Source organism: Pseudovibrio sp. WM33, from assembly GCF_001623165.1.
In the GTDB taxonomy this organism is placed as follows: Bacteria; Pseudomonadota; Alphaproteobacteria; order Rhizobiales; family Stappiaceae; genus Pseudovibrio.
The window spans coordinates 1-106,636 of sequence record NZ_LMCK01000019.1 but is presented as its reverse complement, the minus strand read 5'-3'; the positions used below and the strand labels follow the sequence as shown (position 1 = coordinate 106,636).

The following is a 106,636-nucleotide window of genomic DNA, read 5'->3' as shown; positions in this document are numbered from 1 at the left end:
ACCTCCGCCTCGCTACCATTCAAGCACAAAACAAACACACAGGGATCCAGAACCCCACCCACTAACACCAGCACTCATGGCACCACATAGCGGACCTCCGTCCCGCCAACACGCACGCAGACAGGAGCAGCCAACACCCTCACGTGCTACCTACACCAGCAAGACTGGCTTCAATCTCTGCGACTGCAGTACCCACGCCGTCTTCGCTTTGCAGGTGCAAGGCAAGGTCACTCGCGTTTTTCTTCAGTGAAGCGTCATTGACTGCAAGGTGAATGGAGTGTGCCAACTTGTCAGCAGTTAAGGCTTTGCGGGGCACAGGTGGGGCGCCAACGCCCAGAGCAACACTCTTTTGAGCCCAGTAGGGCTGATCGCCGAAGAAGGGGCACAGAACGCAAGGCACGCCTGCGCGGAAACCTTGAGCAGTGGTTCCCATGCCGCCATGGTGCGCCACAGCTGCCATCTTCGGAAACAGCCACTCATGCGGAACATCAGAAACACTCAGGATATCGTCGCTCTCAATGGCATCAAACCCAGCCCAGCCAGTTGAGAGGACACCGCGAACATTCGCCTTTCGCAGGGCCTCAACAAGAACCTCTTGCAACGCTTTCGGGTCCTCAACTGTCATACTGCCAAACCCAATGTAAACGGGTGGAGGTCCACGCTCGAGGAAACTGCGCAGATTTGCTGGTGGCTCATAGTCCCCGTCAGACTTCAAACTCCAGTAACCGCTCATAACCGCCTCATCCGGCCAGTCCTTTGGCCGGGGAACAACCCACGAGCTGATCGCATGAAGCGTCTTGATTGGTAGGACGCCACGGGGAAACAAAACCTCATTGCGATGCCGGATTGCTGGCAGTTTCAGAGCCTTCGTGCGCAATTGATTGATTGATTTACGAAAAGCCGAATAAGAGAGTTTGACGAGTGCGTACCCCAGCTTGTTGTAGCCCGGTATTGGCAAGCGGGGCATCCCCGCCACAGGGAACTCGTTTGTTGGAACGATCATCGGCTGCAACAACCCCATCACAGCCGGAATGTTCAATGCTTCTGCAATATGAGGCGCAGCCATCACTTTGGGGTGGAAGACTATAAGATCAGGCTGAACGGCTTGGGCAGCCTGCCACGCATCACGGTTGAGCCCATCGTTCAGCCGTCCGGATTTCTTCGCGAGCCGTGTACCTGCTGCAACTCTCTTTAAGAGCCCGGATGATCCCTCCAGCGCCGCAATCCCGTCAGGAGTGGTCATCAGATCAATCGTGTCGTTCGAAAGTGGCTCAAACGCCAGACCGAAACTCTTGACCCAGTCACCATACTTTTCAGCACTGCTGAGTGTAACCGTGTGACCACGAGCTGTAAGCCCGCAGGTCAATGCGATAAAGGGCTCCACATCTCCGCGAGAGCCGTAGGTCAAAATGAGAATCTTAGCAGGCTGCAACATCCGGCAGAGTATAGACCGCTTTCAGTGCAATGCCATCAGGTTAAGCCCCGCCTTGCAAAGCTTACGCTCACCTCAATGGGACACTGGTTTTTCAGTTGCCCATTGAGGTAAGCGTGTAATTGGCACTTGTATCACGCAGGCACAGTCAGGTCCTGTGCCAACATCATCGCGTTGCCGTCTGGGTCGTAAAACGTGGCTGTGCTTACCATGCCCTCGATGGTTTCGGTCGCACCGTCAAACTTCACACCCGCAGCTTCCAAAGCACCGCGCGCACTCTCAATATCACCAATGCCAAAAACAGGAACGGTATTGCCGGGGGTAGGCTTTGTCTGTTCACCCAGCCCAAGTGTGACGCCAGCAGTTTTTGTCTTCATCTCACTCCAGCCAGCCTCATCAATGTGATGGATCAACTCAAAGCCGAGCATGGAGCTGTACCATTCAGCGCTCACATGGCGATCACGAACAGAAATGGCGAGGGTAATCGTATTTTCCAAAGAAACTAAGGACATCAAACTTTCCTTTTGTGAAAAAATAAAGTAACTATACTTTATGGACATTTCGACACTTGTCAAGCTCACTTCTCGGGCTTGGTCTCTAAACATTCTGGCCCTATTACATTCAGGGGTTCCCGGCAGGCAGGCTCCGTTGCTGGCCGCATCTGGTGCTGGCCGCACGTCATTCGCGGCCAGTCTTGAGCATCTCACCCAGCTCAAACTCTTGGAGAGGAACCCGGGCCACGGCCACCCACTCCGCCCGGAGTTCCGCTTGACCCCAAAAGGTGTCAAAGCCGCCGAAATCGCCAGCAGGATCGTGGCCGCAGTTCCCGATGAAAAGGAATTTGCCTTACTGCGCAAAAGCTGGACGGTTCCCATTCTGGCACTCACTGCTACCCCCCAGCGCTTCTCGGGAATAAGATCAGACCTGACGACAATCACCGACCGCGCATTGTCAGCCTCGCTGGTTCGGCTGGAAGAGCGGGAATGGATCAAACGCGACATCAACATGTCCGAGCGCCAACCATTCCCCACCTATTGCGCCGCAAACACCGGCATCCAAATCAACCACGCAATTGACCTGCGGGCGTGAGTGAGGCGTGGGACATAACAATACACCACGCTTTTTGCTGTCTGTGAGGCATCACGATTAACCCGCCCTCACAGAATTGAGAGGGTTTCTCGACATATGACATGATCCTCAACGGAGACATCAATGACCTTAATCCTGAGTTCCGATGATGCACCCCATTTTCTGACTCAGCTGTGCGATTGGTTTGCTCAGGAATGGGGGGAGCTGGACCCAGTTAACCTCCGGCAGAGCGACCTTGAAGGGCCATCCCCTTTGCTGGCAATAAGCGAGGAGGGGAAGCTGATCGGCGGATTGGCGTTTACAATAGCCCCAGAACCTCAGAGCACGACGAACTCTATCTGGATCAATGCGTTGCTGGTTGCTCCAGAACACCGGCGAAAAGGCATTGCTTCGAAACTGGTAAGTGCAGCCGAAAAGGCAGCTGCTTTGAAGGGCATAACTGAGCTGTTTGTTTATACAGAATACGCAGCCCTTTACACCGGTTGCTTCTGGGAGCTTCTTGAAACCAAAGAAGGTAACTCAGTTCTGAGCAAAGCACTGGAGCCACGAGTGCGGGAAGAACCGCTTTGAGATGATGCGTGCGGATGTAGCGTCAAAAACAGAAACAGTCCGGTTCATCACCAATCACGCGGGGATATAAAACCGCGCCGTGCTTTTTGCTGTGTGATCCGCTGAAAACTGAACTAAAAAGGAGCATTCGGTTCTGTTCAGGAGGCTCCGGTGGCGGCCACCCCAAATATTTTCAGCGTTTCCCCATCCACGCCCTTTCTGCAGGCAACTGTAAAAGCGTTGCTCTCTGGGCAGTTGATCCCGGGTTTTCAGGCGGATGATAACCCGCTGGCGCTGGCCGATGTCACCATCTACGTGCCAACCCGCCGTGCTGCCAGAACCCTGCCGGATGTCCTGCGCAGAGCTTTGGGCTCCAAAGCCGCCTTGCTGCCGAAGATCCTGCCACTCGGTGACGTGGACGAGGAAGAGCATATCCTGAAAGGTCATGGAGACGGCGAGGCGCTGCCACCCGCCATGTCCACCATGGAACGCAAACTGGCCATGACCCGCCTTGTCTGGGCATGGAAAGGCCAGCTCCGTCGCCAGATCCTTCAGCTCAAAGAAGATGATCCTGCCCGCGTTCCAGCGTCCTCCGCTGATGCCGCATGGCTCGCGGGCAACCTGCTCACGCTTATGGATGAAGTGCAGACAGAAGAAGCCAGCTGGGCAGAACTGGGCAGTCTTGTCCCCGATGACCACGCCGAATACTGGAAGATCACGCTCGAGTTCCTGAAGATCGTCACCGACCTGTGGCCCGAGCACCTCAAAGCCATCGGCATGATGGACCCGAAGGAGCGTCGCTCAGCCCTCATCCGCGCAGAAGCTGCCCGCCTGCGCACAACACCGCCACGCGGTCCGGTAATTGTAGCTGGTGCAACCGGTTCCTTCCCAGCAACCGCCGAGCTGATGAAAGCCGTGCTGAACTTGGAGAACGGAGCCCTTGTCCTTCCTGCACTCGACATGGGCATGGATGCCGAAAGTTGGCAGGCACTTGGCAGCCCGACAGAGCCACAACGCGTTCCCGGCCATCCCCAATACAGCCTCCGCCAACTGCTTCTTGCGCTGGGCATAAAACGAGAAGACGTTACACAGCTGGGCGCACCGGAAAGCGAAGCCTTGCGCCTGCGCTGCGAGATCGTCAACGAAGCGCTCCGCCCAGCAGAAACAACGGAAGAGTGGCAAAACTTCTTCACCTCAGAGCTGGCAGACCACAGAGAGACCGCCTTTGCAGGCACGCAGCTGATCACAGCGCGAAACGAATCCGAAGAAGCGCTCTCAATCGCCCTGCTGCTGCGTGAAGCGGTGGAAGCAGGCAAATCGACTGCGCTGATCTCGCCAGACAGAACACTGGCCCGCCGCGTGGCATCAGAGTTGACCCGCTGGGGCATCATCGTGGACGACACCGCTGGTCGCCCGCTGGAGCAAACACCGCCCATGGTGCTTGCCATCCTCACCGCAAAGCTTGCCCTACAAGGTCTCGATCCGGTCAACCTGCTGGCCTTGCTCAAACATCCGCTCGCCTTCCTCGGCATGAAGGCCAAGGAAGTTCGTTCCGCCGCCCGTGCTTTGGAACGCGGCGTGCTGCGTGGCCCACATCCAAGACCGGGCCTGAGTGGCCTGCGTGAAGCGGTGGCAGCTGCGCATGATCAAGCTATGGAGAAGGCGGATAGACCTGTCTCTCGCTGGCGTAAGCTGGTGGAAGAGGACTGGGACGCCATCAACACCCTGCTGGACCGTCTAGAACAAGCGCTCGGCCCACTGGAAGCCCTGCTGCAAAACCCAAATGAGATCCCGGTCGAAGACATCATCAAAACCCACGTGGATGCAGTCCTGCTGCTTGGGGCTGATGAAAACGGCTCCACGGAAGAGCTGTTCAGTGGCGAAAACGGTAAGGCGCTTGCCGAAACCTTGACGTCCTTGCTGGAAGCTGATGCTGCGGGCCTCTGCGTGCCTGCCAATGAATGGCCCGGCGTGTTTGGTGCCCTCATCACTGGCGGCGCCGTTCGCTCTCGTACACCTGCCGATCCCCGCATCCATCTGCTCGGCCCCATGGAAGCCCGCCTCCAGCGTTACGACCTCGTCGTCCTCGGTGGACTGAACGAAGGCACTTGGCCGCAGCGCACTCGCAATGATCCATGGCTCAACCGCCCCATGAAAGGCCAGATCGGCCTTGACCCGCCAGAGCGTAAAATAGGCACCTCCGCCCACGATTTCCTCTGGAACCTCGGCGCGCCGGAAGTCGTGCTCTCCCGCTCCGAGCGTGTAGATGGGTCCCCAACCGTCGCCTCCCGCTGGCTCCAGCGCATTGTCACGCTGGCAGGCCAAAGCGTAGAGCAGCAAATGCGCGCCAAAGGCAAACGCTATACCGAGCTTGCCCTCGTGCTCGACCGCTCAGAAACGCCAGTCCGCCCAGCCAAGCGCCCTGAGCCAAAACCGCCAGTGGAAGCGCGTCCAGTTCAGCTCTCTGTCACAGCAATCGAAAACCTGATCCGCGATCCGTACCTCATCTACGCCAAAAACGTCCTGAAGCTGGATGAAGTTGACCCAATCGGCGGCGAACCGGGCGCTGCCGACAAAGGCAACATCATCCACGATGCGCTCGCAAACTTCCTTGAGGATTGGGATGGGCCATTCGACGACAAGGCAGTTCGAGCACTAAAAACTGAAGGTGGCCGACTGTTCCGCCCACTGGATGCCTTCCCTGCCATCCGCGCTCTGTGGTGGCCGCGCTTTGAGCGCATCGCAGAGGAGTTTGTTGCGTACGAAGGTGAAGTCGCACCGAAGATTTATGACCGTTTCCTTGAGGAGTACGGCAAAGTGGAAATGCAGCGCCCGGAGCGCAACTTTACGCTCACAGGCCGTGCAGACCGCATCGACCAGATGAAAGACAACAGCTTGCGCGTGGTGGACTACAAAACCGGCCAGCCGCCCTCCGCCAAACAGGTCGAAGCGCTGCTCTCGCCACAGCTGCCACTGGAAGTCGCTATGATCCGCCGTAAGGGCTTTGAGGATTTGCCCCACGACATGCCCATCTCCGACATGCTTTACATCCAGCTTAAAGGTGGCAGCGATGCCGTGAAACTGGAAAGTCGTGTACCAAAGGAAAGCACTGCCGAAGAGCTGGCAGAAGAAGCATGGAAACGCTTGGAACAGCTCGTCGCCGCCTATGAGAACCCGAGGAAAGGCTATCTCTCAAGAGCACGTGTGCTGAAGGAAAGGGAATGGGCCGCCTCCTATGACCATCTTGCTCGCGTGCAGGAATGGTCCCTTGGAGAAGACGGGGAGGATGCATAATGGATATTCCGGCAAAAACCCTCGACAGCCAGCAACGCGCAGCGCACCCTGAAAATTCCGCATGGGTGAGTGCAAACGCAGGCTCCGGCAAAACATTCGTGCTTGCCCGACGCGTTGTCCGCTTGTTGCTGTCCGGCACCGACCCATCCCGCATCCTCTGCCTGACCTTCACAAAGGCAGCAGCGGCGGAGATGGCAACCCGCGTATTTGACTCCCTCGCCAAGTGGACGCAGCTAAGTGATGCAGAGCTTGCCGTCGAGATCGAGGACATCGAAGGCCGACCGACGTCAACAAAACAGCTGGCAAACGCCCGCCGCCTCTTCGCCAAAGCACTGGAAACGCCGGGCGGTCTGAAGATCCAGACCATCCACGCGTTCTGTGAAGCGCTGCTGCACCAGTTCCCGCTGGAAGCGAATGTTGCAGGCCACTTCTCCGTACTGGATGACCGCCTTGCGGAAGAGCTGCTCAATGAGGCCCGCGCCAGCGTTCTGCACAGTGCAGAGATTGAGCCGGACTCCGACATCGGGTCAGCTCTGTCCCAGCTTATCGAGCTATTACCGGATTCAGGCGTTGAGAAAGCTCTGTCTGAGTTGATCAGTCGCCGCGATGCATTCTATCGCTGGGTCGCCCCTTATGGGGACCTGGAAAGCGCTGTTTCTGCGCTATATGCTGATTTCTCCGTCATGCCGGCTGATGATATATCTGGCTTTGCATCTGCGTTGCGACGGAATTCTTCTCTCAGTGACGACGAAGTAAAAGCGTTTGCAGAAGCCTTACGCGTCGGCTCCAAGACAGATCAAGACCGTGCCGCTGCTCTGGATCAGGCCATCACGCTCAAAAGCGATGAAGCCTGGCGTATCGCATGGTTGAAGATCTTCCTCACCGGAACCCTTAGCCCACGCAAGTCTCTCGCCACGAAGAAGGTCCAAACAGCCTTCCCGGAAGTCGTTGAGCGCTTGTTCGCCGAGCAAATGCGTGTGTTGGAAGCGCTGCAACACCTGAATGCCGTCATAACGGTTTCTGGTACAAAAGCGATCCTCACCCTCTCCGATGCGGTTTTGCGTTATTACGAGACGGAAAAACTCCGTCGCGGCTACCTCGACTTTGAAGATTTGGTGGTAAAATCTGCGCAGCTCCTGTCCCGTGCCGAAGCCGCACAATGGGTGCAGTACAAGCTGGATCAGGGCCTCGATCACATCCTTGTCGATGAAGCACAGGACACCAGCCCGCGTCAGTGGGAGGTGATCCGCGCACTGGCAGAAGAATTCTTCGCTGGTGACAGTGCACGAGATAAAGTGCGCACCATCTTCGCGGTGGGGGACGAAAAGCAGTCCATCTACTCCTTCCAGGGCGCTGTTCCAGCTTACTTTGCTGAAATGCGCAAATTCTTCGCCCGCAAAGCAGCGGAAGCGCAGAAAAACTTCGAAGGCATTGAACTCAACCTCTCCTTCCGCTCCACACCGGATGTGCTGGGCGCGGTCGATAAGGTATTCGACACGCCGGAAACCTACAAAGGTCTGTCACAGGACAATGTTGCACCGGTACACGAAGCAATCCGCCACAACGATCCGGGACGTGTTGAAATCTGGCCTCTGGAAGAAGCCGTTGAAACGCTGGAACCAGACGATTGGACCCAGCCCATTGACGCCATCGGCACCGGCAACCCCATGCTTCGCCTCGCCACCCGCATTGCAGAGCAGATCAAGGACTGGGACCAACGCAAAATCGCAGGCCCGGGGGATGTTCTGGTACTGGTCCGCAAACGCGGCCAGTTTGTGGAAGCGCTCAACCGCGAGCTCAAACGCCTGGATGTACCCGCCGCAGGGTCTGATCGCCTTATTCTGACGGATCACATCGCCGTTAAAGATCTCGTCGCGCTGGGCCGCTTTATTCTGCTGCCGGAAGATGACCTCTCTCTCGCCTGCGTCCTCAAAAGCCCGCTCTTTGGTTTGCTGGATGATGACCTCTTCGAGATCGCCCACGAAACACCGGGTGTCCCAAGACCGGGCACTCTCTGGCATGAGCTGCTGAGAAAGTCAGAGAACAGCGAGAAGTGGCAAGAAATTCGCAAGCAGTTGGTTGTCTGGCGTGACCGCGCCGACTTCGTTCCACCCTTCGAATTTTTTGCCAAGATCATGGGAACCGACGGCTATCGCCAGAAGTTTCGTGAGCGCCTCGGCACAGAAGTGGATGACGTGCTTGATGAGTTCCTTTCATTGACGCTCACCTATGAAAAGAGTGGCACACCCGGCATGGAAGGCTTCCTTGCATGGCTTGCAGAAGCGCCAACTGAAATCAAACGAGAGCTCAACGCCTCTAAAGGCATGGTCCGCATCATGACCGTCCATGGCTCAAAGGGATTGGAAGCGCCCTACGTTATTCTCGCTGATGGCTGCAACGCACCCGTCTCCAGCCTGCATGCGCCGGTGATGGTTGAAAAACAACGGGCAGGGGATACGGAAGCAGCGCCCGCTCTCGTCTGGCTGCCGAACAAAGCACAGCGCACCGAATGGCATGAAGAAGCGCTGGAACTGCTGGCAGAAGAGCAGAAAGAAGAATATCGCCGTCTGCTCTATGTAGCTCTTACCCGTGCCAAGGATCGGCTTGTCGTGTGTGGCTGGTCACCAAAGCGTGGCCCGCATGATGAATGTTGGTACACACTCACCCGCAACGGGTTGATTGAAGAAGCACGCGAGCAAACAGATGCAAACGGCGAAGTGTCGGCGTGGATTTGGACCAAGGGCGGCATAGAAAAGCCAGAGCCGATCCTGCCGCAATCTGAAAAGATTGAGAGCCGGAAACAGGCGGTTATGCCAGACTGGGTCTCAACAAACGTCAGCACACCTGAGCGTATCCGCCGTGTAAAACCATCTGCCGCCTTTGAGGAGATGGAAGCAAAAGAGAATATCGAGCAGCAAGATCCGAAAGATGCTCTCGAAGCAGCTCGCCAACCAGAAGACTGGCCACTGGTCGGTGGCCGCATCGTTCACAGACTGCTCGAGTTCCTGCCTGATCTGCCAGAAGAACAACGCGTGGTATCTGCCGAAAGGTTCCTTGCCAGTTCCCTGCTGGAGCGCTTTGCGGACAAGAAGGAACGCCTGCTGGATGATGTGTTGGGTACGCTGGGCAACCCAGAGTTTGCAGAGCTGTTCAGCGCTAATGGCAGAGCCGAAGTTCCAATCCAGGGCATGCTCACGGGAGAGGATGGTAAGCCGGTTGAAATCTTCGGTCTGATTGACCGTTTGCTGGTCAATGACGAAGAAGTGATTATTCTCGACTTCAAGACAAATGCCTACGTCCCAAGGAGCATGCACGATGTCTCCGAAACGTATGTTGCGCAGCTGGCTGTTTATAGAAAATTGCTTTCTGAGCTTTATCCTGATCGGAGAATAAGAGCGCTGCTCCTCTATACGTCAGGTCCTCATTTGGTAGAAATACCAGTGGAACTGATGAAATCTTTTAAATTCTAGTCGAATGTTGAGAATTCGTTCGCTTGACGCTCGGCACTTGCGTTCTTACTTTCAGGGCAACAGAGTTTGCTCAGTTGGGGCGACTCAACCTGCACTATGAAAAGAGGCAAAAATGGCCACTGTGAATGTTGAAGACGGTAACTTCGAAGCTGAAGTACTCCAGAGCTCGACCCCTGTTCTCGTAGATTTCTGGGCGACCTGGTGTGGTCCTTGTAAAATGATTGCGCCGTCCCTGGAAGAAATCTCTGAGGAAATGGCTGGTCAGGTCAAAGTTGCTAAGTTGGATATCGACAGCAACCAGCAGAGCGCAATGAATTACGGCGTTCGTTCTATCCCAACCATGATCCTGTTCAAGGATGGTCAGCCAGCTGCAACCCTCGTAGGCGCACAGCCTAAGGGCAAAATTGCTGATTGGATTAAGCAGTACTCTTAATTTTGAAGGTATCTGCAACGAAATGCTGAGTAAAATCGGGCATTCTGAGGATCTCCGGTCATGGAAGTGGCCGGAGGTCTTTTGTTTTTGTCAAACAGCGACTAAATAAAGACCGGATAGATTTTTGCGCGGGCGCCTTAGGGCAGCCCTTGCAGTGCTTTGCTCCATGGTAAAAAGAGCAAGTTTTAAGAGACGGGATGACGATGAGCGATCAAAATAAAACTCCGCAGGCAGAAGAGCAGGTAAATCCGGAAGCTGTGGTTGACGAAACTGCGAATGGAGCCGAGCAGGCAGAAGTTGATGCGGAAGTAGATCCAATCGAGGCGCTGAGAGAAGAAAATGCTGCCCTGAAGGACCGCGCTTTGCGCACCATGGCAGAAATGGAAAACCTGCGCCGTCGGACTGAAAAAGAAGTCAAAGACGCCAAAGCCTACGCAGTCGCAGGCTTCGCGCGTGACATGCTGGTGGTCAATGACAACCTTGGCCGTGCAATCGATGCATTGCCAGATGACGCACGTGAAAACGACGAAAACCTGAAGGCACTGGTTGAAGGCGTTGAAATGGTAGAGCGCGAAATGCTCAACCACTTGGAAAAGCACGGTGTGAAGCGTCTTTCACCTGAAGGCGATAAGTTCAACCCGCATTTCCATCAGGCGATGTTTGAAGTGCCGAACACAGAAGTTCCAAACAACACTGTGGTTCAAGTTGTTCAGGCTGGCTACGTCATCGGCGAGCGCGTCCTGCGCCCTGCAATGGTTGGCGTGTCTAAAGGCGGCCCAAAAATCGCTCCAGTTGCCGACAAAACAGCAGAGCCAGGCTCCACAATCGACAAAGAAGCCTAAAAACAAAAGCCCTCACACAAATGAGGGCTTCTCAAAAGAATTCCAAAACGGAGACCAGCATTTGGTCTCCGTTTTTTGTTGCGGTTATGCCCGTAGCTCTGCAAGAAACGCAGGGCTGAGTTGAACTTCTCGGCGCTGTCCCCAAGCGCTTCACAGGATCTAAGGCTATTTAAATCTCACAAATGAAGTAGTGTAGTTCTCCGGTTGATTTTTTAAGATGGCTGTCTAATACCAGCAGACTTGAATTCAACGACTTTGCGGGCATGACGTAGATGCATTCTGAGATCTGGCAGTACCTGGACTTTTTTGGCGTGGCCGTATTCGCCGTGACTGGTGGGCTGGTCGCTGCACGTCTGCGTCAGGATTTTATCGCTTTTCTGTTCTTTTGCTCTTTGACAGGTATCGGTGGCGGCACCCTGCGGGACACCCTGCTTGATGTGCCGGTCTTCTGGATCGAAGACGAGAGCTACCTCTATGTCTGTGTGGCCGTCTCAATTGCCATGTGGTTCATCGCTCATAAGGTCGAAGCATGGGGCCGCCCGTTGCGTTGGCTCGATGCGATTGGTGTCGCGTCCTATTCGGTAATGGGCGCTGCAAAAGCGATTTCACTGGGTGATACTGCCGCGGTTGCTGTCCTCATGGGCGTTGCTACGGCGACATTTGGAGGAATTCTGCGCGATATCATTGCTGGTCAGCCATCTGCACTGCTGCAAAGAGAGATCTACCTTGCTGCTGCGCTTGCTGGTGCGATCACGTACACCTCTACGCTCATGGCAACGGGAGAAAGCAACTTCGCTGCTGCTTTGGGCTTTGCTGCAGCGATGATTTTACGTGGTGGTGCAATCGCAAGAGACTGGTATCTACCAAGCTATACGCCCCCAAAGAAGAACGATATGGATGAGTTGGACTAAGTCCCTCGGCTAAACGCGCAGATAAACGTGTCCGGCAACGGCAAGATCAGCCAGAGCAGTGCCCGTTGACTTAAACAGCGTGATTTGCTCGTAAAAGCGCCGTCCTGCCCGATCCCCCTGACACAACTCCGCCAGATCAGAAGCAATGTCCTGCAGGCTCAAAACGCCATCCGCAAGGGGCTCTTTGAGGTCCCCCGTGGTTGTTGGTGTGTTGTCATAGCTGTCCAGAAACAGCCGCGCCTGCGAGATAACCGTATCATCGCATTCACGCTGATCAGCATGCATGGAGCCAACCAGATCCAGATGCGTGCCTTCTTGTAGCCATTCCCCTTGAATAATTGGCGTGTTCGCACTCGTCGCACAGCACACAATATCTGCGCCTCTGACAGCGCCACCCAGATCCGTTGTCGCTGAAACCTTAAAAGGTTGCCCCTGCATATGCTCCACCAATTGCTGAGCAGCAGCAGGGCTTCGGTTCCAGACCAGAACCTCCTTGATGGGGCGAACAGAAGCATGCGCATCAATCAGATAAGGTGCAAGGTTTCCAGCGCCCACCATGAGCAAGCGGGAAGAGTCTTCGCGCGAAAGATACGAGGAGGCCAGCGCCGATGTTGCAGCTGTGCGCCAGTTGACGAGCGCTTTGCCATCCAGAAGCGCAAGCGGCGTCCCCGTTTTGCCAGACTGCAAAAGATACACACCAGCAACAGCCGGTGCGTCATGCTCCAGTGATGTGGGAAGACAACTCTCCAGACGCGTGCCAATAAAACCGCGCTCAACAGTGTCTTGAGCGGCGAAGTCATGCCATGCAGAGGAGATGGTGAGAGAGCCGTCATCAAGGCCGGTTGGACGTGCAATTCTTTGTGTGTGCGGGGAAGGGGCCACCACACCAACACGAAATGCACGTCTCAGCGTCTCAAGAAGATCGCGAAAGCTCATCACCCCCTCAATGTCCTGAGCTGTGATGATCCGCATTCGCAATCCCCGTGTTAAACGTCAGGGCAGAGTAATAAAGCGGTTAGGCTGCTTTTTTATGGTCTGGTGATGGCAGACCGGGTGCAATGTCACCCTGTGCCACCTTACGCAGTGAATCCGCTTCATGTTTCAGTTGGTTCGCTTCGCGTCGTTGAACACGAGCCTCTTTACGAAACCGTCCTTGTCGCATCCAGGTCGCCACTCCGCCAAGCATCACGCCCAGTCCAACAGCGCCAAACAGCAACCAGAAAACCGGGATGTTGAACGTCAACATCGGATCCTCTGGGTTAAAGGGGTTAAGCGAAATCAGCGTGGAATGCCGGTTCGCAACCGCAAGGACAACAAGTAGAGCTGCTATAGGTATAAGCAGCAAATTCCGAAGGAAACGAGCCAATGTATTACTCCAGGATCAGTCGTCTTCGCCGTGATCCGTACCGTCGTTCAGTCGTTCGCGCATTTCTTTGCCGGTTTTGAAGAACGGAACGAACTTTTCGCCAACTTCAACTTTTTGGCCAGTTCTTGGATTGCGTCCAACGCGTGCCGGGCGGTTCTTCACTGAGAACGCACCAAAGCCACGCAGCTCGACGCGGTCACCGCGCATCAGCGCTTCAGTAACTTCATCAAGAATGGCGTTTACGATATTCTCTACATCGCGTTGATAGAGATGCGGATTACGCTCCGCAATAGTCTGTACTAATTCCGATTTAATCATGCTTTGCCCCCCCAAGTGCTGAGACTGTTGCCGCATCCGGAGCCTGCCAAACAGACACGAGACCGTCAAGCGGTAGGCTTGAATCTACGACACTTTTTGCTGTTTTGAGAAGTGAGATGACCAAATTCTGGTTCTCACTACCCAAAAAGCCTAATAAATTTGCAGGGAACGGGAGTGACCGCTCGTCTGATTCTGGTTTCCAGTCGATTATTTCCAAATCACTGGAAAGTCCTTTTTCGTCAATAAGCCACTGATGCGCGGCCTGCTCGCCACCAATCTCATCGATCAGTTCAAGGTCTTTTGCCTGGTGTCCGGTGTAAACCTGACCGTTCGCCAGCTGAAGTGCACGCTCTTTAGAAAGGCCTCTGCGTTCTGCAACAAGTCCAACGAACCACATATAGGTATCGTCAATCAGTTCCTGCAAAGTTTCCTTCACTTCAGGCGTGGCTGGCTCATAAAAGTTTGGCTCAGCTTTCAATGGTGCGCTTTTAATCGCATCCATTTCAACGCCAATCTTCTCGAGCAACCCTTTTGCATTGCCATACTGGAAGAGAACACCGATAGATCCGGTCAAAGAGGTGTATTGAGCAACAAGGTGATCACTGGCAATTGCGGAAAGATAAGCAGCCGAAGCGCCAAGCGTCGTGATGGACGCTGTCAAAGGCTTCTTCTCAGCAATCTTGCGCAGCGCATTGTAAAGTGCTTCACCACCGGAAGTGGTGCCACCGGGAGAATTAATGGAGACGATGACACCTTGCACGGTGTCATCTTTTGCGATTGCTTCAAGCATCTCCAACTGGCGGCGATCATAGGTGATCGGTCCGTTGATTTCGATGCGAGCAATATGCTTTTCAGAACGGGCAAGCTCACCAAGGCCAGTTGCCTCAGCGCCTCCCCACAACAGTAAAGCTGCAAGTGCTAAAAAACTAACGACGCGCCAGAACGAAACTTTACGTCTCAGGCGTCTGCGATCAATAAGAACGTCACTGTCTAGACTCATGGGGTCTTCCCGGTCAAACTCATTTAAGCGACTATAGGGAAACAATACCTAAGCTTTTGAATAAGCCAAGTGTTCTTTCTCTGCAGACGGTAAAAACACGACCATAAATTAAGCTTTGTCCCTGCCAAACGGTTAATTTGGGGAAGTAGGCTCTTAATTCTCCGAAAATTTCTGGTTGTAATGCTAGTCGACTAAGATGCCAGAGAAAATGGCGATACTATGTTATTTTGCGTTTTCCTCTGCTTCCATAAGGTCTTCTTCGTGCGCAATCGCACTTTCCATCAGTGCGCGCCACATGGTCTCATAGGTCTGCGCATTCAGGCCATGCGCACGGGCATGGGCTTTTACGTTGCTGGCAACTTCCTCAACCCGGCTTTCAATGCGGGCAGACAGGCCAATTGGTTTTTTGATTTCAGCGGCGCGTGTGATGTAAGTCCAGCGCTCTGCAAACAGGGAAATCAGCTCGGAATCCAGACGATCAATTTCTGCGCGGATCTGAGTCATATCGTGACATTCGCTAGCAGAGTTCTTCATTAGTTTTTTGCTGCCTATCGGATTGAATGACGTGGCTGGGGAGTGCCACCTTTTGAAATGTCATACCCGAAATAAATGCATGGTCGCAACTAGCATATGTTTATCGCATAAAAAATCCGTTCCGTTCATCAGGAGGTGGGGGGGAGCTGAGAACGGAACGGGATCTGTATGGCCATGGGGCCAGTTGGACTTTTCGTCTTTTTTGGGCCACTGTTTTATCGATTGCTCTGAAAACCGACAGGTTCAGTGATCTTAATTCTTGACGCGAGAACTAGGGGCATAGTTCACCGCGCGCTGTTGGAAACCCAAAGCCGATTGCTGCAAGGACGGCGTAAAACGGGTTTCCAGTTAGCCCTGCGGTTTCGGGCGGACCGCTAGGGCATTCCGAAGTCTTGAAGCTGCCGGACCTTATTTTTGTTATTGGCCTCAACGATGTTTCAAGACAAACAGCACAGTGGAGTTTGAGAGAATGGGATACTCTCTTGCTCGCCATGTAAAGTAATATACAGATGTTACTTGAAGATAAATAGAAATCAGAAATAGAAAATTTCAAAAAACGACTCTATCTTAGGTGGTGTATAGCAAATTAAAAGTTGTTATCAAAACTTATCATCAATTTACTATTGCTTATCTATTATGTTTATTTTGATTAAAGTAAATTAATATTTACATTAATTAAAATTGAGCACATGTAAATGCTCCATATCACACAATTTGCTTTGTTTCTTTCTGGTGAGGAGGAGTTGTGGCGTTAAAAAAGGGGCGTTTCCGCCCCTTTCTGATCGTACAGGTTTAAGATCTCTCCGATTAATCGAGAGAGAAGGGCATCCCGCAAATTGCGACAGATGCCTTCGCAAAATTGTCTAGCCTAAATTGAGCGCGTAATTCCGCCATCAATGCGGATATTTTGTCCGGTCATGTAGCTGGAGGTGTCTCCGGCAAGGAAAGCAATCAGATCAGCCACTTCCTGTGAGGTGCCATAACGTCCCATTGGAATACGACCCCGGCGCTCTTCCTTCTCTGGCAAGCTGTCAATAAAGCCCGGCAGCACGTTGTTCATGCGAATATTTGAGGGAGCGTACTTGTCTGCGAACAACTTGGTAAAAGCAGCAAGGCCAGCTCTGAACACGCCGGAAGTCGGGAAAAGCTCCTCAGGTTCAAATAAGGCATAGGTGGAAATATTGACGAAGCTGCCTTTGCCCTGAGCTTCCATGATTGGGGTAACGATGCGGGTGATACGCACCACGTTCATGAGATAGAAGTCCATCCCTCTCGCCCAATCTTCATCGGTGAGCTCAAGGACTGGCCCTTTAGGCCCATGGCCAGCACTGCTGACAACCGTATCAATACGGCCCCATTTTTCCATCGCAACATCAACAAGACGCTGGAGGTCCGCAGTTTCAAGGTTGGAGCCAGTCACACCGACACCACCAAGTTCCTCAGCCAGCTTCTCGCCTTTGCCAGAGGAAGAGAGGATGGCGACCTTATAGCCGTCCTCTGCCAGCTTACGTGCAGCAGCAGCACCCATACCACTGCCACCAGCAACAATCAGCGCAACTTTCAAATCACTCATGAAACCCTCCTAAATTAAATCAGGACTATTCCATTTTCTGCTGGGCAATAAATCAAGTGACGATTTGTCATCACCCTGAGAGAAACCATGCTGAGGAGACAATATTTCTAGAACTGAGGTCCCTGACAGAAATGTGAGAAATTCAAATGCTCAGATTTCTATAAAATACTTCTACTTTTAACTGGTTGAAAATAACTATGTATAAAAATCGGGTGTTAGAGCGTGTTCTGTTTGATTGGATTCAATCAAACGATCAGAATTCGCTTCACCGAAGATATTAGAGCATGGTGTGTGAATGCGAATGAACGCGACGTGCTCTAGGGCGAGAGCCACGAGATTCAGTAATTTAAAGCATATCGCCGAAAAGTAGACGTCGATTTTCGGACAAAGATACGCAAACTGCTTTAGTTAAAGTCATTTTATGCATCGATAAGGGAGAAGTTTGTTGCAGGCAGATGTTATCACATCAAACGAGCTCGCCTCTGTGCAGCAGAGCTCTGCAACAAAAGCACTTCAAAACCCGTCTGTGCGCGTGTTGCAGTCCGCTGTTGAGGTAGCTGAACTCCAGCAGCAATGGCACCAGCTGGAGCAGGCCTCCAAAGGCAATCCGGTCTTTCAAAGCTATGCCTGGACCATCGCGATGCTTGAAAATCCTGCATCGGTCCAATCAGCCAAAATCTTCGCTGTCTACGACCAGCAAAGCCTGATCGCGGTTCTGCCGCTCCGCATCGAAAAGCAAAAGTCCCTGAAAGCGCTGACTGGTTTAGGAGAGCCTTTTCAGCAGTACTCAGAGATGCTGCTGACTCCCGGCTATAACCCTGCTGCCGTATTGGATTACCTGAAGCCACACCTTCAAAAGGCTAGTGCAGATGTCATCCACCTCCGCCAGATCAGAGAGGGCGGTGCACTCTATGAGTACGCCAGCACTCATTTTACCGAGGTCGGAGAGGCTGATGGCGCTCCATGGCTGGATCTGAACCAGTGGAATAGCTTTGAGGACTATCTGAAGTCCATCTCCGCCCGCTCCCGCAAAACCATCCGCAACCAACGCAATCGTCTCCACAAGTCAGCAGGCCTTTCGCACCGCGTGATCCGGCAGGAAGACCCGGAACTCGAAACCATGCTTCTACGCACTCTAAACGGGCGAGAGAACTGGGTCGAAGCCATGGGTTACTCATCGCGCGCTCTGGAAGGCGATGGCTTGCAGAACGTCCTTCTCTCATTAAGCAAGGGCACGGCCAAAGGCTGTGAACTCATCGCTTTCGAGCTGAAGCATGGTGATTTGCCAATCTCTACCGAATGGGGTTTTCTGTTCGAAGGCTGCTATTCCGCTTACATGGCTGATTGGAATCCGGACTACGAACAATCCAGTCCCGGTAAACTTCACCAGATGGACGTCATCGAGGCGTGTTTTGCGCTTGGGATCGATAAAGTCGATTTTCTAAAACCAGCCTCGCGCTACAAGATGACATGGACCTCACAGGTCGCCAGTGTCTTTGATGCCGTCAGCCCGCTTTCCTTCAAAGGACAGCTCTATGCCAGCCTCTGGCTCAAGAACCTGCGCCCTTTAGCAAAGCGCATCGTACTCGCAATGCCAAAAGGTCCGAGAGCATTCCTGATGAGCTCCCTGAAGAAGATCAGGGGCTAACTCTCCCGAGAGGCAGAACTCCCTGAAACAGGACGCACCCAAGCTCTTTTCAGACATAAGCGCGTAAAAGAATACGAAACAACGCAAATGAACGCACTCATCAACGCAACAAAAAAGCCCGCTCATTTGAGCGGGCTTTCTCGCAAAATCTATTGCTAGATCTTATTCGTCGTCATTCTGCTTCTTCATAGCTGCAGCGAGGATGTCGCCGAGAGAAGAGGAAGCGTCAGAAGAACCGTACTGTGCAACCGCTTCTTTTTCTTCAGCGATTTCAAGTGCTTTGATGGATACACCAACGCGGCGGGTCTTCTTGTCGAACTGAGTGATACGAGCTTCGATCACATCGCCAACGTTGAAGCGGGTAGGATCCTGCTCACCACGTTCACGGGACAAGTCAGCGCGACGGATGAATGCAGAGAGGTCGCCGTCTACGAGTTTAACGTCGAGACCACCGTCTTTGATTTCAGTCACTTCACACTTAACAATTGCGCCCTTACGAACAACATCGCCAGCGGATTCAAACGGATCAGCGTCGAGCTGTTTGATGCCGAGAGAGATACGCTCTTTCTCAACGTCAACGTCAAGAACGACTGCTTTAACAACGTCGCCCTTCTTGTACTCTTCGATGACCTGCTCGCCCGGACGGTTCCAGTCCAGATCGGACAGGTGAACCATGCCGTCAACATCGCCTTCAAGACCGATGAACAGACCGAATTCGGTCTTGTTCTTAACTTCACCTTCTACGGTGGCGTTAAGTGGGTACTGCTGTGCGAATGCATCCCATGGGTTCTGCAGAGTCTGCTTGAGGCCCAGGGAGATACGGCGTTTGGAAGCGTCCACTTCAAGGATAACCACTTCAACTTCCTGGGAAGTAGAAACGATTTTGCCTGGGTGTACGTTCTTTTTGGTCCAGGACATTTCGGAGACGTGGATCAGGCCTTCGATGCCTGGCTCCAGTTCTACGAATGCACCGTAGTCGGTGATGTTGGTAACACGACCGGAGAACTTGGAATCCAGTGGGTATTTGGCTTCGATGCCATCCCATGGATCGGTTTCCAGCTGCTTCATGCCGAGGCTGATGCGGTGTGTTTCCTGGTTCACACGAACGATCTGCACCTTCACGGTCTGACCGATTGTCAGAACTTCGCTTGGGTGGTTGATACGACGCCATGCAATGTCGGTAACGTGCAGGAGGCCATCGATGCCACCAAGGTCAACGAATGCACCGTAGTCAGTGATGTTCTTAACAACACCCTCAACGGTCTGACCTTCTTCCAGGCTCTGAACGAGTTCAGAACGCTGTTCAGCGCGTGTTTCTTCCAGAACAGTACGACGGGACACAACGATGTTACCACGGCGCTTGTCCATTTTCAGGATCTGGAAAGGCTGTGGAGTGTGCATCAGAGGAGTAACGTCGCGTACTGGACGGATGTCTACCTGAGAGCGTGGCAGGAATGCTACTGCGCCGTCCAGATCAACGGTGAAGCCACCTTTAACCTGGTTGAAGATCTGACCAGTAACTTTTTCACCAGCTTCGAAAGCAACTTCAAGGCGAACCCAGCTTTCTTCGCGGCGTGCTTTGTCGCGGGACAGAACAGCTTCACCCATCGCGTTTTCAACGCGCTCAAGGTAAACTTCTACTTCATCGCCAACGGCCATTTCGCCGTCACGGCCTTTAGCGCCGAATTCCTTCATAGGAACGCGACCTTCAACCTTAAGACCTACGTCGATGACTGCGAGGTCTTTTTCGATAGCAACAACGATGCCTTTTACAACGGTGCCTTCAAAAAGGTCGGAAGTCGCAAAGGATTCTTCCAACAGAGCTGCAAAATCTTCAGCAGCAAAGTTCTGATTTTCCATAAAATCTCCTGGTGCCATAAGAATGGCGCTCGCCGACGGGTTTGTGTTAACACTAAAGGACAAGGGCTCCCGGTTTTCAACTCGCGTTGAAAAACAACCACTTACAAGTAAGTGGGCCGGCGAAAGCGGTCACACTTGTCCAAATTCGGTATCGTAACAGCCATTTGATATAACAAACGCGAACTCCGAAAGCTGTTATGAAACAGCTGAATTCCGGGCGCGTTCGACGATATCCACAGCCGCACGAAATGCGGAGTCTATATCCATTTCTGTCGTATCAAGCAAGTGTGCATTTTCAGCGGGTTTTAATGGAGAGTCTTTTCTGGTGCTATCGCGCTCATCGCGACGCTCCAGATCAACCAGGATTTCATTAAAATCTGCTGGAATTCCCTTGCCGTTCAACTCGTCTGTCCGGCGCTTTGCACGGGCGGCTGGAGAAGCGGTAATGAAAAGTTTTGCGGTCGCGTTCGGGCACACAACAGTCCCGATATCACGGCCATCCAAGACTGCACCCGGCTCTTGCTTAGCAAACGCACGCTGAAGGCTCACCAGTTCCTCGCGCAGGCCAGAAAGAACTGCAATGCGAGAGGCCGCCTCACCAATTTCGTGGGAAGAGAGCTGATTGCGATCCAGATTACCCAGATCAAGGTTCTGGGCTACAGAGATTGCAACGTTTTCATCACCAAGTGGCAGGCCGCGCGCGAGCAGCGCAGCGGCGACAGCGCGATACGTCAAACCAGTATCCAGATGGCGGAGTCCAAAATGCGCAGCGAGCTGGCGTGCGAGCGTTCCCTTGCCAGATGCCGCTGGTCCATCCAGAGCAATAATCATGCAGCTTCCTCATTTTTATTTTCAAGCTTGCCACCCAGCTCACCAAACATGGAGAGGAAGGTCGGGAAGCTTGTCGCGATTGGCGCTGCATCATCGACCTGAACCGGCTTGTGTGCAGCGAGCCCCAAAATAAGGAAGCTCATTGCGATCCGGTGATCCAGATGTGTTGTAACAGTGCCACCGCCAATATTGTTTGCCCCACCAGTAACAGTCAGACTGTCCTGTTTTTCAACGCACGGAATACCGTTTGCTTCCAGACCACGCGCAACAGCAGCCAGGCGGTCTGACTCTTTTACGCGCAGTTCTTCAAGACCAAACATGACGGTGTCACCTTGAGCAAAAGCAGCAGCTACGGACAGAATTGGATATTCATCGATCATAGAAGGTGCCCGGTCCGCTGGAACCGTAATACCCTTTAATCGCGAATACTTGGCGCGAATGTCGCCAATCTTTTCTCCGCCGCTTTCCCGTTCATTCGAGATGGTAATGTCAGCGCCCATTTCAAGCAGACTAGTAATAAGTCCAATGCGATGCTCATTCAAAAGCACACCTTCAACGGTGATATCAGAACCCGGTGTGATCAGGGCAGCAACAATCGGGAAGGCAGCTGAAGACGGGTCACCTGGAACCGTAATATCCTGAGGCTGCAGCTTCGGTTGGCCTTGCAGCGTGATGATACGCTCACCGCTCTCGTTCACTTCAACCTTCAGGTCTGCGCCAAAACCAACCAGCATTTTCTCTGTATGATCACGTGTCGCAACAGGTTCGATAACAGTTGTTGTACCAGCGGTATTCAAACCAGCCAGCAACACAGCGGATTTCACTTGCGCAGATGCCATTGGCACGCGGTAAGTGATTGGAATTGGTGTATCACTGCCGCGGATAGAGGCTGGTAGACGGTCGCCGTTACGCGCAACAACCTGAACACCCATCTCACGCAACGGGTTAAGGACGCGGCCCATTGGGCGTCCAGACAACGAGGCATCGCCAGTCATGGTGACGGCAATCGGGTGGCTCGCAAAAATACCCATTGCCAGACGTACGCCTGTACCCGCGTTTCCAAAGTCAATTGGAGCTTCCGGCTCAAGCAGGCTACCCAGTCCAACACCCTCAACCGTCCATGTGTCATCTTCCTGACGAACACACTTGGCACCAACCGCATTCATTGCATTTGCTGTGCCAATCACATCTTCTGATTCGAGAAGGCCAGAGATGGTGGTTTTGCCAAGCGCCAGCGCGCCAAACATCAGAGAACGATGGGAGATAGACTTGTCACCTGGAACTTTGATCTGACCATTGAGCGGAGAGCCGCTGTGAGCGGTCACAATTTGCGGTGACGAATTATGGGACATGTTCATTTCCGGGGTTGCGAGACTGAAAAAACTAGTTCCTCCTAGCACGGAAGAAAAAGACAGTCACCCTAGGGCGCATTGAACTATTGCGAAATTTCGGCAGTGAATGTACGACTTCGGGTAGATTTCTAAGATTTATCTTTGACATGATGGCCAACCTGAGGCTAAGGGGGCCGTCAACGAGATACAAACAAAGGTGAGAACCGTGGCAAGACCGGAACTCGGAACCAAGCGCCTGTGCGCGGCGTGTGGCGCTAAATACTACGATTTGAAACGTGACCCGATCATCTGTCCTAAGTGCGGCGACATGTTTGATCTGGGCATGACAGCAAAAACAGCCAAGGCTGTAAAAGCTGTTCAGAAAGAAGAAGCTAAGGAAGCATTGGTCAAAGACGATGCAGAACTGGTTTCTCTGGAAGAAGCAGACGCTGAAGCATCTGGTGAAGACATTCCTGAGCTGGAAGATGAAAATATCAGCGATGACATCAGTGGTGATGACTCCGATGTATTCTTGGACGATGAAGATGACGAAGACTCTTCCGTACCAGGCATCGTTGTGGCTCGCGACGACGACGAAGTCTAAAATTTCCACAGTTTGTGAAACTGCAGGCTGTTAAGAGAGTATTCTCTTGAAATGTGGGGGCGGCCCATCTATGTTCCGCCTCCATCGGCACCCGAACTTCATTGAAGTTTCAGTGCCTAAGGAAGAAATGATGGGGCCTTAGCTCAGCTGGGAGAGCGCTTCGCTGGCAGCGAAGAGGTCAGGAGTTCGATCCTCCTAGGCTCCACCAAAGACATTTTGCAAAAAGTGTCTGGCATTTTGAGAGAAATGTATACCTTCCTTAAAGACTACGCAGCAGGGCAATCCAAGCCCGTTTTAAATGCTGCATGGTATGGGGCCTTAGCTCAGCTGGGAGAGCGCTTCGCTGGCAGCGAAGAGGTCAGGAGTTCGATCCTCCTAGGCTCCACCAAAAACATTTTTGCCAAAAAACGGCTAAGAACGTCTGGTTCTTACTCAAAAACCCCAACAATGTTTCCAGATTATACCTGATCGTCCTCTCAGCATCTTTGTGCTGTCTTTACGTGGCTTTGGAAGGTGTTTGATAAACAACGCCAGTCTCGCGCTAGTGACGCTTTGCGCACTATGAGAATTGAAGTTCTATCGCCATTGATACGCAAGGAAATTGCTATACATCTGCCGTAACTGTTTATTTTGAGCAGAGGCTGTCGATGACTGCACCCGTTGTTATCCATTGGTTCCGTCAAGATCTTCGTTTGAGCGATAATCCTGCCCTGACTGCAGCTTGCGAGGCGGGCGCGGTTATTCCACTCTACATCCTGAATGACGGTGAAAAAGGCGCGCGCGAACATGGCAGGGCGGCGCAGAACTGGCTGCACCATTCTTTAAAAGCTCTCAATAAAAGCTTGAAGGGGCAGCTTTTGATAATGCGGGGTGACCCGGCTGTGGTCATCAAAAACCTTCTTCAGGAGACAGGAGGGACGGGTGTCTTCTGGAACAGATGCTATGAACCATGGCGCATTGAGCATGATGCCCATTTGAAGTCAGAGCTGGAAGAAGCCGGCATAACTGCAAAAAGCTTCAACGGCTTGCTCCTGTGGGAACCATGGCAGGTGTCGAAGCCAGATGGCGACCCTTATAAGGTCTTCACCCCGTTTTATCGCAAGGGCTGTCTGCAGGCTTCCGAGCCACGTAAGCCCTTGCCTGTTCCTAAGCCAATGCAACTGCATCAAGTGACTGCCAATGGCGCTCTGTCTGTTGATGAGCTGAAACTGATCGACAACCGTCCATGGTCAGCGCAAGTAAGCAGTTGTTGGAGGCACGGAGAGCAAGCGGCGCAAAACAGGCTTTATGCGTTTCTCGACAACGGTATCTCCAATTACAAAGAAGGGCGAAACTTCCCCGCTCTCACGCACACTTCGCGACTTTCTCCGCACCTGCACTTTGGTGAGATTTCGCCCAACCAAATCTGGTCGGCGCTCAACATGCACGAAGAGACACGCGACATTGATCATTTCCGGAGTGAGTTGGGCTGGCGCGAATTCTCTTACTCCCTGTTGTTCCATAACCCAACGCTTCCTCAAATCAATCTCAACACCAAATTCGACAGCTTTCCATGGGTTTCTGATGATCAACGTTTGCTGGCTTGGCAAAAGGGCCAAACGGGCATCCCGATTGTCGATGCAGGCATGCGCGAGCTTTGGCAAACTGGTTATATGCATAACCGCCTGCGGATGGTCGTTGGCTCGTTCCTTGTAAAGAATCTGCTGCTGGATTGGCGCTCAGGCGAAGCATGGTTTTGGGATTGCCTGGTGGATGCAGACCTCGCCAACAACTGTGCAAGCTGGCAATGGATTGCTGGCTGTGGAGCTGATGCAGCCCCATATTTCCGTATCTTCAATCCCGTCCTACAGGGCGAGAAGTTTGATGGTCACGGTGATTACACCCGTCGCTTTCTCCCGGAGCTCAAAGAACTGCCGGACAAATACCTCTACAAACCCTGGGAAGCTCCTAAAGACATCTTGAAAGATGCAGGCGTTGTGCTGGGTAAAACGTATCCGTTGCCAATCGTTGATCTCAAAAAATCACGAGATGAAGCGCTGCGTGCTTTTGAGGAAACAAAATAAAATTCAGATCAGAGTGATCTGCCTTCAATTCCGGTCAGTAAAAGAACTTGTGCGCGGCAGGATGTCGCAGCCAAGTCTAATGTAATTCCCTGATTTACATCTCTGGGGAGTGGAGGGTTCTATGCGTTTATCTATGATTTCTTTTGTAAGCTCGCTTGTTCTTGCTGGATCAGTAAGTGCTAATGCAGGAACTATTGTAGAAGTAGCTCAAGGGGCAGGGCAGTTTAACACCCTTATCGCTGCAGCTCAGGCCGCTGGTTTGGACGGCGCATTAGCGAACGGTGAAAACCTGACAGTCTTTGCTCCGACCGATGAAGCATTTGCTGCTCTTCCGGACGGAACAGTAGAAATGTTGCTGAAGCCTGAGAACAAGGATCAGTTGATCGCGGTCCTGAGCTACCATGTCCTGCCACGAAAGCTCGCGTCCACTGACCTTCCAGGCCGGACAATTCATGTGAAGACAATCAAGGGCTCTGGAGACAAGACACTTTCAGTCTCAAAAACATCGTCAGGTGTAACAGTCGACAAAGCGAACGTAATCAGCGCCGATATTCCTGCAGATAACGGAATTATCCATGTGGTCGATGCAGTATTGCTACCCTCCAACTAGTCTGGGGTATATCTTCAGTCTGAAGGAGTTCAACTTGGGGGCGTGAAGCGTCAGTTTCGCGCCCTCAGTGTTGTCAAAAACCGCGATTAGATGACTCTATTTGATTGAAACGAATACATTTCATCTTTTCGAGCATGCAAACTTTTGCATTAGAAGTTGCATTCGGTGAGTTGCACACAGTGCGCCTGTGGATAAGTTTGAGTGCCTTTTGCATTCGAAAAACTGCGCCTTAAAGCATTAAGACAGCTCATCCGCAGAAACGTGCAAGGCGCAAAAATAGATTTTATTCGCCGTCTAGGTATTTCTCCTTTATATCAAGTGATTAGCCGACAAATCTTTGCATAATGCTCAACATTCGAAATCTTTCGTATCGAATTTTTTCGAAATAAAACTTCCAATTTTAGACACTTCAATCATGCTGAACGGCAGAAAATATTGCATAAAAAACAGTCGCCTTGGATCGGTTTCGCTTTTCCGAAACATGACAATCTCATGATAATTATGAAAAAAAACGAAGATCCAATTGCAATTCATCGAAACTTCAAGAAACTGTCATCCTAGTGTGAAACACCTAAGTGATATCGCTGGTGAGGCGTAGGGGATGGATCGTCACTGCGATGGATCAGGTGTTAACTCCGCTTCGCATGTTAGATTTTTTCAACTTTCCCAATGGGGGGCAACAAAAATGACTCTTCGTAAAGCAACTGGTGTCGCAACCTTTGCAGCACTCGCAATGTCTTCAACAGCATCTTTCGCTGCGACAGAAATCAACTGGTGGCACGCAATGGGCGGCCGTCTGGGTGAAGTTGTCAACGAAATCTCCACCAAATACAATGCGTCTCAGGACGCGTGTCAGCTGACCCCAGTCTATAAAGGTAACTACGAAGAAACCTTGACTGCTGGTATTGCGGCATTCCGTGCTGGCGAACAGCCAAACATTCTTCAGGTATTTGATGCAGGTTCCGCTACCATCATCGGTGCAAAGGGCGCAGTTGTTCCAGCTGAAGACCTTCTGAAAGACGCTGGTGTTGAATTCAACATCGAAGATTACATTGCTGGTGTTCGTTACTTCTACGCTGACGCAGCTGGCAAAATGATCGGCATGCCGTTCAACTCCTCTACCCCAATCCTCTACTACAACGTAGAAGCACTGGCGAAAGCAGGCGTTGAAGCTCCTAATACTTGGGAAGAGTTCGAAGCGATCGCTCCTAAGCTGAAGGCAGCTGGCTATATTCCTTTGGCACAGTCACACCTGCCATGGATCTTCACCGAAAACTTCATGTCCCGCCACAACCTGCCATTCGCAACCAACAACAACGGTTACGACGGCGCGAAAGGCACTAAGATCCTCGTGAACAACGATGCGATCAAAATGCACTTCACAAAGGTTAAAGGCTGGCTCGACGCTGAGCTGTTCGGTTACTACGGCACTGGCTGGGGTGACAACCAGAAGGTATTCCAGGACGGTTCCGCTGCAATGTGGCTGGGTTCTTCAGGTTCCTTCGGTGGCCTGACAAAATCCACAGACTTCAAATTCTCCGCAACCTACCTGCCTCATTGGGCTTCTGTTAGCGAAACAGGCACCAACACCTTCATCGGTGGCGCTGCACTCTTCGCAATGTCCGGCAAGCCAAAAGCAGAAAACGACTGTGTTGCGAACTTCTACTCCTTCCTGACTTCCGCAGAAATGCAGTACTATTGGCACCAGGAAACTGGTTACGTGCCAATCACCAACGCTGCATATGAGCTGGCAACTAAGGATGGGTACTACGACCGCGTACCTGCAGCTGAAATCGGCATCAAGCAGCTGACACTGCCAGGTGGAGACAACACCAAAGGTTACCGCATGGGCTTCTACGTTCAGGTGCGTGACGTGATGAACCGTGAATACGGTAAAATCTTCTCCGGTGACAAATCCGTAGACGACGCATTCCAGACCATCGAAGACGAAGCTAACAAGCTTCTGGCTCGCTTTGCTAAGACGTCTAACTAAGACTTAGCATTGAGACTTTCGCTAAGACCGGAGACGCTTTTAAGTGTCTCCGGTCTCAGGTTGTTTTGGAAATAGAATGTTCCCATGCGTCAAAGAGCGCCGTGAGCTTTTCTGAACAAGCGGTCAGGCTTGCTAAGCAACCGGCCACCACAACGAAAACAGCGACCAGGCCAGTCCATGAAACGAGTTCAATTCTCACATCCATTGATGCCATACATGCTGCTGCTTCCGCAGCTGGCAATTGTTGGCGTCTTCTTTCTGTGGCCAGCCGCAGAAGCAATCAGGGCGTCTTTCTATCTTGAAGACCCGTTTGGCTTCGGCTCCACCTTTGTTGGCCTAGACAACTTTAAAGATGTTGTTTCCGCGAGCGAGTACAGCAGAACTGCATGGTTCACGTTGATCTTCTCAGCTGCGGTGACATTCTTTTCTCTCAGCATTGCTCTTTTGCTGGCAGTCAAAGCAGACAACGTTATCAAAGGTGCCTCCACATACCGCACTCTGCTCATGTGGGTTTATGCGATCGCCCCTCCCGTCGCAGGCCTTGTAGGCGTGATGCTGTTTGACCAGCACATTGGCCCACTCAACGATCTTGCCCACGCCCTCGGCTGGAACATGCAGATCGGTGTGAACTATTTTGATACTGCATTTGCTATGACCGTGATTGCGGTTTGGAAGCAAATTCCGATCAACTTCATCTTCTTCCTCTCTGGTCTCCAGAGTGTTCCAAAATCCGTTCAGGAAGCAGCTGCGGTTGATTGTAGATCTTCTTCACGTCGCTTCTGGACTGTGACTTTCCCACTGCTGGCTCCAACCAGCTTCTTCCTGCTGATCATCAACATCACTTACGCGCTCTTTGATACATTCGGTATTATCGATCTGGTGCTTAAGGGTGAGCCAGGCAACAACCCTGTAACGCTCGTTTATAAGGTGTTCCTTGATGGCTTCCGCGGAAACGACCTTGGTGGGTCCTCAGCACAGTCTGTGATCTTGATGATACTCGTGTTCGCTCTCACTGTGGTTCAATTCCGCATGATCGAACGTCGCGTGCACTACAGTTAAGGAGGGATAGATGAAACGCTCACAGTTTTGGGATCACGTGATCCTCGTTCTCGGCGCCCTCTTTATGCTGGTGCCAGTTGTCTACGCACTCATGACTTCCAGTCATGATGCTGTGTCCATTTACAAAGATGGCCTTCAGCTCTCTCCAGGCGGCCATTTCGTTGACACTTATAAGCAGGTGTTGACAGAAGCTGGCGGTTTTACCAAGTCTGTGACTGGTCTGACTATGCTGTGGAACTCTTTGGTTCTCGGCCTCGGCTTTGCCTTCGGTAAGATCATCATTTCCATGCTCGCGGCTTACGCAATCGTGTATTTCCGTTTCCCGCTTGGAACGTTCTTCTTCTGGATCATCTTCTCCACCCTGCTGCTACCTCTGGAAGTTCGCATTCTGCCTTCCTACGAGATCGTGCAGGGCCTCGGTATGGCGAACACTTATTCAGGCCTGATCATCCCATTGATTGCGTCTGCAACAGGTACCTTCTACTTCCGTCAGTTCTTTAAGTCCGTTCCGGATGAGCTGGTTGAAGCAGCGCGTATCGATGGTGCGGGGCCGTTGAAGTTCTTCATCGACATTCTTGTTCCACTCTCCAAGACCATGATTGCTGCAATCTTCATCATCATGTTCGTGTTTGGTTGGAACCAATACCTCTGGCCAACACTCATTACCACAGATGAAAGCCTCTTCACGCTGGTGCGTGGTATGAAGCAGATTCTGCAGGTGTGGATTGGTGCGCAGATCCCAGATACGAACCAGGCAATGGCACTTGCAGTACTTGCAATGCTTCCACCTGTTCTCATCGTGGTGATCTTCCAGTCTTGGTTTGTTAAAGGGCTCGTGGAAAGCGAGAAATAAAAATGGCAGGCATTCAACTTAATACCCTTCGCAAAATCTACGCAGGCAACGTAGAAGCGGTAAAAGGCATCTCCATCGACATTAAGGATGGTGAGTTCATTGTTCTCGTCGGCCCTTCCGGTTGCGGCAAATCCACTCTGCTGCGCATGGTGGCAGGTCTGGAAACCATCACAGATGGTGAGCTGTTCATCGGGGATCGCCTGGTCAACAATGTAGAGCCCGCTGATCGTGACATCGCAATGGTGTTCCAGAACTACGCGCTCTATCCGCACATGACCGTTTACGGCAACCTCGCGTATGGCCTGAAAAACCGCAGCATCCCTAAGGATGAGATCGAAAAACGCGTTCGCAAAGCGGCTGAAATTCTGGAGATCGGAGATTTCCTTGATCGTCGGCCACGTCAGCTTTCCGGTGGTCAGCGCCAGCGTGTTGCAATGGGTCGCGCGATTGTTCGCGAACCTGCCGCGTTCCTGTTTGATGAGCCTCTGTCTAACCTTGATGCAAAGCTGCGTGTGCAGATGCGCATGGAGATCAAGAAGCTTCAGAAAGAACTAGGCACCACAAGTCTGTACGTGACCCACGATCAGCTCGAAGCAATGACACTGGCAGATCGCCTCGTTGTTCTCAGCGGCGGTGTTGTAGAGCAGATCGGGTCTCCGATTGATGTCTACGAAAAGCCAGCGTCTACATTCGTTGCTACCTTCATCGGCTCTCCTGCGATGAACCTGCTGCCTCTGGCAAAGAGCGGCAATGAGTGGAAGCTCGACAATGGCGCAAACGTTGACGTGAAGCTAAACACAGTTCTGTCTGACCTGATCCTCGGCGTTCGTCCGGAAGATCTTGTCATTGAAGAGCTGAGTGAGAAGTTCGACTCCGGACTGCACACTGCGCTGACCGTGCATGTTGTTGAGCCTGTAGGCGCTGAGAGCTACGTTCACGGCACCATTGGTGAAGGCAGCGTTGATGTTGTTGTTCGCGCTCCTGGTAAGCTGCACTTCGAGCCAGGCCAGATCCTGAAAGTGACAGCAAAGCCAGAAAAGCTACACACGTTTGACACCAAATCCGGCAAACGTATCGAGCTGGAAGGCGCACTCGAAACAGCTTAAATGCTGCTCAGATAGAACTTTCAAAAGGCCCGGCATCTGCTGGGCCTTTTTCTTGTGGTACACATGGATGCAGTCGAAAACCTGTGCCATTTTATCGCACGTGAGCGAACTTCTCTTCTCAAAAACAAAACTTGATGTAAATACTCATATTTAGCCAGCGCATTGCGAGCCAACCGAATTAACAAAGCTAGGTTGACCGATGAAAGCTGCGCTGGAAAAGTTCTTCGCTCAGGAAACAGACGATCCTCTCCGCTATGCATTTGAGCGCCGTGGTGCCCATATGCCCGGCTCTGCTGGTGAGGCGGTATCGGAAGAGGAGCACCAGCTTGTTTGGCAGGAAATTCAAAAGTCCAAACGGTCAGGTATGGCCGTCATGTATTTGCATGTCCCATTTTGCGCCAATCACTGCCTGTTCTGCGGGTTCTACCGCAACAAATGGCATGATGAACACTCAGCCCCATATGCTGATGCATTAATCAAAGAACTTGAATTAGAGGCATCTTCCCCCGCTTCTCAAAGCTCACCAATCAACGCCGTTTATTTTGGCGGAGGCACTCCGACAGCTTTGCATGCCAGTGACCTTGCAAGAGTGATCCGTCGTATTCGAGAACTTTATCCTCTCTCAGCCGATTGTGAGATCACAGTTGAAGGGCGTATCTTCCACTTTGATGATGACAAGATCGATGCCTGTCTGGATGCAGGTGCCAACCGCTTTTCAACCGGAGTTCAGTCCTTCAATACCAAAGTTCGCAAGCGGCAGGGTCGTAAGGCAAGCGGATCAGAAGCAATCCGTTTCTTTGAAGGCCTGAGAGACCGCAACCGTGCTGCAATCGTCTGTGACCTGATATTAGGCCTTCCCTACCAAACCGCAGAAGTCTGGCGTGATGATTTACGAACTGTTGTGGATCTGGGCTTGGATGGCGTCGATCTATACACACTCGCAGTCTTTCCCGGCAGTCCTCTTTCAAAAGCGATTGAAAAGGGGGCTTGTGATCCTGCAGCATCCTTGCCGCAGCAGGGAGCGATGTACGGCGAGGGTTTAGAGTACATGCACCATCACGGCTGGAAACAGATTTCTTCCAGTCACTGGGGCCGACAGACCCGAGAGCGCAATCTTTACAACACATTGATCAAGTCCGGCGCAGACTGCCTTGCCTTCGGTTCCGGGGCAGGTGGCAACATCAACAGATATTCCTACGGCATCCATGGAGGAATCGTGGACTACATGCGGTGCCTGGAGGAAGGGGAGAAGCCATTGTCGCGTTTGCACAGAACCGATCCATTGTCTTCTCCCCTCAACTTCCTAGCTGCTGGAATAGAAGAAATGCGCCTCGACCTCGGGCATCTGGAGCGCACAGAGGTCAGGGCCCATGGTTTTCGCAAATCCATAGACCTATTGTTGAGTAACTGGCAGCGTACCGGCTTGATCGCAGGTGAGGAGATCATCTCCCTCACCACAGCAGGGCGCTTCTGGCACCAAACCCTTCTCACTTATCTCAAGGCTGCCTTTAAGCTGCATTCCGCAAGCTTGCAGCCAGAAACCAAAACCTATCAGGAAGAGGCAGCATGAACGCACAAATCACAGAGCTGAAAGAGAAACTTGCAGAAAACCCAGCAGGCATTCTGGAGAGCATTGCCAAAGAGCACGGCCTCTCAATGGCTGATACAATCCGCTGCCTGCCAGAAGAAATGTGGCGTGAACATTCAGGCGAACGTTTTGACGAAGTGATCAAGGCGATTCCTGCTTGGGGCAACGTCACAAGCATCGCAAACACTGGAGACATGATCTTTGAAGTGAAAGGTCCGTTCCCGGAAGGCAGCTATGCGCGCGGGTTCTATAATCTTAAGCAGACAGAAGGCGGCTTCTCCGGCCACATCAAGGCAGATGCGTGCCATTCCATCATCTTCTTGAGGCGCCCATTTTTCTCCAAGTTGGCTGTGTCCATCAATTTCCTGAATGCTGATGGCAACAGCTACCTGAAAATCTTCCTTGGCCGCGATGATGAAGGCCAGATTAAGCAGGATCAGCTTGAAAAATTTGATGAACTCGCGAGCTGGTGAGGCTGTGAGACATCAAAAATCACAGGCCACCGTTTTCGCTCCCGGTGACCTGTGAAAAGCAGAAGTCGGGGCACTGCCCCGGCTTTTCTGTTTGTACGACGAGGATTAAGCAAACATTGCCATAACAAGGTAGCTGGCCATCCCGTAAAGACTGAGCAAGCTCAGGCTCATAAACAGGCCTCGTAGGCCGGTTTGGGCTGACAGATAACTGTAAGTGTAACCAAGCCGGGCAACGGCAAACCCGACCACCCAAACCTGCACCATAAGAGCCACAGGTGAAACGACAGCCACAACAGTTCCTAACAGCACAAAGTAGACCATGTTCTCGGTGGTGTTGCGGTGAGCATTGTGAGGACGTTCCAACGCATCACGTGCATCCTGAGCAATGGAAGACGGACGTCCACCTTTCTGCTCCCACTCTTCCGGAGTTGTCGCCAGATCATACTTAGCGCGCGTCAGCTCTGTGACAGTCATCAGCCAGGTGTGATTGCCAAGAAGTATGACCGTCGCAATGATCAAGGCGTCGATTGCTTCTGGAGAAGGAAGGGCGATGACGAGTGGTTTAATGCCGAAGACGAACAGATTGATGAGCAAGCTGATAGCAATCAATGCGAATGGGTAGGCCTTCACCATCAAAGCAGCTCGTGAATTATCTACCTCAGCAATATCCATTCCTTTTACTCCTCCTTGAAGCAAACCTCCCCAAAGGCAAACGCTACGATTTCTTAAGGGGAACGTAAACCTGTCATTCCCGGCATGCAACAGAGGAAGCGAACCGAAGGACCAAACAGACCAAAGGCCCAAGGTCGCACTGTTTAAAGTCCTGCAAGTTTACCACCCAAGCTTGTCGTGGGGCCTGAGAATGCCGTTGCGATCCGGGAGAATTAATTGAGTATCATTAAGTTAACTTGAAACCTTTGCCGCTAACCGCCATATTCCAGAGGAAAGACCGAGGGCGAGATGCTCTCACACCGGATGCCTAATGAGGGTCTGGAGCTGGGTCGCTTGAAGAAGGACTTGGATTATGACGCGAGTATCTGCGTTTTCGAGCCCATTTATGTTGGGGTTCGATGATATTGAGCGCGTATTGGACAGGGTGAGCAAAGCAGCCAATGACGGCTACCCACCCTACAATATTGAACGCCTCGTTGCCACTGAAGAGAAAGGTGAAGTCATCCGCATCACGCTTGCGGTTGCTGGCTTCACACGTGACCAACTGGATGTTTCTGTTGAGGAAAGCCAATTGGTAATCCGTGGTCGCCAACAAGAAGACAAAACTCGCCAATACCTACACAGAGGTATAGCTGCACGACAGTTCCAACGCGCATTTGTGTTGGCCGAAGGCATTGAGATTTTAGGGGCAGACCTGCGAGATGGTCTGTTGTCTATTGATCTTGCTCGTCCTGAGCCAGAGCGTATCGTTCGCCGGATTGAAATCTCGGCGGGGGACTGAATTAAAGGAGCAATCCTTTCTTCGCGCTGATCTGAATATTGAAGCGTATCTCCGGAAAGCGGAAAACCGATTTTTGGGCAAAGATGCGCGCGACAATAAAGACTTAGAGCTTGAAGCGAAAACATGCGCAGCCTGCTCTAGTAACTCTCAAGGAGAAGGCGATGACACGCGCCCCTTCTGTGCTGGCCGACGACCCGTACGAAAATTTTGAAGAACTCGGAGCTGGTGAAGTCGCCTATGTTAGGCGCGTTTCTCCAAATGACCTGAAGAAGATGTTCCCTGATGCAGAGCTGCAGGATGCAGACCTTCCTGCTTGGGCTCTTTTGGCTGCTGACGGAACACCACTGGTTCTAACTGATACACGCAACGCAGCAATTGCAAACGCAATTGAGAATGATCTGGAAGCTTTGAGCGTCCACTAAACCAACTACTGGGAGCTCTCAGAGGGAGTAATAGAGAAAGACGGCGTTTCAAAGCGTAGAAAAACTCTTCAGACCCAGTGAATTAGGCAAAGAAAAAGCCTGGATTGGAATGCGTCCGATCCAGGCTTTTTTGTTTTTGAGCTGACGTACCTCAGGCTGCGTTAGGCGAAGCCTGTGGGTGGGTCAGAATAGAATAAATTGCAGCAGCATCTGTTGTTGCGCGCAGCTTGCTTGCAACATCAGAATCCCTCAAAAGTCGTGCAACACGTGCCAGAGCTTTCAAGTGGTCCGCTCCAGCGCCTTCTGGCGCAAGCAAAACAAAGATCAGATCAACAGGCTGGTCATCCAAGCTGTCGAACTCGATCGGTTTGTCCAGTCGCGCAAACAGGCCGTGTAACCCGTCAAGGTCCACGATTTTTCCATGCGGAATTGCAATGCCGTTTCCGACACCTGTAGAGCCGAGACGTTCGCGTTGCAGCAGCGTATCAAAGATATCGCGCTCAGTTTCTCCGCAAATCTCAGAGGCCCGTTCTGCAAGTTCCTGCAGGGCTTGTTTCTTGCTGTTTGCCTTGAGGTTGGCAATGACAGCCTCAGGACGAAGAAGTTCGTTCAGATCCATTCCTTGATCCGTGTCCATGCAAAATACAAAGCCGGTGAAAACCGGCTTTGTACAGGGTCGTGATGACCATGATTATCAGTTAGGAGCAGCCCCGTTAGCGAGATTTGGATCAATCCAGCCAACGTTTCCATCGTGACGACGGAATACGACATTTACCTCACCATTACCAGCGTTGCGGAACACTACAACGGGAGCTTCACTTAAATCTAGCTCCATAACTGCCATTCCGACAGTCAGTGTTTTCACTTTCGCTTCAGTTTCTGCAACCACAAGTGGGCTGTAGTCGGCGGGTACCTCTTCTTCCTGCTCAGGATCAGCAAGAACATACGATGTTGCGCCGTATGTTTCCCACTCTGCAGGGAGGCCATTTGTGTGGTGGTCGTTTAACTTTCTGTTGTAGCGCCTTAGCCTTTTCTCAATGCGTTCGGCTGCTTTGTCGAAACTTTGTCGCGGATCCTGACTGTCACCCGAAACCTGAAGCACAACTCCCGTGCTGAGGTGGACTGTGCAGTCGGATCGGAAGCCTGAGCCTTCGCGAGCGATTGTCACATGACCCGTGTATGCTCCTGGGAAATATTTATCCAGTGCATCGGAAATCCGGTCTTCAACGTGTGTCCTGGTTGCGTCACCAATGTCCACGTTCCTCCCCGAAATTCTAATTGTCATGGGAACCTCTTATGTTGTGTCGACTTATTCGCTGACAGGTTCTTCAGCCAAAGAGCAAAGAACCCTTCAACACATGTAGTTTGGACCAGCTAAGTTTAAAGTGCTACTGTTTTCGAGTTCTTAGAAAAATCTATGAGAACAGAGAAACATCCTATAGAGGTTATTAACTGATCGGGACCCTATTATGTCTCATTGAAACCATGAGAAATATCAGTGGGTTAGGTCAGGCTTTTCTTTTCTCTCCGACGCTGAACTGAGCTCGGAATCTTTAATGCTTCCCGATACTTAGCTACAGTTCGTCGCGCTATATCCACACCGTCGTCTTTCAAAATTTTCACAAGAGCGTCATCTGAAAGAATCTTCTTCGGATCTTCGGCGTCAATAAGTTGCTTAACTCGATAGCGTACTGATTCCGCTGAGTGCGATTCACCGCCCTCAGAAGAGGCAATTGCGGCAGAAAAAAAGTATTTCAGCTCGAAAATACCACGTGGCGTAGCGATGTATTTGTTGGATGTGACACGGCTGACGGTGGATTCATGCATGCCAATGGCGTCTGCCACAACGCGCAGATTCATTGGCCGAAGGTGCTGTACACCATAAGTAAGAAAACCGTCTTGTTGACGAACAATCTCAGAGGACACCTTCAGAATTGTCCGCGCCCGCTGATCAAGGCTTTTGACCAGCCAATTTGCGGTCTGCAGACTATCGGTGAAGTACGCCAGTTCCTTATTGTTTCTGGAGCCCTGAGAGATCTCGGAGTAGTAACTCTGGCTCACCAGAACCTTAGGCAGGCTCTCTGTGTTGAGCTCAACGGTCCAGCCTCCATCTGAAGCAGGACGAACAAATGCATCTGGCACAATCGGCTGGGTAATTTCCGTATTGAATGCAGCGCCAGGCTTCGGATTGAGCTCTTTGATCTCAAGGATCATGTCCTTGAGGTCTTCATCATCCACTTTGCAAATACGTTTGAGCTTTACGAGGTCATGCAAAGCCAGCAACTCAATGTTCTCGACCAGTGCCTGCATGGCAGGGTCGTAGCGGTCTTTTTCTTTGAGTTGCAGTTTTAGGCACTCAGACAAATCACGGGCAAACACACCAACCGGATCAAGCGCCTGCAAAGTAAGAATAACCCGCTCCAGATCTCGCTCCGAAACCCCGAGGCGCTCAGACATCTCAGCACCGTCAATGCGTAGATAGCCATTTTCATCGATGCAATCGACGAGTTGATGAGCGATCAGAACATCGGCTGGGTTCGTGAGCACAAAACCGAGCTGTTCCTGAAGATGCTCACTCAGGGAGATTTCTGCGGCGACAAACGCTTCAAGATTGTAGTCAGAGGCTCCTGAGGAAGTGCTGTGGCTCGGTGCCTGCCAGTTATCCGCCTTCTGCTGAACCGGATCAACGGCCTGGTGCTCGCCATTATCATCAGGGAAGACGTTAGAGAGTTCAGAATCCAGATTGCTCGATATTGCTTCCGGAGTTGTTTCCAGCTCGTTATTGAGCCAATCCCCCTCCTGCATCTCTGCAGGGCTACTGTCAGCTTCTGGAGTACTTTCTGAATTGGAGGTCTCTCCAGCGGGGCCAGCGCCATCCGGGCTGTCATCTCGCTCTAGAAAGGGATTACTTTCCAACTCACTATTAACGTGTGCAATCAGGTCCACATTCGACAACTGCAACAGCTTGATCGCCTGCATCAGTTGCGGCGTCATGACAAGCTGTTGGCTTTGTCTGAATTCTAATTTTGGACCGATTGCCATAGAGTTATTTCGTCCTCCAAGTGCTGCAAGCTAGCCTGCAACACTCTTCTACGCAATTCGGCATAGGTTGGAAATCAAAGAGTGAACTGTTCCCCGAGATACAAACGCCTTACATCCGGATCTGCAACGATCTGATGTGGCTTGCCTTCTGTCAGAACTTCACCTGCCGCGATAATATAAGCGCGGTCAATCAGCCCAAGCGTTTCACGAACGTTGTGGTCTGTAATCAGCACGCCAATACCGCGTTGGGTCAAATGACGTACGAGCTGCTGAATGTCACCCACCGCGATCGGGTCAATACCCGCAAACGGCTCATCAAGCAGCATAAAGGACGGGCGAGTTGCCAAAGCGCGTGCAATCTCAACGCGGCGGCGCTCACCACCACTGAGTGCGATACTTGGCGATTTACGCAGGTGTGTGACACCAAATTCAGTTAGAAGCGAGTCGAGATCTTCTTCACGGCGCTTCTTGTTCGGTTCCACCACTTCCAAAACAGCACGAATGTTGTCTTCAACAGAAAGACCGCGGAAAATCGAGGCTTCCTGAGGCAGATAACCAACTCCCAGACGCGCACGGCGATACATTGGCAACTGTGTCATGTCGAAGTTATCGAGGCGAATTGAACCATGATCCGGACGAATAAGACCGGTGATCATATAAAAGCAGGTTGTCTTACCAGCTCCGTTTGGACCCAGCAGTCCCACAGCTTCGCCACGCCGTACATTCAAGCTGACATGTTTGACAACCTGACGACGTCCGTAACTCTTGCCGATGCCATCAACTTCAAGTACCGCCTCCGAAGGGGCGGCGTACTTGATGCCTTCTGGCTGGTGCGTTGGGGTCTGAGGATCAATTGGGTGTGCACTCAAGAGCGTGGCCTATTTTGCTTTAGTTCTTATTTTCAAGGCTGTTCGGCTGCAAAAGCATCCGCACACGACCAGTGTTACCGCCAGTTTCGCTGGAATCCAGATTTGCTTTGCCTGTCTCCAGGTTGATCACAAGGCGCTTGCCAACAATTACGTTTGGTCCCTGGCTGAGAACAACGCGCTTGCCGGTCATCACTACAACCTGTTTGTCCATGTCAAAGCTGGCATCGTCACCAGTTGCGACCTGATCCTTAGAGGAAATCAGAACCTTGCCTTTTGCTTCAAGACGGGAAATGGACTGCTGGACGGCTTGGCCATCCGCTGTGCCATTGGCCATGGAGCCAGCATAAAACACGATCAAGCGCTGGGTTTCCAGCTTGGTTTCACCTTGGGTAACAACAACATTTCCACTGAAGATAGCGCTTTTGTCTTTGTCACGAACCTGAAGGTTAGTCGCTTCAATCTCAATAGGTTCTTTATTGTTAGAACCAAATCCGGCAAATGAATCGGAGAACGTTTGTGCGTGGGCCATTCCAGCCAGCCCGAATGCCATAAGACAAGATAGAGAGAATATTCTCATCCGGTTAATCATTGACCGTTCTCCAGTGCCCAGGGCAGAAGCTTCATCTTGACACCCCGGCGAAAATTCAAAACATTGTTTTTCTGATCAAATTCCATAGATCCAGCATCGATATAGCCACCATCAGACGTGACATCAACTGTATCGTTGGTCTGGATTGTACCTGTCTTCATATCGATATCGAGATACTCAAATTCTGCGGAATAACCTTTGCTGTACGCAACCGTAGTCCCATTAGTGAGATTCAGGGTTTCCATCTCTGTATCAAACGTCCCATTTCGAGAGGTGATACTAACAGTTTCCCCGGGAGCTATTGTGATTTCGGCCACAATATTCTCTAAATCAATCACTTGCGGGTTTGTGATACGCTGAATAGCCCGATCCGCCTGAACGTTGTATGAACGGTCACCATCATTTCCCGACAGATGTGGGTTGGACATGACCAGTCCTTCGGTTGTCAGGCTGATGTCTCCGATGCTCAAGCCAGCAAGAATGTTCTGGAAAACGATCATGCCAATCACACCAGCGGCGATCAGTAATCCGCCAGCAGGAAGAGCAAATCGTAGAATGCGAACGAGAATGGAATGTCGACGCGCAGATTTGCGCGCTTTTTCAAGCCGTGTTTGCGCTTCACTCGCAAACTCTTTGGGCATGTTTTCCATTGTTGTCATTCATAGTCCTGGAACATTCTGGACGCGATACAGACGGGGATCGCTGTCCGGTTGCCATTTTCCGGTCTCTCGTACAGTGAGTAACCAGTATCTTACAGGCACAAGCCGCTTCCGTTGATACGCAAATTTTCGGGTAAAAACCCAAAAGGAAGCAGTAAGTACACACTAGCTGCCTAAATGGGGGGGCTTCAACAAATTACAAATGCTGAAGCCCATTAAACCGCAAATACTGGTAGAAAACTCGAGTTTCGCTTAAGAATGTGCGAAAATATCGTTCTCAGGCCATCCTGCAAGGTCAAGCTGCGCGCGTGTTGGCAGAAATTCGAAGCACTTCTGTGCAATTTCGGTACGCTCTTCACGTTCCAGCATAAATTCAAGGCGTTCTTTAAGCTTATGAAGGTGCAGAACATCTGATGCAGCATAGGCAAGCTGTGCGTCTGTCAATTTTTCAGCTGCCCAATCAGAGCTCTGCTGCTGTTTGGAAAGGTCAACACCAATCAATTCGCGGCAAAGATCTTTCAGTCCGTGACGGTCCGTGTAGGTACGCACGAGCTTGGAAGCGATTTTTGTGCACCAAACCGGAGAAACGGAAATGTCCAGATACTCTTTCAATATGGCAACATCAAAGCGGGCAAAGTGAAAAATCTTTGGCTTGCTCTCATCTTCAAACAGCGCTTGTAAATTAGGAGCAACCAGCTGGCCGCGCTCAATCTGCACCACGTCAGCAGAGCCGTCGCCAGAAGAAAGCTGCACAACGCACAACCGATCCCGGTGTGGGTTCAGACCTAGTGTTTCGGAGTCTACTGCAACAGCGTCAGCTGAAGCATAGTTGGAAAGGTCTGGAAGATCGTTCTTGTGATATCTGATTGTCATTTTTGCTCTCGAAGAATAAGCGCGATTTGGTACATGAGACGTGTTTTGTCTCTTCTACACCAAACGGTCAAGTTACTCTGTAATTTTTAGGGAGAGCTTTATGAAGAAAAGATGGTGCCCAGAAGAGGACTCGAACCTCCACGCCCTTGCGGGCACTAGCACCTGAAGCTAGCGCGTCTACCAATTCCGCCATCTGGGCATATCATCTTTTTCTTTCAGAGGGTTGCTGCTTGGCAGCGCCGCTCTGTGAGGCTGGGTTCTAGTGATCTGGGTTAAGATTGTCAATCACACATTTGCAAAGAGTTTTAAATTCTCCACAGTGTGCCTTCACATCCCAAAACCTTGAGCGTATTAACATACCATGAATTATAGCTTTTTTGAGGGTTATGCGCGCTAATACGCGTACCTGCAAAATTTTGGCAAAGGTGGATGAAAATGGCGCAAGCGCTTAACGGGAAACTTATAACCGTTTTTGGCGGGTCAGGATTTATTGGTCGTCACGTCATCAGGATATTAGCAGAGCGTGGATACAGCGTCCGCGCCGCTGTGCGTCATCCTGATCTTGCAGAGCATTTGCAGCCGCTGGGGGCTGTGGGGCAGATCATGCCTGTTGCTGCGAGTGTGCGAAACAAAAAATCTGTCGAGCGCGCTGTAGAAGGTGCCTGCGCAGTCATCAACCTTGTGGGCATTCTCTATGAGAGCGGTGCTCAGAAGTTTGACAGTGTTCAGGCAAAAGGCCCGGCAACGGTGGCTGAGGTCTGTAAAGAGCAAGGCATTGAGAAGCTGGTGCACGTTTCTGCAATTGGAGCAGATGAAAACAGCCCGGCTGTTTATGCAAGAACAAAAGCTGCAGGCGAAAAGGCTGTTCTCGATGCAATGCCAGATGCTGTTATCTTCCGTCCGTCCATCGTATTCGGTCCAGAAGATGATTTCTTCAACCGCTTCGGCAGCATGGCGCAGCTCTTCCCGGTATTGCCTCTGATCGGCGGCGGTCATACTAAGTTCCAGCCTGTTTACGTGGGTGATGTCGCGCTCGCTATTGCAAATGCCATCGAAAGCAAGGCTGAAGCTGGCAAGATTTACGAGCTGGGCGGACCTCAGGTTGCGACCTTCAAAGAATGCTTGCAGCTGCTGATGCAGGTCATACATCGCAAACGCATGCTGGTTACTTTGCCGTTCCTGATCGCCCGTATTCAGGCAAAATTCATGCAGATGCTGCCAAAGCCAATGTTGACAGTTGATCAGGTTAATCTGCTGAAGAGCGATAATGTGGTGAGCAAGGAAGCACAGTCGGAAAAGCGCACGTTTGAGGGACTCGGCATCGAGCCGCATTCCATGGAAGCAATTCTGCCGACGTATCTTGATAAGTTCCGCCCGCATGGACAGTACGACGCGAAAAGACCCTCGAAGTCATAGTAATCAAGTATATGCCAAGACACAAAGCCCCGCTTCCAGCGGGGTTTTTTAATGCCTGAGACGACTGTGAAGTGCTCAGTAGAAACCTCAATGGAGTGGCTTATTCAATTTTAATCTAAGCTCACGGATGCTGCATAAGCATATGTTCACCACCAGTTCTAAAAGCCATCCCACCTTCATCAGACTAGCGCATATTGTTCGATAATACGTAGTTTCCTTAGCAGTAGAGCCTTCAAAACTGGAATGAAACCATGCCGCTGACCGACTTGACCCCAGAAGAGCATCAATGGACAGAGGATATGTTTAAACTCCTGCGTATCGATGCAGGTGGTGCAGAAGGCGCAGAGGCAGGCGAAGCATCAGCTGAAGCTGCCTTGCCTGCAGACTTTTCTCAGCTAGAGCATTCTATTTCTGAACTGAACGCCAAAAGTGATATTCTGAGAAATTACAAGGCATTGAGCTCATCTTTCAAAAAATGTGATAAAGCAACTCAATCGGCTCTCAAAGCGGCTCTGGCTGCGATTCATGACAAGAATGAGAAAGCTGTTATCTCTTCCATCTCTTTCTTGCAAAAGTGCGTTTCGGAGCACTCAGAACTGATCAATGTTGCAGAAAGAACGCTCTCTGAACTATCAGATGAAGTTGGCGGTCTGCGAGAAGAATACAATGAGCATGCAAACCGTAAGGCCGAGTTTGTGAAGCGTGCTTATTTCAGTAAGGCCAATGCCAAAAAGCTTAGCAAGTTCACATCAGCTTGTGAGGATGTAAACAAGGAGCTCTCCCACGCAGAAGCATGCGTTCAGGCCCGCAACATTGATGATGTCAACAAGGCGTTGAAGTCAGGCAACAAAGCCCTTCAAAAGCTCCGTAAAGAGATGGACTGGCTGGATTCAGCGGAAGCAAGCAAGCCTGAAAGCAAACGTATGGGTGATGAAAAGCTTCAGGGTAGCATCACTGCTGACTATGACAAAAAGAAAGAAAGCTGGCGCCCGCAGGTTTGCTACAACGCGGCAATGAAAGTTGGTGTCATAGAGGGCAACCTACCAGAGTTTTTGCGATCGAGTCTGATGGGGGAAAACAAGGTAAATGGCTACCCGGAGGGTTATTCTGAGTTGATGGGGGTATCCACCGAGACAGTCGAAAAAGAGTTCGACCACACCAAGGTGAAAGAGTCCGGTGTTCTCAATTTTGTTGATGATAAAACGGGCCACATCTCTCATACCGCCTATCTTCAAAAGACAGACAAAGGATCCGTCGAGCTTTATCACACCAACTGTCAAACACTGGACATGGCCCTGCTGCGTAAAGATCAGGACATTCCAAAATCTGGACTGGTTACTCATTACGAGCTCAGCGATCCCGACACCCAGAACAGGTTTCAGGAATGGTTGAACAATGGGTACAGCTTCAAACATACCCCGGCTTCTGACCTGAAATAAAAAAGCGCCGCATGTTTGCGACGCTTTGAAGATGATTTGTAGATGCGGTTAGCTCTGAGTGAGGATGAGCCCCAACAGTCCAAGCCCGCCTACAATGATGCGCCACCAGCCGAACAGCGCGAAGCCGTGCCTGGAGACATAATCCAGCAAGCTGCGCACAACGAAGAAACCGGCAATGAAGGAAGAGACGAGCCCGATGATAATCAGGGTCCAGTCATCCTGCCCCAAGGCGTCCTTGTTCTTCAGAAAATCGAAAACAAACGCACCAACCATGGTCGGCATAGCGAGGAAGAATGAGAATTCCGCCGCAGACCGCTTGTCCGTGCCCATCAGCAAGGATGCGACAATCGTTGCGCCACTACGAGATACACCGGGGATCATTGCCATACACTGTGCAAAGCCAATTTTGATGTAAAGCGAAAGCGGATAGTCTTCCACGTTGGTATAGCGTGCTTGCAAAGGCATTTTATCAACCAGCAGCATGATGATGCCACCGAAAATCAGCGTCACACAGACCAGAGCGGGAGTTTCAAACAAAACCGCTTTGATGAAATCGTAGGCCAGTGCGCCAATCGCTGCAGCAGGCAGAAAAGCAAGCAGAACGCCTAGTGTGAAATGCCGAGCTTTTGCACTTGTTGGCAGTGCAACTGCAATTCTTGTGAGCCGTGTGAAATAGACGGTCAGGATAGCTGTAATAGCTCCAAGCTGGATCATCACCTCAAAGGCGCGACCTTCACTTTTAAACCCGATAAAATGCCCGATCAGCAGCAGATGCCCTGTGGAGGAAACTGGGATGAATTCAGTCAGGCCTTCAATGATGCCGAGCAGCAATGCGCCGACGATACTTTCAGTTGTCATTAAACGATGGTCTCCACGAATTTTCCCCAGATGTCATTGGTGAGGTTGTCCCCGTGTTTTCGTATGGTTTACCGTCTCAAGACTCTTTTGAGACAAATTACGTTTCTATAGCAACCTTTTGGTTACAGGTTTGCTCATAAATCAGAACAATGCTCAAGCTCTATCATCATCCTTTCTCTCCTGAATCGCGCTTCGCACGCTTAGCGCTCGGAGAATATGGAATTCCGTTTGAATGTCAGACGGAGTACCCTTGGGCACGTCGTCACGACTTCCTCATGATGAACCCAGCAGGAACGCTTCCCGTTCTGAAGGAAAATGATGGCCCTGCTGTGTGCGGGCCCATGGTTATCATGGAATACTTGGACGAAACTCGCGGCTATGCGATTCCTAACAGCCGCCTGTTGCCGGATCACCCTGAAGCACGTGCAGAAACGCGTCGTCTCGTCTCTTGGTTTTTGCAAAAATTCCTCGGTGAGGTTATTGGCTACATCGTGCAAGAACGCATTTACAAACAGGAGATGCCGGATAGCCAGGGTGGCGGACAGCCAGACTCAAGCATTCTTCGGATTGCACGGGTCAATATGCTGAACCACTTGCGCTACATCGGATACCTTGCTGCGACACGTAAGTGGCTGGCTGGTGATCGGCTCACATTTGCTGATCTGGCCGCAGCAAGTCTTCTCTCCTGTGCAGACTATCTTGGTGAAGTTCCATGGTCCGAGGACGAAAATGTGAAGAGCTGGTACGCGCGGATGAAATCTCGCCCGAGCTTCCGCCCAATTTTGGCGGACAAAATGCTCGGCATGCCAGCGGCAAAGACCTACGCGGATCTGGACTTTTAAAGCCTCATTCAGACACTCAGTTGACGGAGAAACAAGCTGCACGCGTCAAGGCGGACCTGATCAAACGCGCACGTGCAGTCGGGTTCGATGACATCCGTATCACCACAGCGGATGCAATCCCACTTGCGCCAGAGCGTCTGCATCACTTCATCGAGCAGGGTTATCACGCCACAATGGAATGGATGCCGGAAACCGAAGTCCGGCGTTCAAGCCCGTTAGAGCTATGGCCGGAAGCCCGCTCTGTTGTCATGCTAGCGATGAATTATGGGCCAGACATCGACCCGATGGAAATGCGCGACAAGCCAGATAAAGCGCACATTTCGGTCTATGCCCGCAATCGCGATTATCACGACATCGTCAAAGGCAAAATGAAAGAGCTGGCCAGCCTGTTGGTTTCCAAAGGTGGTGGGGATGTAAAGGTGTTTGTGGACACGGCCCCGGTAATGGAAAAACCTCTGGCTCATTCCGCTGGGCTCGGCTGGCAAGGCAAGCACTCAAACCTCGTGTCCAGAGAGCTTGGCTCCTGGTTCTTCCTCGGGGCGATTTTCTCAACATTGGACTTGCCACTGGATGAACCGGAAGTCGACCATTGTGGCAACTGCAAACGTTGCCTCACAGTTTGCCCGACGAAGGCTTTCCCAGCGCCGTATCAAGTAGATGCTAACCGCTGCATTTCCTACCTGACCATCGAGCACCACGGCCCAATTCCGCTGGAATTCCGCAAACCAATTGGCAACCGCATCTATGGTTGTGATGACTGTCTTTCCGTTTGCCCATGGAACAAGTTTGCGCAGTCCGCCAGCGAAGCCAAATTACAAGCCCGCGAAGACCTTATGGAACCGGCTCTTGCAGAGCTGCTGCAAATGGACGATCCAACCTTCCGCAAGTTCTTCTCTGGTTCTCCGGTCAAGCGCATTGGCCGCAACCGTTTCATCCGCAACTGCCTCATCGCAGCAGGCAACAGCGCAGAAGAGAAGCTCATCCCCAATGTACTGAACCACCTGCGAGACGAAGACGAAACCGTCCGCGCCTCCGCAGTCTGGGCCCTAGCCCAACTTGTCTCCACCACCGATTTCGAGAAGCACAAGCGGGCATTGTTGGTAGGTGAAACAAGCGGCGTAGTCAAAGCTGAATGGGAACAGGGCACCTCTTCTTGAGGCGCCTTATCAATCAGGCAGCGTTGTCTGCCTTCACATACTCAAACCCAGTTAATTTCTCAGAGAGTGCCCAGAGTTTCTCCTGAAGCTCTGCATCCATCGCTGGGCCGGAAAGTTTCACAGGACTCGGGTTACCCCATAGCCCGAAGCGTGGTCCCAGAAAGGCGCATTCCGCAATATCTGGAGCCGTTGCCGAGACTAATTGTGGGCGACATCCAAACTCAACAGGCCGTGCCATAAACCGAGACAGCCACCCTCCCATCCCGATGGACTGCTGACGTTCTGTTGCTGTCAGGCCAGGGTGCGCAGATACTGATTTGGCTGAGGAGCCTGCCGCTTCAAAACGCCGTTGCAAAGCAAACATGAAGAGCGGGTTTGCAAGCTTACTATTGCCGTAGAATCCCAAGCGAGAATAAGGCCGCTTTTCTGAGTGCAAATCTTCAAGATCCAGTTTTGCTGCTCTGTAACCACCGCTGGAAACGGTTACGACGCGAGCATTAGGCGTCGCAACAAGTGTTTTAAACAGTAATCCGGTCAGTAAAAAGTGACCCAGATGATTGGTTGCCATATGGATTTCCCAACCTTCTTCGGTGTGCATTCGTTGCTCCAGGTTTACGACACCTGCGTTGTTCAGCAGAATATCCAACTGCTGATGCTTTGTAGTGAAAGTCTTTGCAAACCGGTGAATGCTCTTCCGGTCTGTCAGGTCAAGAGGGAGCACCTCCAGAGAAGCTGAGCTGACCTTCTGGCGGACACGTGCGATTGCAGTCTCACCCTTTTCGATGGACCTACAAGCAATCACTACATGCGCACCGCGCCTTGCCAGTTCCAATGTTGCCGCCCGTAACCACAGCCGTTTTGCCTGCGAGGTCTTGACTGTTTTTATTATTTGGCTGTTGTTGCAAAGTATCTCTCCTGAGATTGTCAAAATAACAGAACATCGGTAGTTTATTTGGAGAGTTTGCGGGAGTCAATAAACGACCGTTGGTCGTTTATGTGCTGTACGGAAGAGTAATTAAGAATATGACAGAAAAATCAAAAGCTTATCAGCGTGCACGTACAGCAGAACATTTTGCTGAACGAGAGAAGATGATCCTGACGTCAACGCGTATTCTGATGGATAGAGAAGGTATTGAAAACACGAGCCTTTCCGCGGTGGCGCGAGAGGTTGGTCTCGCAAAGTCCAGCCTCTATCGATACTATGAAAGCCGGGAGCAAATTCTTGTCGCACTGCTTCAGGAAGAGGCGGATCGCATGATTGCTGACTTCGAAAAGTCCCTGAGTGAACCTAAAAGCCAACGAGATCTCACAGGTATTGCAAAGCTCTGGGCCAAGGTGTGCTTCGCGCATCCGCGCTTGTGTTTGTTGGCCAGCCAGCTTTCGCCAATTCTGGAGCACAATCTCTCAACACAGCGCATTGTAGAAGCGAAGCTGCAGTTCCTGCATCGCCACCGAAAGATGGCAGAGATACTGACCGCTGCCCTTCCACACATGAGTGAGGCAGGAGCTCTTGCAGCAGTCCAGTACGTTTTCACAATTGTTGCAGGGCTTTGGCCGATGAAAGCAGACCGCAAAAATTCACTGGCAGCGCTGGAACATCCTGAACTGGCTCATTTGAAGATGAACTTTGAGGATACGCTGGCCAGCGCTATCGAGCTGTGCTTGCTCGGCATTCTGGCAAAAGAGCAGAACTGGGAGCCGGTGTTGGAATAACAGCGGCTACTGCCGCTGCCTCAACCGTTTCTTTATCTGACGCTTTTCCCAATCGCCACCAAAGGGATTGATGACCTCGAACACACTCAAACCATGAGCAACAAGGCCGATGCCAAACCCAAAAGCAACCCACAGGAACCAGAGGTAACCCGGTGATGTGAGCAGGTTCAGCACCGCCAGAGCTGTAATCACAACGGCGTACTGGATCAGGTTCATGTAAAAGCTTCGTATGTCCCGCACATACTCCATAGCTTCTTGTTCCCTACCGGAAAGCTCGGGCAAAATTCCATTGGATGCTGAGGGCATGTCTTGTTCCTTCCTGAGATCACCAAAATCCGTGTCTAGAGCAGAAGCAATGCATTTCAGGGTTTCGGGGCTTGCATTCGCACCGCGCTCGATACGCTGCAGTGTCCGCGTGCTGATACCTGCCATGTGTGCGAGCTGCTCCTGAGAGAGCCCTTTTTCAATGCGTAATTTTCTGACAATCACGGAAAAATTCCTGTTCTTCAACTAGGAGCAAACTGGAAGCTTCTTAAATAAAACACCACGACAAACAACCGACATGACCACGATATTTAAATCTAACACCCTGTAAAATAACAAAATATATTCAGAGCATCGTCCGAAGCACTTTCACCAGTGTGGTACATTCTTCAGAGGTTCCGATAGAAATACGCAGCCAGTCGTTGATCTGCTCTTTCTTGAAGTACCGGACCAGAATGCCGTGCTCTCGCAAATCTGCATGTATCCGTTCCGCCGGTACATGCGCATGTGAGGCGAAAATGAAATTCGTTGAAGATGGCAACACCGTAAAGCCGAGTGTCTGGAGGTTCTCGGTAAGCTTCTCTCTATCAGCAACAATCTGGTCGCGGCTCTTCTCAAACCATTCCGTGTCTTCCCAGGCAGCAAGCGCGCCTGCAAGTGAAAGCCTGTCGAGTGGATAGGAGTTGAAGCTGTTCTTGACCCTGTGCAATCCCTCAATCAAATGCGGTTGCCCCACGGCAAACCCAACACGCATTCCTGCAAGGCTGCGGGATTTTGAGAAAGTTTGCACCACAAGCAGGTTGTCATAATCTGGCACAAGTTGAACCGCGCTTTGCCCACCAAAATCGATGTAAGCCTCATCGACAAGAACCAACACATCCGGGTTTGCCTTGAGGATTGCCTCGATAGCCTCCAATGGCATGGCAAGACCGGTTGGCGCATTCGGGTTTGCGATGACGACACCACCACAAGTCCCGGCAAAGTCGCTGGGGTTGATACGGAAGTCATCGCCGAGAGGCATCAGCCGATGTTCAATCGAGTAAAGCTTACAATAGGTTGGATAGAACGCGTAGGTGATCTCCGGAAAGAGAATTGGCTCTTTCCCGCTGAAGAAGGCATGAAACGCATGCGCCAACACCTCGTCACTGCCATTGCCCGCAAAGATATGGTCAGAGGTCAGCTGAAGAGCGGATGCAATACCCGCTCTCAGGTCAGAGGCTGATGGGTCGGGATACAACCGTAACGCATCGCTTGTGGCAGCAGCAATCGCTTCCAATGCACGCGGAGAGGGACCCCATGGGTTCTCATTGGTATTCAGTTTGATAAAGGTCTGATGCTTCGGCTGTTCACCCGGTGTATAGGGCTCCAGTTTTTTGACAATCGGGCTCCAGAACCTGCTCATATCTCAATCCAATCTCAGCAAACCGCAATCAATCGCGCATCTTTAAACTGGTAGACCCTAAGAGCGCTTGGACAATGCATCATTCAAAACGCACTGCATGCGATAATAGGTCTCCACCTCTTCCTCGGAAAATACCTTCGCGAACTCTTCTATCCGTTTCATCTCGGCCTTGCGAACTTTTTTAATCAGCGCTTTGCCTGATGGTGTCAAACAATAGAACACGGAACGCTTGTGCCGCGGATTGCTCACTTGTGCTACTTGCTCCTTGTCCAGCAATTCTTTGAGGACCTTGGCCACAAACTGGCGCTTCAGCTGCAGAAAATCAGTGAGTTGTGGCGCTGTTGCCTGCTCCAAAGCAAGCGCAGCTTCCAGCACAGCACGCTGACCGACAGTTAGATCGGTTCCTTCAAGATCCGCCTCAACCCGATTGCTAATGGTACGGAGTAACGGTCGGGTCATCTGAATGCCAGCATAAAGCATTTCGGGTTTGGATTCTGGTTTTTTAAGCATTTGATTTACTTGCTTTAATTCGTTTTATTGTCAATAAAATTGACAAATATCGTGTTCTGACTTACGTCTACCCTACAGATTTTCAGGTGATCTCAAAGGAAAATGAGTACAGATCATGGGTTTTAAAAATCTTGCAGAGCGGCAAATCCTAAAAGCACAAGCAGAAGGGCAGCTGAATAATCTTGAGGGAGAAGGTAAGCCGCTGCCAGCACGTGCACCCGGTTCTCTTGATACAGCTGCAGGCATGAGGATCATGGCTGATGCCGGGGCTGTACCTCGCGAGATTGAATTGAAGAAAGAGATAGATGCTCAGCGGCTTGTTGTTCAAAAAGCTGTAGGCACGCCAGATTGGAAATCCGAAATGGCAAAACTGGCAGACCTGCAACTCCGTCATGCGATCGAGCAGGAAGCCCGAAAAAAGTTTTTCACATGAGTTGCCGAGCGCATTCCAAATGTATGCGCTAAGCAAAACCTGATGGTTGCCGATATTCTACGTACTAGGAAAGTCCACAGGGGCGAGATGGTACAACATCTCCAAGCCGTATCAGCTTGTGAACTCAGAGAACGCTTCAACCACATCCAGATAGACTTGGTGCTTGAACGGGATCACAAGGCCGGCAAGGTTCTCGGCTTTTTCCCAGCGCCACTCACAAAACTCCTGCGCATGCCCGTCAGGTGGAGTCAGGATGTTGATTTCGCTGTCATCACCATCAAAGCGGAATGCAAACCAACGTTGTGTTTGGCCGCGATACTTAGCCTTGCGTACTTGGCGTTGAATTTCCTCAGGGAAATCGTAGGAGAACCAGTCAGGTGCTTCTGCCAGTAATGTGATGGACTTCACAGAGGTCTCTTCATAAAGCTCACGCTCCGCAGCTTCCAGCGGGTCTTCCCCTTTGTCCAGCCCACCCTGCGGCATCTGCCAGGCAAACTCTTCTGGAATTGGCTGCTTGTCTCCATAGCGTTTGCCAGCCCAGACAAGCCCATCCCTATTGATAAGCATGATGCCAACACAAGGGCGAAAAGGAAGAGCGCTGTAATCGGTCATGTCTGGTCCAATAAAGAGAGTTGAGTACGTAGTCCCGAAAACCGGAGCTATCTTTCGGGACTACGCGCAGAAGAAAGATTGGAGCATGATGCGTGAGTTCATATGAACGCAACAGGCTCTAGCGTGTGGAATTGATAGCAGAGCTGATTGGAACGAGAGAAAGACCACGCTCCTCCAGTCGCTGCGACCACGCCTCCAACGCATTCAACGTAACAGGGAAAGCAGTCGCAGTTGCGACGGCAATGCCGCGTTGACGAGCAATTGTTTCCAGTTCCAGCAACTGTGTACCAATGGCTTCGGCGCTCAGGTTCTGGTCCAGAACCAGATCGGCCTGCACAAATGGCACTTTCTGCGTCCCGGCAACCTCGCTTGCTCTGGAGCGGGGAGACGAACCGTCATCAACATACATCAGACCACGATCACGAACCTTGCTGAGGAACTCACTCATACGGGTCTCGTTAGAGGTGAAACGGTCGCCCATGAAATTGACAAGCCCTACATAATTGCTGGTCTGCCCAAGAACCCAGGAGAGGCGCTCCTCGTTCTGCTTCCTGTCCAGATTGGTCAACAGGCTTTGCGGGCCAGCGTCGTTGTCAGGATAATCAAACGGCTCCATTGGAGCTTGAAGAAGCACTTCATGCCCAGAAAGGCGTGCGGATTTCATCCAGCTGTTGATGTCATCACCATATGGAGAAAGCCCCAAAGAGATGTCAGCCGGAAGATCCTCAATGGCCTTGAGCGTCATATCGGAGTTGAGCCCGATACCATTGATCAAAATAGCAATCCGCGCCTGTGTCAGCGCTGCAGGGTTAGGCCGCCGTGCATAGACATCCAGCGGGCGAATACCCTCAGCAGAGATCTTAGGAAGGGAGCCGAACTTGTTGGGCTCAAGCAGCTGATCAATTGGGTCGGTAGAAAGCGACTCGCTTGAGAAGCCACCATCCAGCCCCTCATAATCAACACGCCGGGCCAAGTCGACGAGTGATGTTGGTCCACTGGCCTGATCCTGCGCGTTTGCACCAGCCGGACGAGAGGGACGATAGCTGCCATCCTGTCCAAAGCCATTGGCATTAAACTGGTCAGACCCAATCTGGGCCAGTTGAGAACCATCCGGTAGGTCAACAATCTCGATATCACTGGGAGCAACACCATCAAGAGCACTGGAAAGCTCGATAGTCGCCATCGGCTCGCCACCGTTGGGATCGTCAACAATGCCGATCCAGATAAAACCGGTGGTGAAAATAACAGTCATGATGGCGACACCAATCAGGCCGAGCGGCAATCGCCCGATGCTCCGACGCTTGTTCATTCCAAGCGGAGCTGTCAAATCGCTCCTAACCATTGGTGCCCCCACCCTGTCATAAAATTCCGCCGCGCCAAACGAAGGTTTAGCGCGGCGTCCTTAATCACTTTATAGCATATCCCCGAAATGTGGCTACCGGTTTTCGGAGGGGTATATGCCTGAAAACAAATAGATAGAAATCGAGCGCTTCAGATGAAGCGCTCGATACTCTGAATTATTTGGATTCGTTTGCTGCACTGTCTGCACTTGGTGGGAAGGCTGCATCAGTCTTCTCGCCGCGGAGCAGGGATTTTGCCAGGTTCAGCTGTACATCTTTGTCTTTGTCCTGTGGCACGTAAGCCTGACTACCAGAACCTTCATCGCCTTCTTCAGCCTGAAGGTGACCACGCAGACCTGCTTCGCCTTTGGTTTCAGCACGGCCTTTCAGCTCATCAGGCAGTTCCTGCAAGGAAATGATGTCAGGGCGGATACCCTTAGCCTGAATGGAGTTGCCAGACGGTGTGTAATAACGAGCAGTTGTCAGACGAATAGCACCATTCGCACCAAGTGGAATGATGGTCTGTACAGAGCCTTTACCGAAGGAACGTGTACCCAGAATAGTTGCGCGGCGATGATCCTGTAGAGCTCCGGCTACAATCTCGGAAGCTGACGCAGAACCACCATTCACCAGAACGATCACAGGCGCGCCTTCAGTCAGGTCACCATTGCGAGCGTTATAGCGCTGGGTCTCTTCAGCATTACGGCCACGGGTAGAAACAATTTCACCACGGTTCAGGAACGCATCAGAAACAGCAATCGCCTGATCCAGCAAACCGCCTGGGTTGTTGCGCAGATCCAGCACAAAGCCCTTCAGATTATCTTCGCCGATTTCAGCAGTCAGCTCATCAACAGCGTTTTCCAGACCATCAAAGGTCTGTTCGTTAAACTGCGTGATGCGGATGTAACCGATGTCATCTTCTTTGTTCCAGCGAACAGAGCGAATGCGGATCACATCACGTGTGATGGTGATATCGGTTGGTTCGTTGATACCTTCACGACGCACTGTAATGACGATGTCTGTATTGACCAGACCGCGCATTTTCTCGACAGCCTCATTCAAGGTAAGGCCCATAACCTGTTCCCCATCAAGATGGGTAATCAGGTCGCCTGCCTGTACGCCTGCTTTGTAAGCCGGAGTGTCGTCAATCGGAGCAACAACCTTCACAAGGCCGTCTTCCATGGTCACTTCAATACCAAGGCCACCAAACTCGCCGCGGGTCTGCACCTGCATATCGCGGAAGCTTTTTGGAGGCAGATAGCTGGAGTGCGGATCAAGGCTGGTGAGCATGCCGTTGATAGCGGTCTCGATCAGCTTGGAGTCAGCTGGCTCCTCTACATAATCAGAGCGCACACGTTCAAACACGTCGCCAAACAGATTAAGCTGATTGTAGGTATCAGGAGACGCAGCAGAAGCTGGTTCAGCAAATCTAAATGGTGCCTGAGAATATGTTACGACCGCCGTAGCCCCCATGACTACGCCAACCAACAAAAGCGATGCTTTCCGTATCATCCGCGAACCTTTTCGTTTTCGGCGCGTGACCACCATGGGTTGGGGTCGATTGCAGTGCCGTCTTTCCTGAATTCTACATATAAAACCGGCTGGTCCAAACTAAAATTAAGGTTATTAGCGCTTGCGAGGCGCGTTTCTCCCATTTTAGCGATTGGCTCTCCAGCTAGAATAAACTGCCCTAACTCCACCATGACATCGTCCAGCCCGGACATAAGGACATGGTATCCGCCGCCTGCATTAACAATTACCATCTGCCCGTAAGAGCGGAAATCCCCTGCATACACCACCCAACCATCAGTGGGGGAGGTGACCTGGGCATTCGGGCGTGTCGCAATGGATTGGCCAGTTGTTACGTTGCCAAAACCATCTGCAACCCCAAAGTCTTGCAGGAGTGTTCCAGACACCGGATCAGGCAAAAGCCCAAGGGTATCCGAAAAAGCAACAACCGGTTTCAATCGGGTCGGATCAGCAAACGGATCACCGGAGGCGATCCGGTTTTGCCGCTCAATGTCCGCAAGTCGCGCTGCTTCTGCCGCACGACGGCTGCTATCCACTTCTCTTTCAAGGTTAGCAAGCAACTCTTTCAAAGAGGTTGCCTTTTCGGCAAGTTCCCTGGCGCGAGCCTTCTCGGCCTCCAGCGCTGCAAGGCTTTCCTGCCGTGCTGCCTTCTTCTTTTCTAAAAGCAATTCAACACGATGGCGCTCTTCCGCCATCTGTATTGCACCACTTCGAACCCGGTTGCGCTCTGCTTCAATTTTTGCTCGAAGCCGAGACAATTCAGCAAGATCACTCGCCAGCGCTTCCGCCTCAATCCGCACTTCCGGCATGATTGAGTTGAGCAGGATCGCACTGCGTACCGCACCAAGAGCATCCTGAGGACGCACGACCATAGCTGGTGGCGGGCGATGACCGATCCGTTGCAAAGCGCTTAAAACTTCAGCTAAAACATCTTTACGTTCATTCAATGACGCCCGGACAGATTGCTCATTTTTTCTATGCCGGCCCAAACGCGCTTCAGTGGCTTCCAACTGGTTTTCCAGTTTTTTCATACGCTCACCGGTACGGATCAACTCTCCGCTCAGGCTCTCGCCATCACGCTCCAGCGCACGAATGGACCGCTGAATTTCTTCACGCTTCTCTTTGGATAGAGAGATGTTTTCATTCAGGCCGCGAAGCTCTTTTTCCCGTTCCTTTTTTTGGAGCAGGGCAATCGCAGCCGGATCTTCGGGATCAATCTTGCCATCTTCAATTTTAAAGGAAACGTTCGTCAGTTTTTGCGCAGTACTTTGCAGCGGCAGAACAAGCGCTACCGCAAAAAACAAGGCAAAGCTTGTCAACAATCGGAGGATCAGGTTTCCCCTAAGACGCAACAACTGAACTCCCAAAGTGCAGCGCAGAGCAAAACGCTGACCTTAATACTAAAATATCGACGTAGACCAACCCTGCAAAACAACAGGCACGCAGCCCCAAAGTTAACGCCGAGGATAATGCTCCAGACAGCGTTAAGGAAGTGTCAACCACGTTGAAGGCTTAGCGACTTCCAGTAAAAACATCAATATCTACAGTAGCCATTCGGGCAGGTGAAACCGGAATGGGCAAATACAAAACAGTCTTAGTGGAAGGTTTTGGAATAAGAGCGGCAACCTCCGCACCACTCACGCCCGATGATACGGATGCCTTGTCAGTATGGTGATTGCGCGGTAGATTTGCTCGCCGCACAGGATCCGGACGAGTTGGTGTGGCCATGTCATGGAGCCCAGAGCGAGCTTCAGGTCTGCGCGTTGCAGCAGCGCCTGGCCGTGGCCGTCGGCACCGCCAATGGCGAGCACCATATCCGAAATACCCTGATCGGCCCAACCGCCAACCTTTTTGGCAAAGGCTTCGCTGGAAAGTGCCTTGCCGTGCTCATCCAGTGCAATCAGGATCGCACCGGAAGGAAGCGCATTGAGCAGCAGTTGCGCTTCTTCGTCTTTTCGATCGTTCGTACGGGCAGCCCGACTCTCTGAAAATTCCACCACGGACACAGACGTAATGCCAACGGAACGGCCAGCTTTGCGGGCTCGGTCCAGATAGCGTTCAAGCATGTCCTTTTCCGCGCCAGCTTTCATTTTGCCGACGCAGGCAATCGTGACTTTCATAAAGTCTCCGGGATTAGATCGTAGTGACCCGCAAAAAGATCTCATGCAGATGGAGCAGCACCTGCATCAGCGGCATTTGCCCAGATTCCCTCATTCCCCCAAAGGGGCAGAGAATTGACTGGTGTAATAGTCAGTGCTTCAAAGAAGCACTGATACTATCCGATGAACTGCGTCGGTGCAGAGCTATCCGCAGACCACATTTTTTCTACATTGTAGAAACTGCGGACTTCTGGGCGGAAAATGTGAATGATTGCATCACCGATATCGATGAGCACCCAGTCACAATGCGGCATGCCCTCAACGCGAGCGTTACCGTAGCCAGCATCTTTCAGATCACGGAGCAGGTAGTCTGCAACAGCACCCACATGGCGATGAGAGCGGCCAGAAGCCACAACCATGTGATCAGCCAGAGCAGATTTGCCTGTAAGATCTAGAGATACGATATCCTCAGCCTTGGAATTCTCCAGGCTGTTGAGGATCAGTGCAAGCACGTCCCCCTCATTGGTGGGATCATGCGGTTGAAGAGGAGCGATGGTGTCCGTCCCTTCATGTTGAGTTGTCATGGTCAGCTTAAGAGCCCTCGCCATGGTTAGAGAAAGCAGTACTCTGCCGGTCGAAAAGCCTGAAATGCACAAACTCAAGCCTTCCGTCAAGAAGAATACTCAGGTCCCTATGGCATTTTCAAGACACTACTTGCCGTAAAAAGCGTAAAGTTACCCTGGGGTGTGTCCTCTATTCCTCAGGAGGGTGGAAGAGGTTTCATCCAGCGGACCACGTAAAATGGTCCAGCACGGGGCTTTGCACTCAGGCAGTTGGTCTGCACTTTTTTCTTTTAATTGAGCAAAGGCATACCTTTGGCAAACTTGAGCGGAAAGAGACGAAAGGGTCGCTTTAGGCCGGTCAACAATTGCCACAGGCACCCCTTCTATAATGCTCTGCCAGTTTTGCCAATGGTGAAAATTGGAGAGATTGTCTGCACCCATAACCCAGACAAAATTCAGATGCGGTCTGCGCAGCTTTAATTGCTCCACCGTACTTGCCGTGTAAGAGGTGCCAAGCACCTTCTCATAGGCCGTCACCTTCATGCGTGGGTGCCGTGCCAAAGCCTGCGCGGCGGCAACACGTTCTTCCAGGGGCGCGAGGTTTCGGTGAGACTTCAGCGGGTTTCCGGGCGTGACCAGCCACCAGATTTGATGCAGGTTCAAGCGCCGCAATGCCGTCTCCGCCACCATAAGATGGCCGGGATGTGGGGGATTAAACGACCCGCCAAACAAACCAATGCGATTGCCCGGAGCAGCATAGGGAAGGCGCATCCAGTCTGGTTGCACAATCCCAAGCTTGCCGTGGCTATCGCCCATTGTGGGGTCGGGGTTCGTCATGGACGTGTTTGGCCGTTCCCGCGAACCACGTATTTGAAGCTGGTCAGCTGTTCCACACCAACTGGTCCGCGTGCATGCATGCGGCCAGTTGCGATGCCAATTTCAGCACCCATGCCAAACTCACCACCATCAGCAAACTGTGTGGATGCATTGTGAAGAACGATAGCCGAGTCCACTTCTGCAAGGAATTTGCGGGCCGCAATCTGGTCTTCTGTGATGATGCAGTCTGTGTGATTGGAACCGTAGATCCCAATATGCTCAATCGCATCTTCCAGACCGCCAACAATCTTCACAGAGATGATCGCATCTAGATATTCAGTCGACCAGTCGTCGTCAGTCGCCTCAGAAGCGGTTGGGCAAAGCATCATGACGTCTTCATCACCGCGTATCTGGCAGCCTTTTTGTTGAAGAGCAGCAAGAATTGGCGGCAAAATGGTTGCTGCCACAGCTTCATCAACCAGTAGCGTTTCGGCAGCACCACAAATGCCCGTCCGGCGCATCTTGGAATTGACGGTGATTTCAATCGCCTTATCCAGATCGGCCTTTTTGTCGATGAAGATATGAACCAGACCTTCCAGATGCGCAAACACGGGCACACGGGCCTCATCCTGAACACGGGCAACAAGGCTCTTGCCACCACGTGGAATGATCACATCAAGATTACCATCCAGACCCTTCAGCATTTCGCCTACAGCAGCACGGTCTTTCACCGGTACAATCTGAATGGCATCTACTGGCAGTCCGGCGTCTGCAAGGCCAGCCTGCAAAGCTTTATAGATAGCAAGGTTGGAGTTGATGGTGTCTGAACCGCCGCGCAGCACAACAGCATTACCAGCCTTCAGGCACAATGCTCCGGCATCCGCAGTCACGTTCGGACGGCTCTCGTAGATTACGCCAATTACACCAAGAGGCGTGCGGACGCGCGAGATATCCAGCCCGTTCGGACGTTTCCAGTCTGCTATCGTAGAACCGACAGGGTCTTCCAGCTTGGCAATGTCTTCCAGTGCGCAGGCAATGGCCTCAATGCGCTCTTCGTTCAATGTGCCGCGATCAATAAAGGATGCCAGCTGACCATTGGCCTGCATGCTCTCCAGATCAATCGCATTCGCTTTGAGGATCTCAGGGGTTGCAGAGCGAACGGCAGCTGCCATCGCTTCCAGGCCTTTGTTCTTCTGGCTTGTGGGGGCAATGGCTAGAGTACGTGCAGCAGCGCGTGCCTTTTTGCCAAGAGTTGCCATCAGGTCGCGAACATCGGTGTTGTCCGCATTTGCCACTTCAGAAGTATTCAGCATCTGCAAAACCCTTAAGTCATCACTGGTTGAACTTGGTCAACCTAAACAGTTTCTATGAATTGTCCAAATCAGATTTAGAGAGCACAAGGTCGTCCGTATGGACCATTTCTGCCCGTCCCGGATAGCCAACAATGGCTTCAATTTCTTTGCTGTTGCGCCCGATGATGAGAGAGGCCTCACCGTAATCATAGGCCACAAGACCGCGACCCACATCATGCCCGTCCGCATCTATAATACGCACAGCATCACCACGTGTGAATGTGCCATCCACTTTGGTCACCCCTGCTGGCAGCAGGCTCTTGCCCGCCTTCACAGCTTTCAGCGCACCTGCATCCAGCTGAATGGTGCCATGCGGCTTCAGGTGACCGCTGATCCACGTTTTGCGGGCACGAGCGGGTGAGGATGGAGCAGGGAACCATGTTGCCCGTGCGCCATTTTCAATTGCGTTAAGCGGGTTCATGGTCTTGCCACTGGCAATGATCATAGACGTACCAGCGCTCTGCGCAATCTTAGCCGCATCAATCTTGGTCTTCATGCCACCGGAGGAGAAGGCCGTTCCCGGCGCACCGGCCATCGCCTCAATCTCCTGCGTCACCTGAGGAACTTCAGGCAGGAAGATAGCATCAGGATCTGTCTGCGGAGCGGCGGTGTAAAGCCCGTCCACATCAGACAGCAGCACAAGAAGATCCGCACTCGCCATAGTCGCCACACGGGCGCCCAGACGGTCGTTATCGCCATAGCGGATCTCAGAGGTCGCAACGCTGTCATTCTCGTTGATGATCGGCACAGCGCCCATCTTCAGCAATGTGCCAATCGTCTCGCGTGCATTCAGGTAACGGCGACGCTCTTCCGTGTCGCCGAGCGTCAGCAGAATCTGACCTGCCGTTAAACCACGCGCACCGAGAATTTCAGAATACGCCTGAGCAAGTGCAATCTGGCCCACAGAAGCGGCGGCTTGCGCCTGCTCCAGTTTGAGCGGACCAGCTGGCAGACCAAGCACACCACGACCAAGAGCAATGGAACCGGAAGAGACCACCAGCACTTCTTTCCGAGCTTCGGAAAGAGCCTGAAGGTCATCTGCCAGCGATTCCAGCCACTCACGTTTCAATCGGCCCTTTTCTACCAGAAGGGCAGAGCCGATTTTAACGGTGATGCGCTTATAGTCGCTCAGACTTCGAGCCATTACGGGCGCCACTCCTCAATTCCATCAGAAGGAATGGCATTGGCCTCGTCTTGCTTATCCTTGTCAATTGCACGAATGATCATGCGCTGAGCAGTGTCGATGTTTTCACCACTGGCAGACGAAATGATCAAAGGCTTCTGACCGCAGGCTTCTTCAAGAGACTTAAAGCGCTCTTCGCGCAACTCGTCTGTCAGTGCATCTGCTTTGGAAAGACAAACAATCTCAGCCTTCTCATCCAAACCATGGCCATAAGCTTCCAGCTCACCGCGAATGGTGCGGTAAGAATCTGCCGGGTCTTCTTCTCCAGAGCCATCCACCAGATGCAACAGAACGCGAGTCCGCTCCACGTGGCCAAGGAAACGGTCGCCAAGACCATGACCTTCGTGTGCACCACGAATGAGTCCCGGAATGTCAGCGAGCACAAAGCCGCGATTGTCGAGTTCACACACACCCAGGTTCGGGTGCAGCGTGGTGAACGGATAATCCGCAATTTTCGGGCGTGCTGCTGATACAGCGGAGAGGAAGGTGGATTTGCCAGCGTTTGGCAGGCCCACAAGTCCAGCATCCGCAATCAGCTTCAGCCGCAGCCAGATCCACTTTTCTTCACCTTCAAGACCAGGGTTCGCATGGCGCGGTGCCTGGTTGGTTGAGGATTTGAAGTGTGCGTTACCGAAACCGCCATTACCACCTTTCAGAAGCAACAAGCGCTGACCAATCTCGGTCATATCCGCCTGAACGGTCTCGTTGTCTTCTTCAAGAATCTGAGTGCCTACAGGAACACGAAGCACAACATCGTCGCCCTTGGCGCCGGTTCTGTTGCGGCCCATGCCATGCATGCCGATTTTTGCTTTGTAGTGCTGCGCGTAGCGATAGTCGATCAGTGTGTTGAGGCCATCAACGCACTCAACCCATACATCACCACCACGGCCACCATCACCGCCGTCGGGTCCACCTTCGGCAACATATTTCTCACGGCGGAAGCTGACGCTGCCCGCGCCACCATCACCAGACTTTACAAAGATCTTTGCCTGATCGAGGAATTTCATTTTATTCTCTTTCGTCCACCTGTGACGTTCTTTGGAGGACGTCATAAAGCCCTATTGCGCTCCCGCCAAGGGCGGAACGGCAAATCTGGCTAATTTTATTGCTTAAGCGTGTTCCCGAAAAGTGTCTAGCGCTTTCCGGAAAAGAATTAGCAACCTGATTTATGGTTTACTGCCCTGAACAGCCAAAAGGCTCACGAACATCAATTCGCAAGCCTTTCAAAATCCAGATGCGCAAGAACAAATCTCTAAAGACAAGCTGCTTTAGAGACTGGAACGTCAGGCCGCAATCGCCTGCATTGATGTCCATCTGTCCCGGGTCAGCGTAACCGTGGTGTAATCCATTTCGAGATCACCACGTGCGCGGTTCTTCTCTTTAGTCTCACCAGTTACCTCAAACCCGTTCTTCTGAAGCACATTCAGAGACTTCGGATTGATGGTGAACAGGCCGGTGTTCATCGCAGCCGCATTCAGCCGGTTGAACACATAATCGCATACCAGGTTGGTTGCTTCACTGGCATAACCTTTACCCCATTGAGATTTAGCCAGCCAGTAACCGAGGTGCGGTGTTGTCGAGACATTGCGGATGCCGATGACGCCGACAAGGCCTTCGCCATTGTCGATCACCCAGTTGATCTCTTCGCTATGAGATGTCGTGCGGCAATGATCAAACCACCAGTCACCATCATCCTTTGTATAAGGATGCGGAACGACAGTCAGCATCTTGCTCACATCGAAATCATTCAAAGACGCATTATGAGTATCAAAATCACTCTCGCGAAAATCGCGTAGGATCAAGCGCTCGGATTGTAACTCCGGGAACATGACAATCTCTTCTTATTCTTCTTGGAACGCTTGGCTTGTTGTCGCTGGCGCTCATTCTCTTAAGTACACGAAGATAGCGTCAAACCCGTCGAGCCATGTGCTCGCAACGCGCCGGTGCTATCCAACCCTTGCTTTTGGTTCCTGAAATCTCAAGTGAATCCCTGCCACGAGTGCTGGGTACGATCACAAAGGGACGAGGGAGCAAAAGGCTGTTGCCGCAACCTTGCTCAAAGACCCTATCCTGCCATCTGCTGAAAGTCGCGGAACGCATAAACAGGCGCGCCAGCCAGATCAGAGAAGCAGGACCCATCTTCAATTGCCCGATAAACACACACAGATCGGAGAATCGAAGGTGATCGACGCCTGCACCTTTATTCACAGGGGAACAAAGCAAGCAGGCAACAGCATCTTGGAGGTTTCAAAATCCGAGAGGAACTTCAAAGCTTGGGGGCGGTCACTATCTCGGACCACTCCCTATTGCAAGCAGTTAGAGCATATTTCTGGAATATTTTTCACATGCTGAGGAATATTCGCTCAAATATCGACAAATCCGGCAATGCAACCGCCAGGTGTCTCCAATATCAAGTTTCCCTCAATTTTATGCGTTTTGTGAAAAGATCAGGGAATAAGTTAGGATTTGACTCAGTAAAAACACAGGGAATTTAAAAAAAATGGCTCTACACGCCTCAAATGGAAAGCTGGATCTTTACTTATCAGTCAATATGTGGAATGCCGTCTCTACGTTAAGACTATCGACCCTGTCTCCTTTTTAGGCGTCAGTGCACTCGATTTCGCCCTGACGCAACCAAAGCTATCTGCATGTCGCAGCGGCACACTAACTAGGAGATATCACGATGGCTAAAGGCACCGTGAAATGGTTCAACAGCACTAAAGGTTTCGGTTTTATTGCACCTGAAGATGGAAGCAAAGACGTATTTGTTCACATCTCTGCAGTAGAGCGCTCCGGTCTGTCTACTCTGGCTGATGGCCAGGACGTAACTTACGAACTGGAAGCTGGTCGTGATGGCCGTCAGAGCGCTGTAAACCTCGAAACCGTATAATTCGAGCTGTTCAGTGAAAAAGAGCGCAGCAATGCGCTCTTTTTTTTGTCTGGATTTTGGCCCGGACATCAATAAACCTACAATGAGATAGCCATCAGGCTTCCATTCAGCCAAAACGACCCTCCCCAAATCCGGCTCTCAACATCATGCTTCGCCGTGATGTCAGCTGAACGCCCCCACATTCCATTCCCTTGCAATCTTGTTTCTCCTCACCAAACTCACTAGAGCTTAGTGTAAGATACGGTATCGTACCCACGTGAGAGATGGAAAACCTGCATGGAATCAGAGAAAAAGGTATCGCGCGGCGAAAAGCGGAAAAATGAGCTTTTGGAAATTGCAGCTGACGCGATCATCGAACTTGGCTATGCCAACACCTCGATGGATGAGATCGTCAGACGCGCCCGCGCCTCCAAAACCACAGTCTACAGACACTTCAAAAACAAAGAAGCAATGTTGGCAGAGATTGTCAGCAACCTGTCTGAAGGGCCTGTCCTCTCCATTAAACCTCTCGACTCAAACGAAGATGGCGGCTCCCGTCAGGAGCTTGAAGAGATTCTGTTTGTCTTTGGCAAGGCTGTCTTGACCCTCATCTATGATGACAGAACTCTGGGCCTTTGGCGCATGTTGATAGGTGAGGGCAGTCGCGCTCCCCATATTACCAAATCATTCTTCCAGCTTGGTCCCAAACGGGCAACCTCCAGCATTGCACAGCAGCTCCAACTGGCGAGCAGTCTGGGCATCGTCGCCATCGAACATCCTGAAAACGCAGCGGCCATCTTCATGGGTATGTTGCGCGAGGACACTCACCTCGCTCTTCTGCTGGGCGTTCAATCCGCACCGACTCTACAGGAAATCTCAGATCATGTTCGCCAATGTGTGCGTGATTTTATGAAGGCTTATGAGGTCTGATGCCAACCAGCGTGGAACCGTATAAAACAGCCCGGCTTGACGAAAGTAATTTTTATCTGCTAAGTGTACGGTACAGTATCGTACACTTACGGAGGTAGAGATGCTTGATAATAACACTGTGACACATCCCATCGTGACCCGGGCAGCAGCCATGCCAACGCCCCAGCACATCAGCTTGAACAAAATCAAGAAGTCGAAAGACGGCATGGAGCTTGAGGTCGATTTCCTCGCAGAGCTCACAGGCGATGGCTTGGTTAAGACCGGCGTGGTCCAACCCAACGTTCCCGGTTTTGGTGCGTTCGAAGTCCTCTGCGACGAAGGCTCATCCATTGGCGGAACGGACACAGCCCCTGCGCCACTATCCTACCTAGCCGCTGGCATAGGCTTCTGCCTGCTGACACATGTGCATGGGTTGGCTCAGTCCCGTAGGCTGAACATCTCCTCCATCAAACTGGAGCAGAAGATGAAGTTCCAATCCAGAATTCCGGGCATGACCGCAGAACAAGGCACGGAAATGCTCGGTGTTTCAAAAGGCGTTGAGACAGTCATCATCATCGAATCGCAAGAAGACCCTTCTCTGATCGCATCTTTGGTGGAGGCAAGCGAGAAAGCCTGCATGGCGCTTCAAACCGTCGTAAATGCAATCCCGGCATCGACCACAATCATCAATAACGGGCAGAAACTCTGAGCCGGAATTGATGTGCAGGGCAGCCTCTCAAGCGAAACAGTTTAAGAAGTTGCCCTCTTTTCCAATTTACCTTCTCAACAATGTCTCCGAGAAGGGCGGAGGAAATACAATGACATCCTCAACCCAAAACCACTACTTCCCCACCACCTTTCGCAACCAGCTCATGGCAACAATCGTCTGGGCTCAGGTCTTTGTTCTCTATTGCATCGCGCTTCTGATCTTCACCAAACAGAATGAAAGCCAGATCTTCTGGGCAGACCCGTTTATCAAGATTGTACCGATCTACGTCTCAACCTGGCTCATTATTCTCACCTCACTGCTCTTGGGCTGGTTTTGCTTTAACAAACTCGGCTGGGCAGGCTTGATAAAGCACACGCCCGGTTTGCAGATCGTGAGCGGTGTAAGCACAGCAATCATCATCACATGTATCATCTGGGCGTTTTTCGGGAGTGAACTGCCTGACTTTGTCCCGGCAGAAGAAAGCTCTCGTCCAGGCTATCTCTTTGGCATGGTTGCAGGTTACGGCGAAGAACTCGTCTTCCGCATGTTACTGAGTGCGCTGGTTTTCTTCGCAATGTTCAAGCTGCTGTCAGGCGTTGAGTACAGATATCGCGTGTTTTGGTCTGCTGGCACTGCAATCCTCATCGCAGCACTTGCTTTTGTCTTTCTGCATGAGCTTGGAGAAGTCGATAGCGTCCTGCTGTGGAACTTGGTCGCCACGCGCCTTCTCGTTCCCGGCATCATAATGGGGAGCCTGTTTTTTCTGGTCGGTCCGGGCTTTCTCATCTTCATGCACAGCGCAATGCACATCATGATACCGCTGCTGTTCGACTAATCCCAAAACTTGTCGCGCGCCCAACGGCACGCGACAAGCTAATCATGCTTAAACCGTCACCGCCCGCATGGCTTCCCACAAATGGCGGGTGAGCTCCACGTTGATGAGAGTGACTTCTTCTTCTCCGCGAGCGCGACTTTTTTCTGGCTCCGAGCCGATTGTCTGGAAGCCGTTCTTCGCCAGCACATTCAGGGACCCGTCATTTTCTTCAAAGGCGCCGGAAGTCACTTTGCTCACACCCAGTTCCTCAAAGCAGTAATTGACCACCGCCTCAGTTGCCTCGCTCATATAGCCTCTGCCCCAGAACGGTTGACCCAGCCAATAACCAATGCGCGGGAAGCCATCTTCTGGGATGCGTATTCCAATGACGCCTGAGAACCCATGTTCGGATTCAATAACCCAGTTCGTCTCTTCGCTTAGCGATGTCTCCTTGATGTGGTTCAACCACCATTCCCCATCCGCTTTTGTGTAAGGGTGAGGCACCACAGTCAGCATCTTGCTGACTTCGAAGTTGCTGATGTATTCGCAGATCGATTTCAGATCATCCTGCTGAAACTGGCGGAGTGTCAGGCGGTTTGTTTTGAGTTCAGGAAACATCATTAATCCAACTTGTTGCGTTTTGGAGTGCTTGGTCGCTGTGCCGCAAGCACTCGGTAATTCCATGATGGTCGTTAGGCAGGGACATGTCGTGCTGCCCACTGTTCCCGCGTTAAACTGAGAGAAATATTCGGCAGCTTCTCTTCTGGCCGGGAGCGCGGTGTTGAAAAGCCTCTTCCAACCTCCTGAAAACCCAGTTTGGTCAGAACGCGCAGGCTTCCGGGGTTCTCTTCAAGCGCAGAGGTATAAATCGTGGGCAGGCCAAGTGTCTCAAAACCATATGCAGTAACGGCCTGAGCAGCCTCACTCATATAGCCTTTGCCCCACAGATGCTCAGCAAGCCAATACCCAAGAATTGGCTTGCCGCTTTGAAGCTTCATCAGAGTGATCGCGCCGGAAAAGCCAGCTGGCCCCTCAATCACCCAGGCGATTTTCTCTGAGAGTGGAGTGGTCAGGCAGTAGTTGATCCACCATTCTCCGTCTGCCTTGGAATAAGGGTAAGGCACTTCAGAGAGTGTTTTACTAACTGCGAAATTGTCGGTGAACTTGCAAAGTGGCTCCAGATCAGAATGCCTGAACTGGCGCAGTATCAGCCTGTCTGTTTTTAGGTCAGGAAACATCTTGAATACTCACGAATTCACGTCTGAATTAGTCAGTCGAAGAAAGTCATTTCGGGTTATCTGAAGCTGGGTCTCATCAAATTCCACATTGTCCCGCGCACGGCAGGCGTGTTTAGCCTCACCAGTAATCTTGAAACCCATCTTGGTCAGCACCCGCATGGAGGCCGGGTTCTCCTTGAACACGCCGGTCCGCACCACATGCAGCGCCCGCGCTTCAAACAGATAATCAAGAACAACACGCAAAGCCTCACTCATCAGCCCTTTGCCCCAATGCTCGCGCCCAAGCCAGTAGCCAACGCTCGCAGCTCCATGCAACTCCTTCGCTTTAAAACCACCACAAAACTGCCCATCAAGCTCAATTGCCCAGGTCACATTCTCAGCTGTGTTGTTGGCAAGCGCCTGCTCAATATAATCCCGCCCATCCGCTTCCAAAAACGGATGCGGTTGACTGCTCAGCGACTTGGAGACCTCAAAATCCCCCAAGTACGCACAAAGCCTCTCCAAGTCCTCAGATCGCATCTCGCGCAATACTAGTCGCTCGCTGCGTAGAACAGGAAAGGTGCTTTGGGTTGTCATGGCCCTCAACCTTCCGCTTCTGCTAGGTCCACAAAATCGGCTTTGGGCAATGCAAGCCGGAGATGTGGAACCATGATATCACCGCGTCCTTTAGAGGGGATAGTTTCTTCGCCAACTTTGCTGAAGCCCATTTTATCCAACAAGTGAGAGGCGGCGGGATTGTCGGCAAACACACCAGCCTCAAAGCTCGTCACAAAGCGCCGCTCAAATCCGAAACGCAGAACTGTGCGCAGCGCTTCGCTCATGTAGCCACGCCCCCAATAAGGCTCACCCATCCAATAACCGGTCCAGCTAGTTACATCCTCAAACTTTGACCAGATGCAACCGACAAGGCCAGTTCCATCATCAATGGCCCATAACACAACACTGGCAGGATCATTGGTTTTGCCGCGATGGATGTAGAACCTGCCAGTCTCTTCTGTAAACGGATGCGGCATGCCAGAGAGCATGCTCGCAATCGCATAAGAGTTCGCCAGCTGGACAAGGCGATCCAGATCACCGTCTTCAAGCATGCGCAATCGAAGACGGTCTGTTTTCAGCTCTGGAAAAGCCATCCTATCTTATCCCCGCCACGGCAAGCTGTGGTTGCTCAGCAGACTGTGCCAGCTTGAGTTCGAAATTTTGGGTCTCAATTTCGTCGGACTCTCTGGAAGCGCAGGAATGCGTGCAGACAGAGGTTGGAACGAAGCCGTTCTTCATAAGAACGCGGAATGACGCAGGATTCTCCAAAAAAACGCACGCATCAACGTTCTCAACGCAACGCTCATTTTGTAGATAGTTTACAACGGCTTGCACGGCTTCACTCATATAACCCCGCCGCCAGTAGTATTTTCCAAGCGCATAGCCCAAAGAAGCAGATTTGCCGATCCGGTGTGCACCAATGGACCCGATGAAGCCGGTACCATTATCAATCGCCCAAACCACATCCGAATTCAGATCATTAGAATGACTACGAGTGATAAACTCATGCGCCCACTCATTAGTGATCGGATGCGGAAAGCTGGCAGTCATCCGCGCCACATCAAAATCAGAAAACAGGAACCGCAGCCGAGGATAATCATCCGGCTGAAGTGCTCTTAAAATCAAACGGTTGGTTTGTAATTCCGGAAAAATCAATGCGCTGCCTCCTGCGCTCTGGACTGCTGTGCACTGATGAAATCAAGCGGGGATATGAGGAACTCTTCTGTCGGATAATTGCCCGCGAGGCGTGCACGACTTCGTCCCTCATTCTGTCCGGTATGAACAAACCCAAGTTTTCGGATTAGTGCCTGAGATCCCGCATTGTCGCTAAAGGCATCGGCAAAGATGGAAGGCAGCTCACGTTCCAGCAGCAAGTAACGGAGAACCTCACTAACTGCCTCATACATAATGCCTTTTTTCCAATGCTCTTCTGCAAGCCAAAAGGCGAGTTCAGGTTTTCTGGAAAGGTGGCCAGCACCAACGCCACCAACCACTTCCCCCTGCAGCTCAACGGCCCAGTTCACTCCATGGCCAAGGTCTCTGGGCATAAACCTTTGCAGAAAGACCTCAGCATCCGCTTTGGTATAAGGATACGGAGCACTCGCCAGCATACGCGTAACATTCTGATTTTGCAGCAATTTAAGAATGCGAGGCGCATCCGTCTCTCTCCACTCCCGCAGTGCCAAGCTGGTCGTTCTCAAACGAGGAAAAGTGGTCATTGTGCTGCCTCCTGCACTCTGAGCTGTTGTGCTGCGATGAAATCAAGCGGGGATATGGCGAACTCTTCTGTAGGATAAGTGCCAGCCAGACGAGCTAGACTGCTCCCCATTCCTTGCCCGGTATTAACAAAACCAAGCTTGCGCATCAGCGCTTGCGATCCCTTGTTATCGCTGAATGCATCCGCAATGATTTTGGGGAGTTCGCGTTCAAGAAGAAGGTAGCGCAAGGCTTCGCTAGCGGCCTCAAACATAATGCCTTTTTGCCAATGTTCTTCAGCAAGCCACCAACCCATGTCTGGTGTTTTATCAAGCGGCCCGGCACCAATACCACCAACCACTTCTCCTTTAAGCTCGACTGCCCAATTCAAAACTTCATTCAGATTGTGAGGCATAACTTTATGCAAAAAGGCTTCGGCATTTGCCTTTGTAAAGGGATGTGGCTTGGAGGTTAGCATGCGTGTAATATTCTGATTTTGAAAGAGTTTTAGCGCGCGAGGTGCATCCGTTTCTCTCCACTCCCGAAGTGTCAGACTGGTCGTTCTTAAGCGAGGAAAAGTGGTCATAGTGCTGCTCCCATCATCACATGCGCATCACCATGCAACGCCTCAAACCGATCCCGCGGCAGATGCATGATGATATTCTCAACGTCTTGTTGCAAAGGTTTAGAGTACCGAAGGCAAACACCAGCAGGCTCAAAGCCTAGCTTTTTCAATACCTTCTGTGAAGGATAGTTCGTCGCAAACACACGAGCGGCGAAGGTGTCACATGCAGCGCGCGCAAAGCCCCAATGCAGCGCAGCAACACATGCTTCAGTGATATACCCTTGGCCATGTGCGGCTTCGGAAAGCCAATAGCCAATGGTTGGTAGTTCCGGGAACTCTTTGAGATCACCGGATTTTTGGACTTCAACGCCGCCTATAAGCTGTCCGTTACAGTCGATGGCAAACGGAAATGAGTCCGTTTTAGCATTTGCAAGGCACGCCTGTTCCACAAAGGCTTCGGCTTCCATCATGGTTGGAGGCCACGTTAACCCGGTGAGCCAGCGTGCTATTTCATAGTTAGAAGGTCCGATCTCCCAAAAGCGAGGGAGATCGTCAGATTGGAATGGGCGCAGTTGCAGCCTTTGGGTATCTATAGTTGTGGTGAGCATTGTAAAAGGCCTTGTAAATCAAACTCATGTTTCTCTAATCGTTCGTTGGAGTAGGTAAGTGAGGGTAAAACGCAGCATGGCCTCGATGACCTGGATTGCAGACAGAGCGACTGCATCAGGATCAGGTAAAAGCCTGCTGGTTTTGTGTGGTTGAGGGTAAGCCGTCACAGCCAAACAACAATCACGCTGCCGAAAGCAGGTTGCTGTCATTGCAACCTGCTGATCTGGCATCACTTAACCAGCAGAGCCCCATCGCGTATTCGCGATCCATTGGCTGCGGGTCAGTGTAAAGCGTGTGGCATCCACCACGGCCATAGCGCCGAGAGAATGCAGCTTTGTCGTTCCGTCCTGCTTAAAGCCGCACTTGGTCAGCACGCGGTGCGAGGCAGGATTGCTCACGCGACAAGAAGCGGAGAGCTCCTTAACACCATTAGCAAACGCGAATTCGATAACAGACTGAACAGCTTCTGTCGCATATCCCTGGTTCCAGAATGGCTCGCCCACCCAATAACCCAGGTGCACAGCACCAAAGTCTTCGGCAAGCGGGTTGAAACCGATAGCGCCAATAATACGGCCAGTGTTCTTCATGCGGATCGCGAACGTCGCCTGAGATGGCAACTGCACATCACACCGTTTCACGAGCGCTTTAGCGTCTTCATACGTGAAGGGATGAGGCATGTTCGTCAGTTTCTCAGCGATCCGACGGTTGTTGGCTAAAAACAGGATGTCAGCCAAATCATCCTTGCGCGCTCGGTCGATGACAAGACGCGCGGTGTCCTGCGGCGACCCGGCCGCAATGCAACTGCTTTCTTCTGGGATTTCTTCGTATTCAACTACCATGGTTTTAACTCCGGTCTACTGCCCATCCCACTGGACAAAGAAAAAGGAAAGATGGCGTCCCATCTCCCCTTTTTCTGATCTTTCGATCTGAACCGGATTTTTCCAAATCCGTCGGGGTCTGATGAGACGCCGACGATTTGGATTATCACGTCAGCGTTACTCGGCGGCGAGTGCCACCGGCATCACATTAATAAATGTTCGGCCATTGCGTTTTTCTTCGAATGCAACTTTGCCTTCGACGGTCGCAAAAATGGTATGGTCTTTACCAATGCCAACACCTGCGCCTGGGTGCCACTTAGTGCCACGCTGACGTGCAATGATGTTGCCAGGAATCACGGCTTCGCCGCCGAACTTCTTGATACCAAGGCGACGACCAGCTGAGTCGCGACCGTTGCGGGATGAACCGCCAGCTTTTTTATGAGCCATAACGAAGTACTCCTCGTTTAATCTCTAGGACAGAAACTTGCGCGAATTACTTCGCTGCGAGTTCCTTAGCCTGTGCAACCCAGTTATCACGTTCGAAGCGGCCTTTAGTGCCAGTTTCTTCTTCAACGCGGGCGATGTCTTCAGCAGAAAGAGCTGCGATTTGTGCGTAGGTAGAGATACCTGCAGCATTCAGCTTTTTCTCAATTGCTGGGCCAAGACCCTGCAATTTTTTCAGATCGTCGGAACCTTCAGCAGCTGGTGCAGCAGCAGCTTTCTTAGGAGCGGCGGCTTTTTTAGCTGGCTTAGCGCCACTGGTCAGGATGTCGGTGATTTTCACAGTAGTGAAAGCCTGACGATGACCATTACGACGACGGGAGTTCTGACGACGACGTTTTTTGAAGATGATGATCTTACGATCACGACCCTGCTCAACAACCTCAGCTACAACAGAAGCGCCTTCAACGGTTGGTGCACCAATAGTGGTTTCAGCATCTGAACCAACCATGAGAACTTCGTCAAAAGTTACTGTTTCACCAGCTTCGGCAGAAACTTTTTCGATCTTCAGAAGATCGTCAGCAGCAACAGTGTACTGTTTACCGCCTGTTTTGATGACTGCGAACATGCGCATGTCCTTCTTATCTAAGCGCACCCTTTGGCGTCGCAGCAAACTGCGAACTTTGTCGACCGTTTCCTTTATGCTCTAGGAACGTCCCCTTTCGGGGAGATCGACCGCAAACTCTGGAAAAAACCAGAAGGCGGTTTCGATGTCTTGCCTCGGACAGCGCGAAAACACGGGTTTCCCCGCAATTTATGAGCTGCTGGAATATACGCAGGCATTCTGGAATGTCAACTCAGAATCTCAGCATTTTATTTGAACTTTGCGGAGAACGATCGCTCGTCAACAAAGGCGCAGTTAGCCCCCTTCTTTAGTCTGGCGGCTGATATAGCTAAAGCTCCTCAGAATAGGGAAAGTCAGGCCTAGTATGGGCAAGATTGCAAGGACTCTGTGAGCTGGCAATAGGTTTGAGGAAAGAAAACGCGGCTCCAGCAGAAATGAGCGAAACATCAATCTTTTGCTGAATAATTCAGACAACGATTCTATTTAAAGGGGATATGTAGCTGAAAGAAAAACAAAACCGCCATATTGAAGTTGAGCCGTCCAGCAGTGTTCCGGACGGCTCATATATGTTGGTTTTCGAATCCTTCTCAGCAGATTCCATAGGCTAGTTCGTGATGTAACTGACAGGAACCAAGTTATAGTGTTGGCCTGTACTAAGGTGAACGCCGTCTTTGTGGATGTAGCGCGCATTCACATAGCCGTCGACACCGTTGTAGGAGACGGCGCACCAGCGCCAGTCGCTTTGACAGGATTTGACCATCACGGTTGAGCCAGGCCTCAAGACTCTCACTACATTGTAACTGGTAGAGGGTCCCTGGCGCAGGTTAAGCCAGTAGTCACTCGTCGTGTTTGCTGACGTCAAAGTCCTGACAAGAGCTTGAGAGGTGACTGGCAAGGCAACAAATGACCCTGCGAGGATTAAGGCACACATCAGGTTGGTTAACTTAGGCATATCAATTCCCTTCATGGCCGTTTTGAGTTTTGTTGGCCGCAAAAAGCGAGTGATGCTGCATCTGAAAAATAACCTAACTTAATTTGATAATGTAAACAATCGTGTTTTTAGTTCACTATTTGCAATCGGCATACTATATATTTCTTCTTCGAGAAGAATGACTGTAAATATGTAGTATTGTTTTTGTTTTTATTATGGCTAACTGGTGAGGGCATCTGTATGCAAACTGGTTAAGGCGCATTCAATAGATGCAAAGCCCCTTTCAGAATCACTAGCGATACCCCGACAAATGCGCTCAGGGAATGTGACAGAAAAACACTTTTTGATTGATATAGATCAAAGTCAGTTGAGTACGTATCTTTGAATACTGAGGATGTTTTCGTTTTAATTATAATCTTTAGTATAGGCGTGGCAATAAAATACTACGTCAGAATACCTACAACACTAGGTTTCAATCTTTATTTGATATCAAGTTTAAGGATCGATAAACCTTCGCACTCCAACATCTGGTTAAAGTGATTTGTACATGTTCTGAGCAGGTGCTTTAGGAACTTCAGGCACCTACGGGGGCATGTAACAAACACGCGATTGTTGATATCAAGTTATTTAAACCGCATACGAGCGGGGAGCATAAAATGCGCATTCCAAAGTTCGCCTGGATATACTCCGTCGTAACTAGAGTTACAGCTCTTGGGTTGTTGCCGATACTTGTGCTGGGTGGGGCCCTGATTTCCCTCTCCCAAATGAACAGCCAGAATGCTGAGTTTCAAAAAAATACGCAGACCTATAACCAGCTGATGCAAAATGCTCAGGCGATTAGTGCTGCAGTGGATCGTATGCGCGCAATTGGTGGTGAGTTTTTGCTTCATCCAAAAGCAGAGGCATCTGACATTGCAGCAGGTGCCCGTGAGCGTGTTGTTGTATTGGTAGAAGAAACACGTGAACTGAATGTCTCAGGCATTGAGGACGAACTCTACGATAACCTGGAAGGCTATGCCTACGGGTTTTCAGAGACGTTTGGCGCAGTGGTTGAAGCAACACTAGAACGTGGCACCAGCTCAGATGGAGGTCTCATTTCAGTCCTTCAGGGGGCTAGTTCCACAATGCAGCTCGAAATTAATAAGGCACGCCGGAAACTGAACGTCAGCAAAGACATACATCGTGTCGCTGGTTTGCTAAAAGATCTTCAGGCCATGGAATGGACCATTGGCGTTGACGGGTATGAAATTGAAAAGAGTACCTTCAAAAGCCGCATCGAGCAGTTTGGCATGGTCATTCAAACAGCGAAAATGCCAGAAGAAACATCTCAGGTAGTGAGCGAGCTCTGGGCAACCTACACAGAGACACTGGAGCAGATTGAAACTCTGAATGCTGACATTCAGGAGGAAATGGTCTTCGCTCTGGAACAACTGGACGAGATGATCCCAGCTGCACAACAGCTCAATGATTTTGGTGCGGCAGGTGAATCCGAAGCAACTGCGCTTCATAATGAGGCATCAGCTGCAAGCATGCAGCGCTTCTTGTTGCAAGCTGGCGCTATGGGCATTATCGGCCTGATGATTGCGGGCTACATTGCATGGCGCATCTCTCGCCCGTTGGCGAACCTGCATACGGCCATGGGCGTTCTGGCAAAAGGGGATGTCTCAATCAATATCGAAGGCACCAAAGGCCGGGATGAGTTCGCGAAAATGGCGAAGATTCTGGAAGTTTTCCGTGCCAACGCCATTGAGCGAAATCAGCTGAACGGTGAGCGCGATGAAGACAACAAGCGTCGTCAGGAACGTGAGCAGAAAGTTGCTCTTCTGGTGCGAGAGTTTGAAAAAGCAGCAACGGCTGCAGGCGATGGTTTTAATTCCGCGATCCAGTCTTTGCATGAAGCCTCCTTCGCTTTGAATGTCACTGTCGAAAGTGTCTCTGATAAAGCTGGTAAAGCAGGTGATGCGGTCAGCCACGCATCTACATCAGTGGCAACAGTGGCATCTGCCAGCGAGGAAATGTCTCTTTCCATTAAGGAAGTCGCGTCTGAAGCGGTGAACTCCAAAGACGTTGCCGATGAAGTCGGTGGGCTTGTCATCAACACGTCCAAGACAATTCAGGAGCTGGCTGAAACTGCATCCCGTATTGGAAAAGTTGTTAGCTTGATCAAGGATATCGCAGACCAGACCAACCTTCTTGCTCTCAACGCCACCATCGAGGCGGCGCGTGCTGGCGAGATGGGCAAAGGCTTTGCAGTTGTGGCCTCTGAGGTGAAGCATCTGGCAAACCAGACCACCACGGCTACGGAAGAAATCTCGCAGCAGATCCATGCGATCCAGCAGGTGTCTACTGATGCCGTTGGCTCCATTGAAAAAGTGACGAGCATGATGGAGAAGCTATCCACCAGCTCTTCAGCAGTGGCAGCGGCTGTAGAACAGCAGTCTGTAACTGTTGGTGAAATCGCGCGTTCTGTGACCGATGCTTCTGATCAGTCTCGTATTGGTGAGTCCGAAATGGGGGAAGTTGCCAGCACTATCGAAAACTCCACCAAAACGGCAGAAGACATCAACAATCAGGCAGACAGCATCTCTGAAGAAGCTGATCAGTTTAACCGCTCGATCAAAGCCTTCCTTGAAAACGTTCAAGCCGCATAACCCTCCAGAAATGGACAGTCATTTCAACGCAGTGGGTTCGCTCACTGCGTTTTTTATTGGGAGATGACGCGTGAGCTGTGGGTTATCTGCGGTATAGCGGTCGCAGGGCTTGCCGAAGGGAAAGCTTCTTTATATGGTCCCGCAATCCTCACCACGAGGATCAATTAGGAGAGTTGCCGGAGTGGTCGAACGGGGCGGTCTCGAAAACCGTTGAGCACGCAAGTGTTCCGAGGGTTCGAATCCCTCACTCTCCGCCATTTGCTCTTTAGCCCACCTTCTCAATAATCATCGTGAGCCACTTTTCGTCAGGGCTATAGGGTTTGTTGCTCAGCGTAGTTCGGGCATCTCGAAGCTGTAGGTTCGGGAGCTGCTGCAGGATGTTGCTGAAGCGGGCTTCGGTCATCATGGAAATGCGACGCCCGTCATCGCGGATCACTTCTCCTTCTCCCTGTTTGAAAGAAGCAAACAAGGTGCCACCATTCTTGAGGGCATTGCAGAGATTGGTGAGTGTGAGAGGAAGTTCAGAATAAGGAACGTGAAGCAAAGAGGCGTATGCCCAAATAGCATCGTAAACCTGCTCGCTGATAAATTCCTGAAATGTGTTTTGCTGGACATCTATACCGATCAGTTTACTAGCCGATTTTACCATTTCAGCAGATGCATCGAAGGCGTTTACTTCAAAGCCAAGCTGCTTGAAAGCATAGGCATCACGCCCGGACTCGCATCCCGCATCGAGAACTCGCCCACCTGGCGGCACTCTCTTGAGGAACCGTTGGTAGTGCTCCTCCATGTCCAGATGCAGTGTGCGCTCGATAAAGCTCTCTGCATTCTTCTCGTAATAGGCTCGGGTGGTCTCTGATGAGTTCGGCATAAGACCTTCAACTCTCCCTTAAGTCAGCAACAAATCAGCCTGGATTTTGAAACAGTTTCTCTGAAATGACCAACATTTTTGCAAAAGAGCATTTGCAATTACCGATCTCAGACTTAATGATCCTACAGGTTCAGGTGGTGCTGTTGCGCTAACCGATATCTGTGCCTGAGAAATATGGAGAATGCATAATGACCGTCGAATCTGCTGGGCCACAACAAGTGTTGGATATTCCGAAAAAACTGGGGCGTAGACTGCGTCTGGGAATGATCGGCGGCGGTCAGGGTGCATTCATCGGTGCAGTTCACCGCATCGCTTCGCGTTTGGATGATCGCTATGAGCTTGTTGCTGGAGCCCTTTCTTCTGATCCAACGCGGGCAAAAGCGTCAGCTGAAGAACTCTATATCTCATCTGATCGTGCCTATACCTCCTTCGAAGAAATGGCAGAAAAAGAACCGCTTCGGGATGATCCGGTCGATGTAGTTGCCATTGTGACGCCTAACCATATGCACTATCCGGCAGCTCGCGCGATGCTCGAGGCCGGTATCCATGTCATCTGCGATAAGCCGATGACAACGACGAGTGAAGAAAGCGAAAAGCTTGTTCAACTGGTTGAGGAAACTGGCAAGCTGTTCCTGTTGACGCATAATTACACCGGCTACCCAATGGTCCGGCAGGCGAAAGCTATGATTGAGGCAGGTGAACTCGGGAAAGTTCGTCTGATTCAAGTGGAGTATCCGCAAGATTGGCTGACTGAGCCGATTGAGCAATCAGGCCAAAAGCAAGCCAGCTGGCGTACTGATCCAAAACGATCCGGAGCAGGCGGCTGTATCGGAGATATCGGCACGCACGCCTACAATCTTGCCTCCTTCGTATCCGGCATGAAAGCAACGGAAGTTTTGGCGGAGCTGACAAGCTTCGTAGAGGGCAGAGTGCTGGATGATGATGTGCAGATGCTGCTGCGCTACGAAAATGGTGCCAAAGGAATGCTGTGGGCGTCTCAGGTTGCTCCGGGCAACGAAAATGGGCTGAGACTGCGTGTGTATGGAGACAAAGGCGGTGTTGAGTGGGTGCAGGCTGACCCGAACCATCTGGTTTACTCACCCTATGGGAAGTCAAGCTACCGCATCACACGCGGCGGACCTGATGCAATAGAGGCCGCAAATGCAGTCTCTCGCATTCCAGGTGGTCATCCGGAAGGGTATCTGGAAGCTTTCGCAACAATCTATAACGAGTTTGCTGATGTTTTGGCTGCGCGCATTTTAGGTCAGTCAGAACCTGAGTGCAGCAAACTGCTTCCGACTGTATCTGATGGACTGGATGGATTGAACTTCATCGAAACAGCCGTGAAAAGCTCTCAGAACGGCGGTTCATGGCAGAAACTATAAGAGATGCTCCCCTCGCCATAGCAAAACGGCGAGGGGAGTTTCTTTAGGCTTGGGAGCCTGCTGGTTTGAGTGGTGGATCCTCTTGTGAGGCCATGCCGCCTGAAACTTCTTCCGTTGCTTCGGCAGTAAGCTCTTCTGGCAATACAAGATTGAGTACAATCGCGATCAGAGCAGCAGGAAGCAAGCCACTCGTCATCAAAATGCGCAGCGTGTCAGGCAGATACTGAACAGCTTTTGGATCAAGCTGCAAACCCAGGCCGATTGATAACGCAATCGCGAAGATCACCATGTTCCGGCGGTTCCAGTTGACGTCGGAAAGCATGGAGACGCCAGCGGCAACCACCATTCCAAACATAACGATCACACCTCCGCCGAGCACCTCGATGGGAATTGTGCGAATGATCGCTCCAACCTTGGGTATCAGTCCGCACACGATGAGGAATAAAGCACCAATGGTCACCACGTGGCGGCTCATCACGCCTGTCATGGCAATCAACCCCACATTCTGGCTGAAGGATGTGTTCGGCAAACCACCAAAAACACCGGCTATGGCGGTGCCAAAACCATCAGCGTAGGTTGCCCCCTGGATCTCCTTGTCGGTCGCCTCACGTCCTGCACCGCCTTTGGTAATGCCAGAGACATCGCCAACAGTTTCAACTGCACTCACAAACGCCATGAGGCAAAAGCCAACCACAGCAGCAAGGCTGAAATCAAAGCCGTAGGCGAATGGCATCGGCAGGGCGAAAGATGCAGAGCGGCCAACGCTTGTGGCAATACCGTCCACGGTCACCATGCCGACCATCATCGCGTAAAGGTATCCTGCAAGGATGCCAATCACCACGGCAGATACAGCTAAGATCCCGCGGGCATAGAACTTCAAGCCAAGCGTGACGAGAATTACAATGAGCGCAGCAGACCAGTTGAGCATACTTCCATACTCAGGCTTGCTAATGGCAGGCACACCACCCGCAGCATACTGAATGCCCACTTTCACCAGCGCCAGACCGATCATGGTTACGACAAGACCAGTCACCAGTGGTGGTAAGGCAAAGCGAATGCGGCCAATGAACATCCCTAGAATGGCATGGAACAAACCACCAATAAGCACGCCTCCAAACAGAGCAGGCAAAGCTTCAACACCTTTACCTGCAACGAGTGGGATCATGATGGGTATGAAAGCAAAGCTGGTACCCTGCACAATCGGCAAGCGGGCTCCGACTGCTCCCATTCCAATTGTTTGAAAAAGCGTAGCTATTCCGGCAAACAGCATGGACATCTGGATCATGTATGTCATGTCCGGAAAGCCTTGTGCCCCGGCATCAGAGCCAAATCCAAATCCGGCAGCACCGGCAATAATGATCGCCGGAGTAACGTTTGAGACGAACATGGCAAGCACATGCTGAATGCCAAGTGGAACCGCCTTATGTAAGGCAGGTGTGTAGTTCGGATCACGCAGTTGTTCTGGTGTCCCGATGGAATTGCTGGTCATTTAGTCCCCTCCTACTAATGACGCACAGTGTTATTCCGTTATGAGGTAGGCCTCCTTCAGCCAGTGTTCTTCTAGGTTATTTCCGTCCCCAATCCGGTCGACAACTGCGAATAGTCCTGACCCGGTGATGGGAGTCAGAACGCCGTGCCATGTGTTCCGTTTGATATTGATGGACTGGGTTGAACTCGCCATAAACGCACGTGGTGTTGAAGGCCGTCCACCTTCATCTTCGGCGACTAGGACAAGATATTCTGATTGGTTCATCGGAATGAAGCATTGCGACCCCAATGGATGGCGCTCCAACATCGTCAGCGTGTGCGGAAGACTGCGAAGTTCTGCCTGAAACAGGCTGACACCGGCACAGCCACCAATAAACTCTACGCCAGCCAAATCAGAAAAACGCTCACACCGACCTTCATTGATTATGATAGGCGATGTCCCACCGGTCTCAATCAGTTCACCAAACGGCATAAAAACCTCAGAGGTAAGCTTCTCAATCCGTATTGTGCGCTGCTCTGTCGTGGCTCGATTACTCATAGCTAATCACCTCTGAAACGAGCCAAGTTGGGCATGTCGATTGACGTCTTTGTAAAGCAAGTACCGGAAACGGCCAGGGCCGCCTGCGTAGCAAGCTTGCGGGCAAAAAGCGCGCAGCCACATAAAGTCACCGGCTTCCACCTCAACCCAATCGTTATTCAGCCGGTAGACTGCTTTCCCTTCCAAAACATACAAGCCATGTTCCATCACGTGGGTCTCAGCAAACGGTATGCAGCCACCGGGCTCAAAGTTCACGATGTTCACGTGCATGTCGTGCCGCATATCGCTGGGGTCTACAAAGCGCGTCGTCGTCCAGGCTCCATTGGTATCTGGCATGGGAGCAACCACAGCATTCTTTTCATGGGTAAACAGGGCGTCGGGCTTTGCAATGCCTTCGACAGCCTCATAGCGCTTTCGAACCCAATGGAAAGTGGCAGCTAGAGAGCTATCGTTGCGGACTTCATATTGGGCTCCAGCAGGCAGATAGGCGTAGCCACCTTCGGTAAGTGTGAAAGCCTCATTGCTCATTGTGATCGTAATCTCACCTTGAACAACAAACATCACGCCCTGCGCTTCAGGGTCTGGTTCAGGTTTAAGGGAGCCTCCATCTGGCTGAACTTCCATGATGTACTGCGAAAACGTCTCAGCAAACCCAGAGAGTGGCCGGGCAATGATCCAGGCACGCGTTTTTTCCCAGAAAGGCAGATTTGAGGTCACGATGTCCCGCATCACGCCTTTGGGAATAACGGCATATGCATTAGTAAACACTGCCCGGTCTGTCATGACTTGCGTTTGCGGAGGCAAGCCTCCCGAAGGTGCGTAGAAAGAAGAAGGCGACATGCCCTCAGAAGGGGCATCAAAGGTGCGGAGTGGCAGTGTTTGGGTACTCATATGTAAGTTTACTTCCTTGTACGACACTCACGCAATGGCAGTCCGCGTAAGTGCAGCAACCCGAATTATGTTGAATTCCTTGCCGGGGAGGTGCACTCGTCGAATTAGGGATCGACGAAGCACTGGGCAAATGTGCGGGTATCAACCGTGTCCTTTAAGCTCGTCAGCTGGCAGGGCCACCAAACTCCTCCCATCTATCAGTTTAGCCTAATAAATGAGTTGTATTATCAAAATTATTTTAAAAGTATTTCGCGAATAACTATAAAAAGAAACAGATACGTAAACGACTTTCCAGTCGGAAATTATTCATTCTGAAGGTGATTAGAGTATTGGGAATTCTTGTCTTTTAGATATGCCTTCAATCGCTCACTGATGAAATTCAGAAAAAGCCGGATCTTAGGATCTTGATAGCGTTTGTGCGGAAATAGACATGCCAAATGCACATCAGCGGGCGGGGTGGCAGTACAGACGGCGATAAGGTCTCCGCTGAGCAAATGGTCGACAACATCAAACAAAGGTGCATTGATGAGGCCGTGATGGCCGAGTGCCCAGTTCACCAACACATCGCCGTCATCAGAGGTGAAAGGCCCACCAACTGTGAAGCTCTGTAAGCCTTCAGAAGTTTGAAGCGTCCATCGTCTTTCAGAGGAACCAGGAAACTGGAGCAGAAGGCAATCATGCTTCCCGTGTTGGAGATCTGCCCCTTGTTTTGGCTCACCCCGCTGTTCAAGATAGGTAGGGGAGGCGCACAGTACCCGAGGACAGTCCAACAGGTTTTTCAGCCGCATTTCAGAGTTTGGTAACTGTCCCAGAATGAATGCCAGATCCAAACCTTCTCCAGTAATGTTGAGAGGACGGTCCGAGAGCCTCAGGCGAACATGAATTTTAGGATAAGCATCGTGGAATTCAGGAATAAGCGGTGCGATCAAACGCCGCCCTATCCCGAGTGGTACAGAAACAAAGATTGAGCCGCGTGGAGTGTGTGTCACCTCCTGAACAGCCGCCTCAGCCTCTTCCATTGCTTCCAGCATTCTACGGGCGCCAGGATAAAAAATGCTACCTTGCTCAGTGGGTTGGATGGTGCGAGTGGTGCGGTTAAACAAGCGAATGCCGAGGTGCTTCTCAAGCTCTCCAATACGGGAGGAAGCAACCGCAGGAGAAACATGCATGTCTCTTGCCGCGGCAGACATGCTGCCAAGCTCAAACACGCGCACAAACATCCTGACATTGTTGATGTAAGACATTGCTTTAACTCTGAAATCCCCGCCTCTACACGAAACATACCAGCATCAAAGTAGTCTGGATAGGTGTTTTTCATTGCGTCGTGAGTGGGAAATAAAACATAGTTTTACTCCAAGTTGTATTTCAATTTTACTCGTTTAATCCTGTTCTTTCTATGAGTTGCTCTACTTTTGGGTGCTAAAGCTTCTGAGATTCTATGTGGATTGTCTTACCTGCTAGAATTCAGGATCAAATACTATGCATTCACTTGAGGGTGTTACTCGCTCCGATCAATATAGGGCATTGGGTCTTAGTACCTTTGCTTTTACTATTTGTTTTGCAGTTTGGACCATTTTTTCCATCATTGGCGTGCGCATTAAAGGCGAACTGGGGTTGTCCGATACTCAGTTCGGCTTATTGGTTGCCACACCTGTGCTCACCGGTTCTGTGAGCCGTATTTTCCTTGGAGTATGGACAGAGCAGTTTGGTGGACGAATTATGTTCCCGCTGCAGATGCTCCTTACAGCAGTCTGTGTCTGGTTGCTCACCTCAGTACAAACCTATGAAGTGTTTCTGTTAGCTGCCTTGGGCCTTGGATTGGCCGGCGGCTCTTTTATTATCGGCGTAGCCTATGTCTCCCAGTGGTTTGAAAAAGAGAAACAAGGCACTGCACTTGGCATTTTTGGTGCCGGTAATGTCGGCGCAGCAGTTACCAACTTCGTAGCACCATTTCTGGTCGTTGCAGTTGGCTGGGAAGGTACAGCCCGTGTTTACGCAATTGTTTTGGCAGTCACAGCCGTTCTGTTTTATCTGTTCAGTAAAGATGATCCGTCTCAGCAGGAGCGCAAGAAAGGAGGCAAGCGGGCGGTTTCGGCAGCAGAGCAGCTTGCACCTTTAAAGAACCTGCAGGTCTGGCGTTTTGCAACCTATTATTTCTTCGTGTTTGGTGCCTTTGTCGCGCTCGCGTCATTCCTCCCGCGGTACTACACCGGGGCTTACGGATTGGAGCTGACGACGGCTGGCGTTTTCGCTGGTCTCTATTCATTACCTGGGTCAGTATTTCGAGCACTGGGCGGTTGGATGTCAGACAAATGGGGCGCGCGCTTTGTCATGTACCTCACATTTATCGTCTCCCTCTTTTGTCTCTTCCTGCTGAGCTATCCCGAAACCTCATATGTTGTCAGCGGTATTGACGGCCCAATCGAGTTTAACTTCGGTCTTGGTGTTGGTGCCTTCGTCTCTGTGACCGTCGTTCTTGGTTTTGTCATGAGCCTAGGTAAAGCGGCGGTCTACAAGCACATCCCGGTTTACTACCCCTATCATGTTGGTGCTGTCGGAGGCCTCGTAGGCATGATCGGCGGTCTTGGTGGCTTCTTCTTGCCAATCGCCTTTGGAGTTCTGCTCGATTGGACTGGCGTTTGGACGGCACCCTTCATGCTTCTCTTCATCATTGTTGCGGTCTCAACTGTGTGGATGCACGTCGCTATCCGCAGGATGGAGCGCAAGCGTTATCCCGAATTGCAAGACGAAACAGATCTGTCTGATCTCCCGGATGAGCCGGTTGAAGGTCCGGACGGACCTGCAGGCGTAGAAAAGTATCCGTAACCAGCGAAGCCCTTTCTGGACATTCGGTCTGGGGAGGGCATGTAGCCAAAAGGAATGAATGTATGTCTGATAACAACACTCAAAAAGGGCACACACTAATTGAATGGCGGCCGGATGATCAGGAATTCTGGGAAACCAAAGGAAAGGTGATCGCCTCTCGGAACCTTTGGATCTCTATTCCGGCACTTTTGCTTGCCTTCTCAGTGTGGCTCGTTTGGAGTGTTGTTGTCGCAAGGCTACCCGCCATCGGTTTTGATTATACGACAGACCAGCTCTTCCTGCTGGCTGCTCTGCCAGGCCTTTCTGGCGCGACACTCAGGATCTTTTATTCCTTTATGGTCCCTATCTTTGGTGGTCGCCTTTGGACAACGCTGACCACAGCATCGCTGCTTCTTCCGGCTCTGGGTATCGGGTACGCAGTTCAGGACCCCACCACGCCTTATAGCATCTTCCTTCTGTTAGCCCTGCTTTGCGGTTTCGGGGGCGGTAACTTCGCTTCTTCAATGGCAAATATCGCATTCTTCTATCCAAAGAAGGAAAAAGGGAACGCGCTTGCGCTCAATGCAGGCCTCGGAAACCTTGGCGTTTCCGTCATGCAGTTTGTGGTGCCGCTTGTCATCACAGCTGGTGTCTTCGGCGCGATCGGTGGCGCTCCTCAAATCCTCGAGGATGGATCCCAACTCTGGATCCAGAATGCTGGCTTTATCTGGGTTCCATTCCTCATCATCGCGACGCTGGCCGCATGGTTTGGCATGAATGATATCGCCGATGCCAAAGCGAGCTTTAAAGAACAATCTATCATTTTCTCAAGAGCGCACAACTGGATCATGTGCATTCTTTATACTGGAACCTTCGGTAGCTTTATCGGTTATTCCGCAGGCTTCCCGCTGCTCATGAAGACACAGTTTCCGGAAGTAAATGCACTCACCTTCGCATTCCTTGGACCTCTCGTTGGTGCACTCTCCCGGGCTGGTACGGGTTGGGTTTCCGACAAGTACGGCGGTGGCCGTGTAACGTTCTGGACCTTCTTGTTTATGGCGGTTGCTGTTGGTGGCGTGCTGTTCTTCTTGTCCATCAAAACAGACCCGGGAGCTTTCTGGGGCTTCTTTGCCTGCTTCATGGCTCTGTTCTTCCTGACAGGTGTAGGCAACGCCTCTACATTCCAGATGATCCCGACCATCATGCGCCAACAGGTCGGCCTCTTGATGCCTGAGCTGGATGCAACAGCTCACCTGCGCCAGTCAGAACGTGAAAGTGCAGCCATCATCGCCTTTACTTCTGCGATTGCAGCCTACGGTGCCTTCTTCATCCCCAAAGCCTACGGAACATCCATCACCTATACAGGTGGTCCGGATGCCGCGCTTTGGGCCTTTGGCATCTTCTACGTGATCTGTCTGGTGATCACGTGGTTCTTCTACACCCGCAAGGGTGCCTCCGTTCCGTGCTAAGCAAATAACGTGAAGGGCATTTCAGATGTCTCTACTACTCGATAAACTGAACTTCTTCGCAAAACAGGACACTGGTACCTTTGCAAACGGGCACGGTGTTACAACCAATGAGAACCGAAACTGGGAAGACAGCTATCGAAAGCGATGGCAATACGACAAAATCGTACGCTCGACCCATGGTGTGAACTGCACTGGTTCCTGTTCCTGGAAGATCTACGTCAAAGGCGGGATTGTCACCTGGGAAACCCAGCAGACGGATTATCCGCGTACGCGCCCAGACCTGCCAAACCATGAGCCACGGGGCTGTTCTCGTGGTGCCAGCTATAGTTGGTACATGTACTCCGCAAACCGGGTGAAGCATCCACTCATACGCTCTCGCCTCCTCAAGCTATGGCGTAACGAGCGGACAGTGAAATCGCCGGTCGCTGCGTGGGCAGCCATTCAGGATGATCCTGCAAAGCGCGCAGATTACCTGAAAGTGCGCGGACACGGCGGTTTTGTGCGAGCCACTTGGGAGGAAGTCAACGAAATCATCGCAGCAGCAAATGCTTACACCGCGAAGAAATGGGGACCTGACCGCGTCGTTGGCTTCTCTCCAATTCCGGCTATGTCCATGATTTCTTACGCAGCAGGTACCCGCTACCTGTCTTTGCTCGGTGGCACATGCATGTCGTTCTACGACTGGTACTGCGATCTGCCTCCTGCCTCTCCACAAACATGGGGTGAGCAAACCGATGTGCCTGAATCCGCTGATTGGTACAATGCGGGCTTCCTGATGTTGTGGGGCTCCAACGTTCCACAAACGCGCACACCGGATGCGCACTTCTACACCGAGGTTCGCTACAAAGGCACCAAGTCAGTCGTGGTCTGTCCGGATTACTCGGAAGCGGCCAAGTTCTCGGATCTCTGGCTCCATCCAAAGCAAGGCACTGATGCTGCTCTGGCGATGGCCATGGGCCATGTCATCCTGCGTGAATACCATTTGGACAGGCAGGCAAAATACTTCGAAGATTACTGTCGTAAGTACTCCGACATGCCGCTACTGGTTCGCCTCGTCAAAAAAGACGGCAAATACATCCCGGAACGCCTCCTGCGTGCCTCCGAATTTGCGGACAAGCTGGGGGAAGAAAACAATCCAGAATGGAAAACCGTCGCTCTGGACCGCAAGTCGAAGAAGATAGTGGTTCCGCATGGCTCCATCGGCTTCCGCTGGGGGGAAAAAGGCAAATGGAATCTTGAAGAAAGAGACGGTGCCGGCAAAGACACTGACCTCGCCATGTCTTTCATTGACAAAGCTGATCATGATGAAGTCGCTGACGTGGCTTTCCCATACTTCGGCAATCGCGAGCATGACCACTTTGCGGGAACCAACCATGAAAGCGTAATGGTGCGCAAAGTCCCTGCGAAGAAAGTGAAGCTGGCAGAAGGTGAAGCGCTTGTTGCATCTGTCTTCGACCTCTTCATCGCAAACTACGGTCTGGATCGCGGATTGGATGATCCAAACTCGGCCAAGTCTTATGATGAGGAGCTGCCTTACACACCTGCATGGGCAGAGCAAATCACAGGTGTTCCCAAGGACCATATCATCACGACAGCCCGTGAGTTTGCGACCAATGCTGAAAAGACCAACGGACGCTCCATGGTCATCCTCGGTGCTGGTCTGAATCACTGGTACCACATGGATATGAACTACCGCGGCATCATCAATTTATTGGTGATGTGCGGCTGCGTTGGTCAATCCGGTGGTGGCTGGAGCCACTATGTTGGGCAGGAAAAACTCCGCCCACAAACCGGATGGACAGCCTTGGCATTTGCGTTGGATTGGACGCGCCCACCACGGCATATGAACTCCACGTCCTTCTTCTATGCCCACACCGATCAGTGGCGTTATGAGACGCTCAAGGTAGATGAGATCTTGTCGCCAACTGCCCCTGATGGGGATTGGGATGCATCGCTGATTGATTACAATATCCGCGCAGAGCGCATGGGGTGGTTGCCATCAGCACCGCAACTTGAGACCAACTCGCTTCAAGTTGCCAAAGCGATAGAAGAGAGCGGCAAAGAAGCTAAAGACTACATTGCTCAGGAGCTGAAGTCTGGTGGCCTCAAACTGTCTTGTGAGGACCCCGACAACGAAGCCAATTGGCCGCGCAACCTTTTCGTCTGGCGCTCCAACCTGCTTGGGTCTTCCGGTAAAGGCCATGAATACTTCCTCCGCCATCTGCTTGGTACTGAGCATGGTGTACTTGGCAAAGACCTCGGTGAAGAAGGCCGTCAGCGTGCAAAAGAAGCTGTCTGGCATGACAATGCGCCCGAAGGAAAACTCGATCTGCTCGTCACGCTCGACTTCCGTATGTCCACCACCTGCGTGTATTCGGATATCGTTCTGCCAACAGCCACATGGTACGAGAAAAATGACCTCAACACCTCGGACATGCATCCCTTCATTCACCCGCTCTCCAGCGCAGCAGATCCTGCATGGGAAGCCCGCAGTGACTGGGAGATCTTCAAGGGAATTGCCAAGTCCTTTTCTGAGGTATCTCAGGAAGTTCTCGGCAAGGAAAAGGACGTTGTTCTTGTCCCAATCCTGCACGATACCGCAGGCGAAATCGCCCAGCCATTCGACGTTGCTGATTGGAAGAAAGGCGATATCGACCCGCAACCCGGTAAGACAATGCCGAACGTTGTGGTCGTTGAGCGCGATTATCCAAACATCTACAAGTGCTTCACAGCTCTTGGCCCGTTGATGAATAAACTCGGCAACGGAGGCAAAGGCATCAGTTGGAATACCGAACACGAAGTTGACCTTCTCAAAGGCCTCAATGGTGAGGTCCTTGAAGACGGACTGACAAAAGGTTTCGCTAAGATCGAAACGGACATCGACGCGACCGAAGTGGTCTTGTCACTTGCCCCGGAAACCAACGGCGAAGTCGCTGTGAAAGCATGGGCTGCTCTCTCTGAGTTCACTGGCAGAGACCACACCCATCTCGCGATACCGAAGGAAGAAGAGAAAATCCGCTTCCGCGATATCGTCGCTCAGCCACGCAAGATTATCTCGTCACCAACGTGGTCTGGCATTGAGTCTGAGCATGTTTGCTACAATGCAGGCTACACAAACGTACATGAGCTGATCCCATGGCGCACTATCTCTGGTCGCCAGCAGCTCTATCAGGATCATCTCTGGATGCGTGCATTCGGCGAAGGCTTCTGCGTGTACAGGCCGCCGATAGACACCAAAGGCGTCAAACCGGTGATCGACGATAAGTCTCTCGGCAGAAAGCAGTTGGTTCTTAACTTCATCACCCCACACCAAAAGTGGGGCATCCACTCCACATACACCGACAACCTGTTGATGCTCACGCTCAACCGTGGCGGTCCAGTGGTCTGGATTTCAGAAGTCGATGCACAGAAGGCTGATATCGAAGACAATGACTGGGTCGAAGTCTTCAACATCAACGGTGCACTTGTTGCTCGTGCGGTGGTCTCTCAGCGTATGAAGGAAGGCACGATCTACATGTATCACGCTCAGGAAAAGATCGTGAATACACCGGGATCAGAGCTCACCGGACAACGCGGCGGTATCCATAATTCGGTGACCAGAACCGTCACCAAACCAACGCATATGATTGGTGGATACGCACAGCAATCATACGGCTTTAACTACTATGGAACGGTTGGCTCCAACCGCGATGAGTTCGTTGTGGTTCACAAACTGGAAGAAGTGAACTGGATGGAAGAACCACTGGATGACAGTGGTCAGGAGGCAGCAGAATGAAAGTCCGCGCACAAGTCGGAATGGTGCTGAATCTGGATAAATGCATTGGCTGCCACACCTGTTCAGTGACCTGTAAAAACGTTTGGACCAACCGAGAAGGTGTTGAATACGCCTGGTTCAACAACGTGGAAACCAAACCCGGCATTGGTTACCCCAAAGATTGGGAAAACCAAAAGAAATGGAACGGCGGCTGGGTTCGTAAGCGCAATGGTAAGATTATTCCCAAGATGGGTGCTAAGTGGCGCATTCTTGCGAAGATCTTCGCTAACCCTGATCTGCCAGAAATCGACGACTACTACGAGCCGTTTGATTACGACTACGAGCATCTGCAGGGCGCTCCTGAAAGTGCTCAGTTCCCAACAGCTCGACCCAAATCGGCGATCACTGGAGAGCGTATCGAAAAAATCGAATGGGGCCCAAACTGGGAAGAAATTCTCGGGGGTGAGTTCTCCAAGCGCTCAAAGGATTACAACTTCGAAGGCGTAGAGAAGGAAATCTACGGCGAGTTCGAAAATACCTTCATGATGTACTTGCCGCGCCTCTGTGAGCACTGTCTCAACCCAACATGCGTTGCTGCATGTCCATCAGGCGCCATCTACAAGCGCGAAGATGACGGTATCGTCTTGATTGATCAGGAAAAGTGCCGTGGCTGGCGCATGTGTGTCTCTGGCTGTCCTTACAAGAAGATCTATTTTAACTGGTCTTCAGGCAAGTCAGAAAAATGCATCTTCTGCTATCCGCGCATTGAATCCGGACAGCCAACAGTCTGCTCAGAAACCTGCGTGGGCCGCATCCGCTATCTGGGTGTAATCCTGTACGATGCAGACAAGATTGAGGAAGCCGCTTCTACAAAGGATGAAAAGGACCTCTACGAAGAGCAGCTCAAGGTGTTCCTTGATCCGCATGATCCAAAAGTGATCGAGCAGGCCCGCAAGGATGGTGTTCCTGAGGACTGGCTTAAGGCAGCTAAAGCCTCGCCAATCTATAAGATGGCAATTGACTGGAAAGTGGCTTTCCCACTTCACCCAGAGTACCGCACGCTTCCGATGGTCTGGTACATCCCACCTCTCTCGCCAATCCAGAACGCCGCTGAAGCTGGCAAGATTGGATGGGACGGTGAGCTACCGGATGTCCGGAGCATGCGTATCCCGGTTCGATACCTCTCCAACCTGCTTACTGCAGGCAAAGATCAGCCCGTCGTCTCGGCACTAGAACGCATGCTAGCCATGCGCTCTTACATGCGATCCAAGAGCATTGATGGTGTGGTCAATGAGGAGATTGCAAAGCAAGTTGGCCTTACGCCAGAACTGATTGAAGACATGTACAAGATCATGGCGATTGCCAACTATGAGGATCGCTTCGTCATTCCAACCACACACCGTGAAGTTTCCGAGGATGCCTATGATGTTCGTGGCTCTTGCGGCTTCTCCTTCGGCAATGGTTGTTCAGGCGGCAGTGATGGAACTGACCTATTCGGTGGATCCCGTAAGAAAACCGTCGAAACACCAACGGATATTTTTAAGGAGATGCGCGGATGATAGTCTCCTTAAAAATCCTCTCTCTTCTGCTCAACTACCCGACGCAAGAGTTCTTAGATGATCTGCCGGCGTTGAAAGACGCAGTAAACTCAGACCGTTTGCTCTCTGCAAAAGGTCAAAAAATGATCTGCACTCTTTGCGATGATCTGGCTGGTAAAGATCTCTACGAGGTGCAGGAACAGTACGTATTCCTGTTCGATCGGACGCGTTCACATTCACTGCACTTGTTTGAGCATGTGCATGGTGAGAGTAGGGATCGCGGACAAGCACTCGTCGATCTGCGTGAGATGTATCTGACAAACGGTTTCGCAGTAGAAACCACGGAACTCCCAGACTACATCCCATTATTCCTCGAATACTTGGCGCATCAGCCTTTTACTGAGGCGCAGGAACTGCTTGGTCAGACCGCCCATATCTTCGAAGCCCTTCGTTTGCGTCTCAAAAAGAAAGGCTCAATCTACGCTAATGCGTTTGGGGCTGTTGCTGAAATCAGCAAAGCGGCACCTTCCAAGGAGCTCCTCTCAAACATTCTTGCAGAGCCCGAAGATGATCCAAATGATCTCGAAGCCATGGATCGCATTTGGCAAGAAGAGGTCGTCAAATTTGGTGGCAATGCAGGAGAAGGCAGTTGTGGCCCTGATCGCTTAAGAATGCAAATGAGAGCTGCGGACAGACGTCCCTCTGATCCAACGCCACAGAACATCCAAGGGGAGACCTAGAAATGTCTGGCTTCTTCAACACGTTGTTCTTCGGAATATATCCTTACATTGCCCTCTCGGTTTTGATTGTAGGCACAATCATTCGTTATGACCGTGAGCCTTACAGCTGGCGTGCTGGTTCAAGCCAGCTCCTCCGCCGTAAACAACTGGTCTGGGGTTCGGTACTCTTCCATGTGGGCGTACTCGTCATCTTCCTTGGCCATTTCTTTGGAATGCTCACACCAATTGCAATCTTCGAAATGCTAGGCATCAGCCATGGTGCAAAGCAGGTATTGGCGATTGTTGTTGGTGGCATAGCGGGTTTGATGGCAATTGTTGGAGCTGGATTGCTCATTCACCGCAGGCTCTACGATGCGCGGGTGAGGGCAGCCTCCAGTGCCATGGATACCTTCATCATCTGCCTTCTCGGTTTCCAGCTCTTGTTGGGTCTGGCAACTATTCCGATTTCCTTGCAGCACCTGGATGGTGAGGAGATGGTCAAACTGATGACATGGGCACAAGGCATCTTCACGTTCCGTGGTGATGCAGCAACCTATGTTGCTGATGCCTCATGGATCTTCAAGTTGCACCTGTTTGTGGGATTGTCGATCTTACTCATCTTCCCGTTCACACGCTTGGTGCACATGCTCAGCGTTCCGGCAAGATACTTGTGGCGTCCCGGTTACCAGATCGTGCGTGAGCGCAACTCCACCAATTCACGAAATCCTGCTGAGTGAGGTGAAATGGCCAATCTCTACACCAACCCAAATCTGAGTGAGGGTGCTCCGGCAGACGTGGATCTGCCGAGCACCAAGGTGCCACCCAAAAGCAAGCCGATCATCACGGATGTATCGGTTAACGGCGTTCAAATCTCAGAGCAGAATATTCTGGCAGAAGCCCAAAACCATCCAGCTGAGAACCCTGGTCAGGCTGTGCAAGCTGCCGCCAGAGCGTTAGTCGTCCGAGAGTTGCTGTTGCAGCAAGCCAAGTCTTTGAACATTCAGGCGGCACCAGAACAGATGAATGACGGAAGTGAGACACCTGAAGATGCTGCGATTAGAGAGCTGATCGAGCAGGAAGTTGATATCCCGTCAGCCTCTACAGATGAGTGTCAGCGCTACTACGAGAACAACAAGGCCCGCTTCAGTTCAGAGCCAATCTATGAAGCCAGCCATATCCTGTTTGCTGCTGGGGCAGATCAACACACTGCCCGCAGCATCGCTAAAGCGCGAGCCCACGATGTAATCAAACTGCTTCAGGATAAACCAGAGGCCTTTGCAGATTTGGCGCTGGAGTACTCCGCTTGTCCTTCCAAAGAAACCGGCGGAAATCTGGGACAACTGACAAAGGGAAGTACAGTTACAGAGTTTGAAAAAGCACTCCAATCGATGCAAGCAGGCCAGATGACAGGTGAACCTGTTGAGACCAAGTTCGGCTACCACATCATTTTCCTGAACAGGAAGATTGAGGGAAATACCCTGCCATTCGAGCATGTTGAGGAAACCATCAGAGCATGGTTGGAAGCGGCAAGCTGGTCCAAAGCAGTGTCTCAATACATCACTATCCTGGCAGGGTCTGCTGAGATAAAAGGTATTGATTTACTTGGTTCTGACAGCCCGTTGGTTCAGTAAAATTGTAAGTACTTAGCGACGAGTACCTGCTCTTTTATCGATAAACTTGGATAAGCAGTAAGCTATTGATCTCCGGTATTTTCTCCTTCCTTAAATGTGATTAGGGTTATTTCTGGAGTTCTTCCCGTGATGTTCTCGGGATCCTTTGTTCTGGAGAAAAACAATGTCGAAACTGAACTGGGGCTTTCTCGGAACAAGCTTCATCTCGCTGACAATGGCAGACGCTATACAAGCGGAAGGAGCGACGCGGATACATTCCGTGGCAGGCCGGTCAGAAGTGCCTCTGAAAGTCTTCGCAGAAAAGTACGATGTTGAGCATACGTTTGATGACTTCAACGAGCTGATTGAAGACGAAGCCGTTGATATCATTTACATCGCTCTCCCAAACCACATTCACCATGAGTATGTGATCAAGGCAGCAAATGCGGGGAAAGCAATCCTTTGCGAAAAGTCGCTGTCTATCGACATGGAAAAAACCGATCAGGCGCTGAAAGCGGTTGCCGAGAACGGTGTATTCTTCGTGGAAGGGCTGATGTACCTGAACCACCCGTTTGCAGCTGCTATTCGCGATGTAGTTGCTTCTGGTGAGTTGGGTGAGATCCAGTCGATTACAGCTCAGTACTGCGCGTCAATTGCCAGGTTCGTGAACCCACACAGTAAGGGGGCACTTTATAACCTTGGTTGCTATCCAACGTCGCTGATGCATCTTCTGTTACAGACTGCATTCCCGACCCATATCTTTGATAATTATAACATATCGGCAATGGGCCGACGTGGTGCAGATGGGAACATCTGCGAGTCAGCAGCAACGTTGCGGTTGAATAACGGTGTTGTTTGCCAGCTTCACACGGCAGAAGACTACGGTCTGCATGCTGGTTTCACAGTGCTTGGCTCCAAGGCAAGTCTGGTGTTGAATTCCAACCCATGGCTACCGGAAGCTGAGGGGAATATCTTCACAGTTACCCCATACGAAAAACCGGGCGACACGCGCACAGTTACGGCAGACGGCAACGCCTTTATTTATCAGGTCAGAGCGATCCGCGAAGCGATCGAAGCTGGCAACAAGGCGCTGGCAAGTCCGGCTCCGAGTGTTGAGGACAGCCGTCAGATCATGCAGATTCTGACTGACTGGGAAGCTGCAACCGTGACTGCCTAAGCGACATGATATTGCAATGTGAGGGGTGCGATTGCACTCCTCTGAGCAGCCTGCGAGGGTTGCCAAAATACTCGCAACTACAACAATTCCCAAATTTTTCTCAGTGATCCGTTGAGGCTCGTATTGCCTGCTCCATGAGCAGCAAGCGTCAATTCCTGCATAAAATCAGCTTGCTACGTGGATGCAATTTAGGCAGTCAGAGCAATCATTAGGCGTGGTGTGCTATTTTTCAATCCATGGAAAATATTGCAAAATAATATTGATTGAAATTATTTGACCGAAAAGTAAAATTTCATAATGTTGCTTCGATTCGAGTGTTTTATCGTCACTTAGCTCAATCCACAGCTATATAGTGGTCCAATAATATTTATACAGTCGATAAATAGCTGAATACCATAAGAAAAGTACTGTGTGATCTGCATTAATTTACGTGTCGTCACGCAAAAAATACTTCTGAGGCATCTAGTCATTAGCCGCTTTGTCTCGTATACAGCCATTTTTAATGCCTTCGTCCTGCTCAGGACCTTTTCACTTAAAATGCGAGATAGGGCAGATTGCGGCTGCAGTCTGATCTGCAGCCCTGCACAATTATTGATTTCAGGGGGTGTGCATGTTTGCGACACGTTTGAACGGTTTGGTGAGACGCCATGTTCTCGCAGCCGTAGCTGTTTTTGCGGCCATAATCGCGGTTTATTCACCAGCAAAAGTTTTAGCTGCCGAACCTCTCAAGGTCGCAGCGATTTACACCGTTCCTGTTGAACAGCAATGGGTTGGACGTATCCACCAAGCGCTCAATGCAGCGGCAGAACGCGGTGACATCACCTATGTCTATTCCGAGAACACAGCCAACACCGACTATGAGCGTGTCATGCGTGAGTACGCCGAAGCTGGCCATCAGCTCATTGTTGGCGAGGCGTTTGCAGTAGAACGCGCAGCGCGCAACGTGGCTGCAGAATACCCGGAAACAGCTTTCCTCATGGGCTCGTCCTTCTCGGCAGCTGAGCCAAACTTCGCGGTGTTCGACAACTTCATTCACGAACCATCCTACCTCTCCGGTATGATCGCAGGTGCGAAGTCCAAGTCTGGAAAAATCGGCATGATCGGCGGCTTTGCTATTCCGGAAGTGAACCGTCTCATGCACGCATTCATGAATGGTGCTAAGGCAACCAATCCAGAGGTGACTTTCACTGTCAACTTCATCAACTCCTGGTACGATCCGCCAAAAGCGAAAGAAACCGCTTACGCCATGATCGATGCTGGTGCGGATGTTTTGTATGCAGAACGCTTCGGTGTGTCTGATGCGGCTATGGAAAAAGGCATCTTCGCGATTGGCAATGTGATCGACACCGCTGCCGATTATCCAAACACCATCCTCGCCTCTGCCATCTGGCATATGGAGCCAACAATCGACACTGCGATTGCGGCTGTAAAGGCGAATAACTTCAAGGCTGAAGACTACGGCAAGTACTCCTTCATGGGCCATGCTGGTGGTTCGCTGGTGGTTGATGAAACGCTGGTGGATGCTGACCTTCTTGGCAAGGTCAAAGCTGTCGAAGCGAGCATTCTGGATGGGTCTTTTACCGTTGAGATCAACGACGAAGAGCCAAAATCCTCCAAGTAACGCTGATCGGGTTGGGGGGATATCCCGGCCCATCTTCTCCGCCTGCTACGCGCATAACCTCGTCAGTCCAAGGGTATCCCATGCCAGAAACTGAGAGCGGGCATCCGCTTTTATCTCTTCAAAACATAACCAAGATCTTCGGTGATCTGGTTGCCAACGGAAACGTCAATCTGGACCTGCATGCCGGGGAAATCGTTGCGTTGCTGGGTGAGAACGGAGCGGGGAAAACCACGCTCATGAATATCCTGTTTGGTCATTATGTGGCTGATCAAGGACGTGTCATGGTACGCCACTCCTCCGGTATTCTGGTAGATTTGGAGCCCGGTGCTCCTCAGGCGGCCCTTGAAGCGGGGATAGGTATGGTTCACCAGCACTTCACGCTGGCTGAGAACCTGACAGGTCTTGAGAACATCGTTTTGGGCACTGAGAGCCTGTTTTCACGCCGCTTCAGCCGCTCCAAAGCGCGGGCAAAACTACAGGAGCTGATGCAGAGCTCCGGCCTAGAAGTTGATCTGGATCTGCGCGTCTCCAAGCTCGCTGTTGGTGAAAGACAGCGTGTCGAAATTCTCAAAGCGCTCTACCGGGACGCCCGCATTCTGGTGCTGGATGAACCCACAGCGGTTCTCACGCCTCAGGAATCCGACAGCCTTTTCAAAACCTTGAAGCTGCTCGCCGCCAAAGGCATAGCGATCATCTTCATCTCCCACAAGATGGCCGAGGTACTGGGCGCGTCTGATCGTGTTGCGGTTCTCAGAGGGGGCCGGATGGTTGCTGACCTGCCGACATCGCAGTGTGATCGCCACCAACTGGCTGAGGTGATGGTCGGGCATTCCGTCCAAACTGCAGAACGCAAACCCGGCTATCCGGAAGACGAAACGCTGGTTTTTGCTGGTGTCAGCGCTGGTGATGGCCGCGAGCAGATCGAGAACGTCAATCTCGCCCTCCGTAAGGGGGAAATCATCGGCCTCGCAGGCGTCTCCGGCAACGGCCAAAGCACCCTTGCTAAGGTCATCTCAGGGTTGGAAATCCCTACCTCTGGCTCCGTCCAGCTCAACGGCAAACCGCTCAAGGCCAGTGCTGCGGCTGCCATCAAATCCGGTGTGGCCCGCATCCCGGAAGACCGTCATCACGACGGCATCGTTGGCGCCATGTCGGTAGAGGAAAACCTCGTTCTGGAGGAAATTCGTGGGGCCGCTTACCAACGCTTCGGCCTTCTCCGCTTCAACGAAATTCGCAAGCGTGCTCAGGAGGCTATCAAGGCCTATGACATTCGCTGCTCCGGCCCGCTTGCTGTCTCCCGTCTGCTTTCCGGCGGGAACATCCAAAAAATCGTCCTCGCCAGAACGCTGGACCAGCAACCCAATATCGTCCTTGCCGCCCAGCCTTCCAGAGGGCTGGATGTAGGGGCAACAGCTGATGTGCACCGCCGCCTGCAAGAGGCGCGAGACAGAGGCGCAGGCATCCTTCTCATCTCGGAAGATCTGGACGAACTCTTCCAGTTATCCGACAGGATTGCCGTGATCCATCGCGGGCATATCTGCGAGCCAGTGGAGACGGAAAAGCTGGATAAGAAACAGGTTGGCCTGATGATGGCAGGACAATCCATAAAAGGGGAACAAGCAGCATGATCCGGTTTGAACCTCGTACCAATGTTTCTTCGCTCTTCGCGTTTGCCCTGCCAGTTATCGCCGGAATCACCGCGCTCGTGCTTGCCGCGATCCCCATTGCAGCAGCAGGGGGAGAAGTTTTCGCCGCCTACGGGCACATCTTCAAAGGCGCATTCGGCTCCAAGTTCGCATTCTCTGAGCTTTTGGCCCGCGCAACGCCACTCATTTTCACGGGTCTGGCCGTAAGTGTCGCCTTTCGTGCCAAACTCTGGAACATCGGTGCAGAAGGCCAGCTCTATGTGGGCGCACTCGCAGCAGTCGCCATCGGCTCCGGCGCAATCTCCGCGCCCGCCTACATTATGATCCCGCTGATTATACTGGCAGGCATGATTGCTGGCGGCACCTTGATGCTGGTGCCAACCCTGCTGAAAACGAAGCTGGGCGCGGATGAAGTGGTCACCACCTTGCTGCTCAACTTCGTCGTGCTGCTGTTTGTGCAGATGATGCTGGAAGGCCCCATGAAAGACCCCATGGGCATGGGCTGGCCGCAGTCAGAACCCATGACCAGCGCCGCCACACTGCCCAAAATGTTCGCCCGCATGCGCATCCACTGGGGCCTCGTGATCGCACTGGCATCAGCCCTGATCATCTACATCATGATGAAGCGCAGCGTCTGGGGTTTTGAAATCCGTGCAACGGGTGAAAACGTCTCTGCCGCAAAACATGCTGGCATTCCGGTCACCTCCACATTCATCAAAGTCGGCTTGATCTCCGGTGCACTTGCAGGCCTTGCTGGTGTCAGCGAAGTGGCTGGCCTCAAAGGGTATTTGACTGCCGATATCTCCCCGGGCTTCGGTTACACCGGCGTTGTCGTTGCGATGCTTGCAGGTCTCTCACCCGTTGGTGTGGTCGTGGCCGCCATCTTCATTGCAGCAGTCTTTGTGGGGGCAGATAGCATGAGCCGTGCCATGGGCGTGTCCAGTTATATTGCTGATCTTGTGGTCGCCATGTCTTTGATCTGCGTATTGATTTCCAGCCTATTCGTGCGCTTCAAAATCCGCTTTGTCAGGCCCAAAAAGACACCACTTGTAGCCAAAGGGGAGGCATAAGCCATGGAATATATTGATATTCTTCTCTCCGCAAATTTCTGGGCTGCTGCTATCCGCATCGCAACCCCGCTCATCTTCGGCGTGTTGGGTGCCTTGGTCTGCGAGCGGGCAGGGGTGCTCAACCTCGGTATTGAGGGCATCTTCGTGGTTGGCGCCATGTGTGGCTGGATGGCTGTTTGGCTCGGAGCTGGCCTCTGGGGCGGCATCCTCGTCGCAGCATTGGCGGGGGCATTTTTCGGCTTGCTCCACGGCATCCTCACGGTGCCGCTGGGCTTGTCTCAGCACGTGTCTGGCCTTGGCATAACTATGTTTGCAACCTCGGTCAGCTATTTCACCTACCGCACAGCCCTGCCAAAGGTATCTAGTCCACCACGGATCGAGGCATTCCAGCCGCTTGATATTCCTGTTCTTTCAGAGCTGCCTTTTATTGGCCCAGCCCTCTTCCAGCAAACATCCATGACCTTTCTGGCACTCGCCATGGTCTTGCTGGTCAGCTACGTGCTCTATCGCACCCCGCTGGGTCTCGCTATCCGCGCCGTGGGTGACAATCCATCCGCTGTTGAAGCACAGGGCCTCTCGGTCTTTGCGCTACGTATCGGGGCGATCATGGCCGGGTCTGCGTTGATGGCGCTGGGCGGTGCCTTTCTCACCATGTCCGCCTTTGATGCCTTCTTCTTCGGCATGATCAACGGACGCGGCTGGATCTGCATTGCACTGGTGGTGTTTGCAAGTTGGAGACCGGGCAAGGCTTTGCTGGGTGCACTGCTGTTTGGCGCGTTTGATGCCTTCCAGATCCGCCTGCAAAACGAGGTCGGCGCGGTGATCCCATCTCAGGTCTTCCTGATGATCCCATATCTGCTATCCATCGTGGCGCTGGTGCTTGTAGCTCGCAAGGCAGACTACCCACGCGCCCTGCTGCAACCTTATTTCCGTGGTCAGCGTTAAGCTGGAAAAGCAAGAAAGGCACCACTCATGTCTCTGGATCTCCTTGTCAAAAACGCAGTTCTGACCACTGGCGAAGCTGGTGTAGATATCGCGGTGAAAAACAGCACAATCACCGCGATTGAAAAGGGCATCACCGCAGAAGCGGAGCGTGTGATTGATGCACAGGGCCAGCTGGTCTCAGCACCATTTGTTGACCCGCACTTCCATATGGATGCCACCCTTTCCCTCGGCCTGCCAAGAATGAACGAGAGCGGCACTCTGCTGGAAGGCATCAGCCTTTGGGGAGAGCTGAAACCGTTATTGACCATTGATGCCGTTGTAGAGCGGGCTCTGCGCTATTGCGACTTGGCGGTCTCTCAGGGCCTACTGGCTATCAGAAGCCACGTAGATGTGTGTGATGATCGTCTGCTCGGCGTGGAAGCCCTGCTGGATGTAAAGCAACGCATTGCGCCTTATATCGATTTGCAGCTGGTCGCCTTCCCGCAGGATGGCTTCTACCGTTCACCAACGGCGGAAAACAACCTGCTCCGCGCACTGGATATGGGTGTAGATGTGGTCGGCGGCATCCCGCACTTTGAGCGCACTATGGAAGACGGTGCCCGCTCCGTGAAGGCCCTCATGGAAATAGCAGCACAACGCGGCCTGCGGGTGGACGTGCACTGCGATGAATCTGATGATCCTCTCTCACGCCACATTGAGACACTGACTTACGAGACACGGCGATTGGGCATGCAGGGCAGGGTAACAGGATCGCATCTCACCTCCATGCATTCCATGGACAATTACTACGTTTCCAAGCTGCTGCCTTTGATGGCGGAAGCAGGTGTCTGTGCCATCGCCAACCCGTTGATCAACATCATGCTTCAGGGCCGTCACGACACCTACCCAAAACGCCGTGGCCAGACCCGCGTGCGCGAAATGCGCGAACTCGGCATCACCGTCGGTTTCGGTCATGACTGTGTGATGGATCCCTGGTACTCGCTGGGCAATGCAGACATGCTGGAAGTCGCCAGCATGGGCCTGCATGTAGGCCAGCTCTCCAGTCGCGATGACATCCGCTATTGCTATGAGGCTGTCACCACCAACTCTGCAAAGATCATGGGGCTGGAAGGCTACGGCGTCAAAGTCGGCGGCAACGCAGACTTCGTGTTGCTTCAGGCACAAGATGCCATTGAGGCCATCCGCATGAAGGCAACCCGCCTCGCTGTCATCCGCCGCGGTAAAGTCATCGCCGAAACTGCCCCACGCATCACCAACCTCTCGCTGGAAGGTCGCCCAAAAACTGTGAATGCCGCGGATTACTCCCCAAGCAGCAACGCTTAAAACGGGGACAACCCCGCAAAACCGCGCTTGCGTTGCTATGTGCGTTCATTTGCGTTCTTTCCGTTTTTCCTGAGTTCTTTCGTCCCGCAGTACGCTGCGGGACGGAGGCAGTCTTGGATTGCTTGCTAACAAGTGAGATTGATACAAAACTCTTTTACTTTTTCGGTTTGAAATGCAGTCTTAGATTGATTAGATAAATTTAGCAATCTCATAAGTAGAAGTTAGCATGATCAACCGACCAACAACTCTCTCAGATTTCATTTTTAAGGTCATGTCTGATCTTCCAAGAATGATTGTGATACTTGGTGTGTTCTTTGGAAGTTTTGGATTGTGGATGGAGTATTCGTCACGAAGCGCTACTTGGGATGCAGCCGAAGTGGAAGTTACTGTTGCTGACGTAGAGACGGAGCTTGGTGAAAATGGGCGGATGTATCGACCGGTCTTTGCATTTGAGGAGAGTGCTCGACAACCTGTGATCTACAGAGGGAACACATGGGTTTCGCCGAAACCTCATGAGGTTGGTGACGTGGTTACCGGATTTTACAACTATGAGACTGGCGAAATTGTTAGTTTGGAAATGATTGAGCGCGCGAGGTATATGGGGCGAATTCTCATAGTTTTTGGAGTAGTTGCAACTCTGTTCGGTGCCTTCTTATTGAGATGGCGTAAAGCTAAAACTCCGTCGAAAACCTTGAAATAGCCCCCTTTCAAAATAAGTTATCCCCCTACACACCAGAGCTGGCTATGATGGACTTCTCTTTTCAAGCAGGAGGGATGAGCGGTGGAACACATTCCGGCTCAGAAGTGGTATCGCACCACGAAACTGGCAGATGACATTACGCTGATTGATGAGCCCTACGTCAAGCAGTTCTACCGCTGCAACATCTGGCATGTGCGCGGACGCCATAAGGACCTGTTGGTGGACAGCGGCATGGGCGTGGTCAGCCTGCGGCAGCATGTGGCGCTCACCGCTGAAAAGTCCGTCATGGCCGTTGCCAGTCACACCCACTTTGACCATATCGGCTGCCACCACGAGTTTCCGCATCGCTTGATCCATATCGCAGAAGCTGACCTGCTGGCTCATCCAACCCGTCAGAACACGCTGGCTGATCCTTACGCAACTGACGATATCTTCGACGCGCTTCCGCCAGAGCCCTACAAGTCCTCCGAGTACGCCGTCAAACCAGCCCCTGCCAGCCACCTGTTGAAAGATGGCGAAGTGCTCACCACCGGAGATCGACACTTCGAGGTCATCCATACACCCGGCCATTCCCCCGGCGGTATCGCCTTATGGGAAAAAGCGACAGAAACCCTGATCGCAGGAGACATCGTCTACGATGGCCCGCTGGTGACAGACTGCTACCACTCCAACATGGAAGACTACATCACCAGCATGAAACGCTTGGCTGATATCCCTGTCCGCACCATCCACGGCGGTCACTTCCCCAGCTTCGACGGCAAACGCCTCCATGAAATCATCCATACCTTCCTGAAGGAGCATGACAAATAACGCTAACTTCGTAGTCTTCCTTATAAAATCCAGTCATCTCCTGTGACGCTCAGAACAGCAACCCGCAAAGTGATTGCCTACTCTGAAAGGTGGGAGGGCAGCATGCCCGGGCCGCTGACATCATGGGAGTTGGATAATGACAGCGATTGGTTTGAACAGTTTTGTCACCGCCGCACACACCATCCCGCAGGATGGTAAGCTCACGATTGCAGAAGGGCACGTCAAAGCGCAGTCCAGTTCCGCAATCGCTGGCCGGCTCGTCACATGGGTCAAGCAACAGGCCGCAGGAGCTGAGCAGAAACACACCGACCAGGGTGCGTTTCGTCTGGCTTTGACCAACCACTACGGCAAAACGCTGGGCGAAAAAGCCTATGAGGCTGCCTGTCGGGCTTGCGGCCAGAATCCTGGCAAAAGCCACAGCCTGACATCCCGGCAAGTGCAGGAAGGCGTCACCTTTGCAGAACATCAGGTGCTGAGAGACGAAAGTTCAGCAGTGCGCACCAAAGCTCTCTCTGCAGACGTGAAGCGCAACCCGATCAATAACTTGGTTCAGAACAAAGATCACCAGACAGTCCCATCGTTCCAAAGCGAGATCATCGAGCTTCACGGTTCAGATGCAGAAGTTCTCTCGGCTTATGTTGATAGCAAATACACAGAGCAAAACCCCTTCCACATAATAGCGGATCTCATAGCCGATCTCTATTTGGAAATTGCTGAAAAATTTGATCCTGTAGTGGCGGACGAAGCTACCTTTCAGACAGAATATCAGAAGCTGCTGCTGCATATCTACCGCAATGTCCTTCGCGATCAACGCCCCGTGGAGAAGGGGGAGGCACTGAAGGTATCAGATACACGTTACCCAATGAAGATCGCTGTTGAGCGCTTTGAAAAGCAGGTCTGGAAATACGCAGAACAAAGCTTCCTGCACTCTCTGCCAGAAAATGCAGAAGTCGCCATCCATGACTTGTTACGACAGCTGAACTGGGAGAACTTCCCGGCACTGGCCGAGCAGCACGGCGTCCCTGGCATTGGCTGGGACAGCGAGGCGACAGGCACATACTTTGCGGCCAACATCCCGCCAATCCGCGATCTCGCTATTGAGCGGCTAATTGAGAAGCGGGAGGATGAGACGTTCCTGAGTTCCGTCACGGTCGAGAGTTTCAACCATATCATTGAGGATGCGTTGAGCGAGCTGAAATCACCGCAACAAAAACACGCCAGCCCACCAGTTGCTGACCACACCAGCGACACCACAAAGCACGTCCGCTGGGTCTAAGCCGATAAGCTCAGCCTGAGGAGCCCGTCTCCTCAGGCACCCATGAGATGACATAGCGCGGCAGATCCGGAAACGGTCCTTCACCGCGGTCCTCACAGGATAGCTGCTCAAACCGCCCCGCCTTGCCAAGAGCCTCACACCCACATTCCCAGTTCGCCAGCCAGATCCCCAAGGCCACCATGGCGTAGTACCGCGAATGCGTCGCCGCACAAAAATCCACCCGCTGTATCCTCGCATTCTCCGCAAGCACGACACCTCGTGTCGGCTGTGCATTGTAGGAGGAGGGCGACCACTGACACACCTCATAACACCGCCCGAAATCCCGATAGGGCCGTGCGTTCGTGTTCAGCGGCTTGGTGACACCAGCATCCGCAAAGAACAATTCCTGCACGTCCAGACGATGCCGCTGTGTCTTCTGAATGAACCGGATCGCAAGCGGGATGTAACGCGAGCGATACCCAAACCCGCAAACGCAGATGATGTGATCCTTCTCAGGGTCAAACCGTGCGCCCAGATGTTTGATGATGCTCTTGTGGTCCGCTCCCGGCCCAATCCAGCAGGTTGCCAACCCTTGCCGTGTGGCCTCAATCACTACCTTCTGCAAACTGCGACCGACATCCACCACCGCCATCTCATGATACGCACGCGGTGCAATAGCCACCAGAAACTCATGCGTCCCAACCGCAGGCCAAACCACAAGCGGATTGTCGACATACTCAAAGCGAATAAGGTGAGGGCTCAGACAATTCTTTGGCCTGCTAGTCCGCTCTGCCAATGAAAGCACCATCTGACGATGCTCTTCCGTCATAAGCCGCTTTTGAAAGGACCGGCACGAGACCCGCGCACGCAGCAACTCAAATACCTCCAGATGCTCAAGGCTGGTTGGCAGCGGCTCTTCCGGGTGATAGCCGTACCGAACCGTCACCACATCGAAAATCAGATTGAGAAACAGCAACACCGCAAGAACAAGCGGCAGATCCACCAACAGAAATGGCCAGCACCCGACCAGCGCGCCGATCCCAGCCAACACCGGCAACAGCACCACTACCACCAGATTGGGCAGGTACTGCAGCCAGCTGGTCCATTGCAGCCACATCTTCACCCGCCACCACCACCTGGTTTCAAACCAGGCCTCGTTAGGGGTGCGCGTCTCTTGAGGAGGTGTTTCGTTCATGCACGTGTTCCGCAATCAGACCAGAGTAGGCTCACTGCGAAACATCTTAAGCGAGGCTTGTTCCTGAAACGTAACCAAGCATCAGGAACAGGATAGGGTATCAGCCAACCGCCTTGGCTGTTTTCGCTGGGCGGTAAAGGAACCGGTTGAATGCGTCCTCCGGCATCATCTGGATGAGGCGACCAATCAGCGCCATCGCCGCAATGCAGAACACGAAACGCCCAACCAGTGCGCCGGACCAGTGCGCGCCAAACGCCATCATCACCAGCGGGTCCTCAATCAACCCATGGCAAATGCCCATGAAGGAGAGGGACAACACCACATCGCGAGAGGATAACTTGCCTTCCTGCGCTTCTTTGATGATGAGACCACCACCGTAAGAAAGCCCAAGCAAAACGCCCACCATGGTGATTGGTGTCGCCGCCTCGCTGATGCCCATGAGGCGCAGCAAAGGCGAAAGCAGCCAGCCAATCAGGTCGGTAATCTTCATCAGTTCCAGAAGCTTCAGGAAGATGATCAGCCCCATGATAATCCAGAACATGGTGAAGAGCAGAGACGCACTGGAATAGCCCCACTGCAGCCATGTCTCTTCAATCGTTGGCGCAAAAGGCAGCCAGTCAAGCTGGATCGGCTGCTGCAGCCAGCCACCCGCAGAGTAAAACAGGTTCAACATCATGCCGTAGGTGATGCCCACCACAAAACGCAGGCTGGAGGAAAAGACAAAGCTGATCCCGGCACGGCGGGAGATACTCTGCTCCAGAGGCAATGCATGGGCGATCAGCACCACAGAAAGCAGCACGGTCACATCAGCAACACTCAGCGACACCAGTGGCAAAATAGTCAGCATCACAGCGACGGCAGAATAGGTGCTCACCAGCAAGCCAACAGCAAGAACAAGCCCCGTTGCAGCAGGCAGACCCATCAGGCCCATCAGCGGTTCAAGCGCAACACCCAGATAATCAACCAGCCCTAATTCCATCAGAATGCGCACAAGGATCATCACAGGAACCATGGTCTTGATCATGATCCAGAACAGGCCGACGGAGTCTTTTGCAATTTTTTGACAAGCGGCGGAGAAGCTTTTCATTTTGACAAACCAGAGTTGCGCGCGCTTTGTCTTGCTCAAAGCACTGCAAGTGAACGGAGGTTGGGAAAGTCAAAAGGGTCGGGCCCCTGCTGCATTGCCCAGCAAAACTACTAGGATATTTCAGGTTTTGAGGAAATAGTATTTTACTCAACCCACCCACTTTAAATTCTCAAAGGAACGTTTGCACGTGGGGAAAGACCTGTGAAGTTTTCGGTTTAGTCTTTCAGAAAAACCAAAGCGAACAGCCTTGCTTTTGTCACCTCCAGTTCTGCTCTGCTTAACTAACGAAAGACCTCTTCCTTTGGAGCTCAGCCGTTTTGCATTAGCGTTTTTCTGAACAAAAGCAGGTGACAAAAATGGCTGGGAAAACCCTGAAGACCTTTAAGAACCTTTCTGATTTCCGCAGTGGCTTCTCTGATCTCAAACAGAAGATGGACCACAAACACGGCATCCACCTGCTGGATATTACTAAGTTTGATAAGGAGCTGGGCAATAAGACCTTCCTTGAAAAAAGCTATGAGGCCGCCGTTGAGGATACCCCAAAGGTATCCAAAGTCTCTGAAGCGCATGGAAAACTCACGCGGCTCAAAAACTCACTGGAGCGCGAAAGCAGCGGTTTTGAGGACCTCGATAAACTCTACAACAAGCTGGTTGCTCAGCTGAATGAGGCAAGCAAGAAAAACAAAGGTGACGTCAAAAAACTCAGTGAAGACAAAGAGTATGATGAAGCCCAAGCCAACCTCCTAAAGCTTGCACCCCATTGGAAAAAAGCTAGTAAAAAGCGGAATGACTTCCGGAAAGCCGAACGCGAACTCGCTGGCCTCGACAAAAAACTCACGGAAATCAAAGCTGAAACCTCAAAGAAATGCCCTGTTGAGGTGAAACGGGACTCCAAGAAACTCCTCTTGCTTATCGCAGGCGACAAGGTGGTCGAATACTCTATGAAACATACAAAGTAGACTTCACCCCAGGCACCAATCCCTGAGTTACTTCAGCACTGGCCGCAAAAATTGGCGGTCATACTGATCAGCCCCACTTGAGTGATCCGGTTTGAAAGTTAGT

102 protein-coding genes and 4 tRNA genes are annotated in these 106,636 nt (G+C 51.7%); 51 read left to right on the top strand and 55 right to left on the bottom strand.

Features of this window, described 5'->3' with window-relative positions; genetic code table 11:
- Positions 1-139: 139 nt before the first annotated feature.
- A complete protein-coding gene (locus PsWM33_RS05415) occupies positions 140-1,408 on the bottom strand; it encodes a glycosyltransferase (protein WP_206598978.1) in 1,269 nt (422 codons plus the stop codon).
- 158 nt (positions 1,409-1,566) lie between these two features.
- Positions 1,567-1,944 (bottom strand): VOC family protein, encoded by a 378-nt coding sequence (locus PsWM33_RS05410; RefSeq protein WP_063294230.1) that lies wholly within the window; start codon positions 1,942-1,944, stop codon positions 1,567-1,569.
- 256 nt (positions 1,945-2,200) lie between these two features.
- On the opposite strand from PsWM33_RS05410, the gene PsWM33_RS27930 reads away from it, so the two are divergent.
- From PsWM33_RS27930 to PsWM33_RS05375, 7 genes are all read left to right on the top strand, one after another.
- Positions 2,201-2,521: a winged helix-turn-helix transcriptional regulator gene (locus PsWM33_RS27930; RefSeq protein ID WP_208994406.1), complete on the top strand. Its 321-nt coding sequence runs from the start codon at positions 2,201-2,203 to the stop codon at positions 2,519-2,521.
- Positions 2,522-2,644: 123 nt separating this feature from the next.
- Positions 2,645-3,091, top strand: coding sequence for a GNAT family N-acetyltransferase (locus PsWM33_RS05400; RefSeq protein WP_063299478.1), 447 nt, complete (start codon positions 2,645-2,647; stop codon positions 3,089-3,091).
- A gap of 150 nt (positions 3,092-3,241) precedes the next feature.
- Positions 3,242-6,364 (top strand): double-strand break repair protein AddB, encoded by a 3,123-nt coding sequence (addB, locus tag PsWM33_RS05395; RefSeq protein WP_063299477.1) that lies wholly within the window; start codon positions 3,242-3,244, stop codon positions 6,362-6,364.
- On the top strand, positions 6,364-9,834 hold the full coding sequence (addA, locus tag PsWM33_RS05390; RefSeq protein WP_063299476.1) for a double-strand break repair helicase AddA: 3,471 nt from the start codon (positions 6,364-6,366) through the stop codon (positions 9,832-9,834). The genes addB and addA overlap by 1 nt, the downstream gene beginning before the upstream one ends.
- A 112-nt stretch (positions 9,835-9,946) precedes the next feature.
- Positions 9,947-10,267 (top strand): thioredoxin, encoded by a 321-nt coding sequence (trxA, locus tag PsWM33_RS05385; RefSeq protein WP_063286502.1) that lies wholly within the window; start codon positions 9,947-9,949, stop codon positions 10,265-10,267.
- A gap of 203 nt (positions 10,268-10,470) precedes the next feature.
- Positions 10,471-11,109 carry a nucleotide exchange factor GrpE gene (grpE, locus tag PsWM33_RS05380; RefSeq protein ID WP_063299490.1) on the top strand — a complete coding sequence of 213 codons (639 nt, stop codon included), beginning with the start codon at positions 10,471-10,473 and terminating at the stop codon, positions 11,107-11,109.
- Positions 11,110-11,381: 272 nt separating this feature from the next.
- Positions 11,382-12,020 carry a trimeric intracellular cation channel family protein gene (locus tag PsWM33_RS05375; RefSeq protein ID WP_063299475.1) on the top strand — a complete coding sequence of 213 codons (639 nt, stop codon included), beginning with the start codon at positions 11,382-11,384 and terminating at the stop codon, positions 12,018-12,020.
- A 9-nt stretch (positions 12,021-12,029) separates the two neighbouring features.
- Here the strand turns inward: PsWM33_RS05375 and PsWM33_RS05370 are convergent, their stop codons facing one another.
- The 6 genes from PsWM33_RS05370 to PsWM33_RS05345 all read right to left on the bottom strand — a co-directional run bounded on the left by PsWM33_RS05370 (position 12,030) and on the right by PsWM33_RS05345 (position 16,811).
- Positions 12,030-12,992: an ornithine cyclodeaminase family protein gene (locus tag PsWM33_RS05370; protein ID WP_063299474.1), complete on the bottom strand. Its 963-nt coding sequence runs from the start codon at positions 12,990-12,992 to the stop codon at positions 12,030-12,032.
- A 43-nt stretch (positions 12,993-13,035) separates the two neighbouring features.
- Positions 13,036-13,266 carry a LapA family protein gene (locus PsWM33_RS05365; RefSeq protein WP_057462714.1) on the bottom strand — a complete coding sequence of 77 codons (231 nt, stop codon included), beginning with the start codon at positions 13,264-13,266 and terminating at the stop codon, positions 13,036-13,038.
- Between the two features lie 135 nt (positions 13,267-13,401).
- On the bottom strand, positions 13,402-13,704 hold the full coding sequence (locus PsWM33_RS05360; protein WP_057462715.1) for an integration host factor subunit beta: 303 nt from the start codon (positions 13,702-13,704) through the stop codon (positions 13,402-13,404).
- A complete protein-coding gene (gene sppA, locus PsWM33_RS05355; RefSeq protein WP_057462716.1) occupies positions 13,697-14,704 on the bottom strand; it encodes a signal peptide peptidase SppA in 1,008 nt (335 codons plus the stop codon). The genes PsWM33_RS05360 and sppA overlap by 8 nt, the downstream gene beginning before the upstream one ends.
- Positions 14,705-14,926: 222 nt before the next feature.
- The gene (locus tag PsWM33_RS05350; protein WP_063286507.1) at positions 14,927-15,238 is read right to left on the bottom strand and encodes a chorismate mutase; all 312 of its coding nucleotides are present in this window, start codon (positions 15,236-15,238) and stop codon (positions 14,927-14,929) included.
- A gap of 868 nt (positions 15,239-16,106) precedes the next feature.
- Positions 16,107-16,811 carry an SDR family oxidoreductase gene (locus PsWM33_RS05345; protein ID WP_063299473.1) on the bottom strand — a complete coding sequence of 235 codons (705 nt, stop codon included), beginning with the start codon at positions 16,809-16,811 and terminating at the stop codon, positions 16,107-16,109.
- 445 nt (positions 16,812-17,256) lie between these two features.
- Here PsWM33_RS05345 and PsWM33_RS05340 point away from each other — a divergent pair, with 445 nt between their 5' ends.
- Positions 17,257-18,459 (top strand): GNAT family N-acetyltransferase, encoded by a 1,203-nt coding sequence (locus PsWM33_RS05340; protein WP_208994405.1) that lies wholly within the window; start codon positions 17,257-17,259, stop codon positions 18,457-18,459.
- A 162-nt stretch (positions 18,460-18,621) separates the two neighbouring features.
- On the opposite strand, the gene rpsA is transcribed toward PsWM33_RS05340, so the two are convergent.
- From rpsA to aroA, 3 genes are all read right to left on the bottom strand, one after another.
- A complete protein-coding gene (gene rpsA / locus PsWM33_RS05335) occupies positions 18,622-20,319 on the bottom strand; it encodes a 30S ribosomal protein S1 (RefSeq protein WP_063286510.1) in 1,698 nt (565 codons plus the stop codon).
- 195 nt (positions 20,320-20,514) lie between these two features.
- Positions 20,515-21,150, bottom strand: a complete 636-nt coding sequence (gene cmk / locus PsWM33_RS05330; protein ID WP_063299471.1) for a (d)CMP kinase — start codon at positions 21,148-21,150, stop codon at positions 20,515-20,517.
- Positions 21,147-22,502 (bottom strand): 3-phosphoshikimate 1-carboxyvinyltransferase, encoded by a 1,356-nt coding sequence (gene aroA / locus PsWM33_RS05325; RefSeq protein ID WP_063299489.1) that lies wholly within the window; start codon positions 22,500-22,502, stop codon positions 21,147-21,149. Before aroA ends, cmk begins: the two co-directional genes overlap by 4 nt.
- A gap of 205 nt (positions 22,503-22,707) precedes the next feature.
- On the opposite strand from aroA, the gene PsWM33_RS05320 reads away from it, so the two are divergent.
- The 11 genes from PsWM33_RS05320 to hutX all read left to right on the top strand — a co-directional run bounded on the left by PsWM33_RS05320 (position 22,708) and on the right by hutX (position 32,830).
- On the top strand, positions 22,708-23,085 hold the full coding sequence (locus PsWM33_RS05320) for a TIGR02300 family protein (protein WP_063299470.1): 378 nt from the start codon (positions 22,708-22,710) through the stop codon (positions 23,083-23,085).
- Between the two features lie 132 nt (positions 23,086-23,217).
- Positions 23,218-23,293: transfer RNA gene (locus PsWM33_RS05315), tRNA-Ala, on the top strand.
- Between the two features lie 104 nt (positions 23,294-23,397).
- Positions 23,398-23,473 (top strand) — tRNA-Ala (locus PsWM33_RS05310).
- A gap of 259 nt (positions 23,474-23,732) precedes the next feature.
- Complete coding sequence (locus PsWM33_RS05305; RefSeq protein WP_063299469.1) at positions 23,733-25,148, top strand: cryptochrome/photolyase family protein; 1,416 nt, start codon at positions 23,733-23,735, stop codon at positions 25,146-25,148.
- A gap of 121 nt (positions 25,149-25,269) precedes the next feature.
- Positions 25,270-25,758 (top strand): fasciclin domain-containing protein, encoded by a 489-nt coding sequence (locus tag PsWM33_RS05300; RefSeq protein ID WP_063299468.1) that lies wholly within the window; start codon positions 25,270-25,272, stop codon positions 25,756-25,758.
- A gap of 685 nt (positions 25,759-26,443) precedes the next feature.
- Positions 26,444-27,751: an extracellular solute-binding protein gene (locus PsWM33_RS05290; protein WP_063299466.1), complete on the top strand. Its 1,308-nt coding sequence runs from the start codon at positions 26,444-26,446 to the stop codon at positions 27,749-27,751.
- A gap of 177 nt (positions 27,752-27,928) precedes the next feature.
- The gene (locus PsWM33_RS05285; protein ID WP_057462725.1) at positions 27,929-28,810 is read left to right on the top strand and encodes an ABC transporter permease subunit; all 882 of its coding nucleotides are present in this window, start codon (positions 27,929-27,931) and stop codon (positions 28,808-28,810) included.
- Between the two features lie 10 nt (positions 28,811-28,820).
- Complete coding sequence (gene ugpE, locus PsWM33_RS05280) at positions 28,821-29,663, top strand: sn-glycerol-3-phosphate ABC transporter permease UgpE (protein WP_057462726.1); 843 nt, start codon at positions 28,821-28,823, stop codon at positions 29,661-29,663.
- 2 nt (positions 29,664-29,665) lie between these two features.
- Positions 29,666-30,769, top strand: a complete 1,104-nt coding sequence (locus PsWM33_RS05275) for a sn-glycerol-3-phosphate import ATP-binding protein UgpC (RefSeq protein WP_063299465.1) — start codon at positions 29,666-29,668, stop codon at positions 30,767-30,769.
- Between the two features lie 199 nt (positions 30,770-30,968).
- On the top strand, positions 30,969-32,339 hold the full coding sequence (gene hutW, locus PsWM33_RS05270) for a heme anaerobic degradation radical SAM methyltransferase ChuW/HutW (RefSeq protein WP_063299464.1): 1,371 nt from the start codon (positions 30,969-30,971) through the stop codon (positions 32,337-32,339).
- Positions 32,336-32,830 carry a heme utilization cystosolic carrier protein HutX gene (hutX, locus tag PsWM33_RS05265; protein WP_063299463.1) on the top strand — a complete coding sequence of 165 codons (495 nt, stop codon included), beginning with the start codon at positions 32,336-32,338 and terminating at the stop codon, positions 32,828-32,830. The genes hutW and hutX overlap by 4 nt, the downstream gene beginning before the upstream one ends.
- A gap of 105 nt (positions 32,831-32,935) precedes the next feature.
- Here the strand turns inward: hutX and PsWM33_RS05260 are convergent, their stop codons facing one another.
- Entirely contained in the window at positions 32,936-33,502 is a 567-nt protein-coding gene (locus tag PsWM33_RS05260; RefSeq protein ID WP_063299462.1) for an MAPEG family protein, read from the bottom strand.
- Between the two features lie 352 nt (positions 33,503-33,854).
- Between PsWM33_RS05260 and PsWM33_RS05255 the strand changes: the two genes are divergently transcribed.
- Both PsWM33_RS05255 and PsWM33_RS05250 read left to right on the top strand, forming a co-directional pair.
- A complete protein-coding gene (locus PsWM33_RS05255) occupies positions 33,855-34,283 on the top strand; it encodes an Hsp20 family protein (RefSeq protein ID WP_057462731.1) in 429 nt (142 codons plus the stop codon).
- Positions 34,284-34,444: 161 nt separating this feature from the next.
- Entirely contained in the window at positions 34,445-34,705 is a 261-nt protein-coding gene (locus tag PsWM33_RS05250; RefSeq protein WP_008548441.1) for a BQ00720 family protein, read from the top strand.
- 151 nt (positions 34,706-34,856) lie between these two features.
- Here the strand turns inward: PsWM33_RS05250 and ptsN are convergent, their stop codons facing one another.
- The 8 genes from ptsN to PsWM33_RS05210 all read right to left on the bottom strand — a co-directional run bounded on the left by ptsN (position 34,857) and on the right by PsWM33_RS05210 (position 40,936).
- Positions 34,857-35,324 carry a PTS IIA-like nitrogen regulatory protein PtsN gene (gene ptsN / locus PsWM33_RS05245; protein WP_057462732.1) on the bottom strand — a complete coding sequence of 156 codons (468 nt, stop codon included), beginning with the start codon at positions 35,322-35,324 and terminating at the stop codon, positions 34,857-34,859.
- A gap of 75 nt (positions 35,325-35,399) precedes the next feature.
- Positions 35,400-35,990 carry a ribosome hibernation-promoting factor, HPF/YfiA family gene (gene hpf, locus PsWM33_RS05240; RefSeq protein ID WP_082596743.1) on the bottom strand — a complete coding sequence of 197 codons (591 nt, stop codon included), beginning with the start codon at positions 35,988-35,990 and terminating at the stop codon, positions 35,400-35,402.
- Positions 35,991-36,208: 218 nt separating this feature from the next.
- Positions 36,209-37,747, bottom strand: a complete 1,539-nt coding sequence (gene rpoN, locus PsWM33_RS05235) for an RNA polymerase factor sigma-54 (RefSeq protein WP_063299461.1) — start codon at positions 37,745-37,747, stop codon at positions 36,209-36,211.
- Positions 37,748-37,821: 74 nt separating this feature from the next.
- Positions 37,822-38,565 (bottom strand): LPS export ABC transporter ATP-binding protein, encoded by a 744-nt coding sequence (lptB, locus tag PsWM33_RS05230; protein ID WP_244272472.1) that lies wholly within the window; start codon positions 38,563-38,565, stop codon positions 37,822-37,824.
- 70 nt (positions 38,566-38,635) lie between these two features.
- Complete coding sequence (lptA, locus tag PsWM33_RS05225) at positions 38,636-39,145, bottom strand: lipopolysaccharide transport periplasmic protein LptA (protein WP_208860021.1); 510 nt, start codon at positions 39,143-39,145, stop codon at positions 38,636-38,638.
- Positions 39,146-39,201: 56 nt separating this feature from the next.
- Complete coding sequence (gene lptC, locus PsWM33_RS05220) at positions 39,202-39,864, bottom strand: LPS export ABC transporter periplasmic protein LptC (RefSeq protein WP_208989304.1); 663 nt, start codon at positions 39,862-39,864, stop codon at positions 39,202-39,204.
- A gap of 252 nt (positions 39,865-40,116) precedes the next feature.
- Positions 40,117-40,737 carry a ribonuclease D gene (locus tag PsWM33_RS05215; protein ID WP_057462737.1) on the bottom strand — a complete coding sequence of 207 codons (621 nt, stop codon included), beginning with the start codon at positions 40,735-40,737 and terminating at the stop codon, positions 40,117-40,119.
- Positions 40,738-40,849: 112 nt separating this feature from the next.
- A tRNA-Leu gene (locus PsWM33_RS05210) sits at positions 40,850-40,936 on the bottom strand.
- 230 nt (positions 40,937-41,166) lie between these two features.
- Here PsWM33_RS05210 and PsWM33_RS05205 point away from each other — a divergent pair.
- Together PsWM33_RS05205 and PsWM33_RS05200 are read left to right on the top strand one after the other, a co-directional pair.
- A complete protein-coding gene (locus PsWM33_RS05205) occupies positions 41,167-42,153 on the top strand; it encodes a complex I NDUFA9 subunit family protein (protein WP_082826888.1) in 987 nt (328 codons plus the stop codon).
- Positions 42,154-42,404: 251 nt separating this feature from the next.
- Positions 42,405-43,592 carry a hypothetical protein gene (locus PsWM33_RS05200; protein ID WP_063299460.1) on the top strand — a complete coding sequence of 396 codons (1,188 nt, stop codon included), beginning with the start codon at positions 42,405-42,407 and terminating at the stop codon, positions 43,590-43,592.
- A gap of 48 nt (positions 43,593-43,640) precedes the next feature.
- Here PsWM33_RS05200 and PsWM33_RS05195 read toward each other — a convergent pair whose 3' ends face one another.
- Positions 43,641-44,450 carry an undecaprenyl-diphosphate phosphatase gene (locus PsWM33_RS05195; protein ID WP_063294907.1) on the bottom strand — a complete coding sequence of 270 codons (810 nt, stop codon included), beginning with the start codon at positions 44,448-44,450 and terminating at the stop codon, positions 43,641-43,643.
- Positions 44,451-44,599: 149 nt separating this feature from the next.
- On the opposite strand from PsWM33_RS05195, the gene PsWM33_RS05190 reads away from it, so the two are divergent.
- Positions 44,600-45,292: a glutathione S-transferase family protein gene (locus tag PsWM33_RS05190; RefSeq protein ID WP_063299459.1), complete on the top strand. Its 693-nt coding sequence runs from the start codon at positions 44,600-44,602 to the stop codon at positions 45,290-45,292.
- 20 nt (positions 45,293-45,312) lie between these two features.
- Positions 45,313-46,449, top strand: coding sequence for a tRNA epoxyqueuosine(34) reductase QueG (queG, locus tag PsWM33_RS05185; protein WP_063294909.1), 1,137 nt, complete (start codon positions 45,313-45,315; stop codon positions 46,447-46,449).
- 13 nt (positions 46,450-46,462) lie between these two features.
- Here queG and PsWM33_RS05180 read toward each other — a convergent pair whose 3' ends face one another.
- Positions 46,463-47,281, bottom strand: coding sequence for an SDR family NAD(P)-dependent oxidoreductase (locus PsWM33_RS05180; RefSeq protein WP_208994404.1), 819 nt, complete (start codon positions 47,279-47,281; stop codon positions 46,463-46,465).
- 191 nt (positions 47,282-47,472) lie between these two features.
- Here PsWM33_RS05180 and PsWM33_RS05175 point away from each other — a divergent pair, with 191 nt between their 5' ends.
- Positions 47,473-48,162: a TetR/AcrR family transcriptional regulator gene (locus tag PsWM33_RS05175; protein WP_063294910.1), complete on the top strand. Its 690-nt coding sequence runs from the start codon at positions 47,473-47,475 to the stop codon at positions 48,160-48,162.
- Between the two features lie 6 nt (positions 48,163-48,168).
- On the opposite strand, the gene PsWM33_RS05170 is transcribed toward PsWM33_RS05175, so the two are convergent.
- The 3 genes from PsWM33_RS05170 to PsWM33_RS05160 form a co-directional block, all read right to left on the bottom strand.
- A complete protein-coding gene (locus PsWM33_RS05170; protein WP_063294209.1) occupies positions 48,169-48,651 on the bottom strand; it encodes a helix-turn-helix domain-containing protein in 483 nt (160 codons plus the stop codon).
- Positions 48,652-48,772: 121 nt separating this feature from the next.
- Positions 48,773-49,828 carry a histidinol-phosphate transaminase gene (gene hisC / locus PsWM33_RS05165; protein WP_063294911.1) on the bottom strand — a complete coding sequence of 352 codons (1,056 nt, stop codon included), beginning with the start codon at positions 49,826-49,828 and terminating at the stop codon, positions 48,773-48,775.
- Positions 49,829-49,885: 57 nt separating this feature from the next.
- The gene (locus PsWM33_RS05160) at positions 49,886-50,338 is read right to left on the bottom strand and encodes a MarR family winged helix-turn-helix transcriptional regulator (RefSeq protein WP_057462746.1); all 453 of its coding nucleotides are present in this window, start codon (positions 50,336-50,338) and stop codon (positions 49,886-49,888) included.
- Between the two features lie 115 nt (positions 50,339-50,453).
- Between PsWM33_RS05160 and PsWM33_RS05155 the strand changes: the two genes are divergently transcribed.
- Entirely contained in the window at positions 50,454-50,771 is a 318-nt protein-coding gene (locus PsWM33_RS05155) for a DnaJ family domain-containing protein (RefSeq protein WP_063299458.1), read from the top strand.
- Positions 50,772-50,882: 111 nt separating this feature from the next.
- Here PsWM33_RS05155 and PsWM33_RS05150 read toward each other — a convergent pair whose 3' ends face one another.
- From PsWM33_RS05150 to PsWM33_RS05100, 11 genes are all read right to left on the bottom strand, one after another.
- Positions 50,883-51,383: an RNA pyrophosphohydrolase gene (locus PsWM33_RS05150; RefSeq protein ID WP_063299457.1), complete on the bottom strand. Its 501-nt coding sequence runs from the start codon at positions 51,381-51,383 to the stop codon at positions 50,883-50,885.
- A 118-nt stretch (positions 51,384-51,501) separates the two neighbouring features.
- Complete coding sequence (locus PsWM33_RS05145; protein ID WP_208981644.1) at positions 51,502-52,725, bottom strand: divergent polysaccharide deacetylase family protein; 1,224 nt, start codon at positions 52,723-52,725, stop codon at positions 51,502-51,504.
- Positions 52,726-52,900: 175 nt separating this feature from the next.
- A complete protein-coding gene (locus PsWM33_RS05140) occupies positions 52,901-54,235 on the bottom strand; it encodes a S41 family peptidase (RefSeq protein WP_057462750.1) in 1,335 nt (444 codons plus the stop codon).
- Entirely contained in the window at positions 54,232-55,608 is a 1,377-nt protein-coding gene (locus PsWM33_RS05135) for a murein hydrolase activator EnvC family protein (RefSeq protein WP_208994403.1), read from the bottom strand. Before PsWM33_RS05135 ends, PsWM33_RS05140 begins: the two co-directional genes overlap by 4 nt.
- 282 nt (positions 55,609-55,890) lie before the next feature.
- Complete coding sequence (rlmH, locus tag PsWM33_RS05130; protein WP_063299455.1) at positions 55,891-56,373, bottom strand: 23S rRNA (pseudouridine(1915)-N(3))-methyltransferase RlmH; 483 nt, start codon at positions 56,371-56,373, stop codon at positions 55,891-55,893.
- 155 nt (positions 56,374-56,528) lie between these two features.
- Positions 56,529-56,960, bottom strand: a complete 432-nt coding sequence (gene rsfS, locus PsWM33_RS05125; RefSeq protein WP_208860027.1) for a ribosome silencing factor — start codon at positions 56,958-56,960, stop codon at positions 56,529-56,531.
- A 126-nt stretch (positions 56,961-57,086) separates the two neighbouring features.
- On the bottom strand, positions 57,087-57,752 hold the full coding sequence (locus tag PsWM33_RS05120) for a nicotinate-nucleotide adenylyltransferase (protein ID WP_082826887.1): 666 nt from the start codon (positions 57,750-57,752) through the stop codon (positions 57,087-57,089).
- Positions 57,749-59,044: a glutamate-5-semialdehyde dehydrogenase gene (locus PsWM33_RS05115; RefSeq protein ID WP_063299454.1), complete on the bottom strand. Its 1,296-nt coding sequence runs from the start codon at positions 59,042-59,044 to the stop codon at positions 57,749-57,751. Before PsWM33_RS05115 ends, PsWM33_RS05120 begins: the two co-directional genes overlap by 4 nt.
- 52 nt (positions 59,045-59,096) lie before the next feature.
- Positions 59,097-60,227 (bottom strand): glutamate 5-kinase, encoded by a 1,131-nt coding sequence (proB, locus tag PsWM33_RS05110; RefSeq protein ID WP_063299453.1) that lies wholly within the window; start codon positions 60,225-60,227, stop codon positions 59,097-59,099.
- Positions 60,227-61,273, bottom strand: a complete 1,047-nt coding sequence (gene obgE / locus PsWM33_RS05105; RefSeq protein ID WP_063299452.1) for a GTPase ObgE — start codon at positions 61,271-61,273, stop codon at positions 60,227-60,229. Before obgE ends, proB begins: the two co-directional genes overlap by 1 nt.
- A gap of 276 nt (positions 61,274-61,549) precedes the next feature.
- Complete coding sequence (locus PsWM33_RS05100) at positions 61,550-62,095, bottom strand: GNAT family N-acetyltransferase (RefSeq protein WP_063299451.1); 546 nt, start codon at positions 62,093-62,095, stop codon at positions 61,550-61,552.
- 854 nt (positions 62,096-62,949) lie between these two features.
- Here PsWM33_RS05100 and PsWM33_RS05095 point away from each other — a divergent pair.
- From PsWM33_RS05095 to PsWM33_RS05080, 4 genes are all read left to right on the top strand, one after another.
- Positions 62,950-63,156, top strand: a complete 207-nt coding sequence (locus tag PsWM33_RS05095) for a cold-shock protein (protein WP_057461563.1) — start codon at positions 62,950-62,952, stop codon at positions 63,154-63,156.
- 276 nt (positions 63,157-63,432) lie between these two features.
- A complete protein-coding gene (locus PsWM33_RS05090; protein ID WP_063299450.1) occupies positions 63,433-64,065 on the top strand; it encodes a TetR/AcrR family transcriptional regulator in 633 nt (210 codons plus the stop codon).
- A gap of 100 nt (positions 64,066-64,165) precedes the next feature.
- Positions 64,166-64,753: an OsmC family protein gene (locus PsWM33_RS05085; protein ID WP_063299449.1), complete on the top strand. Its 588-nt coding sequence runs from the start codon at positions 64,166-64,168 to the stop codon at positions 64,751-64,753.
- Between the two features lie 109 nt (positions 64,754-64,862).
- Complete coding sequence (locus PsWM33_RS05080; RefSeq protein ID WP_063299448.1) at positions 64,863-65,588, top strand: hypothetical protein; 726 nt, start codon at positions 64,863-64,865, stop codon at positions 65,586-65,588.
- A gap of 48 nt (positions 65,589-65,636) precedes the next feature.
- Here the strand turns inward: PsWM33_RS05080 and PsWM33_RS05075 are convergent, their stop codons facing one another.
- The 12 genes from PsWM33_RS05075 to PsWM33_RS05020 form a co-directional block, all read right to left on the bottom strand.
- The gene (locus tag PsWM33_RS05075) at positions 65,637-66,251 is read right to left on the bottom strand and encodes a GNAT family N-acetyltransferase (RefSeq protein WP_208994402.1); all 615 of its coding nucleotides are present in this window, start codon (positions 66,249-66,251) and stop codon (positions 65,637-65,639) included.
- Positions 66,252-66,259: 8 nt separating this feature from the next.
- Complete coding sequence (locus PsWM33_RS05070; protein ID WP_063299447.1) at positions 66,260-66,805, bottom strand: GNAT family N-acetyltransferase; 546 nt, start codon at positions 66,803-66,805, stop codon at positions 66,260-66,262.
- A gap of 9 nt (positions 66,806-66,814) precedes the next feature.
- On the bottom strand, positions 66,815-67,381 hold the full coding sequence (locus PsWM33_RS05065; RefSeq protein WP_063299446.1) for a GNAT family N-acetyltransferase: 567 nt from the start codon (positions 67,379-67,381) through the stop codon (positions 66,815-66,817).
- 5 nt (positions 67,382-67,386) lie between these two features.
- Positions 67,387-67,935: a GNAT family N-acetyltransferase gene (locus tag PsWM33_RS05060; protein WP_063299445.1), complete on the bottom strand. Its 549-nt coding sequence runs from the start codon at positions 67,933-67,935 to the stop codon at positions 67,387-67,389.
- A 1-nt stretch (position 67,936) separates the two neighbouring features.
- The gene (locus PsWM33_RS05055; protein ID WP_063299444.1) at positions 67,937-68,497 is read right to left on the bottom strand and encodes a GNAT family N-acetyltransferase; all 561 of its coding nucleotides are present in this window, start codon (positions 68,495-68,497) and stop codon (positions 67,937-67,939) included.
- On the bottom strand, positions 68,494-69,060 hold the full coding sequence (locus tag PsWM33_RS05050) for a GNAT family N-acetyltransferase (protein ID WP_063299443.1): 567 nt from the start codon (positions 69,058-69,060) through the stop codon (positions 68,494-68,496). Before PsWM33_RS05050 ends, PsWM33_RS05055 begins: the two co-directional genes overlap by 4 nt.
- Positions 69,057-69,623 (bottom strand): GNAT family N-acetyltransferase, encoded by a 567-nt coding sequence (locus tag PsWM33_RS05045; RefSeq protein ID WP_063299442.1) that lies wholly within the window; start codon positions 69,621-69,623, stop codon positions 69,057-69,059. Before PsWM33_RS05045 ends, PsWM33_RS05050 begins: the two co-directional genes overlap by 4 nt.
- A complete protein-coding gene (locus tag PsWM33_RS05040; RefSeq protein WP_082826886.1) occupies positions 69,620-70,210 on the bottom strand; it encodes a GNAT family N-acetyltransferase in 591 nt (196 codons plus the stop codon). Before PsWM33_RS05040 ends, PsWM33_RS05045 begins: the two co-directional genes overlap by 4 nt.
- Positions 70,211-70,444: 234 nt before the next feature.
- Positions 70,445-71,050 carry a GNAT family N-acetyltransferase gene (locus PsWM33_RS05035; protein ID WP_063294927.1) on the bottom strand — a complete coding sequence of 202 codons (606 nt, stop codon included), beginning with the start codon at positions 71,048-71,050 and terminating at the stop codon, positions 70,445-70,447.
- A gap of 156 nt (positions 71,051-71,206) precedes the next feature.
- Entirely contained in the window at positions 71,207-71,476 is a 270-nt protein-coding gene (gene rpmA, locus PsWM33_RS05030) for a 50S ribosomal protein L27 (RefSeq protein WP_057461576.1), read from the bottom strand.
- Between the two features lie 46 nt (positions 71,477-71,522).
- Entirely contained in the window at positions 71,523-72,098 is a 576-nt protein-coding gene (gene rplU / locus PsWM33_RS05025) for a 50S ribosomal protein L21 (protein WP_057461735.1), read from the bottom strand.
- 601 nt (positions 72,099-72,699) lie between these two features.
- Positions 72,700-73,047: an SH3 domain-containing protein gene (locus tag PsWM33_RS05020; protein ID WP_193778364.1), complete on the bottom strand. Its 348-nt coding sequence runs from the start codon at positions 73,045-73,047 to the stop codon at positions 72,700-72,702.
- A 635-nt stretch (positions 73,048-73,682) separates the two neighbouring features.
- Here PsWM33_RS05020 and PsWM33_RS05015 point away from each other — a divergent pair.
- Both PsWM33_RS05015 and PsWM33_RS05010 read left to right on the top strand, forming a co-directional pair.
- The gene (locus PsWM33_RS05015) at positions 73,683-75,677 is read left to right on the top strand and encodes a methyl-accepting chemotaxis protein (protein ID WP_208994401.1); all 1,995 of its coding nucleotides are present in this window, start codon (positions 73,683-73,685) and stop codon (positions 75,675-75,677) included.
- Between the two features lie 167 nt (positions 75,678-75,844).
- Positions 75,845-75,934, top strand: a tRNA-Ser gene (locus PsWM33_RS05010).
- Between the two features lie 8 nt (positions 75,935-75,942).
- Here PsWM33_RS05010 and PsWM33_RS05005 read toward each other — a convergent pair.
- Positions 75,943-76,548: a class I SAM-dependent methyltransferase gene (locus PsWM33_RS05005; protein ID WP_208994400.1), complete on the bottom strand. Its 606-nt coding sequence runs from the start codon at positions 76,546-76,548 to the stop codon at positions 75,943-75,945.
- 188 nt (positions 76,549-76,736) lie between these two features.
- On the opposite strand from PsWM33_RS05005, the gene PsWM33_RS05000 reads away from it, so the two are divergent.
- Positions 76,737-77,933, top strand: a complete 1,197-nt coding sequence (locus PsWM33_RS05000) for a Gfo/Idh/MocA family protein (RefSeq protein WP_063299440.1) — start codon at positions 76,737-76,739, stop codon at positions 77,931-77,933.
- A gap of 43 nt (positions 77,934-77,976) precedes the next feature.
- Here PsWM33_RS05000 and PsWM33_RS04995 read toward each other — a convergent pair whose 3' ends face one another.
- The 4 genes from PsWM33_RS04995 to PsWM33_RS04980 form a co-directional block, all read right to left on the bottom strand.
- Positions 77,977-79,422, bottom strand: coding sequence for a uracil-xanthine permease family protein (locus tag PsWM33_RS04995; protein WP_063299439.1), 1,446 nt, complete (start codon positions 79,420-79,422; stop codon positions 77,977-77,979).
- A gap of 30 nt (positions 79,423-79,452) precedes the next feature.
- Positions 79,453-79,959 (bottom strand): ureidoglycolate lyase, encoded by a 507-nt coding sequence (locus PsWM33_RS04990; RefSeq protein ID WP_063299438.1) that lies wholly within the window; start codon positions 79,957-79,959, stop codon positions 79,453-79,455.
- A 6-nt stretch (positions 79,960-79,965) separates the two neighbouring features.
- The gene (locus PsWM33_RS04985) at positions 79,966-80,799 is read right to left on the bottom strand and encodes a bifunctional allantoicase/(S)-ureidoglycine aminohydrolase (RefSeq protein WP_063299483.1); all 834 of its coding nucleotides are present in this window, start codon (positions 80,797-80,799) and stop codon (positions 79,966-79,968) included.
- Positions 80,800-81,152: 353 nt separating this feature from the next.
- Positions 81,153-82,094 carry a LysR family transcriptional regulator gene (locus tag PsWM33_RS04980; protein ID WP_063299437.1) on the bottom strand — a complete coding sequence of 314 codons (942 nt, stop codon included), beginning with the start codon at positions 82,092-82,094 and terminating at the stop codon, positions 81,153-81,155.
- Positions 82,095-82,329: 235 nt separating this feature from the next.
- On the opposite strand from PsWM33_RS04980, the gene PsWM33_RS04975 reads away from it, so the two are divergent.
- From PsWM33_RS04975 to PsWM33_RS04900, 16 genes are all read left to right on the top strand, one after another.
- Positions 82,330-83,676, top strand: coding sequence for an MFS transporter (locus tag PsWM33_RS04975; RefSeq protein WP_063299436.1), 1,347 nt, complete (start codon positions 82,330-82,332; stop codon positions 83,674-83,676).
- A gap of 62 nt (positions 83,677-83,738) precedes the next feature.
- Entirely contained in the window at positions 83,739-85,124 is a 1,386-nt protein-coding gene (locus PsWM33_RS04970) for a NarK family nitrate/nitrite MFS transporter (RefSeq protein WP_063299435.1), read from the top strand.
- A 25-nt stretch (positions 85,125-85,149) separates the two neighbouring features.
- A complete protein-coding gene (locus PsWM33_RS04965) occupies positions 85,150-88,899 on the top strand; it encodes a nitrate reductase subunit alpha (protein ID WP_063299434.1) in 3,750 nt (1,249 codons plus the stop codon).
- Entirely contained in the window at positions 88,896-90,437 is a 1,542-nt protein-coding gene (narH, locus tag PsWM33_RS04960) for a nitrate reductase subunit beta (RefSeq protein WP_063299433.1), read from the top strand. The genes PsWM33_RS04965 and narH overlap by 4 nt, the downstream gene beginning before the upstream one ends.
- On the top strand, positions 90,434-91,156 hold the full coding sequence (narJ, locus tag PsWM33_RS04955) for a nitrate reductase molybdenum cofactor assembly chaperone (RefSeq protein WP_063299432.1): 723 nt from the start codon (positions 90,434-90,436) through the stop codon (positions 91,154-91,156). The genes narH and narJ overlap by 4 nt, the downstream gene beginning before the upstream one ends.
- Positions 91,157-91,158: 2 nt before the next feature.
- A complete protein-coding gene (gene narI, locus PsWM33_RS04950) occupies positions 91,159-91,872 on the top strand; it encodes a respiratory nitrate reductase subunit gamma (protein WP_063299431.1) in 714 nt (237 codons plus the stop codon).
- Positions 91,873-91,878: 6 nt separating this feature from the next.
- Positions 91,879-92,766 (top strand): peptidylprolyl isomerase, encoded by an 888-nt coding sequence (locus PsWM33_RS04945; protein WP_063299430.1) that lies wholly within the window; start codon positions 91,879-91,881, stop codon positions 92,764-92,766.
- A 163-nt stretch (positions 92,767-92,929) separates the two neighbouring features.
- Positions 92,930-93,922, top strand: coding sequence for a Gfo/Idh/MocA family protein (locus PsWM33_RS04940; protein WP_082826884.1), 993 nt, complete (start codon positions 92,930-92,932; stop codon positions 93,920-93,922).
- A gap of 610 nt (positions 93,923-94,532) precedes the next feature.
- Positions 94,533-95,543 carry a BMP family protein gene (locus PsWM33_RS04935; protein WP_063299429.1) on the top strand — a complete coding sequence of 337 codons (1,011 nt, stop codon included), beginning with the start codon at positions 94,533-94,535 and terminating at the stop codon, positions 95,541-95,543.
- An 80-nt stretch (positions 95,544-95,623) separates the two neighbouring features.
- Positions 95,624-97,171 (top strand): ABC transporter ATP-binding protein, encoded by a 1,548-nt coding sequence (locus tag PsWM33_RS04930; RefSeq protein WP_063299428.1) that lies wholly within the window; start codon positions 95,624-95,626, stop codon positions 97,169-97,171.
- Entirely contained in the window at positions 97,168-98,259 is a 1,092-nt protein-coding gene (locus tag PsWM33_RS04925) for an ABC transporter permease (RefSeq protein WP_063299427.1), read from the top strand. The genes PsWM33_RS04930 and PsWM33_RS04925 overlap by 4 nt, the downstream gene beginning before the upstream one ends.
- Positions 98,260-98,262: 3 nt before the next feature.
- Positions 98,263-99,204, top strand: a complete 942-nt coding sequence (locus PsWM33_RS04920; RefSeq protein WP_063299426.1) for an ABC transporter permease — start codon at positions 98,263-98,265, stop codon at positions 99,202-99,204.
- A gap of 27 nt (positions 99,205-99,231) precedes the next feature.
- A complete protein-coding gene (locus PsWM33_RS04915) occupies positions 99,232-100,527 on the top strand; it encodes an amidohydrolase family protein (protein WP_063299425.1) in 1,296 nt (431 codons plus the stop codon).
- 226 nt (positions 100,528-100,753) lie between these two features.
- Positions 100,754-101,227 carry a DUF3592 domain-containing protein gene (locus PsWM33_RS04910; protein WP_063299424.1) on the top strand — a complete coding sequence of 158 codons (474 nt, stop codon included), beginning with the start codon at positions 100,754-100,756 and terminating at the stop codon, positions 101,225-101,227.
- Positions 101,228-101,308: 81 nt separating this feature from the next.
- Positions 101,309-102,037, top strand: a complete 729-nt coding sequence (locus PsWM33_RS04905) for an MBL fold metallo-hydrolase (RefSeq protein ID WP_063299423.1) — start codon at positions 101,309-101,311, stop codon at positions 102,035-102,037.
- Between the two features lie 136 nt (positions 102,038-102,173).
- On the top strand, positions 102,174-103,313 hold the full coding sequence (locus PsWM33_RS04900; RefSeq protein WP_208994399.1) for a hypothetical protein: 1,140 nt from the start codon (positions 102,174-102,176) through the stop codon (positions 103,311-103,313).
- A gap of 10 nt (positions 103,314-103,323) precedes the next feature.
- Here the strand turns inward: PsWM33_RS04900 and PsWM33_RS04895 are convergent, their stop codons facing one another.
- Both PsWM33_RS04895 and PsWM33_RS04890 read right to left on the bottom strand, forming a co-directional pair.
- Entirely contained in the window at positions 103,324-104,487 is a 1,164-nt protein-coding gene (locus PsWM33_RS04895) for a nitroreductase family protein (protein ID WP_063299422.1), read from the bottom strand.
- A 100-nt stretch (positions 104,488-104,587) separates the two neighbouring features.
- Positions 104,588-105,574, bottom strand: a complete 987-nt coding sequence (locus PsWM33_RS04890; protein ID WP_208994398.1) for a nucleoside recognition protein — start codon at positions 105,572-105,574, stop codon at positions 104,588-104,590.
- A gap of 356 nt (positions 105,575-105,930) precedes the next feature.
- Here PsWM33_RS04890 and PsWM33_RS04885 point away from each other — a divergent pair, with 356 nt between their 5' ends.
- The gene (locus PsWM33_RS04885; protein ID WP_063294948.1) at positions 105,931-106,533 is read left to right on the top strand and encodes a hypothetical protein; all 603 of its coding nucleotides are present in this window, start codon (positions 105,931-105,933) and stop codon (positions 106,531-106,533) included.
- The last annotated feature ends 103 nt before the right edge of the window (positions 106,534-106,636 follow it).

Excerpts from the sequence above, each read along its gene's own strand:
- PsWM33_RS05045 (WP_063299442.1), bottom strand. The coding sequence starts at position 69,623 with ATGACCACTTTTCCTCGCTTAAGAACGACCAGTCTGACACTTCGGGAG.
- rsfS (WP_208860027.1), bottom strand. The coding sequence starts at position 56,960 with ATGGCGAGGGCTCTTAAGCTGACCATGACAACTCAACATGAAGGGACG.
- PsWM33_RS04900 (WP_208994399.1), top strand. The coding sequence starts at position 102,174 with ATGACAGCGATTGGTTTGAACAGTTTTGTCACCGCCGCACACACCATC.
- PsWM33_RS05360 (WP_057462715.1), bottom strand. The coding sequence starts at position 13,704 with ATGATTAAATCGGAATTAGTACAGACTATTGCGGAGCGTAATCCGCAT.
- PsWM33_RS05040 (WP_082826886.1), bottom strand. The coding sequence starts at position 70,210 with ATGCTCACCACAACTATAGATACCCAAAGGCTGCAACTGCGCCCATTC.
- addA (WP_063299476.1), top strand. The coding sequence starts at position 6,364 with ATGGATATTCCGGCAAAAACCCTCGACAGCCAGCAACGCGCAGCGCAC.
- PsWM33_RS05050 (WP_063299443.1), bottom strand. The coding sequence starts at position 69,060 with ATGACCACTTTTCCTCGTTTGAGAACGACCAGCTTGGCACTGCGGGAG.
- ugpE (WP_057462726.1), top strand. The coding sequence starts at position 28,821 with ATGAAACGCTCACAGTTTTGGGATCACGTGATCCTCGTTCTCGGCGCC.
- PsWM33_RS04925 (WP_063299427.1), top strand. The coding sequence starts at position 97,168 with ATGATCCGGTTTGAACCTCGTACCAATGTTTCTTCGCTCTTCGCGTTT.
- PsWM33_RS05200 (WP_063299460.1), top strand. The coding sequence starts at position 42,405 with ATGCCGCTGACCGACTTGACCCCAGAAGAGCATCAATGGACAGAGGAT.
- PsWM33_RS05160 (WP_057462746.1), bottom strand. The coding sequence starts at position 50,338 with ATGCTTAAAAAACCAGAATCCAAACCCGAAATGCTTTATGCTGGCATT.
- PsWM33_RS05290 (WP_063299466.1), top strand. The coding sequence starts at position 26,444 with ATGACTCTTCGTAAAGCAACTGGTGTCGCAACCTTTGCAGCACTCGCA.
- PsWM33_RS05085 (WP_063299449.1), top strand. The coding sequence starts at position 64,166 with ATGCTTGATAATAACACTGTGACACATCCCATCGTGACCCGGGCAGCA.
- PsWM33_RS05115 (WP_063299454.1), bottom strand. The coding sequence starts at position 59,044 with ATGCTGAATACTTCTGAAGTGGCAAATGCGGACAACACCGATGTTCGC.
- PsWM33_RS05005 (WP_208994400.1), bottom strand. The coding sequence starts at position 76,548 with ATGCCGAACTCATCAGAGACCACCCGAGCCTATTACGAGAAGAATGCA.
- rpoN (WP_063299461.1), bottom strand. The coding sequence starts at position 37,747 with ATGGCAATCGGTCCAAAATTAGAATTCAGACAAAGCCAACAGCTTGTC.
- PsWM33_RS05350 (WP_063286507.1), bottom strand. The coding sequence starts at position 15,238 with ATGAAGAACTCTGCTAGCGAATGTCACGATATGACTCAGATCCGCGCA.
- PsWM33_RS05255 (WP_057462731.1), top strand. The coding sequence starts at position 33,855 with ATGACGCGAGTATCTGCGTTTTCGAGCCCATTTATGTTGGGGTTCGAT.
- ptsN (WP_057462732.1), bottom strand. The coding sequence starts at position 35,324 with ATGGATCTGAACGAACTTCTTCGTCCTGAGGCTGTCATTGCCAACCTC.
- PsWM33_RS04995 (WP_063299439.1), bottom strand. The coding sequence starts at position 79,422 with ATGACCAGCAATTCCATCGGGACACCAGAACAACTGCGTGATCCGAAC.
- PsWM33_RS04965 (WP_063299434.1), top strand. The coding sequence starts at position 85,150 with ATGTCTCTACTACTCGATAAACTGAACTTCTTCGCAAAACAGGACACT.
- PsWM33_RS05095 (WP_057461563.1), top strand. The coding sequence starts at position 62,950 with ATGGCTAAAGGCACCGTGAAATGGTTCAACAGCACTAAAGGTTTCGGT.
- obgE (WP_063299452.1), bottom strand. The coding sequence starts at position 61,273 with ATGAAATTCCTCGATCAGGCAAAGATCTTTGTAAAGTCTGGTGATGGT.
- PsWM33_RS04980 (WP_063299437.1), bottom strand. The coding sequence starts at position 82,094 with ATGTCTTACATCAACAATGTCAGGATGTTTGTGCGCGTGTTTGAGCTT.
- rpsA (WP_063286510.1), bottom strand. The coding sequence starts at position 20,319 with ATGGAAAATCAGAACTTTGCTGCTGAAGATTTTGCAGCTCTGTTGGAA.
- PsWM33_RS05365 (WP_057462714.1), bottom strand. The coding sequence starts at position 13,266 with ATGTTGACGTTCAACATCCCGGTTTTCTGGTTGCTGTTTGGCGCTGTT.
- PsWM33_RS05205 (WP_082826888.1), top strand. The coding sequence starts at position 41,167 with ATGAAAATGGCGCAAGCGCTTAACGGGAAACTTATAACCGTTTTTGGC.
- narH (WP_063299433.1), top strand. The coding sequence starts at position 88,896 with ATGAAAGTCCGCGCACAAGTCGGAATGGTGCTGAATCTGGATAAATGC.
- PsWM33_RS05100 (WP_063299451.1), bottom strand. The coding sequence starts at position 62,095 with ATGTTCCCGGAGTTACAATCCGAGCGCTTGATCCTACGCGATTTTCGC.
- PsWM33_RS05150 (WP_063299457.1), bottom strand. The coding sequence starts at position 51,383 with ATGACCGATTACAGCGCTCTTCCTTTTCGCCCTTGTGTTGGCATCATG.
- PsWM33_RS04915 (WP_063299425.1), top strand. The coding sequence starts at position 99,232 with ATGTCTCTGGATCTCCTTGTCAAAAACGCAGTTCTGACCACTGGCGAA.
- PsWM33_RS05250 (WP_008548441.1), top strand. The coding sequence starts at position 34,445 with ATGACACGCGCCCCTTCTGTGCTGGCCGACGACCCGTACGAAAATTTT.
- PsWM33_RS04985 (WP_063299483.1), bottom strand. The coding sequence starts at position 80,799 with ATGTCGCCTTCTTCTTTCTACGCACCTTCGGGAGGCTTGCCTCCGCAA.
- PsWM33_RS05015 (WP_208994401.1), top strand. The coding sequence starts at position 73,683 with ATGCGCATTCCAAAGTTCGCCTGGATATACTCCGTCGTAACTAGAGTT.
- rpmA (WP_057461576.1), bottom strand. The coding sequence starts at position 71,476 with ATGGCTCATAAAAAAGCTGGCGGTTCATCCCGCAACGGTCGCGACTCA.
- PsWM33_RS04885 (WP_063294948.1), top strand. The coding sequence starts at position 105,931 with ATGGCTGGGAAAACCCTGAAGACCTTTAAGAACCTTTCTGATTTCCGC.
- PsWM33_RS05345 (WP_063299473.1), bottom strand. The coding sequence starts at position 16,811 with ATGAGTGATTTGAAAGTTGCGCTGATTGTTGCTGGTGGCAGTGGTATG.
- PsWM33_RS05060 (WP_063299445.1), bottom strand. The coding sequence starts at position 67,935 with ATGGCTTTTCCAGAGCTGAAAACAGACCGTCTTCGATTGCGCATGCTT.
- PsWM33_RS04890 (WP_208994398.1), bottom strand. The coding sequence starts at position 105,574 with ATGAAAAGCTTCTCCGCCGCTTGTCAAAAAATTGCAAAAGACTCCGTC.
- PsWM33_RS05090 (WP_063299450.1), top strand. The coding sequence starts at position 63,433 with ATGGAATCAGAGAAAAAGGTATCGCGCGGCGAAAAGCGGAAAAATGAG.
- PsWM33_RS05070 (WP_063299447.1), bottom strand. The coding sequence starts at position 66,805 with ATGTTTCCTGACCTAAAAACAGACAGGCTGATACTGCGCCAGTTCAGG.
- PsWM33_RS05190 (WP_063299459.1), top strand. The coding sequence starts at position 44,600 with ATGCTCAAGCTCTATCATCATCCTTTCTCTCCTGAATCGCGCTTCGCA.
- proB (WP_063299453.1), bottom strand. The coding sequence starts at position 60,227 with ATGGCTCGAAGTCTGAGCGACTATAAGCGCATCACCGTTAAAATCGGC.
- narI (WP_063299431.1), top strand. The coding sequence starts at position 91,159 with ATGTCTGGCTTCTTCAACACGTTGTTCTTCGGAATATATCCTTACATT.
- PsWM33_RS05065 (WP_063299446.1), bottom strand. The coding sequence starts at position 67,381 with ATGACAACCCAAAGCACCTTTCCTGTTCTACGCAGCGAGCGACTAGTA.
- hutW (WP_063299464.1), top strand. The coding sequence starts at position 30,969 with ATGAAAGCTGCGCTGGAAAAGTTCTTCGCTCAGGAAACAGACGATCCT.
- PsWM33_RS05375 (WP_063299475.1), top strand. The coding sequence starts at position 11,382 with ATGCATTCTGAGATCTGGCAGTACCTGGACTTTTTTGGCGTGGCCGTA.
- lptA (WP_208860021.1), bottom strand. The coding sequence starts at position 39,145 with ATGGCCCACGCACAAACGTTCTCCGATTCATTTGCCGGATTTGGTTCT.
- PsWM33_RS05370 (WP_063299474.1), bottom strand. The coding sequence starts at position 12,992 with ATGCGGATCATCACAGCTCAGGACATTGAGGGGGTGATGAGCTTTCGC.
- PsWM33_RS04945 (WP_063299430.1), top strand. The coding sequence starts at position 91,879 with ATGGCCAATCTCTACACCAACCCAAATCTGAGTGAGGGTGCTCCGGCA.
- PsWM33_RS05175 (WP_063294910.1), top strand. The coding sequence starts at position 47,473 with ATGACAGAAAAATCAAAAGCTTATCAGCGTGCACGTACAGCAGAACAT.
- narJ (WP_063299432.1), top strand. The coding sequence starts at position 90,434 with ATGATAGTCTCCTTAAAAATCCTCTCTCTTCTGCTCAACTACCCGACG.
- PsWM33_RS05275 (WP_063299465.1), top strand. The coding sequence starts at position 29,666 with ATGGCAGGCATTCAACTTAATACCCTTCGCAAAATCTACGCAGGCAAC.
- PsWM33_RS05400 (WP_063299478.1), top strand. The coding sequence starts at position 2,645 with ATGACCTTAATCCTGAGTTCCGATGATGCACCCCATTTTCTGACTCAG.
- PsWM33_RS04990 (WP_063299438.1), bottom strand. The coding sequence starts at position 79,959 with ATGAGTAATCGAGCCACGACAGAGCAGCGCACAATACGGATTGAGAAG.
- PsWM33_RS05215 (WP_057462737.1), bottom strand. The coding sequence starts at position 40,737 with ATGACAATCAGATATCACAAGAACGATCTTCCAGACCTTTCCAACTAT.
- PsWM33_RS04940 (WP_082826884.1), top strand. The coding sequence starts at position 92,930 with ATGTCGAAACTGAACTGGGGCTTTCTCGGAACAAGCTTCATCTCGCTG.
- aroA (WP_063299489.1), bottom strand. The coding sequence starts at position 22,502 with ATGTCCCATAATTCGTCACCGCAAATTGTGACCGCTCACAGCGGCTCT.
- PsWM33_RS04895 (WP_063299422.1), bottom strand. The coding sequence starts at position 104,487 with ATGAACGAAACACCTCCTCAAGAGACGCGCACCCCTAACGAGGCCTGG.
- PsWM33_RS05410 (WP_063294230.1), bottom strand. The coding sequence starts at position 1,944 with ATGTCCTTAGTTTCTTTGGAAAATACGATTACCCTCGCCATTTCTGTT.
- PsWM33_RS04910 (WP_063299424.1), top strand. The coding sequence starts at position 100,754 with ATGATCAACCGACCAACAACTCTCTCAGATTTCATTTTTAAGGTCATG.
- rlmH (WP_063299455.1), bottom strand. The coding sequence starts at position 56,373 with ATGAAAGTCACGATTGCCTGCGTCGGCAAAATGAAAGCTGGCGCGGAA.
- hisC (WP_063294911.1), bottom strand. The coding sequence starts at position 49,828 with ATGAGCAGGTTCTGGAGCCCGATTGTCAAAAAACTGGAGCCCTATACA.
- grpE (WP_063299490.1), top strand. The coding sequence starts at position 10,471 with ATGAGCGATCAAAATAAAACTCCGCAGGCAGAAGAGCAGGTAAATCCG.
- PsWM33_RS05285 (WP_057462725.1), top strand. The coding sequence starts at position 27,929 with ATGAAACGAGTTCAATTCTCACATCCATTGATGCCATACATGCTGCTG.
- PsWM33_RS05260 (WP_063299462.1), bottom strand. The coding sequence starts at position 33,502 with ATGGATATTGCTGAGGTAGATAATTCACGAGCTGCTTTGATGGTGAAG.
- PsWM33_RS05035 (WP_063294927.1), bottom strand. The coding sequence starts at position 71,050 with ATGGTAGTTGAATACGAAGAAATCCCAGAAGAAAGCAGTTGCATTGCG.
- PsWM33_RS05155 (WP_063299458.1), top strand. The coding sequence starts at position 50,454 with ATGGGTTTTAAAAATCTTGCAGAGCGGCAAATCCTAAAAGCACAAGCA.
- PsWM33_RS05145 (WP_208981644.1), bottom strand. The coding sequence starts at position 52,725 with ATGGTTAGGAGCGATTTGACAGCTCCGCTTGGAATGAACAAGCGTCGG.
- PsWM33_RS05300 (WP_063299468.1), top strand. The coding sequence starts at position 25,270 with ATGCGTTTATCTATGATTTCTTTTGTAAGCTCGCTTGTTCTTGCTGGA.
- hpf (WP_082596743.1), bottom strand. The coding sequence starts at position 35,990 with ATGACAATTAGAATTTCGGGGAGGAACGTGGACATTGGTGACGCAACC.
- PsWM33_RS05305 (WP_063299469.1), top strand. The coding sequence starts at position 23,733 with ATGACTGCACCCGTTGTTATCCATTGGTTCCGTCAAGATCTTCGTTTG.
- hutX (WP_063299463.1), top strand. The coding sequence starts at position 32,336 with ATGAACGCACAAATCACAGAGCTGAAAGAGAAACTTGCAGAAAACCCA.
- cmk (WP_063299471.1), bottom strand. The coding sequence starts at position 21,150 with ATGATTATTGCTCTGGATGGACCAGCGGCATCTGGCAAGGGAACGCTC.
- PsWM33_RS05000 (WP_063299440.1), top strand. The coding sequence starts at position 76,737 with ATGACCGTCGAATCTGCTGGGCCACAACAAGTGTTGGATATTCCGAAA.
- rplU (WP_057461735.1), bottom strand. The coding sequence starts at position 72,098 with ATGTTCGCAGTCATCAAAACAGGCGGTAAACAGTACACTGTTGCTGCT.
- PsWM33_RS05080 (WP_063299448.1), top strand. The coding sequence starts at position 64,863 with ATGACATCCTCAACCCAAAACCACTACTTCCCCACCACCTTTCGCAAC.
- PsWM33_RS05120 (WP_082826887.1), bottom strand. The coding sequence starts at position 57,752 with ATGACGAACCCCGACCCCACAATGGGCGATAGCCACGGCAAGCTTGGG.
- PsWM33_RS05020 (WP_193778364.1), bottom strand. The coding sequence starts at position 73,047 with ATGCCTAAGTTAACCAACCTGATGTGTGCCTTAATCCTCGCAGGGTCA.
- PsWM33_RS05140 (WP_057462750.1), bottom strand. The coding sequence starts at position 54,235 with ATGATACGGAAAGCATCGCTTTTGTTGGTTGGCGTAGTCATGGGGGCT.
- PsWM33_RS04975 (WP_063299436.1), top strand. The coding sequence starts at position 82,330 with ATGCATTCACTTGAGGGTGTTACTCGCTCCGATCAATATAGGGCATTG.
- PsWM33_RS04935 (WP_063299429.1), top strand. The coding sequence starts at position 94,533 with ATGTTTGCGACACGTTTGAACGGTTTGGTGAGACGCCATGTTCTCGCA.
- sppA (WP_057462716.1), bottom strand. The coding sequence starts at position 14,704 with ATGAGTCTAGACAGTGACGTTCTTATTGATCGCAGACGCCTGAGACGT.
- PsWM33_RS04930 (WP_063299428.1), top strand. The coding sequence starts at position 95,624 with ATGCCAGAAACTGAGAGCGGGCATCCGCTTTTATCTCTTCAAAACATA.
- PsWM33_RS04970 (WP_063299435.1), top strand. The coding sequence starts at position 83,739 with ATGTCTGATAACAACACTCAAAAAGGGCACACACTAATTGAATGGCGG.
- trxA (WP_063286502.1), top strand. The coding sequence starts at position 9,947 with ATGGCCACTGTGAATGTTGAAGACGGTAACTTCGAAGCTGAAGTACTC.
- PsWM33_RS04920 (WP_063299426.1), top strand. The coding sequence starts at position 98,263 with ATGGAATATATTGATATTCTTCTCTCCGCAAATTTCTGGGCTGCTGCT.
- PsWM33_RS05195 (WP_063294907.1), bottom strand. The coding sequence starts at position 44,450 with ATGACAACTGAAAGTATCGTCGGCGCATTGCTGCTCGGCATCATTGAA.
- PsWM33_RS05075 (WP_208994402.1), bottom strand. The coding sequence starts at position 66,251 with ATGGAATTACCGAGTGCTTGCGGCACAGCGACCAAGCACTCCAAAACG.
- lptC (WP_208989304.1), bottom strand. The coding sequence starts at position 39,864 with ATGACAACAATGGAAAACATGCCCAAAGAGTTTGCGAGTGAAGCGCAA.